The following is a 112911-nucleotide window of genomic DNA, read 5'->3' on the forward strand; positions in this document are numbered from 1 at the left end:
TGTCAACGGCGGAGTAAAACCCGACCAAAGGGCGGCGCAAAAGTAGGCCACTTTGGGGTTGGGCGTGAAGGGCGCATAGAGCGCTGGCGGCCAGTCGACCGCGCTCCCCAAATAGCTGGCGGTTGACTGGCCGCCTTGGCCCGTGAGGGCCAAGTCATGGATTGTCGGTCAGGAGGTTTTGGTGGCTTTTCGCGCCTGGCTTTGGGCCAGGCGATAACTTTCGCCGTTCATCTCGAGGATGTTGACGTGGTGGGTCAGCCGGTCGAGGAGCGCCCCGGTCAGGCGCTCGGTTCCGAAGGTCTCCGTCCATTCATCGAAGGGCAAGTTGCTCGTGATCAGCGTAGCCCCGCGCTCGTAGCGCTGCGAGATCAATTCAAAGAGCAGCTCGGCCCCGGTTTTGGAGAGAGGGACGAAGCCCAATTCGTCGATGATCAGCAGCTTGGCGTTGGCCATCTGTTTTTGGACCCGCAGCAGGCGACGCTCGTCGCGCGCCTCCATCAGTTCGTTGACCAAGGCCGCGGCGGTGGTGAAGCTGACCGTCATCCCTTTCTGGCAAGCAGCGAGCCCCAGGCCGAGGGCGACGTGGGTTTTGCCGGTGCCGCTTGGGCCGAGGGCGATCACGTTCTCGCGCCGTTCGATCCAGTCGCAGCGCGCCAGTTCCAGCACCTGCATCTTGTTGAGCTTGGGGATTGCCTTGAAGTCGAAGCTGTCGAGGCTTTTGGTGGCCGGGAACTTGGCCGCCTTGATGCGGCGCTCGACCATCCGTCGCTCGCGATCGATCAGCTCCAGTTCGACCAGGCGCGTCAGGAACTGGACATGGTCCAAGCCCTCGGCGGCGCATTGGCGCGCCACCTTCTGATACTCACGCAGGAATGTCGGAAGCTTCAGCCTCTTGAGGTGATGCTCCAGCAGGATTTCGGGGGCATGGGTCATTCCGCAGCCTCCGACATCAGGGACATGTAGCTGGCCGCTGAGGTCGTCTCGACCCGCGCCCGTGGCAGGTAGGGGTACACGTCGAGGTCGAGCCGTGGTGGCCGCTTCTCGACCTGACACAGAACCAGATGCTTCACAGCATCAAAGCCGACCGCGCCCATCTTCAGGGCCTGCTTTACGGCGGCGTGTAGCTCCTCCATGCCGAAGGTCTCCAGAAGACGCAGCACCTGGACATACTCGCGGCGCCCTATCTTCAGCATGCGCGCTTCCATCAGGCGGCGCAGCGTGTCGAACTCTTTTGGCAAGTCCCACTCCGCAAGGGGCGCAGCCTGATCCAAAGCATTGATCTTGCGTTCGATCAGCGGGAGGTAGTGGATCGGATCGAACACCATGTCCTCGCGCGCGTAGCACCGCGGATGGCGTGCGATCACGTCCCCACGGCAGCCAATCACCACCTGATCGACATAGGCCCGCACCCACACATCCTGATGGCCATAGGCCACGGGGACCGAGTAATCGTTGGTGTTGTAGCGGACCAAAGACTGGGAGCTCACCCGGCCGCTGGCCTGTGCGCAGGCCTCAAAGGGGGCGGCTGGCAAGGGGCGCATCTCGGCCAGATCCCGCTGCAGGCGCGCGCCGATCATCTCCGTGTGCCCACGCAAGGTGTCGCCCTGACGGGCACGGCACTGCTCTTCAAGGTAGGCGTTGAAGCTCTCCCAATCCGGGAAGTGGGGGATCGGCACCATGTGGTTGCGGCGCACGTAGCCCACCATCCCCTCGACATTGCCCTTGTCATTCCCTTTGCCCGGCCGCCCGTAGCGGTCTCGGAACAGGTAGTGCGACAGCAATCCGCTGAACTGCGTCGCGCGGACCCGTGTCCCATCCGGCTGGATCTTCGAGACCAGGCAACGGTCGTTGTCATAGAGAACCGACAGAGGCACCCCGCCAAAGAAGGCAAAGGCATGCACATGCCCGTCCATCCAGGCCTCCGCCGTCGCCGCCGGATAGGCCCGCACGAAGTAGGCATCGCTGTGCGGCAAATCCAGGACGAAGAAGTGGGCCTTTTGTTCGACACCCCCGATCACAACCAACGCTTCGCCAAAATCGGCTTGCGCATGGCCCGGCGGATGCGCCAGCGGCACGAACATCTCACGGGTGCGTCGTTCACGCTGCCGAACGTAGTCCTTGATAATCGTATAGCCGCCGGTGAACTCGTGTTCCGCCTTGAGCCGCTCGTGGATCCGCTTCGCTGTGTGGCGCTGCTTGCGAGGCAACTTCTTGTCCTCTTCAAGCCAGCCGTCGATGATCTCGCTGAACCCATCAAGCTTGGGACGCTTGATCTCCTTCGTGCGCCGGTATCCCGGCGGCGATGAGAACGCCAACATCTTGCGAACGCTGTCGCGCGATATGTTGAAATGGCGCGCCAGATCCCGCTGGCTCATCCCCTCGCTGCGCGCCAGCCTGACCTTCAGATAAAGTTCCACGGTGTAAATCTCCTCGCCCTCCCTGCTGCCGCAAGAAGGGAAAAAGTGGACGACTTTTACGCCGCCCGCACCGCCAATACGACGGCGCTACCGTGGTCTAATTTTGCACCGCCGTTCTCACCTGTCCCAGGACGGCCTTCTCAATGACGACTATCTGAACGTCACGGTGGACCAGCCTGAGGGCGAAGACAGCATCCTCACCGTAACAGTCTCCTATGACGCGTCACAGCTGCCCGTCTGGAACCTCTATGGCGGCTTGCCGCTGCCGGAGCGCACGATCAAGCGCCAATCCGTTATTCGCACGGGAGGGTTCTGACATGTTTGCAAGCTCTCTCTATCGCCGAGCCAGCCAGTTTTTCGGAAACCACTCTGGCAATACCGCGATGATCATCGCCATGTTTGCGCCCATCGCAGCCATCATGGCCGCCCTGACCGTCGACACCAGCGTGATGGCCAGCCAGAAACGCGAAATGCAAGGTCTTGCCGATATCTCCGCCATCGCGGCCGTGAGCGATATCGACAATGCCAGGGGCGTTGCGTTGAGGACACTGGCCGACAATGGCTTTGGCGGGGTCAACCGCGAACAGAGCCATGATGGCAAGCTCGACCGGAAGACACGCCGCAAACTGCGCCACCACGTAACGGTGCAGACCGGTCACTACCAGCCAGACCCCAAGCGCGGATACAGTGAACGTTTCGTGCCCAGTGAGACCGCGCCGAACGCCGTAAGGGTAACGCTGAAGGAAAAGTCTGGAAAATATTTTGCCTTCTTCGACCCTCGGCACCGTTCGATTTCCGCTACCGGGATCGCCGCCGTCACAGCCGAAGCGGGCGTTACCGTCGGCTCCCGCCTGTTAAGCCTGAATGATGGCCTGCTCAACAAGTTGCTCAGCGGCCTTACGGGCTCCACGATTGACCTGACCGTGATGGATTATCGCGGTCTGGCGGACGCCGATGTCGATCTCCTCAAGACTTTCGAAGCGCTCGCAAGCGACCTCGACCTGAGCGCAGTGACATATGACGATGTCCTTGAGGCCGATGTCAGCCTTGCGGACTATGCCCGAGCCATCGCGGCAGCCTCCGAGGATTCAGTCAATGCGACGGCGGCGCTTGGAAAGCTGGCCCGGTCTCCGGATCTCGCGCAGCTGACGGTTCCGCTCTCGGCCCTGTTTGATCTCGGTTCGGTTGGAACGGTCGACCTTGGCAGTCCGACCAAGGGCCTCGACCTCAACGCAAAGGCCATGCAGATGCTGATGGCCGGGGCAGTGCTGTCCAATGGAGCCAATCAGATCGACATTGATCTGGGCGCAGACGTTCCAGGACTTGCGGCGCTGCGGGCCAGTCTGCTGGTGGGTGAGCGCCCGAAATCCGCTAGCTGGTTTTCCTTTTCACAAGAGAAACGCGCCATCGTCTCGACCGTGCAGACACGCCTTTTCCTGAAGGCCAGTGTCGGTGGAGACGGGCTTCTGTCACACGAAATAATCCACCTGCCAGTTCACCTTGAGATCGCATCCGCAGAGGCAGAGATTACCAACATCGTCTGCCGCAGCGGAGAGAAGGAGCCCGACCGGGTGGATGTCGCCGTACGTCCGGGCATCCTGACGCTGCGCATTGCCGATCATGAAGATGATATTGAGAGCTTCAACGACGTGCCCCGGTTCGAACCGGCAAACATACTCTCGACCCGCCTGGTCAACGTGCGGGCTCAGGCGCAGTCGAAAATGGTTTCTTCGGACTGGCAAACCCTGCGCTTTTACAAGGACGATATCGGGAGCGGCACCCCGAAAACGGTTGGCAGCCGTGATGTCCTCCAGGAAGCCCTTGAATCGGCCGTGCGCGATCTTGAACTCGATGTCGACCTGCGCATTGTGAGCCTGGCCTCGCCGGAGCTTATCGGATCCATTGTCGGCGCCGTTCTGGCTGAAGCCGCAAAGCCCCTGGACGATGTTCTCTTCAACCTGACGTCAGTTCTTGGTATAGGACTGGGGGAGGCAGACATCTGGGTCCACGACGCAAGGTGCAACCGAGCGGTCCTCGTTCAGTAAACCCGATTGCCTCTCGACGAGCTCGGTCTGACATTTGATTTTGTCAGACCGACAAACATTACCTATTGTTCATCCTGGCCGAGATTCGAGATGGGATAGTCAATGCCAAGACCGAGCGGGGTCAGAAATCAGGATTTCGCCGAAAAACGGCAGGCCCTTCTGGATAAAGTTGAAGCGTACGTCCTGGAGAAGAGCAACGAGCTGCCCTCCTTCCGACAACTTGCCATTGCTGCGGCTGTTTCTGAGCCGACGCTCCGTCATTACTTCAAGGACCGCAGCGGCCTCATCATCGCTTTGATCGGGCATTTTCACAAAAAATCTGAATTCATGCGCGAAGCGACGCGACAGTCCGGGGACGGTATCAACGCCTCCCTGGAGGACTATCACAGGCTGCTGCACAGCTTCCGGAACGAAACCATCTTCATTGAGGCCCAGGCCTTCATGATCCGGGAAAGCATGGTCGATCCGGCCGTGCGCAAGGCCTATCTGGAACAGATCGTTGAACCGAGCCTCGATGCCCTGGCTCAACGTCTCCTGAAAACGGAAGGCGGCCCCGCAACCGAGCAGACTGCGCGCACCGCCGCCATGATGCTTCTCTCATCCTCAATGTTCATGATCGTTCACCAGGAGCTGCTGGATGGGAAAGAACACACCCCGATCGACGAGACGCAGTATTTCCAGCTGATCCGGAACTGGATGCGCAACGGCCTGAAGCATGACCCGGAAGGCAGCGGGCTAGAGTGACCCAATCGTATCGATAACGGTTTCCGGTGTATTCCAGCCCGTCACGAGACGATAGCTGCCACCCGGCCATGGATAGAAGGTTGCGCCAGCCTCTCGCAGCGAAGACGCGAGCCCATCATCCATCCTCGCGAAAATTTCGTTGCCGTGGACGGGATGGACCAACAGCGTTCCGGAATGGCGACAGAGAGCATCGCTGACCTGCCGGGCCCGCTGATTGGCCGTCGCAGCCAGGGATAGCCAGAGATCACCCTCGAACATGGCAATAGCCTGGGCGGCGAGGTAACGCATCTTGGGCGGCATATGGCCTGAGCGTTTTGCGCGTGCCTTCAACTCGGCAAATTTTGACCGGGTCTGACCGAAGAGGATGATGATCTCGCAACCGATTGCACCGGTCTTGGTCAGGCCAAGCGAAAGAACATCCACGCCAGCCTTCCAGCTCATCTCGGCCGCCGTCGCACCGGTATGGACAAGCGCATTGGCCAGCCGCGCACCATCCAGGTGAACACTCAGCCCCGCTTCATGCGCCAGCGAAGCGTAGTGGCGGATCTGCTCCACCGGATAAGCCGTCCCGTTTTCCGTCAGATTGGTCAGCGACAGGACCTGGGCCGGCGTCTCATGGACAAAGCCCGGATCAATTCGCGCCAGCGCCTCCCGCAAGACCGCCTCATCAATCTGCGCGCCATCCCCGCCGAGCAGCTGGAGCTTGCCTCCCCCAGAGAAGAATTCCGGCGCCCCGCGCTCGTCGCGCGCGATATGGGCTTCTTCGTGGCAAAGCACAGCGCCTGTCGGCGGGCAGAGACAGGAAAGCGCCAGCGCATTCGAGGCTGTGCCGGATGCGCAAAGCCAATAGTCGAAATCGTCGGTCTCCAGGACCCGCGCCAACGAAGCCCTCAGATCCCCGGTCACGGAATCATTGCCATAGCTCGGCTGATTGCCCTCATTGACCCTGGCAAGGGCCTCGATCACTGCGGGATGCGCCGGGGCGGCCGTATCGGAAGAAAAGTCCATCAGACCTGGGTATCCGGTGTCTGCCACATCAAATGCTGGCCGCCATCCGGGGCGATCATCTGCCCCGTCACGCTGTCCGCCGCGATGAGGTAGCGCATGGCCCGCACGATCTCTTCCGGCCTTGAGCCCTCACCCGTCAGCGTGGCGCGGCGTTCGGCCTCGAACTCGTCTTCGCTCTGATGCACGCTCTTGAGCGTCGGCCCGGGGCCAATGCCGTTGACGCGGATGCTCGGCGCGAGCGCCTGGGCAAGCGTCTGCGTAGCCGAAAAGAGCGCGGCCTTGGACAGCGTGTAAGTGAAGAATTGCGGATTGAGCTTCCAGATACGCTGGTCGATCAGATTGATGACAAGCCCTTTCTGGTCAGCCGGGAGCGCTTTCGCAAACGCTTGCGCAAGCGCGATGGGCGCGCGCAGATTGGTGTCGAAATGCAGGTCCCAGCTCTGGCGGTCATGATCGAGGGCAGTATCGTCCTCGAAAGTCGAAGCAGAGTTGACCAGCAAGCCAAGCGGACCACCGAGCCTGTGCGCCGCCATCGGAATGAGGGCCGAGAGGTCCTTTTCCTCCGTAAGATCGCCCTGCACGATGCCGCCGATGCCGCCCGCGGCCTCGATCGCGGCAGCGGTTTCCTCCGCGCCTTTGGCCGAAGAGCGATAATGCACCGCCACCGCCCAGCCGTCCTCGCCCAGCGCTTCAGCCAGCGCCCGCCCGATACGCTTGCCGGCACCAGTGATCAGGGCACGTTTGGGTAGGTCTGCCAAGTCAGCCAATCAGTCCTTCCACTTCACCTGTTACGTTCCAGCCGTTCACCAGCCCATAGAGGTAAATGCAATAGACGAGCGCCATGGCAAGCGCCGCGAGCCGTGTGATCTTGGTCTTGGGAACGACGAAGAGACCGAGTGTGACCGCCGCGAGCGCCATGGCCCAATGGTCAAACTGGATGAAGGTCGGCGCCGGCTGCGTCGGACCGAAGAGAGAGACAATCGCCCCCGCCCCCGCCAGGTTGAAGATGTTCGACCCGATCACATTGCCGATCACCACCTCACCCCGTTTGCGGAAGGTCGCGGCCAGGCCCGCGCCGAGTTCCGGCAGGGAGGTCCCGATCGCCAGCAGGGTCAGACCGATAACTTCTTCCGGTACGTCATACTGGCGCGCGATCCCGGTGCCGCCATCGACGATCAGATGCGCCCCGATGGGCAGACCGACAATCCCTACCAGCAGGCAGGCCCACATGGCGAAGGTGTTCATGTGGTCATCATCGTCGAGACCGACATCGATCCCCTTCTTCAGGGCATCTGAGGTCCACCAGATCATGAGCAGGGAGTAGACCGCCAATGCCACCAGAAGCCCGAGGCCGAAGAGCGGCGTCAGCGGGAAATAGGCCGTCCAGGCGATCCAGGCAGCCGTGATCACCAGCATGCACCAATAGGAGCGGCGCACGCCGAATTGGTGCACCACAAAGGGCATCAGCAAGGCCGGCGCGCTCAGCACCATCCAGACATTGGCGATGTTCGAGCCGACGATATTGCCCAGGGCAAGGCCGGGTGTGCCCTGTCGGGCGGCGTCGAAGGAGACGACCATTTCCGGGGCCGAGGTGCCAAAGCCGACAATCAGGATCCCGGCCACGAGGGGCGAGACGCCCATACGCCGGGCAAGCCCCACGGCACCGCTGACAAGAAAATCGCCAGCAAGGGCAAGAATGACGAGGCCGCCGATGAGGGCTGCAAGGAGTCCTGTATCAGGCAAGCGTCACCCGGATGTCTTTCTAGTCGAGGCGGCGATAGTCGATCAGATTGAGCAGACCGAAGATGGCAACCGTAACGGCGATAGCAATAAGAGCGTACATGATGAGCCCTTCCCCTGAATTACTCTGTTGTGGCGCGTGATAGACTGTGTTGTGGCCTTTGGCGAGCCCTCATTTCACTGGAGCTTCTCCCATGTCATCCATCCGGACCCGTCTTTTCCAGACCTGGTTCAGACTGAGTCGGCCGATGACGCTCGGCGTGCGTGGGGTGGTGGAAAATGCCGAAGGCCAGGTCCTGCTGGTCCGCCACACCTATACGAAAGGCCTCTTCTTTCCCGGCGGCGGCGTCGAGCGCGGCGAGACAGCCCTCTATGCGCTTGAGCGCGAACTGGCCGAGGAAGCCGGCGTCCAGCCGTCGGGCCCACCAAGACTCATCGGCATCTATTCCAATCACCGCGTCTTCCGGAACGATCATGTCGTGCTCTATCGGGTCGTGGCGGATGGCTGGACGGCCTGCGCAACCGACAGCGCCGGCGAGATTGCCGAGCGCATCTGGGCCGACCCGCTTTCCCCACCCCACGATGTCACCCCTGGCACCGGGCGGCGCCTGGCGGAACTCTACGCCGATGGCGGGAATGACGGCCACTGGTAGAGACTAGTCGGAAGCATTCTCGCCGCGCGCCGCTTTCACCGCTTCCCGCAGATTTTCGGCATCCAGCGCACCGGCGATCCGGAACGGTCCAATAAGCAGGCCGGGCGTTCCCGTGAAGCCAAGAAGGGCCGCCTGCTTGCGTGAGCGATCAAGCAGGGCGTCGATCTCGTCTTCATGCGCCTTCATGTCGACCTGAAGCTGCACCCAGTCGACGCCCGCCTCGTCAGCGGCATCACGGATCGCCCGCGAGGAAAGCTTTCCTGTCGCCCGCATCAAGGCATCGTTGAAGGCGGCATACTTGCCCTGATATTGTGACGCGATAGCCGCCTTCGCCGCCCTGTCTGAAGCCCCGCCAAAAATAGGCCAGTCGCGGTAGACGAGCTTTACCTTGTCATCCTCCTTCAACAGCTCCTGAAGCGTTGAATGCATGCGGCGGCAGTAGGGGCACTGATAGTCGGTGAACATGACGATGGTGACGTCATGATTTTCGGGCTCGATGGTAGGTGCCAGAGGGTCGTTCTGGATGGCATCGCGTATGCGCTCTGCATCGCTCTTCTGTCCATTTTCCGAGGCGGCCTCATTGGACCCGCCCGTCTGAGCAGCCACTGGCGCCGCCCCCGCGAGTGCCAGCGCGACCAGAACGGCGGCGAACATGGATAGGATTTTCATTCAGGTCTCCTGAGTGACTTGAGCGCGTTGAGAAGGCCCGCCCGGGAAAGCTCGCCGGTATGGATACGCGTAATCATACCGTCAGCGTCCACAAACAACGTCGATGGCAGGATGGGTGACCCTGTTGCCGATTGCAGGACAAGACCCGGATCGCGGAACACCGTGTCTTCCTCCCAGCCCTCCTCCTCGAAATACTGCCGGATCGCGTCGACGCCTTCGCCCTGATTGGCGAGCAGGATGGGGATATCAGACCCTGATGCGACCTCGACAAGCATGGGCATCTCGCGCCGGCATGGCGGACACCAGGTGGCCCAGAGGTTAATGACAAAAGGGCGCCCGCGCAGGCTGTCCAGGCTGACCGGCGTGCCTTCCATCGTGGCCAGCGTCAGATCCTGCGGGAACGGCTTCGGCGGGGAGGTCAGTACTGTGCTCGCGACAAGCGTCTGCACAGCGGCAAGCGCGAGCGCAGAGACAAACAAGACGGCGCCAGACCGGCGCAAGCCTTCCCGCACAAATATGACGAGACCAGCCGCGGCAATCCCGGCCCAAAGTGTGAAACCACCCTGCCAGACGGCAAGGATGCTCAGCGGCGCCACCGCAAAGGCTTGCCAGTTAAGGCCGACATAGGTCAGTCGCGCGGCCGCCAGCCCTACGATCAGCGCAATCAGGGCCGTCTGCGGCAGCCGGCGCTGACCGCGCCCGGCAAGAACGGAGGCGACGAGCAGGAATGCCCAGATCAGGACGACGGCAAGCAGCCGGTCGTATGGCAGAACCAACGGCCCGATTCTTAACGCGTCACCCACGTCGTCTCACATCTCCCGTTACGATTGACGCTTTCGTAAAAGGTGTAATTTTCCCGAGCAATGTGGCTGGGTCAGGGATGACGGGATCGTGATCAGATGGGTATTCAGCCGGGGTTTAGCGGCCAGGGCGCGCCGCGGCAGAAACATAGTTGATGGCCGTCATCACCGAGAGCAGCGCAGCAAACCAGAGGCCGGCAATGCCGGCGAGAAGCAGGCCGCGCGTTACCAACCACAGCGGTGAGAATTCAGGGGCGTGGTGGGCATATTCGCTGACAGCGGCGCCGAACAAAAGGCCGCCGATGGAGGTCAGTACAATAGTGGTCTTCCACTTGGCCGCATTGCTGACTTTCAGGGTACTCGGATTGCCGAGCGCCTCACGCATTGCGGTGAGCAGGAAGTCGCGCACGATGATGGCAAGCGCCGGAATGGCAATATAAAGCGCCCAACGCTCAATATAGCAGAGCGCCAGGAGACTCGACGCAGCAAGCAGCTTGTCGGCAATCGGGTCAATACGGGCACCGAAACGCGACTCGGCGTCGAGCTTGCGGGCCAAGGCGCCGTCGAGCCAGTCACTTGCTGCCGTCAGGGTGAAAACCACAAAAGGCACGAACAGCCACAGCCCGGCCTCGCGTCCGCCGCGCAGGTCTATATCGAGCTGCAGAATCGCATAGCCCACCCAGATGGCCAGAACGCACCGGGCAATCGTTACGGCATTGGGCAACCAGCTCAGCCCCACGACAGCCTATCCTCCATTGAAATGACCGTAGATACGCTCGGCGAGGGCGCGATTGATGCCCTCGACATGTTCCAGATCTGCAAGTTTCGCACGCGAGACCCCCTTCGCCGATCCGAACCGGTGCAGAAGAGCTTTCTTGCGCGCCGGGCCGATCCCGTCAATCTCATCCAGTGGTGAAGCCTTGATATCCGAGGATCTTTTCGACCTGTGGGCCCCGATGGCCCAGCGGTGCGCCTCATCGCGCAGACGCTGCAAATAGTACAGCACAGGTGTGTCCGGAGGCAATGTAAAGGGGGCATGATTCGGGCGAAAGAATTTCTCCCGCCCGGCATTGCGGTCCGGTCCCTTGGCGATGGAGACAAGCGTGACATCATCTGGCGTCAGGTTCAGCTCCCGCAGGGTTTCGACCACCGCACTCAGCTGGCCGAGCCCGCCATCAATGAGCACAAGATCCGGATAGGTCTCGAGCTCGGCAATCGCCACACCGGCCTCATCAGCCTCTTTCAGAAGACGCTTGAACCGTCGCCGCATAACTTCGCGCATCATGCCATAATCATCGCCGGGCTCGAGCGCAGCATCCTTGATATTGAACTTGCGGTACTGGCCCTTGATGAAGCCTTCCGGGCCGGCCACCACCATGCCGCCCACGGCATTCGTGCCCTGGATGTGACTGTTGTCATAGACCTCGACACGTTTTGGCGGCTCAGCGAGGTCGAAGGTCTTCGCCAGATCCTTCAGCAGGCGCTGCTGGCTCGCCGTTTCGGAGAGCTTGCGCGACAGCGCCTCGGCCGCATTGCGGCTAGCCTGGGCCACAAGCTCGCGCTTGTCGCCCCGCTGCGGCGTACGGATCTCGACCTTGCGATCGGATTTCAGCTCCAGCGCATCGGCGATGAGGCTGGCCTGGTCAGGCACCTCATTGGTGAGAACCAGCTTGGGCGGGGGCCGCTTGTCATAGAACTGGACAAGGAAAGCGGAGAGGATTTCAGCCGCTGTCTGTTCCTTTTCATGTCGCGGGAAGTGGATGCTCGCCCCCCAGTTCTGCCCCGCCCGGATGAAGAAGACCTGCACGGCGGACTGGCCGCCCTCCATGGCAATGGCAAAGATGTCGGCTTCCTCGATCCCGTCGGGATTGACGTCCTGCTGGGCCCGCACATGAGCAAGCGCCCGGATCCGGTCGCGCAATGTGGCCGCGCGTTCGAAATCCATCGCCTCGGCGGCCTCCTCCATTTCGCAGGCCAGCTGCGCCTGCAGGTCCACGCCCTTGCCTTTGAGAAAATCGGCCGCCTGGTCGGCGAGGCGGGCATATTCCTCGTCGCTGACAAGCCCGACGCAGGGCGCGGAGCAGCGCTTTATCTGGTGCAGCATGCAGGGCCGGTTGCGCACCGAGAAGACACTATCCTCGCAGGTCCGCAGCAGGAAAGCCTTCTGCAGCGTGTCGAGCGTGCGGGTGACGGCGTTGGCGCTGGCAAAGGGGCCGAAATAGTCACCCCTGTCCTGTTTGGAACCGCGATATTTCAGGATTTGCGGATAGTCATGATCGCGCCGGATAAGGATATACGGGAAGGACTTGTCGTCGCGCAGCAGAATATTGAAACGGGGTTTAAGCGACTTGATCAGGCTGGCTTCCAGGAGCAGCGCTTCGGTTTCGCTTTCGGTAACGACAAACTCCATGCGCGCCGTCAGGGCGATCATGGCCGCGATGCGCTGGGTATGCCCGCCAAGTCGGGCATAGTTCGACACGCGGGCCTTCAGGTTTCGAGCCTTCCCGACATAGAGCACCTCATCCTTCGCACCGAACATGCGATAGACGCCCGGCTTCGCCGGCAGGCGCTTCAGATTGTCCTTGATGACATCGACGCCGCGCTTTGCGGGTTGTGATGAGGCAGTGTCCGGCATGGGCGGTAATCTAGGCGCTCCCCGCGCGCTCGCCTAGCCGCACCCTCAGTCAGCTGAACAGGAAGGAGAACCGGCCTGCCCCGGCATCGATCATCCAGCCGATGCCGAACGCAAAGATCATGACCAGTACGATCGATCCGCCGAATTGGCGCCCGGTACTGCCAGGGTCCTTTCCGCGCATCGACATGCGGATGATCAATCCAAGCAGAAGCAGGATGAAAACACAGGCAATAACAAGTTGTTCGGCATCGCTGCGCCGCGAGAGCCAATGCAGGATCTCGCCCCAGTAATGCAGCGCCTCATCCTCGAGACGGTGGTAGAGCGTTCCCAGTGCGCTCATCGCCTCATCTTCCAATCCCTTCGCCCTTACGGGCAAGCCAAAACTGGCAGATGATGTATCAAAAAACGGCGAATGAGCGGTAAACACGGGCCCTGAAATTTTGAAACCCCTCCGCCCCCTGGCCTCAGCGGGGGCACTTCGGCATCTTGCGCGCCTGCACGCGCAGACCTATGCATTGCGCCAAACATAAAGGAGATTTGCCGATGGCTTCCGACATCACACTGAGCCGCGCCGTTGAACGTGTTCAGCCGTCTGCCACGCTTGCCGTGACAGCCAAGGCTGGCGAAATGAAACGGGCCGGTATTGATGTGATCGGCCTCGGTGCTGGCGAGCCTGACTTCGACACACCCGACCATGTGAAAGAAGCCGCCGTCAAGGCAATCTGGGACGGCAAGACGAAGTACACGCCGGCCGATGGCATTCCGGAGCTGAAAGAGGCGATCTGCGCGAAATTCAAGCGCGACAATGACCTCGACTACACGCCCGCGCAGATCAACGTCTCCCCGGGCGGCAAGACCGTGATCTTCAATGCTTTCATGGCGACGCTCAATCCGGGCGACGAGGTCATCGTGCCGGCGCCCTACTGGGTCAGCTATCCGGATATGGCGCGCCTGGCGGGCGGCGACCCGGTTTTCGTCCAGTGCGGGCCGAATTCGAACTACAAGCTTTCACCCGACGCGCTGGAGCAGGCGATCACTCCCAACACGAAGTGGCTGATCCTCAACTCTCCGTCCAATCCCAGCGGCGCCGCCTATACCAAGGACGAGCTGCGTGCGCTCGCCGACGTGCTGCTGAAGCATCCGCATGTCTGGATCCTCACCGACGACATGTATGAGCACCTGGTCTATGACGGCTTCGATTACTGGACGATCGCCCAGGTCGAGCCCGGCCTCTACGACCGCACGCTGACCATGAACGGCGTATCCAAGGCCTATGCCATGACCGGCTGGCGGATCGGCTTTGCTGGTGGGCCGGAAAAGCTGATCGCGACCATGCGCAAGATCATGACCCAGTCGACCTCGAACCCCTGCTCGATCAGCCAGTGGGCGAGTGTGGCCGCCCTGAACGGCGATCACAGCTTCCTTGCCGAACGCAACAAGGTGTTCAAATCGCGCCGCGATCTCGTCGTGAAGGCCCTGAACGACTGTGAAGGTCTGTCCTGCGCCACGCCGGAAGGCGCCTTCTATGTCTATCCGAGCTGCGCCGGGGTTATCGGTAAATCTTCGCCGAAGGGCACGCTGATCAATTCCGACAAGGATTTCGCCGCAGCCCTCCTGGAAGAGGAACAAGTCGCCGTAGTGTTCGGGGAGGCTTTCGGGCTTTCTCCGGCTTTCCGGATTTCCTATGCGACCGCGACAGAAGCGCTCGAGGAAGCCATGAAACGCATCCACCGATTCTGCGCTGCTCTGAAATAGGCTCGAAAAATGAAAATCATTTTCAATATAGATTTTACCTATCTATATTGAAGGCATAGTCGATTGGGAATTTATATGATCTTCCCCATCTATGCGGCATAAGATGATCTGAAGGAGTGACCTATGACTGTTGATGTTGGACTGGACAAAAAAGACCGCGCCGCCTCGATCGAGGCTCTCAGGAAAGTTCTGGGTGAAACCTATGCGCTCTACTTCAAGACGCATGGCTATCACTGGAACGTAACCGGGCCGCGCTTCAAGGCGCTGCACGAGCTGTTCATGCAGCAATACACCGAGCTGTGGCAGGCGCTCGACGAACTCGCCGAACGTATCCGTGCGCTTGGGGAATTCGCGCCGGCCTCCAGTGATGAGATTGCCTCCTACGCCACCATCAAGCCTGATAATGGCGTGCCGGACGCCGAGGACATGATCAACAATCTCGTCCGCGGCCATGAGACCATTGCACAGGTTGCACGCGATGGCGTGAACGCTGCCGAAGCTGGCGACGACGCTGTCACCGCCGATCTGATGACCCAGCGGGCAGCCGCTGCGGAAAAAGCTGCCTGGATGCTGCGGGCCAGCCTCTAGGCCCGCACTTCCCTCACAATTCAAAGCGAAAAAAAGCCCGGCTGCGAAATATCGCGCCGGGCTTATCAAGTTCGGTTCCTATTTGGAGGGAGGAAACGCACAATCGGAGGATGATGTGCTAAAGCCGGAACCTAGGCATACGCGTGACCTAAGAGCTGGCACCGGCTAAGCCAAGTTGCGATTCCGTAAGCAAGGCATGCAATTACGCATGAAAGCAGCGGTTAGCTTGCGCGAAGATGCAAGCTCTCTCGCCGAATGGCATCCACTTCGGCCGTCAGAAAGTCCCGGAACGCGGCAATACGCTTCGACCGCTTCAGATCGCTGGGATAGACGAAGTAAAGATCAAAGCTCGGCCCGGTATGCTCCGGCAGGATGCGCACAAGCCGGGGAACAGCGCTGGCCATATAGTCCGGCAGATCGGCAATACCGACACCGGCCTCGACGGCGCGCAGCATGGCCGGCACGTTGCTGACTGTCAGGATCGCCCGCCGCGGCAGTGTATCGTCACGACCGACCCGTTGGGCCCAGCTCATCGCGTCCAGCGGCGAAATGCCGGTGCCGTAACCGATGATGCGGTGATTATCGAGATCCTGCGGCGTGCGCGGTGTACCATGCGCTTTCAGATATTCCGGCGAAGCATAGAGATTCGTCGCCACCGTGCCCAGCTTGCGCTGGATGAGGTCGGACTTGTCCGCCGCCCAGAGCCGGATCGCACACTCGGCTTCGAGCTTGAGCAGATCGTATTGCTCGCCATCATCGAGGCGCAGGTCGATCTGCATACCGGGATTGGAGTTGATGAAATTGCCAAGCCGCGGCACCAGCCAGGTCGAGCCGAAGGCGATCGGCGCCGTCACGGTCAGGTCGCCCTGGGCGACATCCTGCTGGTCGCGCAAGGCGGCATTCGCCGTCTGGGCGGCCGCCGCCATGTCCATGGTTGAGCGATGGAGCGTATGACCGGCATCCGTCAGCACCAGTCCGCGCGCGTGCCGCTGGAACAGCGAAACAGCCAGTTGCTCCTCAAGCGCTGAAATCTGACGCGACACGGCAGACTGGGAAATCCCCAGCCTTTCACCGGCAGCGGTCAGGCTGCCCGCTTCGGCAGCCGCGTGAAAAGATTTCAATTTGTCCCAATCCATCACGGATTTGGTTTGCACATGGACTGCGCCAAGGGCAAGCGGATAATGTGCTGCGCCTGCGAACGCATAACATCCTCACAGGACCTACTGGCTGACCCAGAGGATACGTGCCAGCCAGAGGAGATCGGCCGGCTTGAAGGTCCGCACCGGATGATCCGGATTGAGCGAAATCAGCTCAACCTGGCGTTCGCTCTGACGGCCGAGCACCTTGGCCATGACTTCGCCTTCCACCGTCTTGGCGACCACCCGGTCCCCCTTCCGCAACTGCGCGCCGGGCGCGACAATGATACGATCCCCGGCACGATAGGCTGGCTCCATACTGTCACCGGAAATCTCCAGGGCGTAGACCGGTTCGTCCCCAAGACCGGGAAAGCGGACCTCGTCCCAACTGCCCCCGACAGGGAAACCGGCATCGTCGAAGAAGCCATCGGCCCCGGCCTGGGCCAGCCCGATCAGGGGCGCCGTGGCGCCGCGCCGTCCCTCGATAAGGGCTGCAAAATCATCCATCCCGGCGCCGACGGCCTCAAGGGCGCGCGAGATGCTTTCCGTCGAAGGCCAGCGCGGCCGGCCATCCTTGGCCTGGCGTTTGGAAGGGTTGAAAATCGTCGGATCGAGGCCGGCCAGCCGGGCCAGGCCCGAGGCACTGAGCCCATTGCGCTCCGCCAGCAAATCGATCCCGCGCCAGACCTCTGAATGCCGCATCCGTCTTCTCCATGGTCAGGCAATTCCTACCATAGGAATAAATACCTAGCAACCTGCCATCTTGCCGGATCGCAAAAACCCTGTTTCAAGCCGATTCATGATCATAGAGACCCATGTCTACAAGATATTGAGTGCAAACGACGATGCGCGCGCCCGCGAACTCGGCCACACCGACACCGATCTCGATGCACGCGACGGCTATGTCCATCTCTCCTCCAAGGAGCAGGTCGCAGAGACATTGGGCCTGCATTATGCCGGTCAGTCCGGCGTGCACCTCTACGAATTCGTCTCGGAAAGCCTGGGCGGCAACGTGAAGTGGGAGGAGTCGCGCGGTGGCCAGCTCTTCCCTCATCTCTACGGTACGCTACGCCTCAGTGACGCCCGGCGGCATTGGGCGCTCGATACCGGACCCGATGGCAATCCGGTCCTGCCGGAGGCGCTTCGCTGATGTCCCTCGCCGATTTCGGAAGCAAGCTCGTTGCCGCTCTACCCCCCGAGGCAGCCCACAAGGCCACCATCAAAAGCCTTAGACTTGGTGTCGGTCTCCCGCGGATCAGCCCGATCCAGTGGAACACACCGGTCAAGCTGCCACACGCCAATTTGCAGCTCTTCAATCCGGTCGGTCTCGCCGCCGGCTTCGACAAGAATGCCGAAGTTTTCGAACAGATGCTGCGCTTCGGGTTCGGCTTTGTCGAGTGCGGCACGGTTACGCCGCGACCGCAGGAGGGCAATCCAAAGCCGCGCCTGTTCCGCCTGCCCGAGGATGAAGCCGTCATCAACCGGATGGGCTTCAACAATGACGGGCTGCGCGCCTTCACCGCCCGCATTCGTAAAGCCTCCAGCCGTCTCTCCCCGATCGGAGCCAATGTCGGGGCCAACAAGGACAGCGAAGACCGGATCGGCGACTATGAGGCCGGGATCGAGGCCGTCTATCCCTATGCCCGCTACATCACAATCAATATCTCTTCGCCCAACACACCGGGCCTGCGTGGGCTACAGGACAAAGGCGCGCTGGAAGAACTTCTGGAGCGTTGCGGCACAGCCCGAAACAGAGCCCAGGACGCCTATGCGCAAGAGTTGAAAGATGAGGGCCGCCTTGAGGAAGAAGACTCGAAACCGGTCTTCCTGAAGCTTGCGCCGGATCTCGACGAACGGGCCATTCGCGATGTCATAGAAGTCGTTCGCGGACCCGGTCATTGGCTCGCCGGGCTGATCATCTCAAACACGACGCTTGAGCGGCCAGAGAGCCTGCAGAATGCGCACAAGTCCGAAGCCGGCGGGCTCTCCGGGGCTCCGCTTTTCGAGCTTTCGACAGAAGTCCTGCGCGCCATCGCCTCAGAACTATTGGGTGAGTTCGACCTGATCGGCGCCGGCGGCATCGCGAGCGGCGCGGATGCCTATGCAAAGATCCGGGCCGGGGCTCATGCCGTCCAGCTCTACTCCGCGCTGGTCTATCACGGGCCGGGCCTGGTGGCCGACATCAACCGCGAACTGGCCGCCCTGCTCTATGCCGATGGCTTCACGAGTGTGGAGCAGGCTGTGGGGGCGGCGTTCCGCTAACCGTCTGGCGGATGAGCGAGGGCAGGTAAACGCCTAACGCGACCGCCCGCCAGACATACATGGTCAGGAAGGCCGACCAGACCCCGGTATTTCCGAAAGCGGGACGCAGGAGAAAGTCGGTTCCGACATAAAGCAGGCATGCGGCCACTCCGGCATTCCTCAGTGCACGCCCCTGCGTGGCCCCGAGAAAGAAGCCATCCAGTTGCCAGCTGGGCAGTCCGATCAGCGGGATAAGCGCGCAGAAGGGCAGATAGCTCTGCGCAATGGCACGCGCCTCGGCATCAGAGACAAAGCTCTGGATGATCCAGCCGCCCGCCGTGAAATAGGCCAGCGAGATCAGCGCCCCGAACAGGAACGCCATCTCTGTCGTCAACCGCATGGCCCGCATCAGCCGGGCCCTGTTCCTGGCGCCAAAGGCCTCGCCGATTTCCTTTTCGGCAACGAAGGCGAAGCCGTCGAGCACGAAAGCCGAGACACTGACGAATTGCAGGAGCACCTCGTTGCCGGCCAGCGTCGCGGTCCCGAGGCTCGCCCCGGCATTCACGAACCAGGCAAAGCAGAACAGTAGCGCAAGCGTCCGTACCAGGATGTCGCGATTGGCGTTAATGAGCGCGGCGATCCGGGCGCGGTCGAAGATCTGCCGGGAGCGTGTGAGCCCCCCGCGCACGAGGAAAAGCCCAAAGGCCAACGCCACCCATTCGGCTATGGCCGTGCCCGCGCCTATGCCCATCGGCCCCCAGCCGAGCCCCGCCACGAACCAGATGTCGAGCCCGGCATTCGTCCCGTTCATCACAATCTGGAAAGCGAGCAGCTGGCCGGTCCGCCCGGTGCCTAGCAGCCAGCCGGTGATGCCATAGCCCATCAGCACGGCCGGCGCGCCCCAGACGCGGGCATTGAAATACTCCACCGCCAGCGTCTTCACCTCTTCGCTTGCCGCAAAGGGCTGGAAGACGATGAGCCTGAGCAGCGGCGACAGGATGAGAATGGCAAGTCCGAGTGCCCCACCGAGCAGCAAGGCCCGCTGCAGGACGGAGTGGACTTCGATCCGGTCTTCCGCCCCCGCGGCCTGCGCGGTCAGCCCGGTCGTCGACATGCGCAGGAAGCCGAACGCCCAGTACAGGAAGTTCATCACGACAGCGGCTACACCCACGGCACCTAGGTCGAACTTGGTACCGTAAAGGCCCATAACAGCTGTATCGACCACGCCCGTCGAGGCGGTCGCGGCCTGCGCCAGCATGACCGGCGCGGACAGCGCCAGGACCTTCGATCGGGTGAGCGTCGGGTTCGTCATCCGCCCCGCTTATTCGGCGCCGCCGCGCTTGACAATCGGTCGCGAGAGGGCACCTCCCCCGGAATGTCCCTGCCGATTGTCCACCATCCAGATTATGACGCCGAGAGCGTCCCGGACAGCCACCGTTTCCCGATGCGCAAATATTCGCTCATCGCCGAACTGCTGCGCGAGCGCGGGGAGCGCTTCATCGTTCCGGCCCATGCCCCGGAGCCCTGGCTGCATCTCGCCCATGACCCGGCTTATGTGACGGCCGTGCTCACCTCTTCGGTCGATGCGAAGACGACCCGCCGGATCGGGTTCGAGATGACCCCGGCCATCGCAGCCCGGACGCGCGCTTCGGTTGGCGGCACCTGCCTGGCGACACGTCTTGCACTGGACCACGGGGCCGCCGTCAGCCTCGCCGGCGGCAGCCATCATGCGCATTATGAAGGTGGGGCGGGCTTCTGCGTGTTTAACGATGTCGCCGTCGCCGCCCAGGTCGCGCTGGAAGAAGGCCTCGCCCGCCGGGTCGCCATAATCGACTGCGACGTTCATCATGGCGATGGCACGGCCAGCATCTTCGCCGATGATCCCCGCATTTTTACCGCTTCTCTGCATTGCGAAGACAACTGGCCACGAGAGAAACCGCCGTCCGACCTTGATGCCGGGCTGCCTAAAGGCACGGGCGACGAAGCCTACCTTACTGCTCTGGAAACGATGCTGGGCAATGTCTTCGCCAAGATCACTCCGGACCTTGTTTTCTACAATGCCGGGGTCGACCCGCATGCCGAAGACCGGCTGGGCCATCTTGAGCTTTCCGACGATGGACTCAAAACACGCGACCGGATGGTCGCCGAGGCCTTTTCCAGCCGCGGCATAGCGCTCACCGGCGTGCTCGGAGGCGGCTATTCGAAGGATGCCCGTGCCGTCGCCCGCCGGCACACCTTCATGGTCGATGCCTTGCAGGCGCTTGTGGCTGCCTGAACGACACCGCCGAGGACGGACCGCCGGTAATTGCAGACATGTCCCGGCTCGGCCATTGCCGGAAGTCCCCGACTCCCGGCACACAGGCCTCATGAGCGCCGCCCTGAAACCTGCCCCGGACGAAAGCCCGCTTGATATCCTTCAGCGCATCTACGGGTATGAGGCGTTTCGCGGCCTTCAGCCCGATGTGATCGACGATGCCATGGCAGGCCGCGATGTGCTGGCCGTTCTGCCAACCGGCGGCGGCAAGTCACTCTGCTATCAGATCCCGGCCATGCTGCGAGACGGTGTTGGCCTCGTCGTTTCCCCCCTGATCGCGCTCATGGCCGATCAGGTCGATGCGTTGAAAGCGCTGGGGGTACGCGCCGAGCGCCTCGATTCCTCCATGAGCTTTGAGGACAAGACCGAAGCGTTGAATGCGGCGGCGCGCGGGGAGATGGACCTGCTCTACCTGTCGCCGGAAGCTCTCTCGACCGGACTGGCGGGGCGGCTGGCCCAGCTTTCAATCTCGCTGATCGCCATCGACGAAGCGCACTGTGTCAGCCAGTGGGGCCATGATTTCCGCCCGGACTATCGCGCCCTCGGGCGGCTGAAGCAGCTTTTCCCCGATGTGCCGCGTATGGCCGTCACTGCCACGGCCGACGCACGCACACGCGACGACATTCTGGCCCAGCTCGACCTCACTGAGCCACAGACGCATGTGGCGAGCTTTGACCGGCCAAACCTGACACTCGGCGCCGAACCGAAAGGTGGCACAAAGTCCGACCGGGTTCTTTCGCTGGTGAAGGCGCACAAGGGCGAGAGCGGCATCGTCTATGCCGCAACCCGTGACGGCACTGAGAAGCTGGCCGACGCGCTTGAGAAAGCCGGCATTCCGGCGCTTGCCTATCATGCCGGCCTCGACGCAGACGTGCGCGCTGAGCGCCAGCGCCGCTTCCTGCTGGAAGACGGGCTGACCATATGCGCCACGGTGGCTTTCGGCATGGGTGTAGACAAGCCGGACGTGCGCTTCGTGATCCATGCCGACCCTCCGAAGACGCTGGAAGCCTATTGGCAGGAAGTCGGCCGGGCCGGACGGGACAGCAAACCCGCCGAGGGCTATGCGCTCTATGGCCCAGCGGACCTGCGCCGATCCATCAGCTGGACGGTCGAGAGCGATGCGGCTGAAGAGGTCAAACGCGTCCAGCTCAACAAGACACGCCAGCTCTATGCATTCTTTAATGGAACGGACTGCCGTCGCCAGGCTGTGCGCAAGTACTTTGGCGAGCGCGATGCCGAGCCTTGTGGAGAGTGCGACAATTGCCAGCGTGAGCCCGGCGACGGGTTCGATGCGACGCGCTTCGCGCAGATGGCCGTTTCAGCAGTGATCCGCTGCGGCCAGCGCATCGGGCGCGGACGCCTCATCATCCACCTGACCGGCTCGGCCCGCGACGGCTTCGATGAAGACCTCGCGCAGCTGTCGACCTATGGCATCGGAGCCGACCTGCCCAAAGCGGGCTGGAATGCCGTGTTCGATGAATTGCTCTTCTCCGGCCTTCTGGCCGAGGGCGGCGAGGTTATGCGACCGGTCATCGTCGTGCCGGATGCCGATGCGGCCAAGGCACTGTTCCGGGGTGAGCGCGAAGTCTGGCTGCGTGAGGATCCGACCGCACGCAAGACGCGCAAGCGCCGCCGCTCGGCTGCGGCCGACTTTTCCGGCGATCTGTCCGAGCGCGACCAGGCGCTCTTCGACGCCTTGCGCGCCTGGAGGCTGGAAACCGCCAAGGCCAAGGGGGTCCCACCCTATGTCATTTTCCACGACCGCACCCTGGCCGCCATCGCTCAGGAACGCCCGGCCGGCGAAGATGGCCTGCGCACAATCTCCGGCGTCGGCGAAAAGAAGGCCGGACGCTATGCCTCAGAGATTGCACGGCTTGTTGCTGCGGCAGCTTGAGCCGGAACCCTTGTCTTTATCGCCGGTTGGGCTTTCTTAGAGGGTAGACCTGCCAGCAGACAAAGGGGGCTTGATGCCCAGCCAGAGAACCAAGGCTTCCGTTATCGTGCGCAATGCGACGCTGGATGACGTGCCGAAAATCGCCGCGCTGGTGCTCAAGGTGTATGGCCGCCCCGCCGATGGCTATACGCCCGGCATGCTGCGCGGCCAGATATCGGCCTTTCCGGAAGGCCAGTTCCTGGTCGAATACGAAGGCGAAATCGTCGGCTATGCCGCGAGTTTCCTCGTTGCTGAAGAGCTGGCAATGCAGCCGCATGACTGGATCGAGATTACAGGCAATGGCTATGCGGCGCGTCATGACCCGGAGGGCGACTGGCTTTATGGCATGGAAGTCTGCGTCGATCCCGAAATCCGCCGCACGCGGATCGGCCAGCGGCTCTACAATGCACGCCAGCAGCTCTGTGAGGACTGGGAGCTGAAAGGCATTGTCTTTGGCGGGCGCATGCCTGGCTGGAAACGCCGCCGCAAACAGTATCCTGAGCCGGAAGACTATGTGGAGGCCGTCAAGGCACAGAAGATCACCGACCCGGTCATCCGCTATCATCTTCGCGCCGGGTTCGAGCCGATTGGCGTTCTTCGCAACTATCTCGAGGACGACAAGGATTCGGGCGGCCATGCGACACACATGGTCTGGCGCAACCCGTATGCCGAGGAGATCAAGCAACCGAACAAGGTCTCCTATTCCATGAAGGAGCGCGTGCGCGTCGGGACCGTCCAGGTGCAGATGCGCGCCGTCAAAAGCTTCGAAGAGTTCATGAGCAATGTCGAATATTTCGTCGATGTCTGCTCTGACAGGCGGGCCGATTTCGTCGTCTTCCCCGAGCTCTTCACGCTGCAACTCCTCGCCTTCGAGAAGCGCAAGCTTTCACCGGCTGAATCGATTGAGGCGCTGACCAAGTATACACCGCGCTTTATCAAGGAGATGCGTGACCTTGCCATCTCCTACAACATCAACATCATTGGCGGCTCCCACCCGACGCGCACTGATGACGGTGACATTCAGAACGTTGCCTATGTCTTCCTGCGCAACGGCTCGGTGCATGCGCAGGAGAAGGTACATCCGACGCCTGATGAGCGTCACTGGTGGAACATCAAGGGCGGCGACACGGTCGAGGTTATCCCGACCGATTGCGGACCGATCGGCGTACTGATCTGCTACGATTCAGAATTCCCTGAACTTGCTCGCCGCCTCACCGATGAGGGCGCGCGTATCTTGTTCACGCCCTTCTGCACGGACTCCCGGCAAGGGTATCTGCGGGTGCGCTATTGCTGTCATGCCCGCTGCATCGAAAACCAGCTCTATGTCGTCACGTCTGGCTGTACCGGCAATCTGCCCAATGTCGAGAATATGGACATCAACTACGCCCAGTCAGCGATTTTGACGCCGTGCGATTATCCGTTCGCCCGTGAGGGCATTGCTGCCGAGATCACCGAGAATGTCGAGGCCGTCGTGATGGCCGATCTCGATATGTCGGACCTCTCCTTCGCGCGTTCCGAAGGCACGGTGCGCAACCTTCGCGACCGGCGGTTTGACCTCTATCGCGTCGCCTGGAAACATGGCGGGTGAACCTGCCGGCGCTCAGCGAAAACCGGCCATTGCGGCTGGGAAGTCTGATGCTGCTCTATGCCGCCCAGGGCGCTCCGGAAGGCCTGCTCTATATCGCGATCCCGGCCTGGTTTGCCGCCCAGGGCATTAGCGCAGAAGCGATTGCCGGCTATGTCGCAATCATCCTGCTGCCCTGGAGCTTCAAGCTTTTCAACGGCGTACTCATGGACCGCTTCACCTGGGCGCCGATGGGACGAAAGCGGCCCTGGCTGATCCTCGCCCAACTGCTGCTGATCGCCAGCCTGATCTGGTTTTCCGGACTGAGCAGTCCGGGCGAAGCCCTCCCCTGGTTTGCCATTGCGGGCTTTGCGGTGAACTTTGCCGGGGCTTTCCAGGACGTCGCCATTGACGGCATGGCGATCGACATTCTGGGCGAGCATGAACGCGCGAGCGCGAATGGCCTGATGTGGGGCGGCAAGACGCTTGGCACGGCCGGCTTCGCCTTCCTCTCCGGCAAGCTGATCAGCGACGAGACAGGTCATGGCGTCGCCGCGATTGCGACGGCAATTTTCGTCGGGCTCGTCATGCTGCTGCCGCTTCTTCTGCGCGAGCGGGCCGGTGAGAAGCTGCTGCCATGGACCGCCGGGCAGGCCGCGCCGGTTACGAAAGAGCGCCAGCTGACACGCTGGTGGCCGCTTCTGCGCAATGTCGTCTCGGCCATGCTGAGACCGGCCAGCCTGGCGCTTGGCGCCGGGATCCTGATTGCGTTTGCCGCCTATGGCCTGAAGACCGCCTTTTCACCGACGCTTGCCGTTCAGGAGATTGGCTGGGAGCGCGAAATCTTCACCAATCGCGATGCGACCGCAGACTTGGTGGGAGGGCTGTTCGGCATCTTCGTTTCGGGCTGGCTGGCCGACCGGGTCGGCCCGATGACCGCCCTCGGCGGCGCACTGGCGGGCATGGCCGTGCTTAATGGCACTGGCGTCCTTTTCTGGGAGGAAGGGAGCTTCTACTTCGCTTACCTCCTGGTCTACAGCGTATTCTTCGTGCTGATGTCGGTCTGCACCTATGCCATCGCGATGGGCCAGTCGCGCGGGACGGTCGCTGCGACTCACTTCTCCATCTTCATGGCGCTGCTAAATCTCGGGACCAGCTTCGGCGCCTCACGGCTCGAACAAGTCCGGGGCATGGGCGGCTATGAAGCCGCCTTTGCCATCTGCGCGGGCTTGAGCGTGATCGCTGTGGGCGCTTATCTCCTATCGGTGCGTTTGGACCAGCACAAAACGTCTTCATCCATTCTCGGCGACGAGGAAATGCGCCTGTAGCGCTGCGACCGGCTTCTCCCGCTCGGCCTGCCAGGCTTCGGCGCGCACGCTAGCCATGCGCCGGCCCAGCTTGTGTACAATCGCCCGGGCATAGAGGTCTTCTCCCTTGGCCGAGCGCAGATAGTCGATCGTGATATTGATCGGCTTGGGCGGACGTGACAGCTCCGATTGCAGGAAGACCTGCGCCATTGCCGTGAGTTCCAGAAAGGCACCCGTGCAGCCGCCATGCAGGGCCTTGATGGCGGCATTGCCAATGAACTTATCCTGGAAAGGCAGAACGGTCGTCATCTCATCGCCCATGATCTCGCAGCGCAGGCCGAGATATTGCGCAAAGGGCGTGCGGTCGAGAAAGGCTTCAAGCTCTTCGGCACGGTTCATGAGGAGCTTTCCCCCATCATCTTGCGGGCGTATTCGACAGCTTCATTGCCGCTGGCCCATTTGGAAATGTCATTCAGCGCAAAGGCGCCCGCGGCGGTCGCGATCACCTTCTCGCGGGTCTCGTGATAAGCCCAGGCATGTGTGAAAGCGACGTTGCGCGTGAGGTGATAGCACTCGGCCTCGGCAAGGATGTCGCGTCCTTTTTCAGCGGGCCGCATATAATCGATGCGCAGATCTAGCGTGGCCATGGATTTCGGCTCCCGCAGCGCGGTGTTCGCCGCGACCCCACAGAGATTGTCGAGGAGCGCGGTCAGAACACCGCCGTGAATGACCCCGGAATCCGGATCGCCGACAAGATCCTCCCGCCACGCAACCTTGGCAAAAGCGCGCCCGCGCTCAATGCCGGTCAGCTCGAAGCCGAGCGCCTTGGCCCAAGGCACATTGTTCATGATCTTGGGAGCGTTCTTGCGCATCAACTCGTAGAGAAGCGCATCCTTGTCATCCTCGTTCGACATTTATCTGTCCCGCTTCCGTTGGGTGAAATTGACGTTGCCGCAAGCGTCGATACCATCCTTCGGAGAGAGCGCAATGCATAGCGCTACGGGAGGATACAAATGGCTTTCGGCGGATCGTCCAAGGGCAAGGCCTGCATTATCGGCGCCGGTTGCTCCGGCTTTACCATGGCTAAGCGCCTGAAGGATTACGGCATCGCCTATGACTGCTTCGAGATGTCGGACGACATTGGCGGCAACTGGTACTACCGCAATCCGAACGGGCTCTCATCCTGCTATCAGAGCCTGCACATCGATACGTCGAAATGGCGCCTTGCCTTCGAGGACTTCCCAGTGCCGGATGACTGGCCTGATTTTCCCCACCACGCTCAGCTCTTCCAGTACTTCCAGGATTATGTCGATCATTTCGGCCTGCGCGACACGATCACTTTCAACACCAAGGTGGAGAAAGCTGCCCGGCGCCAGGATGGCGACTGGGATGTAACCCTCTCAAGCGACGAGACACGGACCTATCAATGGCTGTTCATCGCCAATGGCCATCACTGGGATGCGCGCGTGCCGGACTATCCCGGCGAGTTCAACGGCTACCAGGTCCATTCCCACCACTATCGCGATCCGTTCGAGCCCTATGACTTCCGCGGCAAGCGTGTGCTCGTCGTCGGTGCGGGGAATTCGGCGATGGATATTTCGTCCGAGCTTTCCCAGCGCCCGATTGCCGACAAACTGTTCATTTCCATGCGCCGCGGGGTTTGGGTGCTGCCGAAATACATGAACGGCCAGCCGGCCGACAAATCCGTCCTGCCCGGCTGGATGCCGACCAAGATCGGACGCAAGCTTGCCCGTGCCGCCATCAAGAAGCGGGTCGGCATGATGGAGGATTATGGCCTGCCCAAGCCCGATCACGAACCGCTGGACGCCCACCCTTCCGTCTCGGGCGAGTTTCTGACTCGCGTCGGATGCGGCGACATCGCGCCCAAGGGGGCAATGGAAAGGCTCGATGGCGATGGCGTGGTCTTCAAGGACGGCACACGCGAGCAGATCGACGCGATTGTCTGGGCGACCGGCTATAATGTCACCTTCCCTTTCCTCGACGAGCCGGAGCTGACGCCCAAGAACAACAAGCTGAAGCTCTTCAAGCGGATGGTACGGCCAGGTTTCGAAAACCTGTTCTTCCTGGGCCTTGCCCAGCCATTGCCGACCCTGGTGAACTTCGCCGAGCAGCAGTCAAAGCTCTGCGCCGCACAGATTGCCGGCGAATACGACTTGCCGGCGCGCGACGAGATGGAAAAGATCATCGAGGAAGACGAGCAGTTCCACCTCGGGCATTTCTATGACGCCCCGAGACACACCATGCAGGTCGACTTTAACGCTTACGTAAAAGACCTTATGAAAGAGATTGAGCGGGGGCGAAAGCGGGCCAAGGCGCCAGCCTGAGGCCCATAGCCAGCATGGACCTCCCTCATGAGACAGATTGCGCTCATAATGTTTGTTGTTCTGATCTGGGCGACAGGCTGCGCGACATCCCCAAGACAGGCCACGGTCAAGCCGCCGCCGGCCATCTCGGCGACGGCTTCGGTCTCCGCTGAACAGGGGCCCTTCCAGCCGGACGCCAATCTCTATCTCTGCCCGAATGCGACGATTACGAACGCGCTTGCGCATGATAGCCGCAACCGCGTTCTGAATTTCAATCCGGTCGTCCTTGTCGACGGAAAGGTCGTCATCACGCCCGTGCCGGTGAACAATGCATGCATGACGTCCGGGTTCGGACACCGCTCGGGTCGCGATCATAACGGCCTCGACCTCAAATCCTCGCCGCCCGGCACGATTTATTCAGCCGCCCCGGGCATTATCCGGGAAGCCAAATATTCCAGCGGCTTTGGCAATTATGTCGTCATCGACCACGGTCAGGGCGTTTTCACCCGTTATGGCCACATGGCGCATCTGGCGCGTGGCGTCCAATCCGGCCAGAAAATCGGTTTCGGCCAGCCACTCGGCGTGATGGGCCAGACCGGCAATGCGACCGGCATCCATGTCCACTTCGAAATCCTGACCGGCAACTACAACACGCCCAAAAGATCGTTCGGCCTGACGCCCCGCAATCCGCTTTCCTTCCCGCCCTATACCGGCCAGGCTTCCGGCAGCTAGAGATCGGCACCCAGACCAGTCCGCCGGCGGATGGACCTGCAGCGCGACTCAGCTAGTAAAGTTGACGGAGCGTCATTAGTCTGATTGCTGAAGCGATCAAAGCGGAAGGCAGGGTATGAATTCAATCGCCAAACCCGTCGCAGCCAGCGGCAAACGGGCAAAGACAAAAGCGGCAAACCGGCAGGCGATCCTGGCGGCTGCGCGTCAGGTCTTTGCGCGGATCGGCTTCGATGCAACGACCGTCCGCGACATCATCCGCGAGACAGACCTCGCCTCAGGCACGTTCTACAACTACTTCAAGTCCAAGGAAGAAGTCTTCGAGGCCATCGCCGGGGAGAGCGCCAAGCGCTTCCGGCCCAAACTGCAGACTGTGCGAGAGGAAGCCAGCTCTTTCGAGGAGTATATCCGCGCCGCCTATGCCGCCTATTTCACCTTTCTCAAGGCCGAGAATGAAGAAGCGATCAGCAATGGCGCCCCGCATATGGCCCTTATCGGCGTACGGGTCGACACCCCCGAGATGCACGCCATCTTCGACGAGATCCGGACCGACCTTGAGGAGGTTGCCAAATCCGCCAATATCTCGCTCGGCGACTCCGAATACCTCACTGCCTCTGCGATAGGGATTGCACGTGAGCTCGGGGACCATATGCTGCAGCGTCGCCCGGTCGATCTTGAGGGGGCGACGCGGTTTGCCACCACGCTCCTGCTTGAGGGTGTGAAGGCAATCGCGGCCAGACCGAACTAAAACAGAGCGTACCGACAAGAGGGAGTGTCCGATGAGCCTGCAAGTGACAATCGCCAAGCTCTTGCTGAAGCTGCCCGGCAATCTTCTCTACAAACTCGGCGGGGGCAAACCTGTCGAGATCAATGGCCGGGTCATGGACCCGCAATTCCAGTTCATCGCGCATGGGGCCAAGAACCAGCCGCCCATGTCCTCGATGCCCGCTGCCGATGCACGCGCGGCCTCCGCCATGGGGCTGGAGATGTTTGCCGACGAGCCGGTCTCCGGCGTTGAATGGCGCAATCAGGACATCCCCTCCGACGGCAAGCACAGCATCCCGGTCCGCATCTACCAGCCCAACAATCAGGACCCGAAGGCACCGGTCATGGTGTACTATCACTTCGGTGGCGGCGTGATCGGCGATCTCGAAACCTGCCATGTCTTCTGCACCATTCTCGCGAAACGGGTGCGCTGCCCGATTGTCTCGGTCGATTATCGCCTGGCGCCGGAGCACAAATTCCCGGCCGGCCTCAATGACTGTATCGATGCCTATGAATGGGCACTGCGAAATGCAGCCTCACTTGGCGCGCCTGCCGGTGTCGCGACCATGGGCGGCGACTCCATGGGGGGCAATTTCACCGCCATTGTTACGCAGGAGATGATGCGCGAGCGCAAACCGAAGCCGCTCCTGCAACTGCTCATCTATCCGGCGACCGAGCTGGAAAACGAGTTTCCGTCCTATACGGCCTTCGGCGAAACCTACCCGCTGTCGGCAGACACGATGCGCTGGTTCATGGAGCAGTACCTACCCGAAGGCCAGGACCGGTCGGACGTCCGCCTCTCACCGGCCCGCGAAACACGGCTGGAAGACCTTCCGCCCGCCATCATTGTGACAGCCGGTTTCGACCCGCTTGTCGATGACGGCGCCGCCTATGCCGAACTGCTTCGCCGTTCGGGCGTCGATGTGACCTATAAGTGTTATGACGGTCTCGCCCATGGCTTCACCGCCTTTACCGGCGTGGTGAAAGAAGCGCGCAAGGCGTGTGAAGAGATCGCCGGCATGGTCGCCGACGCCTATGCCGATTTCGAGATCGAAGACGACGACTAGACTCTAATATTGGCCGAGGCGGGCGCGAAGGTTGCCGGCCGTCTCCGAGGCGTCGTAGACATTCGGATTGCCGCGCGGCTGCGGCCCGTAGCCGAGCATGATTTCCATCGACTGATCATAGGCCAGTACGTCTTCGCGCACCGTATCGGTGCCGCCATAGCGGGTCACCGGTTGGGCGCGCGTCGTACAGCCGAGCAGCCCGCAATCACGCTGCAGCTCGTAATCAGTCTCGAAACCGCGATTCTCAAACCGTGTGCGTGTATCCCTGTCTGTGGTCGTCGCATTGGCCACGACCTCAAACCAGTCTGCGTCCTGCTCAAGAGTCAGGTCCGCAGCGCGAAGAAGAGCGAGGTCACGAACCTCATTGGCCGTCTGAGTTTCGTCGCCAGTATAAGAGACGCGCCAGCGATTGTTTTCGATACGATAGGCATCGAATCCCTGCTCGCCCGGAGCAGAGGCCTGACGATAGGCAGGAGATGTTGCGCAGGCGGCTATTAGCAGGGCACCGGCGAACAGGCAGAAAATGGGGCGCATGGGAAGCTCTTCATAAAAAGGTGCAAGCGGATGATTGCGGCATAAACGCGCAGAAAATCATCCGGTTGCGTCATCCGGCACTTTCCTTTGGCCCATACGCTCGACAGGAGAGGCCTCTTCCTCCTAACGTGCAGGCCAGCGTCAGGGGAGAAATCGAATGCGTCTTGCGATCTTGGGCTGTGCCTTGTTCATGCTGACCGCTTGCCAGGCAAACGGCCAACCGGCCCCGGCAGCACCAGCTCCGCCTTCTCCGGAAACCGCAGCGTATGATCCAGACTCTCCCGACATGGAGACACGCAATGGCTTCATAAAGCTCGACGTCGATACGGCCGGAAACAAGATCTTCGCTCACCTGCCACCGGCCGGGGACGACGGTGTCTCGCTGCGCCTCATCCATGCCGTGCGGCTTACTGCCGGACTCGGCTCCAACCCTGTCGGCCTCGACCGCGGCTGGGGCGAGAGCGGGGAGATCATGGTCTTCCGCCGTATGGGCGACAAGGTGATCCTTGAGGTCGAAAACCAGACCTATCGCGCCGACGATGGCTCTCCGCTGGAAGCGCGCGCCGTGCGCGAGAGCTTCGCCTCTTCTTTCGTTGCAAGCGCCGAGATCGTCTCCGAGGACAGCGAGGGCCTGGTTATCGACCTGACCGACTACCTCACTGGCGACTCGCTCAACCTCGTCCAGCATCTCAAGGATTCCGAGCAGGGCACGTTCACGCTTGCCGAAGACCGCACCCTGGTGGACACAAACAATGTCTTCACCTTCCCGGACAACACGGAAATTGATGTCTTCCTGACGCTCAGCAGCGACGATCCGGGCGCGGAGGTTTCCACCACGGCGGCCAATGGCCGGGATGTCACCCTCATCCAGCACCACTCCTTTGTGCGCTTGCCCGAAGACGGCTACACGCCGCTGCCTTCGGACCCCCGCGTCGGTGTGATCGAGAAAACGCATTTCGACTACAGTGCCAATCTCGACGAGCCGATCGAGCGCCGGCTGGCGCGGCGTTATCGGCTGACGAAAGATGGGACCGGCCAGGTGGCCGACCCAATCGTCTTCTATGTCGATAGCGGGGCCCCGGAGCCGATCAAATCGGCCCTGATCGAGGGTGCCAGCTGGTGGGCGGACGCTTTCAACGCGGCCGGATACCCGAATGGCTACCGCGTCGAGGAACTTCCCGAAGGCGCACATCCGCTCGATATCCGCTACAATGTCATTCAATGGGTCCACCGCCAGACACGCGGCTGGTCGTATGGCGGCGGTATCTCCGACCCGCGCACCGGCGAGATGCTTAAAGGCCATGTCATCCTCGGCTCGCTTCGCGTGCGCCAAGACCGGATGATCTTCGAAGGTCTCGCCGGCACGTCCAAGACAGGCACAGGCGCCGCAGATGACCCTGTGGAACTGGCCCTCGCCCGCATCCGCCAACTGTCCGCGCACGAGACCGGTCACGCGCTTGGCTTTGCGCACAATTTCGCTGCCAGCACTTATGGCAAGGCCTCTGTCATGGACTATCCAGCGCCGGACATCCGGGTGACGGATGGTGCCCTGGACTTCAGCCATGCCTATGACACCGGCGTCGGAAGCTGGGACACATTCGCGGCAACCTGGCTCTATGGCGACCTCACAGAGGGTGAACGCGACGATCTTGTGCAGGACGCGCTGGCACGCGGGCTTGTCTATGTCGCCGACCCGGATGCCCGCTCACCGGGCACCGGCCATCCACTCGGCAATATCTGGGACAATGGCCCCGATCCGGTGGCCACCCTGAACGAGACCATGGCCGTGCGCCGCATCGCGCTGGACGATTTCGGTCGGGACCGGGTGAAACCCGGTGAACCGATTGCCGATCTCAACAAGGTGATCGTGCCGATCTATCTCTATCATCGCTACCAGACGGCGGCCGCAGCCAAGCTGGTTGGCGGCATGGCCTTCAACTATTCGCTGCGCGGCGATGGCCAACCGGCCGCCGAGATCGTCGCACCCGAAAGACAGCGCACCGCCCTGGACGCCGTGCTGAAAACGATCGAACCGGCGACCCTCGATCTCGATGACGATGTCCTGGCGCTCCTGACGCCCGGCATCGACAGCTATGTGCTGGCTGACAATAATCGCGAGCTTTTCGACCGGGCTGCCTATCCCGCCTTTGACACCGTTTCGGCGGCGGGCACGGCGGCCGATATGACCCTCGACATCCTCCTTGACCCGAGGCGTATCGCCCGGCTGATCGAATTTCACCGGCGCGATGATAACCAGCTCGGCGCGGAGGAGATGTTCACCACCATCCGCGAGACGGTCATGGCCAAAGCCTCCTCCGGCCGCACACAAGCCATCGCCGAGGCTGTGAGGACCCAATACGCCTTTGGCCTGATGGATCTGGCGCAAGCCGACACGACATCGGCGGTGAAGGCGGCGGCGACTATTGCGCTGAGCGACCTTGCCGAGGCGCTGACGGCTGACGGCAGTGCGCAAGCCGGGTGGCTCACCGACAAGATTGAGGCGTTTGAAACCCGTCCGGCAGAACCAGCCACCCCAACGGCGCCGGCCAAGGCCCTCCCGCCAGGCGGGCCGATCGGCATGGCGCCCTACGAGACCTGCTGGCACTGCGGAGAGCTGGATTAAGCCGTAAGGGGCTCTCCGCCTCGGCCTCAGTGCGCCCGGCGAACAGGCCGGCCGGGCATAACACCGGTGTCCAGAACGCCCTTCGAGATGAGAGGCGTGCCGCCAACAATCACGAAACTGAAGCCTTCAGAGGTCTGCGCCGGACGGGCAAAGGTGGCGCGGTCGCTGACGGTCTCGGGGTCGAAGACAACAATGTCTGCATCCGCGCCCTCCTGGAGCCGGCCTTTGCGCTTCATCTGAGGCACTGACTCTCCCAGGATCTGCGCCGGGATCAGGCTTGTCTTTGCGAGGGCATCGACAAGACTCAAGGCTTCTTTTTCGCGGACATAGACGCGCAGGAATTTCGAGAAGGTCCCGGCACTGCGCGGGTGAGACTCCGCATCCTCAGGCAGCGGCCAGACATTGCCCGTGATCCGCTCTCCGTCGAGCGCCCAGTCTCCTCCATCGGACGCAATGGCACCGCCCGGATAGAGAACCGACTGCGCCAGAATCTCGGCATCCGCCTCATTTGTATCCGGGTGGATGAAGTGCACGACGATATCGGTGCCGGGCGCCTCGGCCTGGAGCCGGTCGAACTCTTCGTCCGACAAGGGGTCACCATCGCGCGTGAAATCAGATTTCTCGATACCGCCCATGCGAGCCTGCCAGTCCTCACCCTGGAACATTGCTGCCCCGATCGACGTGGCGCCGGCCCCGTAAGGATAGGCTTCGACCGTTATCGGGACACCGCGCGCCTGGGCGCCTTCAATCATCTGCCGGATCGTCGGGATATCGCGCTGGGCTATACTGTTGAGGTGGCAGACATGCATGTGCGCACCGGTTGCCGCTGACACGGCCACCATTTCCTCAAACCCTTCAAAGGAACTGTCAGGCTCGACGTTGGAGAGAAAACGGGCATGGGTGAAGGTCGGCACGTCGTTCTCTGCGGCCAGCTGGTGGAGCTCGTAATATTCCCGCCGGCCGGACTCCGGCGCATAACCGAGCAGGACGCCAATACCGAGGGCACCTTCATCGAGCCCCTGCTGCACCATGTTCATAATGGCCGCACGCTGCGTCTGGCTTGCCAGGTCGTATTGCCATGAAGGCTCGCCCATAAAGTCCGCGAACCATTCCATGTCTGTCGACGGGGCCGTGTCGGTAAACTCTGCAATACGCGCATAGGCCCAGCTGACAGAGGCGCCGTAATTGATCGCCCGCCCCTCTTCGGCGGCTTTTTCGTAGAAGCCTGCGACGGGCAGGACACCCGCTTCCAGCTCGAGGGCCGTCGTGACCCCGTCAAAGGCCTGCATCCGGCCCGCCGGAATGGACATGCCATGCGCGTGGAGGTCGATAAAACCGGGCGCAACAACAAGACCCTCAGCGTCGATCACCTGCGCACCCTCGAGTGCATCTTCTGTCACAGCGACGATCCGGCCATCCTCGACACCAATATTGCGGACCGCGTCCAGCCCGGTCTCCGGATCGATGGCCCGGCCGTTCAGGATCACCAGATCATAGCTCCCTTCCTGCGCCACCGCCGGTGTGAACGACAGGACAAGGCCCAGGATGAGCCCTACCGCGTTAAGTCCTCTCATGATCTATCCTCCATGCGTGTTACCGCCCCGGACCGGGGCTGGAGCGCGCGGCCCCGCTTTCCGATCAGTTCTTCCTCGTAAAATCCAGATCACGGAAGTCGAAGGAGAAGTCGGTGGTTTCCGACACCGCTTCCATCGTCATACCGCTGACAGTGCCGTCCTCTTCCGAGAAGATGACATAGGCATCGGCGTTCAGATTCCGGTCCGGCCACCGCGCAACGAACTTGTCGTCAGCCACAGGCACAAGTGGAGCATCCAGCGCTTCCGAACGGCTCATATCGATGAAGAGCGCGCCCTGGCGGATCTCGATCGACACCGGTCCGTACCAGGGATCGACATATGTGCCGGTATAGGCCTCGAGCGGACGGGCGGGCTCGACCGGCTCTGTCTTCGTTTCCTCGTCCAGGCCGGCATCCTTCTTCGCCGTTTCCTGTTGCTGCTCGTAATAGCCGGCCAAAGCACCAATCCAGTCGGACTCCGATTCCGGCTCTGCCGCTCCGTCGAGAATCTGCAGGGCCAGCGCACTCGAGGCTGGCGTGAAACCATTGCTCACGACGAAGACGGCAATATCCTCTTCCGGCAGGATCCCGAAATAGGAGGTGGCGCCAAGCAGGCCGCCGCTGTGGCCGACGAACAGGTCCCCATGCAGATCCCGCAGAACCCAGCCGAGCCCATAAAGGGAGAAGTGTATGTTTCCCAGCTTGGCGAGCATCGGACTCACCTCCTGCGGCGTGACGGGGCTCCACAGCTCCTTGAGCTGGGCCTCGGAAACCAGCCGTGTGCCATCTTCGGTCGTGGCATCGTTGAGCCAGAACTGGGCCCATGTTGCGAGGTCGGTGATGGAACAGCTGAGACCGCCGGCCGGCGCGGAGGCATCGCCCATGATATAGCGCGGGTCGATCGGCTCATTCTTGCCGCTTCCGGGCTGCGGCATATGCTGGGTGATCGTGTTGTCGGCGCCTGCGGCTTCTGACGGCAAGGCCTTGCAGGAGGCCATACCGAGCGGCTCGAAGATGCGGCTTTCGATGACGTCGGCCCAGGGCTTGTCCTCAATGCGGGACAGGACTTCCCCGGCAACGATATACATCAGATTGTCATAGGCATATTCCGACCGGAAACTCGTCGAAGGCGGAATGTTCTTGATCGCAGCCAGGACAGCGGGCACGTCCGGGTTGGCGTCGGGGAAGACGAGGAGGTCACCAGCGCCAAGCGGCAGGCCGGAGCGATGCGTGACCAGGTCACGGACCGAGAACTCAGCCGTGATATAAGGGTCCGACATTTCGAACTCGGGAATGAAATCGCGGACCGGGTCATCCCAGGCAAGCTTTCCCTCATCGACCAGCATCGCGAGCGCCGTCGTGGTGAAGGCTTTGCCGATTGAAGCGAAGGGCAAAAGCGTATCTTCGTCGATCTTTCCGGACGGCTCGCGGACGTCGCGAATGCCATAGGTCTCCTGAAAGAGGACCGAGTCCCCCGAGACGACGGTAATCGCCAACCCCGGAAGCCCGAAGGCCTCTATCGTTTCCCTGGCCTGGGCGTCGATCTTGTCGGTCGACACCTCCGCCATGCTGGCATTCGCCGCGCAAAGCGCGCTGATGGCCGCAGCTGTGAATGTCCGGAATGCCCTCATCTTCATTCTCCTGCATGCTTCTTAGGGAGAGACTTCCGCACCCTAGCCGTGTTTACAAGACATAAAACAGCTTTTTTGAAAAATAAGGCATCCTTAACATCACCATTGACGGCCTTATGATCAAAACTCTGGCACAAGAGCGAAAAGTACGGCACTTAAGCGCCATGAAGAAAAATTCCGGCAGCCGAAGCGAGAAAATCAACGGGGCAGACCCCGCCGACGCATATGAACTCATCATGGACGCGATTGTCACCCAGGAGCTCGCGCCCAGCCAAAAGGTTTCGGAAAACATCCTGACCGAGATGTTCGACATCACCCGGACTACGGCTCGCAACATCATGGAGCAGCTGACGGCACAGCAATTTCTCGTCTCCATCTCACCGCGGATTACACGCGTGGCGCCGCTGACCTTGCTGGACGTCAAACAGAACTTCGAAATGCGCAAGATGCTGCAGCCGAACATCTTCGCCATGGCCGCCCCGCATATCGATTACGACAGGTTCCGGAAACTGAACGACGCTGTCTCTCACAAGGGACAGATCACGGACGAGGCGACGGCGCTCTCACTGCTCAAGGCCAACAAGAAGTTCAATGTCTTCATCGCCCAGCAGATCAAATACCCGCTCCTGATCCACTGGATCAGCCAGCTGGAAGACACGACGATGCGCATCTACTGGCTCTACATCAAGATGAAGGGGACGCTTCCATTCACCTGGGAGCATCAGCGCGACCTGATCGAGGCCATGCGCAACGACCGTTCCCGGGATATCCGGGAACAGACCCACAAGATTCTCTCCAAATCCGAAGAACGGGTCCTGGATGCCATCTTCCTCCATGACCAACTCTACAAACAGGATCTGAGACTTCCGTCGGATACCGAATAGGCCAGCAGGCCTGCTCCATCGCTCCTTCTCCTTCCGGCAAATTCCCCACCACAATTCCTGCTGCCATGCAGAATATTGCAGCTGTCCCGGCCTCACGGCTCACTAAAAAATGAGCAGAGACAATACTGGACGCGCTGTTCCCGCAACAGACGGCTCCTTTTTCGTATACAGACGATATTCCCCCTTTTCACATCAATATAACGGCTGTAAGGACAAATAAGGCTGTTAAAATAATTCTTCTTGGCGGCTAAACAGGGAAGGGGTGTATTGATGTCTCAGGGTCTAAGGTCAAAATTCATGGTGACTGCCGCATGCATGGCAGTTGTCTCTCCACTGCCAATGCTCGCGCAGGACGGCCAGCCGTCAGGCCGCGTCGAGGAGGTCGATGAACCGGTTTACCTCGATGAAGTGACGGTCACGTCGCGCTTTCGCGAAGAATCCGTCCAAGATATCGGTGTCAGCGTAACCGGGGTTTCCGCGGAGACCATTCGCGAGCAGGGTATTCAGGATATCGAGGATATCGCCCGGCTGGTGCCAGGCGTGCAGAACGTAAAGTCACGGCAGAATTCAAACGAGATCGCCATTCGCGGCGTGATCAACAGTAGCGATGGCGAGCGCTCCACCAGCGCACTCTACAGCGTCTTCGTCGATGATGTCTCGGTCGCTTCGGCCGGGACGCAACGTGATTACAGCTCTGTCGACCTGAACCGTATCGAGGTCATTCGCGGCCCGCAGCCAACGCTTTTCGGCGAAGGCGCTGTCGGCGGTGTGCTCCGCTACTTCACCAACGATCCGGATCTGGACGGACCAACGGTGACCGGTCAGGCGAATGCCCGGCTTGAGACCATCGAGGATGGCGGCCTCGCCTATGGCGCGGACAATTCGACATCCTTCATCCTCTCACCCGGCAAGCTCGGCGTCCGCGTGTCTGGCTTCTACCGCAAGGATGAAGGCTTCATCGACAATCCGAGCGCAGGGGAGGACGTAAACGACTTCGACACCTATGGCGGACGGGCCGTTCTTCTCGCAAAGCCGACCGATGATCTCGAGATCCGGCTCTCGGCCTATCTCGCACGGGATGAATCCGGCGAGTCGACCCAGATTGATCCGGGGTCCGATCCGGAAGATCTCACCTTCGCGGCCTCGCCCGAGACCGGTGAGTTTTCCGACGATTTCGACCTTTATTCCGGCAAGGTTGTCTACGATTTCGGCAATCTGGAGCTCACCTCGATCACCGGCTATTATGAGCGCGAGACCAACGCCTCGATGTTCAGCTCCGGCAACAGCTTTGGTCTGGTGCCTTTCTTCGCCACCGATAGCGGCGGCCCAATCGACACGACCACCTACCAGGTCTCCACCAGCAGCTTCGAGCAGCTGTCGCAGGAATTCCGGCTGGTTTCGGACTTTGATGGCCCACTGAATTTCACCTCCGGGCTATACTATCGCGACCGCGAGAACACGGTCGGGGCCTTCCTCGACTGTGAGGGGTGTACGGCTGTGACAACGCCGCCAACTGCGAACCTTGCCACGGAAGAGACCGTGACAGAGTCGGAGCACTATTCCGGCTTTGTCGAGCTGACCTATGAAGCGCTCGACAATCTGCGCTTTATCGGCGGCGCCCGCTATGTGAACGACACCGTCGAAGTGAGCCTGATCGAGAACGAGGCCATCAACCTCGCGCCGCGCTTCGATGGAAGCGGCGCGATCATTCCCTGGACGCCCTCCGATCCGATCGACTTCGCCTCGACGCTCGACATCCTGAACGGCGCCGGCTTCGGCACGAACTTCGAGTTCGAACAGGAGAAGGTCCTGCCGCGCATCGGCGTCGAGTATGACGTCAATGAGGACATCCTTCTTTACGTGAATGCCGCTGAAGGCGCCCGCAATGGCGGGGTCAGCCAGGCCATCGCCGCCCTCTCCAATTCCGGCGGTGACCCGGATGTCTTTTACGATAATCTTACATTCGACGAAGACAGCGTCCTGACCATTGAAGGGGGCGTCAAATCCACGCTGATGAATGGCCGGCTCACGGCCAATTTCGGCCTCTTCCACAGCAAGTATGAGGACACCCAGATTCTCGTCTCGCTGCCGGCGACGAACGTCACCAACGGCCCGGACCAGCGGATCATCGGGGCAGAGCTGGAAACGGCCTACCGCTTCAGCGATGAGCTTCAGGCCTTCCTGAACGCCTCTATCATCGACTCGGAATTCTCCGACGACTTCTCGTCCGTGCTGCAGCCGCCGCCGGGAGAGACGGCGCCTTATTACGATATCCAGGAAGGCAATGAAGTCCCACAGGCGCCTTCGCTTTCGTTCTCGACGGGTTATTCCTATAGCCGCCCGCTCGGCACGAACGGAATGCGCCTGACCTCGAACGGCTCGTTCCAGTATATCGGGGAGCGCTATTCCAGCGTTCAGAACTATCCGGCATCAGAACTGGACTCGCTTGAAATCCTGAACCTCCGCGTCGGGCTGGAGAAGGATGCCTGGGCGCTCAACCTGTTCGCCACCAACCTCCTCAACGATCTTGAGGAAGTGGATATCTATGCGAACTCGCTCGCCCATTACATCAATGATGGCGGAACGCTCGACGCCGATCCGATCGGGGTGAACGTCAACCGGCCGCGGACGGTCGGGCTCAGCCTGACGCTCCGGTATTGATCGTATGGCGGACGTGTTCCGACGCTTTCTCCTGCCGGGGCTGGTCTTTCAGTCCGTCATTATCGGTGGCGGCTACGGCACCGGCAGGGAAATCGCCGAGTTCTTCCTGGCGCATGGCGCACTGGGAGGGCTGCTCGGCATGGCGGTTACCGCCTTGAGCTGGGGCCTTGTCCTGGCAATTGCGTTCGAGTTCGCCCGCATCACCAAAAGCTACAATTACAGGGCGTTCTTCATGGCCCTGCTTGGACCTTTCTGGCGTGTCTTCGAGCTGGTCTACCTGCTGATCATCCTCCTCGTCCTGTCCGTGCTCGGCTCGGCGGCAGGAGAGATGATCGCCTCGGCCTTCGGTGTTCCGGACGTCGTGGGCGCGGTCCTGCTCCTGGCAGCGATCGGCCTGCTCGCCTACCTTGGCAGCAAGACAATCGAACGCGTCCTCGCTGGCTGGTCCGTCCTTCTTTACGCCGTCTATGCCATCTTCTTCCTCTGGGTTGCGACCGGCTCGGGCGACGCCATCATGGCCGCCCTGTCCAGCGGGCAGGCGACCGGGAACTGGGCGCTCGACGGGGTTCGTTACGCCGCCTACAACCTCATTGCGCTCGGGGCTGTCCTGTTCGTCCTGCCCTATCTGAAGACCCGCAAGGACGCGCTCGTCTCCGGTTTCCTTGCCGGAACGGTCGGCATCGTTCCGGGTGTGCTCGTCATTCTGGCCATGCTTGCCCAGTATCCCGCGATCCAGAACGACGCTGTGCCCGTCCTCTCGCTGCTGAATGGCCTGACCGCCTTCTGGTTCATCGTTCTTTTCCAGATTGTCCTGTTCGGGACCTTTATCGAAACCGGAGTCGGGCTGATCCACGCGGTAAACGAGCGGGTCGCCGATGCTTGCAAGGACATGGGCCGGGCCTTTCCCGGCTGGGGTCGGCTGGCCCTTGGCGCGGGCCTGACCGGGCTCGCCGTATTCCTGGCCAGCGCCATCGGCATTATCGATCTCATCGCCAAGGGCTATGGCGCCCTGTCCTACGCCTTTATCGCCATCGTCGTCGCGCCGCTCCTGACGATTGGCATCTACAAAATCTCGAAATCTTCCCCTGACCGCATGGAGACTGCGAATGACGCAGGCTAACTCTGTCTTTAAGCCGTCGTCTGCTGCCCCGGACACAACCGGGCAAGGGACCACACAGCTGAAGGCTCCCTACCTGATCTATTTCGGTGACGTCCCGAAACACGGCTACGCCAAGACCGGCCTCGGCCTGATCCATTGGCGCCGCGAACGCTGCGCCGGCCAGATGCGGCGCGACGGCTGTGTCGTGGATGGGGGCCTGCCGGACATGGATATCGCCGAGGCCGTGAAAGCCGGCGCCCGGTCGATCGTGATCGGAGTGGCCTCACCGGGCGGGCCTATCCCTGCTCCATGGCTGCATGATCTTGCCGACGCGGCACGGGCCGGCCTGGACATCGTCTCCGGCATGCATGCCCGGCTCGCCGATTTCCCCGAACTCGTCGATGCCGCGCGAGAATCCGGGGCCCACCTGGTCGACATCCGCGCGCCCTCGAAAGATTTCCCGGTGGGCACCGGGATCAAGCGGTCCGGCAAACGCCTGCTGACCGTCGGCACCGATTGCGCCGTGGGCAAGAAGTACACAGCCCTCGCCCTTGAACGGGAGATGCGCAAACGCGGCTGGGATGCGGATTTCCGCGCGACCGGCCAGACCGGCATCATGATCTCCGGAAGCGGCATTGCGATGGACAGCGTGGTGGCCGACTTCCTTTCGGGTGCGGCCGAGCAACTGTCGCCGAACGCCGGCCCTGACCATTGGGACGTCATCGAGGGACAGGGCTCACTGTCTCACCCAAGCTTTGCAGGCGTCAGCCTGGGCCTGCTGCACGGCTCGCAGCCGGATGCGCTGGTGCTCTGCCATGATCCGAGCCGCGACTATCTCCTCGGCTTCGAGGAGCGTGGCATTTGCCCGATCCAGCCGCTTATGGAAGCGATGGAGCAATGCCTCATCTTTGCACGGCGCGTGAACCCTGCCGCACGCTTCGTCGGCATATCCATCAACTCCAGCAGTTTTGCTGACCCCGACCATAAGCGGCTGGTGCGGCAGTTTGCCGACGAAACCGGGCTGCCGGTCGCCGATCCCGTGCGCGACGGCGTCTCGGCAATCCTCGATCACCTTGAAAAGGAGTCGTTCTGATGTCCCTGCGCTTGAGCGTGCACAAGGCGATGTGGCCGATGACGGCCCCGTTCACAATTACCGGGCATGTCTTCACGTGCGCGGATTCCATCCTCGTCGAACTGATCGACGATGGGGTCGCCGGACGGGGCGAAGGGCTGGGTGCCTATTATCTTGGCGAGAATGGCGACCTGCTGCTCGACCAGATCGAGGCCATTCGCAGTGATATCGAAAAAGGCATCTCCTTCGAGGACGTCCAGGCGCTTCTGCCGCCGGGCGGGGCCCGCAACGCGCTCGACTGCGCCCTCTGGGATCTCACCGCCAAACAGACCGGAAAGTCGATCTGGGAGCTGACGGGCATTGACCCGAAGCCTCGCCAGACCGCTTTCACCATCGGCATTCAGGACACCCCGGAGCAGATGGCCGAGAACGCCGCCCGGGCGAAGGATTATCCGGTCCTGAAGGTCAAGCTGAACGATGTCGAGCCGGTCGAGCGGATGCGCGCGATCCGGAAAGCCCGGCCCGATGCCTATCTCGTCATCGACGCCAATCAGGGGTTTACCTTCGACCTGCTCCAGGAGGTGATCGAGCCCTTCGCGGAGTTCGGGGTCTCGATGATCGAGCAACCGCTGAAGCGCGGCGGCGACGAAGCGCTGGCCGGCTTCAAATCTCCGATCCCGGTCTGCGCTGACGAGAGCTGCCTGCATCGCGGTGAATTGCCCGATGCGCTCGAACGCTATGACATGATCAACATCAAGCTCGACAAGACCGGCGGGCTGACCGAAGCGCTGGCGCTGGCTAAAGAGGCCCTGGCCGCCGGCAAGGGCCTGATGGTCGGCAACATGCTGGGCACATCGCTTTCCATGGCACCAGCTTTCGTCATCGCCCAGCTCTGCGACTTCGTGGACCTTGATGGCCCCCTGAACCTCAAATCGGATTGCGCGGTGCCCATGGCATACAAGGGCGCCGAGGTCATGCTGCCGGAGAAAGGGCTGTGGGGTAGCCCGGGATGATTGCGGCCGACAACATTTTCGGCCTTCTCGCCGTCCTCCTGTCGCTCTGCGCGCTGGCAGCGCTGGTGGACACCACCCCTGTCGGCAAGAGGATCACCGGGCTCGGCGTCCTGCTGTTCGGGGCGATTGCGGCATCGCACTTCGGCCTCATCCCACACGCGGCCCCGGTCTATGGAGCGATCTGGACCTATCTCGTTCCACTCGCCATCGCGCTCTTCCTGCTCAAGGCGGATCTGTTTCGCGTCTTCTCGGAGGGCGGACGAGTCCTGATTGCCTTTCTCGCGGGCATGGTTGGAGCCTCGGCAGGCGCGCTTCTGGGCGCCCTCCTGCTGGATCTCGGCCCCCATGAGCCAGGGATCGCGGCTGTCTTCAGCGCGACCTACACAGGCGGCTCGCTCAATTTCGTCGCGGTCGCCGAGGCTATCCAGTTTGAAGACGAGTCCCAGCTTGCAGCCGCACTGGCCATCGACAATGTCCTAGGCGTTGGCTTCATCCTGATGATGAACCTGGCCGCCGGCTGGTCGCTCTTGCAGAAGCGCTTTGCCTGGCGCGCCGACAGCATCTGGGGCGATAACGACAGCACAGACACTGCCAATGCAGAGCCATACACGCTGGATCATCTTCTCACCGCGCTGGCACTCGCGGCGATTGTGGTCGCGCTGAGCAATTGGCTGGCAGGCCTCCTGGGCGGTGACCAGTATGCGCTTCTCATCATCACCGTCGTCATGACCGCCATCGCGACCTTCGGACGGAGATTCGTCTCGAAGCTGCGCGGTGAAGACCTGATCGCCATGATCTTCATGTACCTCTTCTTCACGATCATCGGCGCGGGTGCAGACATCAATGCCATGCTGAGCGCGGCCCCGGCCCTTTTCGCCGTGGTGCTGCTGATCTTCGCGGTCCACCTGCTCGCTTTGTTCGCGGCCGGTGTGCTCTTCAGGCTGAACTATGCCGAACTGGCCGTGGCCTCGCTCGCCTGTATCGCCGGACCGCCCATCGCGGCGGCGATCGCCATCCTGTTCAAGTGGCGCAACCTTGTCGCGCCCGGGATTCTTACGGGCGTGCTTGGCTATGTGCTCGGCAATTTCATCGGGGTCGGAATCTTCGCGATGCTTGGAGGATCGCTTCAATGACAACTGATATCAAAATTCGCAGTAAGGAGGGACTGATGTCTTTATTGCCAAGAGCGTTCGGGACGCTTGCCGCATTACTCCTCTTGCCGTCGACGCTGGCGGCCCAGGAGAGTGAAAACCCGCTTGTGCCGGAGGTCCAGACCGAGGTCGAGGACGTTCAGGCCGACACGGTGTCACCGCCCCCGGAAGAGGTCACGGCCCCTGACGGGACCCATCGCCTCACCCGCACGGACGTGGACACCTGGCTCGACGGCTACATGCCATACGCGCTCAGGCAGGCCGACATTGCCGGCGCGGTGGTTACCGTGGTCAAGGATGGCGAGATCCTGACCAGCCGCGGCTTCGGCTATTCCGATCTCGAAAACAAGGCGCCGGTCGATGGCTATGAGACCATGTTCCGGCCCGGTTCGATCTCGAAGCTGTTCACCTGGGTTTCGGTCATGCAGCTGGTCGAACAGGGCGAGATCGATCTCGATGCAGACATCAACACCTATCTCGATTTCGAGATTCCCGAAGCGTATGGCGAGCCGATCACCATGCGTAACCTGATGACCCACACACCGGGCTTCCAGGAAAAGCTGAGAAACCTGATCCTCACCGACGAGGACCTCTATCTCTCGCTTGAGGAGTTCCTGAAATCGACACCCCCGCCGGCACGGATTTTCGCGCCCGGCAAGACGCCGGCCTATTCGAACTATGGCACAGCGGTCGCTGGCTATGTCGTGCAACGCATTTCAGGCCAGCCTTATGAGGCGTATGTCGAAGAGCACATTTTCGAGCCGCTGGGCATGGAGCGCGCCACCTTCCGTCAGCCGCTTCCGGAAGAGTTCGAGCCGTATGTCTCGAATGGCTATAACAGCGCATCTGACGGCAAGGCGCAGCCTTATGAGTTGATCCCCATGGGGCCGGCCGGCTCTCTGGCGGCAGACGGCGAATCCATGGGCCGGTTCATGATCGGCCTGCTGGAGCGTAACCCGGCCCTGATGGCGCCGGAAACCTGGGACCAGATGTACAATACACTCTACCAGCTCACGCCGCCGCTGAATGCCATGGCGCTCGGCTTCTGGGAGCTCGACAAGGGCAATCTGCGGATCCGTGGCCATGGCGGCGATACAAGCTTCTTCCACTCCGACCTGAACGTCTTCCTCGACAAGAATGTCGGTATTTACGTTTCCGTGAACAGTACCGGCACCCACGGGGCGGCCGGCACGCTTCGTTTCGCGGTCACGACGGACTTCGCCCAGCGCTACTTCCCGGAGGCAACCGTACCGGTCGGCGAGCGGCTGGACACGGCCAAGGAGCACGGCGCAATCGTCGCCGGCACCTATGAAAGCTCACGCACCGTCGCCACGAACTTCGCGGCAATCATGCGCCTGCTTGGCCAGGAAACGATCAGCATGAACGAGGATGGCGATCTCGTCATGCCGCTCTTCGGGCAACAAGCCGTCTGGCGCGAGGTGGAACCGTTCGTCTGGCGCCATGAGGGCGGCTATGAACGAATGAGTGCGGTGATGACCGAGGACGGCAATCTCGACTATGTCACCTTCGAGCCTGTCTCGCCGATCATCCACCTGACGCCGGCCCCCTGGTATCGCAATAATGGACTCGTCATGCCGCTCCTGACGATCTCGCTGCTCGTGCTGCTGGCAACGCTCATCATGTGGCCGGTTCGCGCGATCGTCCGGTGGCGCTTCAAGCGGACCTTCCCGCTAAGCGGACGCGAAGCGTTGGTCTATCGCCTCACGCGGATCGGGATCATTCTGGTCTTCGTCTTCCTGATTGCCTGGTTTCTGGCGTTCCAGACCCTGTTCTCCAATCTTTCGGGCCTGAGCGGCGGATTCATTGCGCAACTGCGTCTGACCCAGTTCACCCAGATCTTCCTCTATGCGGCCTTCGCCGTCTCGGTCTGGAATGTCTGGACCGTCTGGACGAGCGGGCAGAGCTGGTTCGGCAAGGCCTGGAGCATCGTTGTCTCGCTTGCCATCCTGATAGTCCTGTTTGTCGCTGCGACCAACGGGCTGCTCAGCCTGGAGACGCACTTCTGACGGCCAGGCCCTTAGTTGATCTGGCTACTCTGTTGGATAGTCCATGTAGCGATCTGGCCGGCGTGAAAAATTTTCACGCCGGCCAGATACATTACGAATAAATATTTCTCTTCCCTGAGCGCTCTCTGCAGACCTGCTATCCGGCCTGAACCATCGTGACCGGGAACGCCGTCTCATTCTTGATCTGGCTGAGCGCGACCATGCTCTTTACTTCAGCGACCCCTTCGATCTTCGACAAGGTATCGAAGAAGAAGCGCTCATAGTCATAGATGTCCTTTACCGCCACTTTCAGGAAAAAGTCCGGATCTCCGAGAAGCACGAAACACTCAAGCACATTGGGAAGAGCACGCAGCTTCTTGCTGAAGATGTCCAGGTTGGCGCGGCCATGGGCCGACAGTTTCACATGGGCGAGCACAATCGTGGACAGGCCGATTTTCTCCGGATCAACAAGCGCAATGCGTTTGCGGATGAAGCCCTGCTCTTCAAGACGCTGGATACGCCGCCAGCAGGAGGCCTGGGACAGCTCGACCAGCTCGCCCAGTTCAGCAGCAGAGCGACTGCAATCCTGCTGGAGTTCCTGAAGAAGCCGGCAATCTATGCGGTCCAGATTGTGATGCATTATAATTTTCCTATGTGCGCGTTACTCGAATTATTCTTTCACAATACCCTTGATTTCAACCGCGCTCTGAAAAGCGTTTGATCCGCCCAGCCGGTAAACTGCTCCAGAAGGAGAGGTGACAATGATTTGCGAGACGCGCCCCCGAACCGACCACGCGACCAGCGCAGAGGCTGACAATCCCCTGCTGGTCATTGTCAGCGAGCCAGGACCAGTCAGCCTCCTCAGGGCCCTCAACCTGCTTTCGGTTTCCGGCTTCTCGCCACGCTCGCTAGCACTGGAACATACCGAATCCGACGATCAGGCCGTGGCCCGGATCTGGCTGGCCGAGGATGTCGACAGGAAGCGTTTGTCATCCGTCGCCGACAAGATCGCCCAACTCCCCTCTGTCTGGCGGGTCGAAGCCAGCGAAGGCCTTGCTGGCGTAGAATAAGCCCGCGGGATGAAGAGGCCTTCCCCGTTCACCCACAACCGCTCAGCCAGCCGGGAAATCCCAAACCTGGAACGCCACGTCCGGCTTATCGTCGTAGAGATAAGCGTTCAGCGACAATAAGACCCAAGGGAGAGCGGTGATGTTAAAAGGCCACCCAATTCGGCAGATTGCTTATGTTGTAGACGATATCGAGGCTGCCGCCCGGCGCCATCACGACCTCTTTGGGAGCGGCCCGTTTTTCGTCGCCGAGGACATTACCGTCCCGGTCACGCACAGAGGCAAGGAGATCGAATTCAGCCACAAGGCCGCTTTCGGGCAATGTGGGCAGACGCAAATCGAACTGATGAAGCCGCTAACCTCCGGGCCTTCCATCATCCACGACCTCTACCCCGACGGCAGCGGGAAGGGTGGCATCCACCACATGGCCATCATCGTGGATGATATCGATGCGACGATATCCAAAGCCGATGCCGAAGGCTTCCCGGCTGTGCTGCGGGCTTACATGGCCGAGATGGACATGAAGACCGCCTTCCTCGATTCCGTCACAACCTACGGCCATTTCATCGAACTCTATGAAACGTGCCCCAGCATCCTCGATTTTTACGACATGATCGAAAAGGCAGCGGAAGGTTTCGACGGGACGAGCCTGTTTCGGGAATTGTCCTTCTAGCGATAGTGCCAAAGGTGCCTAGCGTTTCCGGCTTATGACGATGGGACCGGCCGCAGGGCGCGAAACCGTGAGCGGGTGGATCGCCTCAAGCACATCGAAAACCTGATCCATATTGTCGACCCGGAAAGCGACCGTGGAGCGCATATCGCCCACATCAGACGAAGCGATCTCGATCTGACGGTCCGAATACCGGTTCAGGTCGGCAATGATTTCAGCGAGGCTTGCATCCTCATAGGCCAGCCGTCCCTCACGCCAGGCCCCCGGCTCAACCTGCTCGATCTGCTTCACTTCAGGCAGGGCCACGCGACGGGCCGCACTCACGCGTTCCCCTTTGGTCAGCACCTGCTTTTCGATGTCCTCGACATCCTGCTGCTCGATCGCGGCCGGAATATCGGCCGGCTTCATAACCTCGACGACCCCTTCGAGCACAGAGACGTGCACGATGTCGGCGCTGCGCTTCACGTCGAACTTGGTCCCGGTCACACGCACAAGCGTATCCTGACTCGTCACGAAGAATGGCCTGTCGGCGTCCTTGGCGACCTCGAGAAAGACCTCGCCGTCAAGCAAGTCGATCTTCCGCGTGCTCGGGGTAAATTCGGTTTCGATCCGGGACTTTGCGCCCAGCGTCACGACCGACCCGTCTTCGAGCCTGACCTCGCGGATCTCTCCCCGGCTGGTCGCAATCAGCGAACTCGATTTCGCCGCGAGGGCTTGCCCCGACGGGCCCTGGCCGCTCTCCAGCATGGATGGCGCAAAGAGGAGGGCAACCGTAAGCGCCATGGCGATACCCGCGCCTGCGATTGCCCCGGCAGGCCGCTGGATGAAACGCGTCAGGGCGGATCCGCGAAAACGCCGGCGCCCAAGCAGGCTATCGAGATCAACTCCCGCCTCAGGCGCAACGAGGTCGAGATCGCGATAAACCTGCTCAAATTCGCGATAGGCTGCCTTGTGGGCACGGTCATGGTGCAGCCAGGCCTCGAAATCGGCGCGTACCGACGCATCGACATCGCCGGAATGCAGCCGTGTGAACCAGGCCGCCGCCTCCCTTTCGAGCTCCTCTTCCGTCTTTGATACTCCCATCGTCATGGTTTCTGCCCGTCAGCTCCCACCATCCGGCTCCGGGGTTTCCCTGACCCGCCGCGCACGTTTGAGCGCAATTACAAGACTTGCAATTCCGTTGTTCATATTGCGGCTGATATCACCTGCCGACCACCCGGTTTCCTTTCTAATCTCGCGGTAGCTTTTGCCCTCCAGGCGGCTCATCGTCAAAATTACCTGCTGTTTGTGGGGCAGCTCGCGCATTGCAGCCACGAGAATATCAAATCGTTCTCTAGATTCTACGACGCGCTCCGGGGTTAAACCTTCCAATTTGAATTCAGCATCAAGCGCGATCTGCTCGGCAAGATAGGCATCGGCGACCTTGGAGGTCCGCTTGTAATCGAGAACGAAATTGCGGGCTGCGATGTACAGAAAGCTCCGCGGCGACTTGACCGCCGACTTGTCTTTCAGGTTCGCATATTTGACGAACGCAGACTGCACGACATCCTCGGCTTCCGGCGGGCCCGCCCCGAAGGACTTGCGGATATTCGCAACAAGATCCTGAAAATACAGACGGTAGAGACTATCGACGTCCTGGCTTGCCGCACCTGATGGAGGCTGCTGCAGCGCCGCGCGGCACTGAAGCCCCTTGCCTTTTCCTGCCCTTTTCAAAGCGGTGTCCCTCTCCCGTGAACATAATTTTTTTATGGCATCAAGCTGGCATCTAAACATGGGCAATGTCCAGATGCCTCAGCAAAAGAACGCGCCGGCAGAGATGAGCAAAATGGAAAGGAATTGGGGTCCGGATCGCCGGAAACGTAAATGGTTTCAATGGTGGGCGGTACTGGGATCGAACCAGTGACCCCTACGATGTCAACGTAGTGCTCTACCGCTGAGCTAACCGCCCATCCGTTTTGAAGCGGCCCTAATCGGGCCTTGTGGCGTTCAAGTCAAGCCTGCAAGCGCTGTGAATGTCAGGCCGCGATCACACGGTCGACCTCTTCCACGAGTTCACGCAGGTGGAACGGCTTTGAGAGGATCTTCGCGCCAGCCGGTGTTGGCGTGCCAGAAGCGAGCGCCACCGCCGCAAATCCGGTGATGAAGACAATTTTCATGGCTGGATCGAGTTCGGCCCCCCGCCGCGCCAGCTCGATGCCATCAATGCCCGGCATCACAATATCGGTGAGCAGCAAGTCGAAGACTTCGCGCTCCAGCGCCGCGAGCGCTGTTTCCCCATCCTCGAAATCCTGAACATCATGGCCAGCCCGCTTGAGCGAGGCGGTCAGGAATGTCCGCATCATCTCGTCATCTTCAGCGAGAAGGATCTTGCTCATGGCGTGGGGCCCCCGGGATCACCTGTCCTGTTTAATAGATTCCACAGAGCATGGCCGGGGTAAATTCCACGTGAACATCACGCACATGCTTGACCTTCTGCAGAAATATCCAACCATCTGTCCCCATGAGCCTTGCTGATCGTGAACAGGAAACATCAGACCGCCCGGACGGCCCCGTCCCGGCGTTCGCGTTCGCTCGCCCGGCGGGCGTTAAAACCCCGGTGCTGTTCACCTCTCCCCACAGCGGCACGCATTATCCCGACACCCTGCTGCAGAACCTTCGTGTGCCACTCATCGACCTGCGGCGCACCGAGGACGCCCATGTCGACGCCCTGTTCGCCCATGCGCCCAATCTCGGCGCCGCCTTGCTGCGGGCGACACACGCCAGGGCTTTTGTGGATCTCAACCGGGATCCGCGTGAACTTGACCCGGACATGTTCACCGGAAAACTGCCGGGAAAAGCGGCCGCGCCCTCTGTCCGCGTCCAGGCAGGTCTTGGCTGCATCCCGAAGATCGGTGCAAGAGGGGATACCATCTATGCAAAAAAGCTTAGCCCGGAAGACGGAGAGTCCCGTCTTTCTGGTGTGCACGCCCCCTATCATCAGGCGCTCAGCGGCGAGATTGCTGCACTGCATCAGAAATTTGGATGCGTTTTTCTGATCGACTGCCACTCCATGCCATCGAAACAACCCGGACGGCCAGACCTGCCGGATATCGTTCTGGGAGACCGTTTTGGCTCAAGCTGCACAAGCCAGCTGACCAATCTGGTCGAGCGCACTTTTCGCCAGGCCGGGCTGACCGTCACCCGCAATGCTCCTTACGCAGGGGGATATACGACCCGGCGCTACGGTCGTCCGAAACGCCACGTCCACGCCCTTCAGATCGAGATAAACCGCCGTCTTTACATGGATGAAGTGACGGTCGAGCCGCTGCCCGACATGGCCGGGCTCAGCGAGACTATCGATCTTGTCATTGCAGAAATCTGCCGTCTGGCTGTCCGGCTCAGTCCCTGAATAAAAAAATGGCCGTGCCAAGCCGGCACGGCCAATAAGGTAAAGGGAGGAAACGCCAGAAGGCGTTAGCACCGCAGTGCTGATACCTATATTATTGTGCGCCGCACAAATTGCAAGTGCGAATTCAGCCATCCCTGCATTTCTGCATGTGACACCCTGGCACAACCATTCGGCACATCCCTTGCTCACCCCTCTCCACAGACGTTCAAACCGGGACACTCCCGGGAACAGACCAACTGGGGAGCCGCACATGACGGACACAACGGATCTGCACGTAGGCAAGAGGCTTCGCCGCCGCCGCAGACTGCTGGGACTGACGCAGCAGGAACTTGCAAGCCAGGTTGGCGTGCGGTTTCAGCAGATACAGAAATATGAGTGCGGCGCCAACCGCATGACCTCATCGAGACTGTATGACCTTTCACGCGCACTGAATGTATCGGTTCAGTATTTCTTCGATGGCATGGAAGGCGACGACCTTCTCGCGGCCAATGACGCCGAACGCCTCGATGGCGACATTCTCAGCCAGAAAGAAACGCTTGAACTGGTTCGCGCCTATTATCGCCTGGGTGAACGCCCCCGCCGGCGCCTGCTCGAACTGGCCAAGGCACTGGAAAGCGACCAGAACGGGACCGGCGCTGCTTGACGCGCCGGGCCGGCTGGCCCAAAGCGCATCTCCATGACGCGCGCTTTCAATGAAGACGACACACTGGCGCTGACACGGCGCCTCGCAGATGCGGCCTGGACAGCGATCCGGCCGCATTTTCGCTGTGGCGTGGAGACCGAGAACAAAAAGGTGGGCACAGCCGGCTATGACCCTGTGACCCTGGCCGACAAGGCCGCCGAAGACGCCATCCGCACAATCCTGAAACAGGAACGCCCCGAGGACGGCATCGACGGGGAGGAATATGGCGCGCATGAGGGCCCCTCCGGCTGGCAATGGCTGATCGACCCGATCGACGGCACGCGCGCCTTCCTTGCCGGACTGCCGGTCTGGACGACGCTGATCGCGCTGGTTGATCCAGATGGGCACCCTGTGATCGGCATGATCGACCAGCCTGTCCTCGGCGAGCGCTATGTGGGCGCCCCGTCCGGAGCCTTCCTCGAGACCGCCGGGGGCCGGGAAGCGCTCAAGGTCTCTGACTGTCAGGACCTGCGCGAGGCGATCATTGCCACAACCGACCCTTTTATCATGACGCCCGCTGAACAGGGCGCCTGGACGCATCTTCGGCATACTGCGCGCATCACCCGCTATGGGCTCGACGCTTATGGCTATGCCCGGCTTGCCGGCGGAACGATCGATCTCGTCTGCGAAACCGGACTGCAGGCCCACGATGTGGCCGCGCTCATCCCGGTGGTGCGCGGGGCTGGCGGTGTCGCGCGCGACTGGCGGGGCAACGAGGCCAAGCTCGGCTCGCAGATCGCCTGCGCCGCCTCGGAAGCCGTTTTCGAGCAGGCCCTGATCTCGCTCAGACGGTCTGCGATCTGATGACGCCTGCACGCCGGCTGGTCACATCCGGCGGATTCGCGCTAGATAGGGACATATGACGGAAAACAGCGCATCCCTCGTCCACCGCAAGCTGCCCAGCAAGGCCTGGCCCAGCAAATGGAAGATTTCCAACATTGTCGATGGGCGCTCATTGCGCGTGAAGCTCACGACCACCTTTCTCGACAATCTCGGAGACGAGGCGGAAGCCCGCAAGGAAGTCCTGAACCACCTGCACGGCGCGCTTTTCCGCGGCCGCATGATCGCACAGGAACGGCTGCAGCAAGGCGCCGACGGGCTGGATACCGCGCGCCTTCTGGCCGCAGTGCAGGATGAGGTCCTGCACGCGCTTTATGACTATGTGACCGTCCACGTTCACCGGGCGCGCAACCCCACGGAAGGTGAGCGCCTCGCCGTCTTCGCGACAGGCGGTTATGGTCGCCAGGTGCTGGCGCCCTCGAGCGATGTCGATCTGCTCTTCATCCGCCCCTACAAGGCATCGGCCCATGCCGAGAGCGTGATCGAGTACATGCTCTATGCGCTATGGGACATTGGCCTGAAAGTCGGGCACGCCTTCCGCACGCCGGAAGAATGCATCCGCCTGTCCAAGCAGGATGTCACCATCAAGACATCCCTGCTCGATGCCCGGTTCCTGTTCGGGGATGAAAGCCTCGGCCGCGAAACCATGGAGAAGTTCCGCAGCGATGCCGTCGAGGGCCACAATGCCGAATTCATTGCCGACAAGCTCGCCGAGCGTGATGCCCGCCATGCCAAGCAGGGCAATAGCCGCTATGTTGTCGAACCGAACGTGAAGGACGGCAAGGGCGGGCTCCGCGATCTTCAGACCCTCTACTGGATTAGCAAGCACATGTATGGCGGTGAAACGCTGGAAGAGGTCATGCAGAACGGCCCGTTCACGCCGCATGAATACACCGTCTTCAACCGGGCCGCGCGCTTCCTCTGGACCGTGCGCTGCCATCTTCACTATGTGACGGGCCGCGCCGAAGAGCGCCTCAGCTTCGACCTGCAGCCCGAAATCGCCTCGCGCATGGGTTATCGAGACCGCTCCGAGCAGCTTGGCGTCGAACGATTCATGAAGCACTATTTCCTGGTCGCCAAGGATGTCGGCAATCTCACCCGCATCCTGGCCGCCAAGCTCGAAGCCGAGCACGTCAAGAAACCGGAAGGCTGGCGCCGCTTCATACCGGCGGGCGCCCCGAAGCCCCTGGAGCAGGAGGGCTTTGTCCTCGATGGCGGACGTATCAGCGTCACAGGCGAGGAGGTCTTCGACGAACATCCGGACAATCTGATCCGCCTTTTCGCCATCGCCGACGAGAGCGAACACGATATCCACCCCGACGCCATGACCATGGCCGCGCGCAAGTCGAAGCTGATCAATCCCAAGACGCGCCTGATGCCGGAAATGCGCGAGGCCTTCCTGAAGCTGCTGGTCGAAGGCCGCGACCCCGGTCTGGCTCTGCGCCGGATGAACGATGCCGATGTGCTGGGCCGCTTCCTGCCGGAGTTTGGCGGCATCGTCGCGCAGACGCAGTTCAACATGTATCACCACTATACGGTGGATGAGCATACGATCCGCGCCGTGGAATATATGGCACAGATGGACCGAGACGGCGGCGAAGGGGTCGAACTGGCCCACCGGCTGTTCCAAAAGATCGACAACAAGCAGGTCCTCTACCTCGCCATGCTCCTGCACGACACCGGCAAGGGACAGGGGGACCAGCAGGTCGAAGGCATGAAGACCGCCGCCCAGGCCGGCAAGCGTCTGGGGCTCTCCGACGCCGAAACAGACCTCATCGCATGGCTGGTCGGCCACCATCTGGAGATGAGCGAAACGGCCCAGAAGCGCGATATTGCCGACCCGTCCACCATTGTGCGCTTTGCGGCCATGGTCGGCTCAATCGAGCGGCTGCGCCTGCTCTATATCCTCACCATTGCCGACATCCGCGCTGTCGGCCCCGGAATCTGGAATGCCTGGAAGGGCCAGCTCCTTGAAGACCTTTACCACAACACTGAAGCCGCCCTCCGTGGCGGGCGCACAGACGAAAAGAGCGTTGCCAGAGAGCTTGCCGGCCGGGCCGCGCTCAACCGCGAAGCGCTGGAAAAACGCGTCGGCGCGATCCCGCAAGTGATGCAGGAAATGGATCCTGCTTATTGGACAGGCTTCGATGTCGATGTGCTGGCGGAACACGCCGAGAAGCTGCGCACCAGCGAAACACCGGTCATTTCAGCCACTGTGCGCGAAGATGGCGGCGGGGTTTCCCTGCTGGTCGCCGGCCATGACCGGCTTGGCCTGTTCGCCAAGCTGGCCGGCACCATCGCAAATCAGGGCGCGAACGTCGTCTCCGCCCAGGTCTATACTGGCCCGTCCGGTTTCCTTGTGGACGTCTTCATTCTGCAGGACGGCAAGGGCGGTGTTTTCGCCGCCGGGGACCCGGGACGCCTGAAGCGGCTGGAAGACGAGGTCCGGCGCGTCTTCACCAGCGATGCGCCGATCAAGCAGATCCCGAACACCTCCTCGCGCCGGGAAGCGGCATTTCTCGTCATGCCACAGGTCAAGATCGATGATACGGTCTCGACCGACTATACCGTTATCGATGTGGCTGGACGGGACCAGCCAGGGCTGCTGCACGATGTTGCCAATGTCCTGGCCCAGGAAAACATCTCGATCCACTCCGCGCATGTCGGTTCTTATGGCGAACGGGTTTTCGACGCCTTCTATGTCCAGCTCCCAGACAATTATACCGAAGACCGCAAAGCTTCACTCAAGCAGCAACTTCTCGCCATACTTCAGCGCGAAGAACCCGAAGCTCCGCGCACCCCGGCGCGGAGCCTGAAACAGGCCAACGCCGCCGACAGCTTCTGACAAGCCAGCCCGACAAGGACCTGCCCGCCAAAGATGAGTGTTCTCAAGAATACGCTCACCCAGTCGACATGGACGCTTGGCAGCCGGGCGCTCGGCTTCCTGCGCGATGTGGTCATCCTGGCCAAGCTCGGCGCGGGGCCGGTGGCCGACGCTTTCTTCACGGCGCTGATGTTTCCAAACCTGTTCCGGCGCGTCTTTGCCGAGGGCGCCTTTGCCCAGGCCTTCGTCCCAGCCTATTCGCGCACACTGGAGGCCGAAGGGCCCGAAGCTGCCCGGCAGCTGGCTGAGGAGACGCTGCGCGGCCTCCTTGCCGTGACCGCCTTCCTCGTCATTGTAGCCCAGCTGGCCATGCCGTGGATCATGATCCTGCTGCATGGCGGCTATCGCAATGACCCGGTCCACTTCCCGCTGGCGATCCTGCTGACGCAGATCACCATGCCATACATGTCCTTCATGGCGCTGGCGGCACTGCTATCCGGTATCCTTAACTCGGGCGGAAAGTTCGCCATGTCGGCGGGTGCGCCAACCCTTCTGAATTTTTCGCTTCTGATCGCGGCCTTTATCGGCTCGGACAATTATGAGATCTCGAAGTCGCTCGCTGTCGCCGTCTCGGTCGCCGGCCTGCTTCAGGTGATCCTGCTCTGGTACGGCGTCTCACGCCAGAAGATCCGCCTGCGCCTCGGTTTGCCAAAGCTGACGCCCGGCGTGAAACGGGTTGCGGCGCTGGCGGTCCCCGGCACGATCGCGGCGTCGGGCATGCAGATCAACATCATGGTCAGCCAGGCGCTCGCCAGTTTCGAGACCGGCGCGAAGACCTGGCTCTATTCCGCCGACAGGCTTTACCAGCTCCCGCTCGGCCTGGTTGGCGTGGCGGTCGGTCTCGCCATCCTGCCACGCCTGTCGCGTGCGGCGCGCTCCGATGACCGGGGCCAGAGCCAGTCAGTCATGGACAATGGGGTCGGTCTGGCCATGGCGCTGACCCTGCCGGCTGCGGCTGCGCTGATGGCAGCGCCCTTCCTGTTCGTCGACGGCTTCTTCACACGCGGGGACTTCACCTCGCTCGACGCCCAGCAGACTGCGCGCGCGCTCTTCCATTTCGGCTGGGGCGTACCGGCCTTTGTGCTCATCAAGGTGCTGGCGCCCGGCTTCTTCGCCCGCGAGGACACGCGCACGCCCATGGGCTATTCGCTGACGTCGGTAGGGGTGAACACCGTCCTCGGCGCCAGCCTCTTCTTCCTGCTCAAGACCAACGGCATGGCGGGCTTTCCGGGCCTGGCCATCGCGACCAGTACGGCCGCCTGGGTCAATGCCGGCCTTCTCTTTATCGGCCTATTACGGCGCGACTGGTACAGGCCGGGCGGCGAACTCGTGCGCCGTCTCGTCTCTGTTTTCATCGCCTCTTCCGCCATGGCCGGCCTGCTCTGGTTTCTCGCAAATCATAGCGACACCATCGCCAACTATACGCTGGACTCGAAATTCCTCGCCGCCCTCGCCATCGCGGCGGTGGGTGCGGCAGCCTATGGCCTCTTCGCCCTGATTTTCGGAGCGATCCGCATCAGCGACATAAAGGGGGCTAGGCGCGCCTAGGCGCTTGCGCTATTGGCCGCGCCATGACTGACGAACAGACCTCGACCTATGCTGGCCCGACACGCGTCTTCTCCGGCATCCAGCCCACCGGCAATCTCCACCTGGGGAATTATCTCGGTGCCCTGAAGAAGTTTACCACGCTTCAGAATGATGGCTGGGACGGGATCTATTGTGTCGTCGACCTGCACGCCATCACCATGCCGTATGAGCATGAGGTTCTGGCAAGCCAGACCCGCCAGATTGCCGCGGCCATGCTGGCCTGTGGTCTCGATCCTGACCAGTCGGTCATCTTCGTGCAGTCCTCTGTCCGTGCCCACACGGAACTTGCCTGGGTTCTCAACTGCATGGCCCGCATGGGCTGGCTCGAGAAGATGACCCAGTTCAAGGACAAGGCCGGCAAGGATGCCGAACGCGCCTCGGTCGGCCTCTTCGACTATCCGGTCCTGATGGCTGCCGACATTCTCGCCTACAAGGCCACCCATGTGCCGGTCGGCGACGACCAGACGCAGCACCTTGAACTTACGAGAAACGTCGCCGGGCGCTTCAATCAGTATTACGGCCAGGATGTCTTTCCCATGCCTGAAGGTCTGATCAAGGGGCCGGGCGCGCGGATCATGAGCCTCAAGGACGGCACGAAGAAGATGTCCAAGTCCGATCCGGCGGAGAATTCGCGGATCAACCTGATCGATGACGCCGACACCATCGCGCGCAAGATCAAGAAGTCGAAGACCGACACGCTGGGCGACATGCCGAGCGACGTCGAGGGCCTGGAAGGCCGCCCGGAAGTCGCCAATCTGGTCGGCATCTATGGCGCGCTTGCCGACATGAGCGACGAACAGGTGTTGGCCGAATATGGCGGCACCGGCTTCGGCACGTTCAAACCGGCACTGGCGGAGCTGGCCGTGGAGCATCTCGCTCCGATCACGGCCCGCATGCGTGAGCTGATGGACAATCCGGATGAGATCGATGCCGCCCTGCGCAAGGGGACGGAGAAAGCAAACGCGATCGCCGAGCCGATCATGGACGAGGTGCGGCGGATCGTCGGCTTCTGGCGTCCCTAGGCGCGTGAAATAAACCTATCTGTCTTTTCAACAGGAAGCCCGTCATGAAACGCCTAGTGCTGAGCTGTCTTCTCGCCCCTGCCTTTCTGGCTGCCTGCCAGCCCGGCTCGACCGGCAGCGACACAGGCGAACCGGTGCTTTCCTATGAGGACGCCTTCATCCAGGCGCCGCTGGCCGGTCGTGATGTCACCATGGGCGGCATCCGGATCACGGTCGAGGGGGGCGGTGTCACGCTCACTGGCGTCACCAGCGATGTGGCCGAAACTGTCGAGACGCACACCATGGAAATGGTCGACGACCGGATGACCATGCGGCCGGTCGACGGGTTCGAGATCAAGGCCGGCGACACGCTGGTCATGGACCGTGGCGGCAATCACCTGATGTTGTTCGGGTTGCAGGAAGACCTTGCGGCCGGCGATACGGCCAACATCACGCTTACCTTCGAATCCGAAGGCGGCGAGACGCTGACGCTCGAGGCCGAAGCCGAGGTCCGCGCCGTCGGCGAATAACGCCTAGCGTTTCTTGCCGGCAACCTGCTTCTGGAACTCGGTCACCCGTGGGACAATCTCGCGGCGGAAGCGCGAGCCGTTGAAGACGCCGTAATGGCCGACCCCCGGCTGGATATAGTCCGCCTTCAGCTTGTCCGGAATGCGGGTGCAGAGATCATGCGCGGCCTGCGTCTGGCCGATGCCGGAAATATCGTCCAGTTCGCCCTCGACCGTCATCAGGCCGACCGACTCGATCGCGGCAGGCTTGACGATGCGCTCGTCGCGGTAGCGATATTCGCCACGCGCCAGAAGAGCCTTCTGGAAGACGCGCTCGATGGTCTGGATATAGAATTCCTCGGTGAGATCGAGCACCGAGAGATATTCGTCATAGAAGGAGCGGTGCTTCTCGGCGCTGTCCTCATCGCCTTCGACAAGGTGCTCGAAGAAGCGGTGTTGGGCATCGACATGGCGATCCCAGTTCATGTGCATGAAGGAAGTAAGCTGGATAAAGCCCGGATAGACCCGCCGGAACGCCCCCGGCCATGGCGGCGGGACGGTATGGATCATCTTGGAGCGGAACCAGTCGAGGCTGCGCTCTTCAGAGAGCTTGTTCGGCACGGTGGGTGAGCGGCGCGCATCTATGGGCGAGCCCATATAGGTCATCGTCGCCGGCAGGTTTTCCGAGCCATCCTCGGCCATCATGGAGATCGCCGCCAGAACAGGCGGGCCGGGCTGGCAGACAGCGACGACATGGGCGCCCGCCCCAAGGAATTCCAGCATATCCCGGATATGGTCGATATAGTCATCGAGATCGAAGCGGCCGAACCAGATCGGCGCGGTGCGCGCATCGGTCCAGTCGGTGATGTAGACATTGTGCGTTGGCAGGAACGCTTCCACCGTGCCGCGTAGCAGGGTCGCATAGTGGCCGGAGAGCGGGGCGACGATCATCAGATCGGGGCGGCCCGGCTCGACACCCTCGGTTTCGAAATGCACCAGCTGACACCAGGGCGAGGCCCAGGCGGTCATCGGCGTGACGGTGTGGGTCTTGCCGTCAATCTCGGTTTCGGTGATTTGCCAGTCCGGCTTGCCATAATACCGCGTCGCGCGCTCGAATACCTTGGAGGCAGCCGACATGGACCGCGCAAACTGGGTTTCCCGCAAAGGGTTCGCCTGGGATGACCAAAGCGTGTTGGCCGCTTTGACCTGGAGCCGGAACGGCGCCATCGCGGCCTTGTTCATTTCCACCAGAGAATACAGCACCGACGCACACCCTCATTGTTGCACCGCAGCATATTGGCCTTTTTTGGCCGGAATGCAATGCACTCAGTCTTTCAGGAGCTGTGCCAGACAGGTCGCCATCTCGTCAGGACGGCTGTTTCCTTCCGCGAAGAAGGTCTCAAGCGCCCAGTCCTCGTCCATAAGATAGAGCAGCGATGTGTGATCCATCGTATAGTCCGACAGGCTGTCGGGCGTCTCGATCTTCTCATAGCCGACATAGAACTCATCGGCGGCCGCCTGGATCTCTTCCGGCGTGCCGGTCAGGCCGACCAGATTGTCCGGGAAGGCATTGTTTGAGACATATTTGGCGAGTGCTTCCGGCGTGTCGCGTTCCGGATCGACCGAGATCAGGACCGTCTGCGGCGGCTCGACATCCTCGGGCAAAGCGTCATAGGCATTGGCGATCGCAACCAGGGTCGAGGGGCAGACATCCGGACAATAGGTGAACCCGAAATAGATCAGAGTCGGCTTGCCCTTGAAGTCCTCCTGGGTGACGCGCTCGCCATCCTGATTGATCAGGCTTATCGGACCGCCAATGTTTTCATAGGCGCGCGTGCTACAGCCCGCCTGGGAGCCACCGGCCTGTGGTTCGGCCGGGGCTTCGCCATTACAGGCGGCCGCCAGAAGACATGCAGTTCCTAGGACAATTGTCTGGATCGGTTTCATGGTCGAAGGTATGCGGGGGACACGCGTTTGCCGCAAGAGCGGGAAGCGGCGAAACAGTGTCGCAGGAGCGCTGATGGACGAGACACATGCCAGTCGTGAAGGCCTGGAGCAGGCGCTCTACAGCCTGCTGCCGACCGGCCTTGCCGGGGTCGAGGCCGCGCGCGGGCGGGCCCGGCTGCGCACGCTCGTCACTTTGCGCTGGCTGGCTGTGGCCGGCCAGACGGCGGCCCTGCTCTTCGTACGCTTCATCATGGGCTACGACCTGCCCCTGGGCCTCTGCCTGACGACCATTGCCGCTTCGGCCTGGCTGAATGTCTTCCTCTCCTTCGCCATGCGTGAGCAACTCCTGCTGCGGGGCTGGGAAGCCACCCTTCAACTTGCCTTCGACACACTGCAGCTCGCCGTGCTCATCGCGCTGACGGGCGGGCTCGCCAACCCCTTCCTGCTCTTCCTGCTGGCACCGGTGACGGTGGCCGCCAACAGCCTGCGCGCGCGGTATTCAGCCCTTATTGCCTTGCTGGCGATCACCTGCGCGGCCCTGATGCCGGCCTACTCGCTGGACCTGCCCTGGCGGCCAGAAGAATCGGTCAATCTGCCGCCCCTGTTCCAGTGGGGCCACTTTGCCGCTCTGGCGATCGGCATCGCCTTCTTCGCCATTTCCTCGGTCCGCCTGAGCGAGGATGAAGCGCGCCTGGTGCGCGCGCTGGATGCGGCCTCCATCGTTATGGCCCGCGAGCAGAAGCTCTCCGCCCTCGGCGCCATGTCGGCCATGACCGCCCACGAACTCGGCACGCCGCTGGCTACGATCCACCTTGCCGCCAAGGAGCTCGCCAATGAATTCGATGAGGCCGATCCGCGCCATGACGATGTCAAACTGATCGCCGGACAGGCCGAGCGCTGCCGCGACATTCTCGGCAAGCTGAGCCGAGCCCGGGAGGCGGAAGACATCGTCCACGCGAACATGCCGCTGAGCGCACTGGTCGAGGAAGCTGCCGCGCCCTTCAAGGGGCTTGGCGTGGCGCTCAACGTCACTTATTCGCCCGGAGAAAAAGGCGAACCCCGCGTCCCGCTCATCCAGCGCAGCCCCGAAATCCTGCACGCGCTAGGTGCCTTTATCGAAAACGCGGTGAGCTTTGCCGACAGCCAGGTTCGCGCGGTGGCAAGCTGGACCGACAGGCAGTTCATGGTGACCATTTCCGATGACGGGCCGGGCTTTGCCGCGGAAGTCATGCCAAAGCTGGGCGAGCCCTATGTCTCCCAGCGCAGCGAGGCGCATCTGGGCGGCGGGGACATGGGCCTTGGCTTCTTTATCGCCAAGACGCTCATCGAAAGAACCGGCGGACGGATCGCGACACGCAACCGGACACCGCCAAGACATGGCGCAATTGTGCAGGCCGTCTGGCCGAGAACAGCACTGGAATCCTTGGAATCTGACCGTAGGCAGATAAATAGTCCGGAAGTGGAGACTTGAATCATGGACTATAACGTCACCGTAAAACTTCATGAGGCGCTGAAAGGCATCGAGGACAGGACCTGTCTCGTGCTCGATGACGATGCGCCTTTTCTGCAGCGCCTCGGCCGCGCGCTGACCCAGCGGGGCTTTCTCGTCTCTGCCGTGTCCTCCGTCGCCGAAGCCAAGGACATCGCCCGGATGAACCCGCCGGCCTTTGCCGTGCTGGATCTCCGCCTCGAAGACGGCTCCGGGCTCGACGTCGTGGAAATCCTCCATCACTACCGCCCCGATGCCCGCGCCGTCATCCTGACCGGCTACGGTGCCATCGCTACAGCTGTGGCGGCGGTAAAGGCTGGAGCGGCCGACTATCTGGCCAAGCCGGCCGAAGTCGAGGACATTATCCGCGCCCTGGTCAACAGCTCCGAAGGAATGCCGGAACCGCCGGAAAATCCGATGTCAGCCGACCGGGTCCGCTGGGAACATATTCAGCGGGTCTATGAGCTCTGCAATCACAATGTTTCGGAGACCGCCCGGCGCCTCAACATGCACCGCCGCACGCTGCAGCGTATCCTGGCAAAGCGCGCACCGCGCTAAATCGGATCAGGCCGGCCCCTTCGGCCCGAGCGACGAGGTCTTCTTCGTCGGATCGGGTGTCTTGTCCTTGAACTTGCAGATGTCGGCAATCACGCAGTCCCAGCATTTCGGCTTGCGCGCGGTGCAGACATAGCGCCCGTGCAGGATGAGCCAGTGATGCGCGCCCTTCTTGAACTCCGGCGGCGTTACCCGCTCCAGCTGTGCCTCGACCTCATCGGGGGTCTTGCCGGGCGCAAGGCCGGTACGGTTCGAGACGCGGAAGATGTGGGTGTCCACGGCAATGGTCTCATGGCCGAAGGCTTCGTTCAGCACGACATTGGCCGTCTTGCGTCCGACACCGGGAAGCTTGGTCAGCTCGTCACGGTTTTCCGGAACCTTGCCGTCATAATCGTCGATCAGCATCTGCGACAGGGCGATCACATTCTTTGCCTTGTTACGCCAGAGCCCGATTGTCTTGATGTGCTCGGCCACGCCTTCCTCGCCGAGCGCCAGCATCTTGTCCGGTGTATCGGCAATCTCGAAGAGCTTTCTGGTCGCCTTGTTCACCCCGACATCGGTGGCCTGCGCCGACAGCGCCACGGCGACGACCAGCGTATAGGGGTTGTGATATTTGAGTTCCGTCGTCGGCGCCGGACGATCCTCGGCGAGGGCCGCATAAAGCCGGGCGGTCTTTTCCGGGCCGAGCGTGGGCGCGGCGCGCTTCTTTTTCTTCGATTTCGCGGGTGTCTTGGCCATAGGCCAAGCGGTGTAAATGCCGCACCGGCCTAATCAAGTCTTCACTTGCCGTGACAGGCCTGCCCGCTCATTTTAAGGGCCATGACGGATACGCCCTCAATCGTCTACTTCGATGCCACGCTGACCCCGAACACCGCGCTCAGTCCGCGCGCTTTTCTGGTTGTCATGAGCCTCGTCGGCGCGATGAGCTTCCTGGGCGGTATCATGTTCCTGTCCATGGGCGCCTTTCCGGTCATTGGCTGGTTCGGGCTGGATGCACTGGCGATCTGGTATGCCTTCCGGAAGAATTTCCAGAATCTCCGCGAGGAAACACAGGTTCGCATCACAGCCGAGACAATCCGCCTGCGTCATGAACGTCCGGGCCATGAGCCGAAAGAAGTCCGCCTGCCCACAGGCTTTACCCGTCTCAGCCTGGTCCATCCGCCCCGCAAGCCGAGCGAGCTGCGCCTGGCACATGGGCAAACCGCCTATGTCATCGGCCGGTTTCTGGCCCCGCATGAACGCCGGTCCCTTCACGAGGCCATCGATTCAGCCATCGCGAAAGCCCGCGCGGAGCGCTATTGATTAAAAATGACGCCTGCGTCATGGTTTTTCAATAAAGTCTGTGATAGGCTGCCTTCAGAACAAGAAAACACCGGAAAGCCCGGGAACCTGGAGGCATGATCATGACTGACACGGCAACTGAAGTTCGCCACAATCTCGAACGCCCGAAGACGACGGCCCGCGAAAAGCTGATGGACTTCCATCTCGACCGCGGCGCCCCGATCCCGTCGCCCGAAGAGGTCGATATGTCGACGTTCGACATCCTCGACCCGGAGCTCTGGCGCCGCGACGCCTTCTGGTCCTTCTTCGAGTGGATGCGTGACAATGATCCGGTTCATTATACCCCGGACAGCTTCTCCGGTCCCTACTGGTCGGTTACACGCTATGAAGACATCCAGAAGGTCGATATCGACCACAAGCGCTTCTCCTCATCCTGGGAATATGGCGGCATCACACTCGGCGAGCCGTTCGAGGACTTCGAGCTGCCCATGTTCATCGCCATGGACGAGCCGCGCCATTCCGAACAGCGCAAGACCGTGCAGCCGGCCGTCGCGCCGAACATGCTCAAGGAATATGAGCCGCTTATCCGCTCGCGCACACAGGGGCTGCTCGATTCCATCCCCGTGAACGAACCATTCGACTGGGTCGACACCGTCTCCATCGAGCTCACCACCATGATGCTCGCCACCCTGTTCGACTTCCCCTTCGAGGACCGCCGCAAGTTGACCCGCTGGTCGGATGTCGCGACCAACCCGCACAATCCGGACATCTGCCCGGGTGGCCTCGACCAGTGGAAACAGGAACTGATGGAGTGTCTGACGACCTTCACCGGCCTCTATCAGGAACGGCAGGCCCAGCCGCTGAAGAACGACCTGATGAGCCTGCTTGCCCATGGCGAGAAGACCAAGAACATGACGCCGATGGAACTGCTCGGGAACGTCATCCTGCTTATCGTCGGCGGCAATGACACGACGCGGAATTCCATGTCAGCCTCGGTCTATGGCCTCAACAAGTGGCCGGAAGAATATGCCAAGCTGAAGGCCGATCCGTCGCTCATTCCGAACATGGTCTCGGAAGTCATTCGCTGGCAGACGCCGCTGGCCTATATGCGCCGTACCGCGCTCGAGGATGTCGAGATGCACGGCAAGACGATCAAGAAAGGCGACCAGGTCGCCATGTGGTACGTCTCCGGCAATCGGGATGAGCGTTTCTGGGAAGAAGATCCGTACCGCCTGATCATCGACCGGAAGCAGGCCCGCAACCACCTCTCCTTCGGCTTCGGCATTCACCGTTGTGTCGGCAACCGTCTCGGTGAGCTCCAGCTGCGCATCCTCTGGGAAGAACTGATGGAGCGGTTCGACCATATCGAGCTGCTGGACGAGCCCGAGCGCACGCCGCACTCCTTCGTGAAGGGCTACACCTGGATGCCGGTGATCTGCCACCCGAAGAAATAAACCTATCCCTCGCACTGAAACGGGAAAGCCCCGCCAGTCCATTCTGGCGGGGCTTTTCTTTTTGGGGAAGGCACGAGCCAGCCTAGTCGTCGGTTTCTATAATGCCGCTCAGATTGGAGCGCCCGCCATCCATGACGATGGTCTCCCCCGTGATGATGGCACTTGAGGGCTGCGACAGGAAAAGCGCGGTCTCGGCGATCTCGTCGCCAAGGCTCGCCCGGCCGAGCGGCGTGCGCTTCTTCAGCCATTTGACCTCGGTGCTTTCCGCGCGCGGGCGCAAGGCACAGATGGCATTGGTCCGGATCCGTTTCGGGGCCAGTTCGACGGCCCCGGCCCGGACCACGCCAAGGATCGAATTCTGTACGACCGAATCGGCAAAATCGCCCTCATTGACCTGTCGTGCCGACAGGGAGAGGACAAAGGTCACGCTGCCGAGCTGGGCGCGCCGGCCCATCGTATCGCCCGCTTCCTCGACCCGCCGGGCAATGTGCTTGTCGAAGAGCTGTAGCGTGAGGATGGCGCCGCGCAGGGCGCGCATCTGGAGTTTTTCGAAGGCTTCGACATCCAGTCCGTCGAGCGGCATGTCCGGCGCGAGCGGCGGCACCGAAACGATGTGATCGACCTTGCCATAGGCTTCCACCGCGGCAGCGATGCAGTTTTTCAGGCCGATTTTGGTGTGCAGTTCTTCGTGCTGGACAATGGCCCGGTCTCGCAGTGTGTCGGCGACACGCTCGACCCGCTTCATCTGCGGATCGCAGGCAAGGACCGAATGGCCGGCATCACAAAACCGGCGGGCCACAGCTTCGCCTGTAAGCTGGCCGAGGCCAAGGATGAGGGTGACGGGTTTTTCCATAATGGCTCCTGATCCGGTGCTGAACGAACCGGATCAGGGAGAGCCGGGACTGGTCAGCCTAGTTCGGCCGGAGAGTGACCAGTTCCTCTTTAATCTTCAGTTTCTTTCTCTTCAGGTCGTGCAGTCTGACTTCATCTGCAGCAGGACGCTTCTGTTCCTCGTAGATCTCCTGATCGAGCCGGCGATGGCGATTGGAGAGTTCCTCGATACGACCTTGGATTGACATGGGATCAACCTCCTTGCTTGCTGCGTGAGAAACTGTGACTTTCAAGGCACAGTAAATCACAAGGCCGGGGTCCGGTCACGGGGATTTCGTCTAAAAAACGATTCATTTCAGAGGGTTCATCGACGCTCTGGTTTGCGGGCAGATTTTACCCGGAACATGGCTTCATCGGCCTGTGCAATAAACAATTCAGCACTGGGCTGGCCCTGCCAGGCAACAACCCCGCAAGAGGCCCCCAGCCTGACCGGGCCGGCACCTGGGTCAGCCCCGGAAATACTGAGCCGGTCGATGCGACGGACAAGCTCGCCCGCCTTCGCCTGGGCGCCCTCAAGTCCCGCATGGGTGAGCACGATACCGAATTCGTCACCGCCCAGACGGCCGACAATATCGGTCTGGCGCACCAGCGAGAGAATGATCTCGCAAACCTGCTTCAACGCCGCATCCCCGGCGGCATGACCGAAGCGGTCATTGACCGTCTTGAACCGGTCCAGGTCGATATAAAGAAGGACGAGCGGAGAGCCGTGCCGTTCGGCGAGCGCCATTTCCCGCTTCAGTTCGCGCTCGAAAGCCCGCCGGTTGAAGACCGGACAGAGCGAATCATGGTCGGCAAGGTTTTCGGCCGTTTCCAGCGCACGGCGTAGCCGGGCCTCCTCCTCACGCAGCCAGATGACTTCTTCCGCGAGCGCCCGGAACGCCGCGGACGTCTTCAGATCGTGCTCGGCAGGCTCGATGTCGAGCGCGCGCAAAAGCTGCTCCTCCGCCGAAGCAGAACGGCCTTTGCTTGGCGCTTGTCTTTCATTGCCGGGCGTTTTCTCCATGAGCCCCGCTATAGGGGAGTTCGCCGCCTGCATCTACAGTCGAACAGGCGCTTGACGGGGAAAGGCCGCTGCCTATTTTGGGCCGCTTCCTGAAAGGGGGCCAAATGAGCGAACGGGAACCCGTAGTCGGTGTGATCATGGGCAGTCAGTCCGACTGGCCGGTCATGAAGCTTGCCTGCGAAATGCTCGAAAGGCTGGGCGTTTCTCACGAAGCGCGCATTGTCTCTGCGCACCGCACACCCGACCGCCTCGCCGATTATGCAAAGTCTGCCAAGGACCGCGGGCTCAAGGTGATTATTGCCGGGGCCGGAGGCGCGGCCCACCTGCCGGGCATGACCGCCTCTATGACGCCTCTGCCGGTGCTGGGCGTGCCGGTAAAGTCCCGCGCGCTGAATGGCCAGGACAGCCTGCTTTCGATCGTCCAGATGCCGAAAGGGGTGCCCGTGGGCACGCTCGCCATCGGCGAGGCCGGCGCGGCGAATGCCGGCATCATGGCCGCCTCCATCATCGCGCTTGAAGATGACAGCGTCGCCCAGAAGCTCGATGCTTTCCGCAAGGCCCAGACCGACAGTGTTGGCGAGGTTCCGGAAGGATGACCCCCCTGCCGGCCGGCTCCGTGATCGGCATACTGGGCGGCGGCCAGCTCGGCCGTATGCTCGCCTCTGCGGCTGCGCGGCTGGGCTTTGACGTCCATGTTCTCGCCCCCGGCGAAGCCCCGCCAGCTGCTCGCGTGGCGGCGAAACACTGGAATGCCGCCTATGAGGACGAAGCCGCGCTGAAAGCCTTCGCTGAGGCCTGCGACGTCATCACCTACGAGTTCGAAAACATTCCCGTCGCCTCGGTCGACTATCTTCTGGCTTGCGGCGCCATTGTGCACCCCGGCACGAAATCCCTCGAAACCTCGCAGGACCGCCTCACCGAAAAGCGTTTCCTCAACGAGATCGGCATCGAGACCGGATCCTACGCGCCGGTGTCCTCGCCTGAAGAGCTGAAGACCGCGCTCGAGACACTTGGCGGCGAAGGCCTGCTGAAGACACGCCGCGAAGGCTATGACGGCAAGGGGCAGGCAAGCGTGAAAAGCGGCGACGACCTCGAAGCGGCCTTCGATTCGATCGGCCATGTGCCCGCTATTCTGGAAGCTTTCGTCCCCTTTGAGCGTGAAATCTCCGTCGTCATCGCGCGCGCACCGGGCGGGGCGACCGCAGCCTTTGATCCCAGCATGAACGATCATTCCGGTGGCATTCTGCGCACCTCGATTGCGCCGTGCGGGCTGTCGGAAGGTGTCATTGCACGTGCCACCAGACTGGCCGAGACCCTTGCCCAGGAAACCGGCCATGTCGGTGTCCTGGCCCTTGAACTCTTCGTGCTCGAAGACGGGACGCTGCTTGCCAACGAATTCGCGCCGCGCGTTCACAATTCCGGTCACTGGACGCCGGAAGGCTGCCTGACAGGACAGTTCGAACAGCACATTCGCGCCGTGGCCGGCTGGCCCCTCGGACCGGTCACCCGTGTCTTCGAGGTCGAAATGCAGAACCTGCTCGGCGAGGAAGCCCTGGCACCGCCGGAGAGCTATGACCCGGACGCTGTCGTCACCCTCTATGGCAAGCGCGACGCCAAGCCAGGCCGCAAGATGGGCCATGTCGTCCGGCGGACAGCGAAGGCGTAGCCGGCTGGCCGGGCCAGCCTCAGGCGCCGCTAGTACGTATATTTGACGTCGAACCTCAGAATACGGTCGAGCTTTTCGGTCATCAGAGGCGGGTTCGATTCATAGCGCAGGTCATAGGAGACCCCGGCACTGATCCTTTTCGAAACGACCGTGTTCAATTTCATCGTCGGATGCAGTGACGAAGTCGGCCCGGAGATGTTCACCTTCGTGTCGACTTCGAACGTCCAGTTTTCATCGATGTCCCAGTCAAGCTCCGCCGCCCCATAGAGGCCGATCGCGCCGATGGTCTTGTCCTCATTGGCAAGGTCAAGATAGCGGTAACCGGGCCCCAGTTCGCTGCGCAGCGTGATCCTGTCAGTATCCATGAGGTAGGCACCGGCCCCCACGCCAGTAAAGGCCTGTGTCTCGAAGCCTGAGAAGTCATCCCGGTCAAGGGAGCCGCGAACATAGCCGAAATAGGTATCCGTCCAGAGCGTATCGAGCTGGTAAGACAGCCCCCAATTGTTCTGGCTTTCTATACCATTGGCCTCGGCCGTGTTGGCATAGGACTCGATGCGGTGGATCTGAGCCTTCCGCATCAGGTTCAGCTTTCCGTGCAGGCCGAGATACAGCGTATCGCTATTGCCCGAGGTTTCCGCCGCATTGAGCGTCAGCTCGGCATGGAAGTCTTCCCAATAACCGGGGCGGTCGTATTCGACCGGGACCGGCGCCGGGACAACCAGCGGATCGATACGCAAAGGCTCGACCGGGGTCTGCAGAGTGGTGACAAGGGCATCGATTTCGGCTGCATGCTCCGGGTAGGCCGATTTCGCCGCCCGCACGACCGCGGCAAGCTCTGTTTCATCATCAAGACGCAGCGCAGCCGACAGCATCCGCTCCACAGCATGGGGGAGCCGTTCGCGCTGCACCTCTGTGGTTTCAGGCTGACTGACGACGGCAGCAGCCTGCGCCAGGAACACTTCCAACATCTTTCTGTCTCTGAAGAGAGCCCGGTTAACAAAATATTGACGCGCGCTGCCTGAAGCCCGGCAATGTCAGTGAAGGCCTGTCAGCGGGTCACAAAAGCCCGCTCAGCCCCGCCCTCTCAACCGGTCGAGCAACTCCAGTCCCGGCTTTGCGATCTTCGATCCCCACTGGCCGAGTTTCATCGCCCCTTTCAGACGGCTCTCGATGAAAGCGTCGAGCTCTTCCTCGTCATAGTCATTGTCGAGCCAGTAAAGCACGATGGTCGGCAGGGTGGCCGACAGCAAGCCGCGCTTGGTCTCGCGGTTATAGTCCGTGGCCGTGTCGCCCGCCGCCGTCCAGATGGCATCGGCGGTTTTCCAGGTGCGCTTGGCTGCATCCGGCGCATGCCAAGGCAGGAAGCCGCGCGTCGAGGCCTTCCTGACGGCGCCCCGATGCGGCTCCAGCGCATCGAGCCAGGCCCTGATGCCTGCAGCGACCCGCTCATGCGTGCGCAGGCCTGTGAGATCCCGGGTGGCCAGGCTTTCCAGCATTGTCTCTTCGGCCCGGTCGAAGAAGCGCTCGATCAGATCGGAGATGCCATTGGGCGCGGCCAGTGACATTTCTTCGGAACTTATGCCCGCCTCGCGCGCTGATAGTGTATAGGCTTCATCCGTCCAGCCCTTGTCCTCGACAAGTGGCAAGAGCGTTTCAAGCCATTTATCCTGCAGTCTCACTGATGGCCTTGCTGTCATTGCTGGCTCCGGGAGTAGGCAAGCCTTGTCTTTAATGCTATAGGCGCGCCTTCATTCGTCTACACGCCAGAATTATACCGGGCCAAGCCCGGTGAACCAATGGAGATTTGACCATCGTACAGATCGTTGTCCGCGACAACAATGTCGAACAAGCCCTTCGCGCGCTGAAGAAGAAAATGCAGCGTGAGGGCCTTTTCCGGGAAATGAAATCCCGCACGCACTTTGAAAAGCCGTCTGAGAAGAAGGCTCGCCAAAAAGCTGAAGCTGTGCGCCGCGCTCGCAAACTCGCTCGTAAGCGCGCCCAGCGCGAGGGCCTGGCATAAAACCAGTCCCGCCAATTCTGGCGTGAAATCAGCCCCTCTGGCCAAGGCCGGAGGGGCTTTTTCATGTCCGGGAGGGACGCGCCTTCGGCTGGGCCCTACTTCTTTCCGGGAACGAGCCTGGCAAACCACTTGCCGACATCGCCAACCCCGGCCCCATGAACCGCGCCGGCCCGGTAGACGCGGGCGGCCAGCCAGAGCACGAGAAGCGTTGCCGCGATCATCAGGAGCAGCAGCCCACTCACTTCCCAGAGCGGCGGCTGGGCCGGGATCCGCAGGATCAGCAGGAATGGCGTGAAGATCGGGATCCAGCTCATCACCGACAGGATGGGCGATTCCGCATCCGAAATCGCGACCACGATCATGAACATCGGCACCATCAGCAACACGATGAGCGGCGTCATCAGCGTCTGTGCCTCCTGGATCGTGTCACACAGGGAGCCAAGCGCGAGGAAAACCGCGCCATACATGAGATAGCCGAGCACGAAGCTGAGCACCGCCGGAACCAGCAGACCCGGTCTGGCGACCGCCGAAATGACGGTGAACATCATCTCCCGCGCATCGGCCGGCATCGAGCTGGAGAACGCATTCGTGACCACGGTCGCACCAATCGCCCAGACGCCCATCAGGGTCAGCGCGACAGCCAGCACGGCGAGCAGTTTCCCGGCCAGCATGTGCGGCAGTTTCACCGAGGTCAGCAACGAGTCGAAGATCTTGTTGGACCGCTCCTCGATCGTGCCCATCAGGAGGTAGTTCACCACTGAGAAGATCAGGAACCAGAGCAAGAACGCCATCAAGACGGCGGCGAAGAAGGGCGCCCGGTCGGCCAGCGTGACCTGCGATCCCGCCTCGGCCTGAGACGGCGGGCGAGCCTTGCGCTCGGTGACATCGCGGGCCCGCGCATCGGCCTCATCCAGGATTTGCGGGCTGACCCCGGCCTCCTCGAAGACGCGCTTCTCCGTCAGTGTGCGTTCGGCCGCACGAACCTTGGAGAGCAGGTTCTGGGCGGTGACATTCTCGCTCCAGTATTCGATTTCGTTGCCGCCTTCCGGCACGAAGATCGCCGCGAAGAGGGGTTGCGACCCGGCCGGCGTCTCCACCAGGCGCTCGCCGAGCAGCCAGGGCTGGATGTCTTCCTGCGTGGTGGCGGGCGGATCGACATAGACAAAATCGGACTGTGGCAGGTCGACCGTACTTCCGCCGGCCTCCTCCAGCGCGTCCTCGATACTGGCACCCCGGTCGATGGCCGCATCGAAGGTCTGGACCTTGTCGCTTGGTTCGCCGTTCATCACCCCGACCGGATCCAGCGTGATACGCGCGGTCTGGATACGGTCCTGGTCGAGTTCTGCGCGCAAGGCGGATGCGAAATTACCGCTCTGATCGATGACGGTATAATACCGGGTCGGCTGCGAAGCAGCCGCCCAGCTCGGCGCCATCATGCCGAGCCCCATCAGGAGCGGCGTCAGCAGCAGGCTGAGCCAGAAGCCCCAAGCCTGGACATAGCCGAGATAATCCCGGCGCGCGACGAGATAGATGGATCGCATCAGGCCGCCTCCACTTTGCCGCTATCTGCCGCCAGGGTCTGGCGCAGATCGTCTGCTTCGGCGTCGGAAACCAGCGACACAAAGACATCGCGCAGCCGCGCCTCCAAGGGGCGGAAGCTGGTGATCGGCGCGCCCGCATCAATCGCGGCGCGCAAGGCATCCTGCGCATCCCGGCCCGGGGGCAAGGAGACCCGCCATAGGTCGCCCTGCATTTCGTTTTCGGGAAAGCCCTTGGCGGTCATCGCGGCATCAAGGTCAAAGCCTTCGCTTACACCGATCAGGACGGCCCGACCGAGCGCGCCAAAGGCTTCGTCCAGCGTTCCGTCGAACACTTTTCGCCCGCGCGCCATCATCACGATGGAATCGCAGAGCCGTTCGGCATGCTCCATGACATGCGTCGAAAAGAGGATGGTCGCGCCGCGCTTGTGCTCCTCGATGATCAGGTCCTCGAGGCCCTGCTGGTTGACCGGATCGAGGCCCGAAAACGGCTCGTCCAGGATCAGGAAGTCCGGCTTGTGCGCAAGCGCCGCCAGGATCTGCACCTTCTGGGACATGCCCTTGGACAGTTTCGAGATCCGCGAGCGGCCAAATTCCGCCAGCCCCATCATCTCCAGCAGCTCATCGGCCCGCTTGCGGCTTTCACCGGCGCTCATGCCTTTCAGCCGCGCGAAATAGGATATGATCGCACGCGGGCTCATCTTTTTGTAAAGGCCGCGCTCCTCCGGCAGAAAGCCGACCCGGCGCAGGGAATGGATATTAGGCGGCGCGCCGAACAGACGGGCAGTGCCCTCATCCGGGCTCAGCACGCCAAGCGCCATACGCAGGCTTGTCGACTTGCCGGCGCCGTTCGGACCGAGAAAGCCGACAATGCTGCCCTGCGGGACAGTCAGGCTGAGATCGCGGACGGCAGTGAAGAAGCCGAACCGTTTGGTCACATCCTCCATCGCCAGTGGCACTGATGAGGTCATCACCCCTCCTTGGCCGAGTGTTCTCGACTCTCGATAAACTATACACCGCCTAAAGTTCCAGCCCTTGCCAAGAGATTAAATCGGACGCAGGCTCTCTGTCATGAAAGCGTATACTGGCCGCGGTCCAGCAGGGATCAGGACGACCGGAACGGCGTCATCCATGCCCGATGATGCCGGTGGCGCCATTCAACCGAAACGCCAGGCAAGCGACCAGCTGAAGCGGATTGACGATGCCCTGCGCCGGCTGGAAACGGGCCAGTTTGGCCATTGCCTCTATTGTGGCGACCCGATCAGCGTTGCCCGGCTCGACCACGACCCCACATCCGAAAGCTGTGGCGCCTGCGACGAGGACTAGGCGTTTCAAGCTCAACCCGTTGCCGATACCCGCATGAGGATGAGCCCGCTGACGATCAGGCCGGCCGCGAGAAGACGCGTCGGGTTCACGCTTTCCCCAAGAAAGGCGACACCGAGGGCAAACGCCCCGACAGCCCCGATCCCCGTCCACACCGTATAAGCCGTCCCGAGCGGCAGCACCTTCATGGCATAAGCCAGCAGGCTGAAGCTGCCCAGCATCGCCACAATCGTGATCAGGCTGGGAACCAGCCGCGTAAAACCGGCCGACTGCTTCATATAGAAGGCCCAGACCGTTTCGAGCAGGCCGGCCACGATCAGAATAGTCCAGGCCATTGCCCCTCCAGACCGGCCCGCTCTGCGAGCGCTAGTTCAGCCCCTCGCGGCCAATCGCATAGAAGCGCTCACGGCGCTGGCGTTTGAGTTCGGTCTCGGACAGTCCGTCCAGATCACCGAGGGCCTTCTCGATCGCCTTGCCGGCCTGGCTCATCGCCCGTTGCGGGTCGCGATGCGCCCCACCGACCGGCTCTTTCACAATCGCGTCGATCACCTTGAGCTTCAGCAGGTCATCGGAGGTAATCTTCATGGCTTCGGCCGCATCGCGTGCCTTGGCGGCATCCCGGTACAGAATGGAGGCACAGCCCTCCGGCGAGATCACCGAATATATGGAATGCTCCATCATCAGCACCTTGTTGGCCGCCGCAATCGCAATCGCGCCGCCGGAGCCGCCCTCACCGATAATCAGCGAAACCATCGGCACCTTCAGCGTCAGGCAGCGCTCGGTGGAGCGCGCAATCGCTTCGGCCTGTCCGCGCTCCTCGCCGGCCTTGCCCGGAAAAGCCCCGGCGGTGTCGACAAAGGAGAGGACCGGCAGCTTGAACTTGTCGGCCAGATCCATCAGGCGCACCGCCTTGCGGTAGCCTTCCGGGTGCGCCATGCCGAAATTGTGGCGCAGGCGGCTTTCCGTCGTGCGGCCCTTCTCATGGCCCATGACGACGACACTGCGGCCCCGGAACGTCGCCAGCCCGCCGATCACGGCCTCGTCATTACCGAAGACCCGGTCGCCGGCCAGTTCCTGGAAATCATCGAACAGGTTTTCGATATAATCGGTGAAGTGCGGGCGCTCGGGATGGCGCGCGACCTGCGTCTTGCGCCAGGGCGACAGCGAAGAATAGGTGTCCTTGAGCTGTCTGGCGGCCTTGTCCTTGAGCTTCTTCAGCTCATCGGAAATCGACGGGCCATCACCTGTCTGCGCAAGCGATTCCAGCTCGGCAATCTTGGTCTCGAGCTCTGCAATCGGCTTTTCAAAATCGAGATATGTCGTCGGCATGGGCGAAACCTAGCTGTAGTCGGCAGAGAATCCTAGGCTTTTCAACTGTGCCTTGTGCGCTCGAAATACAGGACATCCTCGCCGCTCATGCGTACACTTCCGCTCTGTTTGTAACCGAGTTTCTCAGAAATCCGGATCGAGGCGTGATTTTCCGGGTCAATGATGCAGACGCTTTTGGACTCATCCGTCTCGGTATCAAGCCAGTCATGGATCGCCCTGACGGCCTCGCTGGCGCAGCCCTGGCCATGCCGGTCGGGCGATATGATCCAGCCACATTCCGGTGCGCCCCAGAAGGTGGGCTCGGTGTCGCGATGGAAATCGGCAAAACCGACCTCGCCGACAAAGGCGCCGGTCTTACGCTCCTCAACCAGCCAGTAGCCATAACCGAGCACCTCCCACAGACCGCGATTGCGCAGGATGTTGCGGGTCCAGACCTCATGGGGTGTGCGCCCGCTTCCTCCGCCGATGAAGCGAACCACATCCGGGTGGCGCCAGTGCGCCGCCAGCGCTTCGAAGTCGGAGGCCTCATGCGCGCGCAGTTTCAGCCGCTCCGTCAGGATAACAGGCACAGGACGAGCCATGCTCATGCTTTTTGATCCTTCATCTTCTCAAGCATCGCCTTCATCGCGGCATGCACCGCCTGAATGCCCTTGAGCGGGCGGACCATGACCTTGAAATCGGTGATCAGGCCGTCCTCGTCCCACTCGATCATGTCGACGCCATTGACGGTGACGCCGTCCATCTCGCACTCGAACTCCAGCACCGCCTTGTCGCCACAGTCGAAGACGCGGACATACCGGAACGTATCGTTCGCCAGCGTCTGCCCTGCCGCGCCGAGATACATCATGGTAATCGCCTTGCCCTCTTGCCGCGTGTGAACGACCGGACTGCGGAAGACGACATCGTCATGCAGGAGCCCGGCGAGATCGCCTGGCGCATGGCTGCCATGGAAATAATCCATCCAGCGCTGCAAATTCGGTGAATAGCCGGTTGTCGTGACCATCATGGCCTCCCTCTTCTGTGGCTTTGCTTAGCCCGGAAATCACGGAAATCGAAGCCCTGACGCTAGCGTAAACGGCCCGTCTGTGTTTTTCTTTTCCCCAGGCTGGGGTGGCTCACTCTTCTAGGAGGGTCAGCCCATGAGTGTTGCCCGCGTCACAGAAATCACCGCCAGCGGATCTTCGGTCGAGAATGCAATGGAGGAAGGCGTCAAGCGCGCCTCGGAAACGTTGCAGAACGTCGAGCATGTCTGGGTCTCAGACATCAAGGCCCGTGTCTCAAACGGCAAGATCGATACCTATTTCGTCACCATGAAAGTGACTTTTGTCCTGACCGATTAGCGGCGCCCCTGCCCGTCCAGGCAATAGGTCACCGGATAGACGACATTCATCCGGCGCACCGCGCGGCCTTCGACGCGTTTTGGTGCAAACCGCAGGCCTTTGACGGCCTGATAGGTCGGGGCATTGAACTCCGGCGACGAGCAAGCCGTGAGGATCTCTTCCGGTGTCCCGTCCGTCGTGACATCAAACAGGCCATAGCATTGCGCTTCCACGCCCCGGCTTGCCGGACCGGCCGGATAAGCCGGGCTCGGGGGCTCGACGGGCTGCGCGTTGCGGTCAACGACCTCTGTCGTGACCGGGCCGCCCAGCAATTCGTCATTCGCCATCGACTTCTGCGCCACTTCGCCAAGCCGCTGCTGCCAACCTTCCGGATAGAAGGCCGTGGCTTCCTCGGCGCCGCGGTGGCCGCACTGGGCGATCTTGCCTTCAAGCGAGACCGGTCCCGATGTCGCCGCCCCCGTGGGTTCTGGCCCCGGGCCATAGACGCGGACCGGCTCGGTCGCACACGCTGACAGCAGAATGACGCCGCCAGCCAGCAAGGCGAAAGGGGAAAGCTTCATGGGGAACCTCAAACCAGCTTGACGGGGACGAGCTTATCAGCGGGCATCGCCCCCCGCCAAGCCAGGAATGAGGTGAAGACGGTTATTGGCTCTTGCCACCCTCTTCCTTGTCCGGGCGGCAATAGTTGATCGGCAGCAGGATGTCCGACGTCGCCGGGCTGTCCTGTCCGTCAGCGGCCGTGAATTCCAGCGGCTCCAGCATATCCTGGGTCGCTTCGGCAAAGCCCGGCAGCGTGCAGTTCGTCATGATGTTGTCGGTCTTTCCGTCTGCCGTCACATCGAACATGGCGTGGCACACACCTTCGACGCCAAGCACCTCATAGAGCGGCGGATAGTCCGGCGCGAGCGCGGCCGTCGGGACCGGCATGGGGACATCGCCGCCGGGCGGATTGGCATTGGCCAGACGCGCATCCCATCCTTGTGGCGCGTTCATTTCGACAGCCTGCGTGCCACCACAGGCTTCAACCTCGGTATGCTGGCTGAGTGCTGCAAGCGCCTCGTCGGTGATTGGCTGCTCGAGCTTTTCGTTCAGCGCATCGACGGTCTTCTCGTCGAAGCCGTGATAGTCGTCCATCTGCGCGCTGGCAGCACCGGCGAAAATGGCACTGCAGGCGGCGATGGTCAGGATGGGGGTGAGTTTCATGGCATGACTCCTTGGTTGCCCTTGGATTCAATTGCCAGCTTAACCATCCGAATAGGCTTTTGCCAAATCGGGATCTTTTTCGGCCACAAGATCGGCCAGATCGGAGATGACCTTGGCCTGTTTCCAGGTCGCATCATCCTGCATCTTGCCGTCGAGCATCGCGACGCCCGACCCATCCGGCATCGCTTCCAGAATGCGGCGGGCAAATTTCACCTCATCCGGATTGGGCGAGAAGACGCGCTTGGCGATCTCGATCTGCTTGGGATGCAGCGTCCAGGTGCCCGAACAGCCAAGCAGGAAGGCATTGCGGAATTGCTGTTCGCAGGCTTCAAGGTCCGCAATGTCCCCGAACGGGCCGTAGAAGGCATTGATGCCAGCCATGCGGCAGGCATCGACCATGCGGGCGATCGTATAGTGCCACGGGTCCTGCTGGGCGCTTTCACGGGGGCTGCCATCCTCGTTCGGATCGTCCACCACGCGATAATAGGGGTGCCCGCCGCCGACGCGCGTCGTCTTCATCTTGCGATCGGCCGCGAGGTCTGCCGGCCCGAGCGAGATGCCCTGCATGCGCGGGCTGGCGAGCGCGATTTCTTCCACCAGCGCCATGCCCTGCGCTGTCTCCAGGATGGCATGGAAGAGGATCGGGCGTTTCAGCCCCGCCTTCGCTTCGAGCTGGGCGACATACTGGTCGGCGAAATGGATGTCCCACGGGCCTTCCACCTTGGGAAGCATGATCACATCGAGCTGATGGCCGGCCTTCAGCACAAGATCTGACACATCGTCCTGAAACCAGGGAGAATTCAGACAGTTCACCCGGCTCCAGAAGCCGGTCCCCTTGCCCTGCCAGTCATACATGGAGGCCATCTCGACGGCCCCGGCACGGGCAGCATCCTTGGCGTCGGCCGGAATGGCATCCTCGAGATTGGCAAGCACCACGTCCACGGTCGGTGCGATCTCCGGGACCTTGGCACGCACCTTGTCGAGATGCGGCGGCACGAAATGGATCATCCGCTCCAGCCGGACCGGCAGCTCCAGCATCGGGTCCGGGGCGCCAATGGCAAGCGGCTTGAAGAAATTCCGTGGTGTTTTCCGGGTCATGGGCGGCACGCTCCTCCTGATCTTGCCGCGCAAACTAAACGTGGCAGAGGCGGCGTCAATCAGCCCTTATGCGGCTTGTCCCGGCGCAGGACGGGCCTCGCTCTCCATGACCGACAGATTCATGCTGAAAGAGCGCCGCTCGCCTTCGGAACGGAACGGATAGACACAGTGAAACATGTAGGAGGGGAAGATCCAGAAATCGCCGACGCGCGGCTTCACCATGAAATTCGACACCGAATAATGTGAATCCGTGCCATGGGCGAACTGCAAGTGGCCGTGGGAAGGGTGATGGTCGCGATAATCCTCTTCCCATTCCGCTTCGATTCCGTCCGGCAGCTTCAGATAGCCGACGCAGGAGAGCGCCGCGCCGGTATGGATGTGCAGGGGATTATAGTCGCCGGCAAACTGACGCACGAACCAGCCGCCCGCAATATTGAGTTCATACTGCTTTGTCCGGTGCTCATAGTCCCCGAACGTGCCGCGGCGGCTGGCACGGATGTGATACTCGATGAGGGTCTGCCCAAGCGCGGCCGCGGCCATGTCGATCAGCGCGCGATCGAAGCGCAGCTCCTCGCGGACCTTGCCGACCAGCTGTCCGGAATGATCCTCCAGGTTGCGGGTAATGGCAGCATTCATGTCATCGACGAAGCGCGCCGGCATGCGCACATAACCCATCATCGGCCCGAAGGGCGTGAAGAAATCCTTGTCCCCCTGGGGCGTAAAGATCACGGCCATGCAGCGTCTTCCTCCTTAGGTTACGCAGGGAAAACCTGAGCTTGCTACAGCTGTCACATCGCCGTTCTAAGGCGAGGAGGCATTTATTGTCAAACGATAAATCAAGAAGGCGCGAGCCTAGCGCGTGAAACTATAATAGGTACGCTGGAACGCACCCTCCCGGCCGTCGATCCTGACCATTTTCCGGATGGAAAAAGCGTGCTCGGAGATCCAGTAGGTATATTCGCACTGCGCTTCGAGATCATTGTCCTTGCAAGCCTGCTGCGTGATCAGGACGAAACCGTCATCCTTCTGTTCACGGCTGACGATCGTCTCGTCATTCAGCATCTTGCCGTCATCGGAGACGATCACTTCCGCGCGGCCATCGGCCGTCGGCTGTTCGGGATAGCTGAAATAAAGCTCGAATGTCTGCCCGTTTTGCGCAACGGCCAGCTCCACGGGAAGGGTCACTTCCGCCCCTTCGTCAGCATCCTTGAGATAGGTCAGCTCGCCTTCCCAGTCGTCTCCGCTGAGAACGGCGAGCTCATCTGCGGACACTTCGGGCGCGACCTGTCGGCCTTCCGTGGCTGTCGGGTCCGGCGCGCCGCAGGCGGCAACCAGCACCGCCGCGAGAACCAGGCCCGGTATCTGTCTGTCAAAGCGCATCATGACCACACCCTTAGTGCGTAATGCCTGCGCGTCTCAAGACCTGCTCAGGCTTCGCCGCGGGCAGCCGCGCGCTCATAGGTGAGAGCGCGGATGAAGAAGAGGCTGCAGATATAGACGACCGCGGCAGAGACCAGCGCCTCCACACTCCAGAAGAAAACGCCTTCGACACTGACATGCAGCGCGAGGAGAAAAAGGGTCGAGATGCCAAGCGCAAACGCGCCGGAGATTTCAGCGATGAGGATTGTGGCCGTCAGGGCCTTGATGAAAGCAAACATGGTCTCACTCATTCAAAGGGCCGACAGGCCCAGCATGCGCCTTATATCGCCATTGATCGCCTTGAGGGGAAGGCTGTCTGCGATTTTTTTACCGCGCCAGCGGATGCGCCGTCTCCAGAAGCTCGGCCAGTTCGTCCGTCAGGACGTGGGTATAGATCTCGGTCGTCGAGATATCGGCATGTCCAAGCAGGGTCTGGACCGAGCGCAGATCCGCCCCACCCTGCAGAAGATGCGTGGCATAAGCATGGCGCAGGGCATGCGGATGGACGCGCGCCGGATCGAGGCCGGCCGCAAGGCTCAGCTCCTTCAGCATCTGGCCCAGCCGGCGGCGTGTCAGATGCCCCTCCTTGCCGCGCGAGGGGAAGACATAGCCAGCCGCCGCCTTCGCTCGCACCGTCTTTTTCGGCAAGCTATCCTCGCGCACGGCGAGCCAGTCGAGAATGGCATCCAGGGCAGGTGTCCCCAGCGGGCAAAGCCGGTCTTTGCCGCCCTTCCCACGTATAATGATATCGCTTGTCTCCCAGCGGCCATTCTTGCGGCGCGGCAGGTTACCGGTCTTCAGGCTGACCAGTTCGCTGACGCGAAGCCCGGCCCCGTAAAGCAGCTCCACCAGGCATCGAAGACGCGCATCGTCCCCGCACGCCTCAATCAAACGCGCCAGCTCTTCGCGCGACAGCACATCCGGGATGTCGCGCCCGGCTTTCGGTCCCTCGAGCTTCGAGGTCGGGTCGTCCTTGCGGTCACCCTCTTCGAACAGGAAGCGGAAGAAGCGGCGCAGCGATGAGAGCTTGCGCGCCTGGGTCCGTGGCGCGAGGCCCTGGGCGGCCAGCCCGCTAGCATACCGCGCGACCTGTCTGGCGTCGGCTTTCAACAGTTTGCCCTTCATGAAGCCGGACGCATCGGCAAGGTCGCGGCCATACGCATCGAGCGTATTGGGAGAGGCGCCGCGCTCGGCGCTCATCATCTCCAGAAAGGCATCTATGCGGGCCGCATCGCTCATGGCAGGAGAGTGCGCCTGCGATGCTTAACATCACGCTTATGAGAAACGGGCGCGAATGGTCTCGCGCCCGCTCCTGTTTCAATAGGCCTGCAGCGGCGGGTTATTCGCCCGGCCGCTCCTCGGTCTTGTCGAGCACAGGATGACCGTGATCCGGGTCATCATTCAGCTTGTGCATGGCCACCACGACGCTTGAGAGCGCGGCAATGGCGATCAGGTTCGGGAAGGCCATGGAGGCGTTGGCAATGTCGCCAAGCAGCCACAGCCAGTCCGCAGCCGCGATGGTGCCAAGGAAGATGATCACAACCCAGATATAGCGGAACGGGTGGGTCGCCCACTCGCCGATCATATAGGTTGCGGCCTGCTCGCCATAATAGGACCAGCCGATAATGGTGGTGAAGGCAAAGAAGAACAGCGCCACCGGCACGATGAACTCACCGCCCGGGAAGGCTGCGCCATAGGCGCGTGTTGTGATCGCCGCGGAATTGGCGTCAGTTTCCCACGCATGATCGACAGCGATCATCGCCTCATCGATTTGCGCCTGCAGGTCGCTCCAGCCTTGGCCCGCCTCGGCTTCCAGGGCTGCGACCTCTTCAGTCGACATGTCCTGAAGCGCAGCCGGATAGGCCGCCTCGATGGCGATGTCCTCGATCTCGACGCCCGAGGCGCGGCATTCCTGCAGCCAGGCCGAAGCCACCGCCCCGTTCTGGACGATGATCTGCTCACGGCCTTCAGTGTAGGCACTCGGGAACAGCGCGTCCTTTTCTGTGCCTTCCGGCAGAGCATAGTCGGCAGCGATACAGCTATTGGCTGCCATCAGCGCCGGGCTCTTCTTGAAGTCGCCGACCACGGTCAGGATGACGAGCGCCGTCATGGTGCAGATGACGATCGTGTCGATGAAGACGCCGATCATGGCGATTTCGCCCTGCTGGACGGGGTTCTTGGTGCGGGCCGCCGCGTGAGCGATCGGCGCCGAGCCCTGACCGGCCTCGTTTGAGAACAGACCCCGCGCGATGCCGTACCGCACCGCCTGCATGACGCCGTATCCGGCCGCGCCGCCGGCCGCTTCATGCCAGCCAAAGGCGTTTCCGATGATCTCGCCGAAGGCGCCCGGCACCTTGTCGGCATTGATGAGCAGCACGATGAAAGCCGCCAGCACATACAGGGCGGCCATGACCGGAACGACCTTGCCGGCAAAGCTGCCGATGGACTTGATGCCGCCGATAATGACGGCAAAGACAAGAGCCGCCAGGACAAGGCCGATGGCCCAGGCCGGGATGCTCAGGCCAAGCGTGGACTGGCTCGTTTCGGTGACCGATTCCATGATCGAGTTCGCCTGGATCATGCCGCCCGTCGCGGCTGCCGAGAACAGTGTCCCGATACAGAAGATGATCGCCAGCCAGCCCCAATTCTTCCCGAGGCCGTTCTTGATGTAATACATCGGGCCGCCATTGATGCGGCCATACTCGTCGGTTTCGCGGTATTTGACCGCGAGAGAGCTTTCCGAGAAGGCGAGCGCCATGCCGAAGATGGCAACGATCCACATCCAGAAGATCGCCCCGGGCCCGCCAAGCGTAATGGCGGTCGCCACGCCCGCGAGGTTACCTGTGCCAACCTGCCCGGAGAGCGCTGTCGACAGGGCCTGCCAGGGCGTGATGGCCCCGTCCTCGCCCTGCGCCTTACGGCCCTGCCATACCTCGACGAGGGCCGGCACGAAGCGGCGCAGGGGCCGCGCGGCCAGACGCACCATCATGAAGAGGCCGGTCCCGAGCAGGACGACAGCCAGCGGACCGATCTGGCCCGGAATGACGACGGCGTCGCCCCATGTGCCGCCCCAAATGAATCCGGCGACATTCTCGATCAAAGCGATAATATCCAAAGCTGGCCTCCCCGGCTCCCTTTAGGTTCCCTGAAGCGCCCGACACTAGACGTGTTTTTCTCCCTGTGAAGCAGGACGGGGCAGATTTTTACACCTGCCCCGCCTCAACGCATAAGAATTTTTCTTTGAATAATCAGGCGCCGAAGCCCTCTCCCACGCCAAAGTCGCGGCGCGCAGACACGATGGTGACCACCACGCCTGCCAGCACATCGAGCAGTGTCATGATGGTGATGATGAAGAAAACCGAGGTTGCGAAGTTCGGCAGAAGCAGGAATTCGACTAGGCAGACGATGAAAAGGATCATCGAAATCGCATGATTGATAATGGTGGCGGTGCCCGTGCTGGTCGACTTCAGGATCTCCATGAACAGGAGCGCAATCGAGAACAGGATCAGCATTTCCCCATTGGTGACCGCCCAGTTCACACCGGAGATCATCGGCAGGGTCAGCATCGGCTTGTCCATCAGCGCAATAAGCGGCGAGACGTTGTTGACCACACCTTCCACGGCCTCCCCGCCAAAAGGCAGGGCGATCAGGTTGTAGATTGCGACCGGAATGATCAGGAGCGGAAAGATACCGAGTAGCACGCGCATATTGGATCCCCTGCGTTGCGTTGGCCGGCCGGAGGCGGCCTGGCGTTTTCGTCGATCTTCTGCCCTGGCGATGGCCGCGGCACCGAAAATCCCTTTCAGACTCATGCCTAGCGTCCCCTTGCAGGCCTGTTAAGCATGAAAATCCTAGCACAGGATGGGCACGAAGGCAGGCGTGTCTTTTGGGACTCAGTCTCTCAGACCTCGTCGGCGCCCTCTGGGTTACGCCGGCGGCGGATCAGCCATGTCACGCCACGCAAATCCGACAGCGCTGCCCATAACCGGCCGAAATTGGTGTATTTCGACCGTCCGGCCCCGCGCTCGCGGTGGTTCACATCCATGAACTCGACGGAATAGCCCTCCGCCTTGATGAGCGCCGGCATATAGCGGTGCATATGGTCGAAATAGGGAAGCGAGAGGAAGACCTCGCGCTTGACCGCCTTGATACCGCAACCGGAGTCGTCGCAATCGTCGCGTAGCATCCGGCGGCGAATCGCATTGGCGAACTGGCTGCCGAAGCGCTTCCAGGCGGTATCCTTGCGCTTGGTCCGCCGGCCCATGACCATGGCCAGCTTTTCCGGCGCATCCTGGCGGGTCAGCGCCCGGTAAAGATCCGGCAGATCGGCCGGGTCGTTCTGTCCGTCCCCGTCCAGCGTGCCGACCACCCGCCCATGCGCCGCCCGCACCCCGGTGCGAATGGCCCGGCTCTGACCGGCATTCTTGCGGTGGCTCAGCACGCGCAGCGCCGGATACGTCTCCTTCAGGGCGGCCAGCACGGCACGCGTGTCATCGGTAGAGGCATCGTCGACGAAGATCATCTCATAGGCCCGCCCATCGAGCGCTGCGGCAATCTCGCGGACCAGGGACTCCACATTGCCGGATTCGTTGTGGACCGGCACGACGACAGAGAATTCAAGCAGTTCAGCCACGGGCAGAGCCTTTCGCGGGGTCAGTTCTGGCGCCTTTCTTTAAGCGCTTCGCCGCGTTTGCGAAACCATGGATCACCGCGCGAGCTGTTCCACCCCGTGCCAAGCTGGATGGATTCGGCTAGACGGGCAGCCATGGCCCGGCCCAGCGATCTCCCCATCGAGCCCCTGCTCGGCGACATCTGCGCGACACTTCGCACAGAAAAGCGCCTCGTTCTGGCCGCGCCGCCGGGGGCCGGCAAGACGACCCGCGTGCCGCTTGCGCTCGCCGGCCTGATCGAGGGGTATGAGGCCCTGTCCGGCAAGATCGTCATGCTGGAGCCTCGCCGGCTGGCGGCCCGCATGGCGGCCGAGCGCATGGCCGACACGCTCGGCGAGAAGACCGGCGGACGCATTGGCCTGTCGACGCGCATCGAGCGCAAGGTCTCGAAGGATACAGTCGTCGAGGTGATCACCGACGGCCTGTTCACCCGCCGCCTGCTGGCCGACCCGTCGCTTGAAGGCGTCGCAGCGGTGATCTTCGACGAGATCCATGAGCGCAGCCTGAATGCCGATCTCGGCCTGGCGCTCGCGCTGGAAACCCAGTCGGTCTTCCGGGAGGATCTCCACCTGCTCGCCATGTCGGCCACGCTCGACACCGAGAAAGTTGCCGGACGCCTCGACGCCCCGGTCATCGAAAGTGAAGGCCGGCAATACCCGGTCGAGACGAAATATCTGGGCAAGACGCGTGAGCGCATAGAGGACCAGATGGCCTCAGCCATCGAGAAGGCGGTCCGCACCGAAAGCGGCTCCATTCTCGCCTTCCTGCCAGGCGCTGGCGAGATCCGGCGCACGGCTGAACGCCTTTCCGGCCTGCCGGGGGATGTCTCCGTTCACCCGCTCTTCGGCGCGCTTGGGCCCAGAGAGCAGGACGAAGCGGTTCGCCCGGCACCCGAGGGCCAGCGCAAGGTTGTGCTTGCCACCGATATCGCCGAAAGCGCGCTCACCATTGACGGGGTGCATGTCGTTGTCGATTCCGGGCTCACCCGTGTGCCGGAATTCGATCCGGCAAGTGGTGCCCAGGCGCTGCGCACCGTCCGCGCGGCGAAGGCGAATGTCGATCAGCGCCGCGGCCGGGCCGGCCGTCTCGGCCCGGGCGTCTGCTACAGGCTCTGGGACGAAGAAGAGACGCGCGGCCTGGTCGCGGCTCCAACGCCGGAAATCCTCAATGCCGATCTCTCCGGCCTGATGCTGGCGCTGGCTGAATGGGGCGAGGACGACCCTTTCCGGCTCACCTGGCTCGATCCGCCGCCCAAAGGCCGAATCGACGCGGCTCGCGACACACTTTCGGCCTTCGGGGCCATCGATTCCGCCGGCAAGCTGACAGACCGCGGCAAGCGCATGGCCAAGCTGCCACTGGCGCCCAAATATGCCAGCCTGATCGCCAGCGCCGAGACAGACGGCGAGCGCGCGCTGGCCGCGGAAATTGCAGCCCTGGCAAGCGAGCCCGGCGTCGGCGGGTCTTCCGCCAACCTTGTCGACCGGCTCGCCGGCTTCCAGCGTGATAACAGTCCGCGGGCGAAAGCCCTGAAGCGTCAGGCAGGCCGCTGGGCAAAGTCGGCCACGCCGGCAGGCGATCCGGCGATGCTTCTGGCCCGCGCCTGGCCCGGTCAGATTGCCCGGCGCCGGGACGGCTCGGCCACGAGCTATCTTCTTGCCAATGGCCGGGCCGGGGAAGTCCCGGCAGAGGATGTGCTGGCAAAGTCCGCCTGGCTCGTCGTCGCCGATATGGTCGGCGCGGCTGGTCGGGCGCGTATCACGCTGGCCGCCCCGATCAGTGAAGCCGACGTGCTCAACCTGCACCCGCCCGAAACCGCCGAATGGGCAAGCTTTGACCCGGCCTCGAAAGGCTTCAAGGGCCGGCGGGTGAAAGCCATCGGCAAGATCGTGCTCTCCGAAACGCCCCTGCCGCAGCCCTCAGGCGAGGCGGCCCGCACGGCATTTCTGGACTATGTCCAAGACAATGGTTTCGAGGCCGTCGGGCTGGGCGCCCCCGTCGCAGTATTTCTTGCGCGGCTACGCTTGCTGAACATGGCTTACGGCGAGGACTGGCCGGCCCTGGACGAAGCCGGTCTCGCCCGGACCGCCGCCGACTGGCTTGCACCGCTTCTCGGCCAGAAAGGGTTCCAGATGCCTTCGGACGGCGCCGTGCTGAACGCGCTGAAACAATCCCTCGGTTGGCCGAAGGCGCAGGAAATCGACGATCTCGCCCCCTCCACGATGGCCCTGCCCTCGGGACGGCAAGCCCCGGTGGACTATCTCGATGACAATGCCCCGCTCGTCGAAGCCAAGGCGCAGGAGCTTTACGGCCTCACGCGCCAGCCTGCCATTGCCGGTGGGCGCGTGCCGGTGACGCTGCAACTGCTCTCGCCGGCCGGCCGGCCGATTGCGGTGACCAAGGATATTTCAGGCTTCTGGACCGGCGGGTACCGCGACATGGCAAAGGATATGCGGGCGCGTTATCCCAAGCATGACTGGCCGGACGATCCGGCCTCGGCCAGTCCCCATGCCGGAATGACCAAGAAGCGGCTTAGTTCGGGCGGCTAGACTCGCCCCAGTCCATGCCCATCGTCCTCTTCATCCAGTCTGAGAAGGTGGCGGGTTTTTCGAGGTTTTTCGGATCCAGCGTGCCAAAGGCGACGGCCGGTCCCTCGGCGGTCTCGAGCCGGACACCCGCGATTTGCTGATGCGGGTTGCCCCAATTGCCATGACTGGTCGCAGGATCGAGCAGCAGCATGATCTTGGTGCCACCGCTCCCGTCGGCCTCACGGCCGAAAACGAGGCCGTAGACTTTTTCGCGCGAAAATCCGCCGGAATGCGCCTGGCGCTTACCATCCAGCAGGACCTCGTCCCAGAGGAGGTTCCGGCGCCATTGCAGGACATGCATCTGTTCATCATCGGTCACGATCTTGATGTCGACCTGATGGAGCGAAACGCGGACGAGTTCGGCACGCATGGCACTTATCCTTTTATTATTATTGAAAAACGATAAAGCGCGATCGACGACACGTCAAGTGTCACCGGCGAGACCCGACGGTCATAAATCAAGGAAAGGAAAAAGCAGCGGGGCCCACGGCATGGAGGAGGAAAGAGGGGGACATCTGCCGCGCCTGATTGGACGGAAACCCCGCTGCGGGACACACCATCGCACCAGGAGCTGACGAGAAACCGAACCGGAAGTCAAAAAAGGTCAAAAAAACAGGCCGCGCTCCTTGTCGGAGCGCGGCCTGCTGAAAATCGGATTGAATCGGTCTCTAGCGCCCGGCCAGCCGCAGGAAGCGGTCGCGCATGTCCTTGTCGGTCTTGAACACGCCGGTGAACTGCGTCGTGATCGTCGAGACGTTCGGATGGTGAACGCCGCGCGTCGTCATGCACTGGTGGACCGCATCGATGAGCACGGCCACACCTGCCGGGGCCAGGCTCTCGGTAATCGCGTCGCAGATCTGCGCCGTCATCGTCTCCTGCGTCTGCAGGCGCTTGGCATAGATCTCGACTACGCGTGCAAGCTTGGAAATGCCCACAACGGCCTGCGTCGGCATATAGGCGACATAGGCCTTGCCGAGGAAGGGCGCCATGTGGTGCTCACAATGGCTCTCCACGTCGATCTCGCGCAGCATGACGATGTCGTCATAGCCCTGCACATCGTCGAAGGTCCGCGAAAGGTATTTGACCGGATCTTCCTCATAGCCCTGGAACCATTCCTTATAGGCATTCACGACACGCTTCGGCGTATCGATCAGGCCTTCCCGGCGCGGGTCATCCCCGGCCCAGGCCAGCAGTGTACGCACGGCCTCCTCGGCTTCTTCCCGGCTTGGTTTTTTCAGGGGTTCGCTCTGCGCGGCTGACTTGTCTTTAGTGATGGCATCCATCGCCATGTCGGAATCCTGTTTCTGAGGGACGGGGGTCGAGCCAGATGTTCTGTGGGTGCGCCCTCCACACCCCAATACCGGACTTAAACGCCCGCCCGAGTTGTACCCTCAGGGCGTATACAGACACATAGGGCAAACGGATCATTTTTTCCAGAATTCCCTTATGGTGCCGCTGCGGAACGTTCCCGTCCGCAAGGCTTGGCGCCCGCGTCGCAGCATGGCATAAGCCGCAGCGACGAAAGGATGACTGGCATGGAAAACACCCGGCACACCTTGTGTTGTTGCCTGCGCTGAGGCACCGGAGCCATGCAATGGCCCCGCCCGCTCGCACTGTTTTTACTTTCCAGACCTAGAAGACTTTCATGACCATCAAACTCTACAACACGCTCGGGCGTGAAAAGCAGGTTTTCGAGCCGCAGGATCCAGACCGTGTGACACTCTATGTCTGCGGGCCGACGGTCTATAACTACGCCCATATCGGCAATGCGCGCCCGGCCGTCGTGTTCGATGTGCTCTTCCGGCTCCTGCGCCACGTCTACGGCGCAGAGCATGTCGTCTATGCGCGCAACATTACCGACGTCGAAGACAAGATTATCGCACGCTCGATTCAGGATGGCACGCCGATCCCGGAGATCACGCGCAAATATGCCGACATCTACAACAGTGACCTGGCGGGACTGAACGTCCTCGCCCCGACCATCGAGCCGTGGGCGACGCAGAACATTGACGGAATGGTCGCCCTCACCAAACAGCTGGTCGACAAGGGCTATGCCTATACCGCGCCCTCTGGCGTCTTCTTCGACGTCGCGAAAATGGCCGATTACGGCAAGCTGTCGGGGCGCAATATCGAGGACAATGAGGCCGGGGCGCGTGTCGCCGTTTCCGAAGAGAAGCGCAATCCGGCCGATTTCGCCCTCTGGAAGTTCGCCAAGGAAGGCGAGCCGGAAGACGCGATATGGGACAGCCCCTGGGGCCGCGGACGACCGGGCTGGCATATCGAATGCTCCGCCATGGCGGCGGCCCATCTCGGCGAAACCATCGACATCCATGCCGGCGGCATCGACCTGCAATTCCCGCATCATGAAAACGAGATCGCCCAGTCCGAGTGCGCCCACGGCACCCCCATGGCGCGCTACTGGATGCACAATGGCTTCCTCGACATGGACGGCGAGAAAATGTCGAAGTCGCTCGGCAATGTGAAACTGATCCACGACCTGCTGGCCGACTGGCCGGGTGAAGTGCTGCGTATGGCGCTCTTGTCGGGCCATTACCGCGCCCCGCTCGACTGGACGCGTGACCTGCTGGAGCAGGCGAAGACGACACTTGGCCGGGTCTATGGCGCATTGAGGCGCGTCTGGGCAGCCGAAGGCGGCACGGCCAATGACACGGCTGTCCTCGACGCACTGCGCGACGACCTGAACACGCCTATCGCGCTGGCCGAACTCGCCCGGCTGGCCTCGGAAGCCAACCAGGCCGCCGATGCGAAGGATGAGACGCGCATGGCGACGGCCCGGGCCAATCTGCTGGCGGCTGGAGAGCTGCTTGGCCTGCTACAGCTCACACCGGCAGAATGGGAACAGGGCGGCAGCGAAGACGACAAAGCCCGTATCGATGCGCTCGTTCAGGCCCGCGTCGATGCCCGCCAGGCAAAGAACTGGGCGGAAGCCGACCGCATCCGGAACGAGCTGGCCGAAGAAGGCATTGAGATCATGGACGGACCGCAGGGCTCGACGTGGCGGCGTGTTTAGGAGACAGTAAAGCATGAAGCCGGGCTGGATCACGACGCTTGCCGCGCTTTTCAGCGCCCTGACACTCGCGCAAGCCTGTAGCGCCGAAAGAGATGTTACCCCGTCAGCGGCAAGCGAAGCGGGCTTCACCGTCTATCTCGTGCGGCATGCCGAAAAGACCGGTGCGGAGGACGATCCGGAATTGACAGCCGACGGCATGGCGCGGGCTGAAACACTTGCAGAAGTCCTCGCCGATGAGCCTATCGAGGTCATCTGGTCGAGCGATTATACACGCACGCGCCAGACAGCTGCGCCCCTGGCTGAGCGCCTGCGGATGGATGTCCAGCTCTATGATGCATCCGACCTGCCGGGCTTTGCCGAGACGCTCGAGGCGGCTGGCGAGACTGCAGTCGTTGTCGGCCATTCGAACACCACCCCGGCGCTCTCGGCCCTTTTGGGGGGCGATGGCGGCACACCGATTGATGAAGCCCGGGAATATGACCGGCTCTATGTCCTGAGCGGGGTTGGCACCGGCTCTGTCGAAACCGATATCCGCCGGTATGGAGCGCGCTATGACGGCGGAGACAACTAAGCCTTCGGTGCACAATCTCGAAAGCCTGCTCAATAGCCTGTGCGACAGCACGCACGGGGAAACGGTAACGATCCGCGACCTGCTGGATGCTGTCGGCCGGCGTGCCTATGGCCCGATCCTGCTGCTTCTGGGCTTCATCTCCGTCAGCCCCCTGACCCTCATTCCGGGCTCGACATGGCTGATTGCGCTGGTGACCCTGCTGATCGCCATGCAGATCGTGGTCGGCAAGAAATTCCCCTGGGTACCGCGCCGTTTTCTCGATTTCGAATTCAAGCGGAAATACCTGATCGAAGGCATCGATATCGGCCGCAAATACGCCCACATGATCGACCGCTACCTCAAACCGCGCCTGACCATCCTCACTGCCCCGCTATTCGCCCAGCTGATCGCCCTGGTCTGTGTCGCTGCGGCGCTGATCACGATTCCGCTCGGCCTGTTCCCCTTCGGCCCGGTCCTGCCGGGGCTGACCATTTTCTTCTTCGGTCTCGGCCTGACAGCCCGGGATGGTGTCTTCCTGATGCTGGCGGGCGCTGCATTCGCCGGTGCCGTCGCCATCCTGATCCGCGTCCTGCCCCGGGTCATTGCCATGGTCGATCAGTTTTTCTCCTGACCCGACGCGTCAGCAAGAACACTTGATCTTAACCGCTTTCGGAGCGATCTAGGCTGCATGAGCGCAGAGCTTTATCATAACCGCGTGCTGGAACTGGCCGCCAATATCCCGCATGTCGGGACCCTTCCCGATACCGATGCATCGGTGGAGAAGGTCTCGCGCGTGTGCGGCTCGGTCGTACGCGTCGATATCAGGCTGAGCGAGGATGGCGAGACAGTGGACGCCATTGCCGTCGATCCGCGCGCCTGTGCGCTGGGTCAGGCCGCCACCGCCGTTCTCGCCGAAAGCATCGTTGGCGCGAAAACCGAGGAGGTATTCGCCGCGCGCGACGCATTGCGTGCCATGCTGAAAGAGGGCGGCAAGCCGCCCGCCGGCCGGTTCGCGGAACTGCGCCACCTGGCAGGCGTGGCGGATTATCCCCCGCGCCATACCTCGACAATGCTCGCCTTCGAGGCGGCCTGCGAGGCCATAGAGACGGCGCGAACTAAGCGGGCTGCGGCGGCCTGAGCGCACCGCCGTAGCCGCATGACGGCCTTGTCACAGCCCTGGCGGGTTGAGGGCCGTCCCGCGCGCGTCTAGAACCGCTTTCGAGAAACAGACAAACCGGGCTTGAAACTGCCGTGTCCGCATTCCGCAGAAAGGCCGCCCATGCGGCCCTGAAGACGTACAAACTGACACTGTCTCCGACGTTCCAGCTGTTCGGAGCGCAGTGCCGGCATGTGCCGAGCTGTAGCGAATACTGCGCTGAATGCGTCTCCCGCCACGGCCTCTGGGCTGGCGGCTGGATGACGCTGGCAAGGCTTTCGCGCTGCCGCCCCGGCGGCTCGCGTGGCTTCGACCCGGTTCCCGAAAGCAAACCTGAATCACCCTTCTGGGCACCATGGCGGTCCGGAGACTGGGCCTGTACGGAACGGCCCTTCCCCGACGCCGAGCCCGAAAAGACCTGAAAAGCTTGAGACCCATGATCAACGTAACACTGCCCGATGGATCGGTGCGCCAATACGAAGACGGCGCAAGCCCGGCCGATGTCGCGAAATCCATTTCCAACAGCCTCGCCAAGGCGGCCCTCGCCGCCAAGGTCAACGGCGAAATGTATGACCTCAACCGACCACTCGAAGGCGATGCCGAGGTCGCTATCGTCACGGCCAGGGACAAGGACGGACTGGAACTTATCCGCCACGATGCCGCCCACGTCCTCGCCCAGGCCGTGCAGGAACTCTATCCCGATACGCAGGTCACGATCGGCCCGGTGATCGAGGACGGCTTCTATTACGACTTCGCCCGCGAGGCGCCCTTCTCCACGGAGGATTTCGAGCGCATCGAGAAGAAGATGGAGGAGATCGTCGACAAGGACTATCCGATCATTCGGGAAGTCTGGTCGAAGGACGAGGCCATCGAGACATTCAAGAAGATCGGCGAGGACTACAAGGCGCAGATCATCGACGACATCATCCCGCCGGGCGACCCGATCACGGTCTATAAGCAAGGCGACTGGTTCGACCTCTGCCGCGGCCCGCACCTGCCGTCGACGGGCAAGCTGCCCAAGGCGTTCAAGCTGATGAAGCTTGCCGGCGCCTATTGGCGTGGCGATTCCAATAACGAGATGCTGCAGCGGATGTACGGCACGGCCTGGGGCAATGAGAAAGACCTCAAGGCGCACCTGCACCGGATCGAGGAGGCCGAACGGCGCGACCACCGCAAGCTTGGCCGCGAACTGGAGCTCTTCCACCTGCAGGATGAAGCCCAGGGCCAGGTCTTCTGGCACCATAAGGGCTGGACGCTTTACCGCGTGCTTCAGGATTATATGCGCCGTCGCCAGCTCGAGAATGGCTATCGCGAGATCCGCACGCCGCAGCTGATGGACCGCGCCTTCTGGGAACGTTCGGGCCACTGGGACAAGTATCGCGAGAACATGTTCATTTCCTCCATCGAGGAAGAGGACAAGGTGCTCGCCGTGAAGCCGATGAACTGCCCGTGCCACGTGCAGGTCTTCAATCACGGCCAGAAATCCTATCGCGACCTGCCGCTCCGGCTGGCCGAGTTTGGCTCCTGTCACCGCTACGAACCGCACGGCGCCCTGCACGGCCTGATGCGCGTGCGCGCCTTCACGCAGGATGACGCGCACATCTTCTGCCGCGAGGACCAGATTACCGAAGAGGTGAAAGCCTTCTGCGACATGCTGCGCTCGGTCTATTCCGATCTCGGCTTTGACGATGTTGTTGTGAAATTCTCCGACCGTCCGGATGTCCGCGTCGGGTCCGACGACGTCTGGGACCGGGCCGAGAAGGCCCTGCGCACGGCCGCCGATGCGACGGGCCTCGAGGTCATCCACAATCCCGGCGATGGCGCTTTCTATGGCCCGAAGCTCGACTTCATCCTGCGCGATGCGATCGGACGCGAATGGCAGACGGGCACGATCCAGGCGGACTTCAACCTGCCGGAACGCCTCGATGCGAGCTATATCGCCGAAGACGGCAACAAGCACCGTCCGGTCATGCTCCACCGCGCGATCCTGGGCAGCTTCGAGCGGTTCCTCGGTATCCTGATCGAGAACTATTCGGGCGCCTTCCCGATGTGGCTCGCCCCGACGCAGGTCGTTGTGGCAACGATCACGTCGGATGCCGATGACTATGCCGAAAAGGCCGCCGAGACGCTCCGCGCCGCGGGTTTGCGCGTCGAGGTTGACACGCGAAACGAAAAAATCAACTACAAGGTCCGCGAGCATTCGCTGCAGAAAGTTCCCGTCATCGCCGTGGTCGGCGCGCGCGAGGCCGAGGAGGGCACGCTGGCCCTTCGCCGCTTCGGCTCGAAAGGCCAGGAGGTTCTGGGACTTGATGAGACAGCCGAAAAGCTGTCCGATGAATCGACTCCGCCCGACCTGAAACGGGCTAACGCCTGAACACGACGGACTTGTAGATGACTGAAACCCGCGGCTTTAGCTATGCACCCATAGTCGCTGCGGCTTTCATCCTGTGGACACCTGTCGGCATGTTTGGTGGGCAGGGCTATTCAGCCCTGCTCGCCCTTGCCGCCATACCGGCCGGTTTCCTGGTGGACTGGCGCCATCCGTCCCGACCAGCCATCTGTCTTCTTCTTCTGGCCTTGTGGTCCGGCATATCAGGGATCTGGTCTGCCGAATCCGATCCGCTCGTCTCCGGCAGCCTGACCAAGGGCACGTTCGGCGTGAACGCCGCCGGGTTGCGCATCGTCCTGACCGCGCTTGGCGCAGCGCTTGTGCTGGGCGCCTGCATGCGAATCAAGGAAGCGCCGGGCCGGGCCGCCATAGTGATCCTGGCGGCGCTTGCGGTGCATGGCCTCGAAACGGCGACCGTTGCAGCCTTCCCGGACATGATGCTGTCGGCCTACGCCCCCTTCAGCGACCCGGTGAAGGAAGCCCCGCAGAACATCCTGCGCAGCGCAAACGCCTTCTGTCTGGCCCTGCCGCTCCTACTGACACTGTGCTGGTTTCTAAAAGGGTGGCAGCGCTACGCCACCATCGCCGCCGCCCTTATACTGGCGACCTGTGCCTTCCGCTTGATCGGGTCCGATGTGGCCCTTCTGGCGGTCATCTTTCTCGCTTTGAGCTGGGCGGTCGTCTCCTGGCTGCCGCAAAGCGGTTTCCGGGTCCTGCTGGGCGTGGTCGCCTTTGCGATCGTCTTTGCACCGATCATTCTCAGCACCCTCGGCCCCGCGGCGGTAAACTCCGGCCTGCCGCTCTCGGCCTCCTCGAAATCACGGGTCTTTGCCTGGTCACTGGCCGCCGAGAAGACCCGTGAGCGCCCGATAACAGGACACGGCATCGAAGCCTCCAAGGAGTGGCGCGAGACCTTCAGCGAGCGTCCAAACCTGCTGGCGCTCATGAAAAAGAGCACCGACATCACCAATATCCCCTGGGAGAATTACCGCATCCTGCCGGGCCATCCGCATAATATGGGCCTGCAGCTCTGGGCGGAAACAGGCTTTATCGGCGTCGCCCTGGCCATCGCCACCCTGTTCTTCCTGGCGCTGGCCATTCCGCCGCCGGCGGCTTTGCCACCCGCCATCCGCTTTGCCGCCGCCGGTCTGATCGGGACGACCTTTGCCCTCTTCAGCCTGTCCTACAGCGTCTGGAACGAAGCGTTCTGGGCCAGTGTCGCCCTGGCGGCAGCTGGCATCATCACCGTCTCGAAAGCCCGGCTGACGCCATGAGCGGCCAAGCGGTCACGGCCATTGTCGTCAGCTATCGCACGGGCCCCTACCTTCGCGACTGCCTGCACGCGCTGACCAGCGATCCCGAGATTACTGGGGTCGTCATTGTCGACAATGGCAATCCGCCCGAGGCGCAAGACTGGCTTGCCAGCTTCGCCGAGACGCAGGCGAGTGTGACCCTGCTCACGCCGGGCCAGAATTTGGGGTTTGGCGCCGGTGTCAATCTCGGCGCCCGGTCGGCGCCAGACGGATATCTCCTGCTGATCAATCCCGACGCCATCCTGAAGCGCGGCTCCGCCGGAACGCTCATCCAGGCAAGCCATGAGCGCGCCAGGCCCACAATTGCCGGCGGCAAGGTCTTTGACACTTATGGGCGTGAGGGCCGCGGCTGCCGTCGGCGCAAGCTGACCTTGTGGCGCGCCATCACCAGCTATGCCGGCTGGAACACCTGGACGCTCGAGCACGAGCCGGAACCGAACGCCCCTGTCCGCATGGATGCGGTGTCCGGCGCCCTGATGCTTGTCGACACGGCCAGCTTTGCCCGGCTCGGCGGCTTCGATGAGGGGTATTTCCTGCACGTTGAGGATATCGACCTCTGCCGGCGGGCCTGGGAGGCTGGCGGTGAGGTCGTTTACTGCCCCTCGGCAGGCGCCCTGCACTATGGCGCGACCTCGGACGCGCCGTCGAAACTTGTCGCCAGACACAAGGCCGACAGCCTTGCCCGCTATTTCCGAAAATTCGCCGCCAATCCGCTGGAGAAAGCCCTGGCCGCCCTCCTGGCGCCGGTTCTGAAATGGCTACTTGTCGCCCGCGCGAGACACTGAAGCTCAGGGCTGAAAGTTGGATTCAATCGGCGCTTGGCCTTCTGCCGGATCGGGCCGGCGCACAATGGACGTGACAAGCGGTGTAAACTCCCGCCAGTCATATTCCGTGAGCTTGAAGGCCCAACCCTCGGCCTGGTCATTGATGGTCTGCGCCCGGCGCGCGCCTTCCCCGGCCTCGACGGCCCGCAACGTCACCCAGTGGCCATCCGGTTCGTTCCAGGCCCGCAGGTCGATCTCCAGCCCGTCATGCGTCTCCGTGATGTGGCGGGCGACCGGGCGGGTCGTCAGCTCGGAGGCGGGCTTCACATCAATGGGCGCAAGCCGCGCAATCGCCAGCGCCGGTGTCGAGGCAGCAAGCCGGCTGCGCAGGCGGTCATTCTGATAGGGTGGCGCCGGCGCAAAGCTGCGCGGCCCATCCCCGGGATCGCGGGTCAGATAGAGAGAGTCGCCTTGCGAATCGCTGATCCGCACCGCCGAAATCGCGGAAGGATCAATCTCGACAATATCCAGATCGAGCCAGGCTTCACGCGTATAAAGTGGCGGCAGATCCCCCTCGGCGCGGAAGGAGATCGTTTCGTTGGGATCGCGTGCATAAAGCTGTTCATTGCGCCGCCCGACAATCATCTCAGCCGTCTTCGTGCCATTCGTGGTGAACACTTCCACGAGAATACCATTGCCGCCTTCGCGGGGATCGCCCAGCCCAATCCGGCTCAGACGGTCCGGGTCGGAGGTGCGCCGCTCGCCCCAGCTCAGCGTCTCGAGCCCCTCAGCCAGCGTGTTCAGCCGGTCCTTGCGCACCGGATAGCCGCCTGTCTCGGCCATCACCCACTCGCTGCCATCCCGCTCAAGCGTGTAGCGAAGGTCCGCCATAGTAAAGCGGATGCTGCCGGTATCGCCTCGCACGGCGGAAAAGTTCTTCAGCACCGGGTCGCCTGTGCGCGGGCTGACATCACTGGTCGTCGGCGCGAACAGGCTCATCAGCAGCAGGATGATCCAGAGCGCGACGGCTGCGATCGACAGCCGCTGCACCGCCTGGCGCCGCTTCTTGTCAATCGTGGCGCTCATACCGTCACCTTCCTGCGCCGGCGCCACCAGACCAGCCCGCCCAACAGGCCGATCAGCACCGGGCCGCCAAAGATGTTGATGAATTTCAGCCAGCCTTCCAGCGAGTCGATCTCCTGGCGAAACTCCCGCTCGATGGTGCGCAGGCGCGACCGGGTCTCGACAATATCCTGGCGCAGGCGGGCAAGCTCGGTCTGCTCTTCCTCGGTGAGCGTGGCCTCGACATTGCCTTCGAAAAAGCCATCCCCGGCGCTGCGGGTCTGCAGCTCCTCAAGCCGCGCCTGGGATTGGGCAAGGTTCTCCTCAAGCCGTTCCTGCTCGTCGAAATAGCGCGCCTGGGCGGCGTCACGCATCTTGTCGACCCGCGTCATCGGACGACGCGAGGAGGAGCGCGCCCTCAGGCTGAGCAGGTTGGCATCGCCCGACATCACATCGAGCGCATTCATCAGGAAGGCGCCATTATCGGCAAAGGCGGTGGAATCCTGGAGGTTCACATAAAGCCCGTCATCGACCATGTCGGCATCCGAGACGATCAGGATTTCGGCGTCGCGCTCGCTGGTCGTGATGTGGGGTTTGGCCTTTTCGGCTTCGGCCCGGGCCAGCTCGGCCACGACCGGATCTTCCGGGAAGGCCGGCTCAGGCTCGCCGTCCGGAAAGGCTGATACCATCGCACCATGCACCCGCACGGCCAGCGGCAGGGCCTGGTCCAGCGGCTCGTAAAGCTCCAGCGTATCCTGGGGATTGAGGTCCGTCACGGCTCGATCCGGCGGGATCCAGGACGGGGCCGGCCCGGTCTCGATCAGCGTCTGTGTATCGAAGGGCGACTCCTCGTCCAGGATCAGACCGCCCGGCGCACCGAAATTCACGCTACGCGAGAGGTCCGCTGTGATGAGGCTTTCCGACGACATCTGTTGCGGCGTCGCCGAAAGATAGAGCGGATGGCGGACCACCGTCGTGCGCCCTTCCCCGGCATCGGACTGGATCGGCAGGGCGGTTTCCGTATCGGCCAGCGCTTCCTCAGAGAGATGCACGCCCCAGACGTCCCCGAACCGGCCAAGGTCGGAGCGGATCTGCCGGTCGCCCAGGCCGGAGAAATCGCTGCCCTGCGAGGTCTTTGCCGCCGGATCGACCAGCATGATGACGCGTCCGGTACGCAGGATGAACTGGTCGACCAGCCAGGCCTGCCAGTCATTGAGCGCCGGCGGATGCACCATCACCAGCACATCCATGTCCTCCGGCAGGGCGAAGAAGTCGTTCTCGATTGGCTGGACCTGATAGCTCCGCGCCATTTCCTGCAGCAGGGTATAGCCGCTGTCCTGGCCGTCCCCGCTCATGCCCTGCAGCATGGACAATACCCCGATGGTGGCCGGCTCAGGCCGGTCAAGGCGGGCGATGAGACGAGTGAGATCATATTCCAGCGTCTCTTCCTGCTCCGGCGCCAGAAAGGAAATGACACGCTCATCATCGACCGTGTTGCGCCCGATCAGGCCAAAATACAGCGGATCCCCCCCGTCGGAATTGACCGCCCGGATACCCGAGGCGAGCGCCTCGTCCTCGGCCTCGGAGAAAGGTTCCGGGTCGATCTCTCGGATGCGCAGTTTCGAACCGGCAACCGCCTTGTAGGCATCCAGCATCTCGCGCACACGAGTCGCATAGGCGCGAATGGCCGGAAATTCCTGGCCGACCTGACGGGTGTAAACGAAAGTGAGATCGACCGGCTCTTCGAGACTGGAAAGCACGCTGCGTGTCCCGTCCGAGAGGGTGTAGAGCCCGTTCTCGGTAAAATCGATCCGGGCCCCGCGCATCAGCGGCTGCACGATCAACGTTGCGGCAATGAAGATCGCCACGATGAGCGCGGTGGCCGCCGGCAGGAAGGCTCTCGAGTTCATCGGGCCGCACTCCTGCGGTGGGAGACCCAGAGTACGTTCAGGGCCACCCACAGGGCGATCACGCCGAGAAAGTACAGGAAGGCGCGGAATTCCAGAACGCCGCGTTCTGCCGTCTCGAAATGCGTCAGGAAGGAGAACTTGGCGACGATGTCCCCGATCCCCGGCCCCAGCGCACCGGACACGGCCCCCAGAACCATGGGCCAGCCCGCCGCTGTCAGGACGAAGGCCACGACGACGCCGATGACATAGGCGAGCACCTGGCTGTTCACGAGGGCCGAGACCGCAGCGCCGATTGCGAGATAGGCGCCCGCCATGACGAAGCTCATGAAGTAGGTGAGCAGGATGGCGGCATTATCGGGATCGCCCAGATAATTCACCGTCAGCCACATCGGGAAGGTGAAGACCAGCGTCACCGCCGCCACCGTCCAGGCGGCGAGCAGCTTGCCGATAGCGAGCCCGGTAATGCTGACCGGCATGGACAGGAGAAGCTCGGCGGTACCGCCGGCGCTCTCATCGGCCCACAGCCGCATCGAAAGCGCGGGCAGGAAGATCATGTAGAGCCAGGGATGCCAGTAGAAGAAGGGCGACAGGTCAGCCGCGCCCGTATCGAAGAAACGGGATGCCTCCCAAGTGAAAAAGCCCAGCAGCATCAGGAAGATGGCAATGAAGACATAGGCGAGCGGAGTGGCAAAATAGGCCCGCACTTCGCGGCCATAGCTCGCCCGGATGCCGGTCAGCGTATCGAGCGCCCAGTGCTTCATGCGACGTCGGCCTCCGGCGAGCCAGCCACGGTGATGAAGGTCTCTTCAAGGCCGCCGGGATATTGCCTGGAGAGGCTTTCCGGCGTGCCGTCGGCGACGACGCGCCCGCGGTCGATAATGATCGCGCGGTTGCACATGGCCGGCACCTCTTCGAGCGTGTGCGTCGAGATCAGGATGGCCTTGTCGGGTGCCATGCGGGCAATCAGCGCGCGCACGGCGCGTTTCTGGATCGGGTCGAGGCCATCGGTGGGCTCGTCCAGGACCAGAACGTCGGGATCGTGAAGCAGCGCGCCCGCAAGGCCCACACGGCGGCGGTAGCCTTTGGAGAGGTTGCCGATTCGGCGGTGCGCGACATTGGCGATGCGCGAATCGGCGATGACCCTTTCAATCGCCGGCTTGCGAGCCGAGCGCGGCATGCACTGGGCCGCAGTCATGAACCTCAGAAACTCGACCGGCGTCATGTCGACGTAAAGGGGGGCGCCCTCGGGCAGGTAACCAAGCTGGCGCTGGGCATGGCGGCGCGCGGAAACGATGGAGTGCCCGGCAATCGTGACGTCGCCCTGGTCCGGCTCGATCACGCCGGCGACCATACGCATCGTGGTCGACTTGCCGGCGCCATTGGGGCCCAGAAAGCCCAGCACCTCGCCCTTGTCGAGCTTGAAGCTGACCGACTGTACCGCCTTGTGATCACCGAAGGATTTCGCGAGCTGCTTCAGTTCAAGCATGTCAGGACCCGTTGCCTTGCGCAGACGGTCATCTGACTAACCGCCAGCGACTGAACTGACCAGAGCCTGCTTGAACAAATGGCAGGGTTAACGCCAAAGGTGACCGAAATTTCATATGGCTGCTGACGCAGCGCTTCGGATCATCTGGCTGTCTTGAAGGGAAAGGCTGTCGGGTGAAGGTTGCACAGGCGCCCCGGGGGGCTGGGGGGGCTGATGGGTCCGGGATACCTGCTGGACACCATCACCCGACAATTGCAAAGTGGCCGTAATCGGCGGCGCTCGCAAGGCGAGAATGCGGCGAAATCCTGTTCTTCGCATTAAAAATGCGACAGGAAGACATGTAAGATAAGGAGCACGGTCTCGGCATATGGGAAGCGTGACAAAACTGCAACCTGGGCAACCTCCCAATGTTGCCTTTCACAAATCGGAAATGAGCAGAATCCTGGATGTCTATGGCCGCATGGTCATGGCGGGTCAGGCCAAGGATTATGCCATCGGCATGTATCGCGATCATGCCGTCTTCGCCATTTTCAGACGCCATGCCGAAGCGCCGACCTGGCGCATCGAAAAGGTGCCGGCCCTGCGCAACCAGCAGGGCGCCTATGCGGTCTATGGCAGCCAGAACCAGATCCTGAAGCGCGGCCATGACCTCGCCCAGGTCCTGCGCGTCTTCGACCGGCGCCGGTTCGAAATTATCAAGTAAAGCCGGGTCGCGGGCCTACTGCCCGGCGAATTTCTGGATCAGGCCCAGGATGCCGGTGAATTTCAGCCCGCCCTCACTAACGGCAAGCGCAATACAGACTCCGTCATCATCGGCCACCGGATGGTGTGTGTCGCCGGGGCTCTGGCACGAGATGTCCCCCGGCCCATAGCTGCCGGTATGGTCGCTGAAGCCGCCTGTCAGCACGAGGGTCAACTCATCGCCCTTGTGGGAGTGGGCCGGCACAGACGCGCCCGGACGGATGCGATAGAGATGCGCGTGAACAGCCGTGTTCTCGCTGAGGTCTATCCGGCTCACACCGCCCGTCAGACGCCGCCAGCCTGATTGTCCGAACGCTTTCAGGGCCCGTGTGCGCACCGGCTCCGGCAGGCCACGAAGCTCTTCATCGTCGGCCAGATCCGTTTCGCCGATCTGCACAGCCACATCCTCGCTGTCCTCCAGCGCATCGATGGCGTGCAGCACCGATTCAAAGGCCCTCGGCGACATGGCCTCGCCCGTTTCACGCTCCAGCAAAGCACCCGCGATGGCTTCGGCATGAGCAATATCATTGCGGATGTCGGTGCGCAGCGCCGCCTGGGTTTCGACCAGCAGGGCGAAGGCCGGGCTCAGGCGGCCGGCCGCATAGGCGCTGTAAAGCTCCGATACATATGACGGGTCTATCTGCGGCAACAGTTTCGCATCCGGTCGTGTCTGGCTTTGGTCTTCATGCGATATTGCCGTCTTTTTTCCTGCGTCAAGGTTCTGGCCACTGAGAGAGGCCGCGCCGATGGCGCTAGGCCCCGTCCAGCCGGCCGCGCAAACGCTCGAAGGCGAGCCGGATGCGGGACTTCACGGTGCCCAGTGGCAGATCGTACGCCTTGGCGATCTCACTGTGGGAAAGGCCCTGGTAGAAGGCGGCCTTCAAAAGCTCAAGCTGTTCGGCAGGAAGCGTTTCGAGCTGCGCACGCACGTACGCTTCCATCTGTACCCGATCGAGCTCTTCCTCAGGCGCGGCTTCGGCGGCCGGTTTCAGCATCGGCTCGTCAGGCGATAGCTCCGGCTTCGAGGCCTGCCGGAACATGTCGATCTGGCGGTTGCGCGCGATTCGGAAAATCCAGGTCGAGACGGAGGCTTTCGCCTCGTCGAACTGCGCAGCCTTCTTCCAGACCGTCAGCATGACGTCCTGGACGATTTCCTCGGCACTGGAATCCTCGGCTCCCATGCGCTTGAGATAACTCTTCAGGCGCGGCGCGTAGAACTGGAAAAGCTGCCCGAAGGAGGCCCGGCACCGCTCCTGCGCGATCTTCCGCATACAGGCCGTCTGGACCGCGCGATCATTTCCTGCACTGTTCAGTTGGGCCAATGTCACGAACGCGTCCACATACTGCGACTGCCCCAATAATTGGCACACCGCTGGACAAATGCAACCGCGAGGTGAGAGAGAAGGTCCCTGTAATTCTGGCCTTTTCGCCGTATTTCAGCCTTAACCTTCCTGCAGTATTGAGGCCTTAGACCCAGTTTGACGATCTCCAATTTCCAACCCTGTGACGCTATGATCAGAACGATCCTTGCTACCCTTCTTGTCGCCACGAGCGCCGCCATGACGGCGGATGCCGCGCCAACCGCCATCGGTCGCTATCAGGACTGGACCGTCTTCCAGGAAACCGTGAATGGCGAAACGCTCTGCTATGCCGTGACCGAAGCGACCGACAAGGCGCCGAAATCGGCCGATCACGGAAATGTGTGGTTCTATGTGACCAACTGGAAATCCGGAAAGGCGCGCAGCCAGCCAAGCCTGAAAGTCGGCTACGAGCTTCGTGCCGACCTGCCGGCTCGCGCCACGGTCGGGCGCTCGGGCTGGACGCTTTATGGCGTCGGACATGAAGCCTTTGCGCAAGATCAGGACGATTCCCGCATCGTTTCGGCGCTGCGCCGGGGCCATGAGTTGCGGGTCGAGGCCGTTTCGGCACGCGATACGAAAGTATCCTATCATTTCTCGCTGTCGGGCTCGGCCGATGCCATCGACAAGGCGGCCGCCATCTGCCGCTAGGCCTTCGGCCTGTCCGCCCCGCCCGAACCATGGTGCAGCCGCGATGTTCCGGATTCTTAGATTTTTGACCAGGACATGCTATGTGCGCGCCAATGAAGCATGATCTGGATCTTTCCCGCCGCCCCGAAGCGCGCGCCTCTGCACCGGCAAATCTCGCCGGTCTTTCCCTGCCTGCGCTGAAAGCGGAGATGGAAGCGCTCGGCCTGGAGCCGAAGAAGGCCGGTATGCGCGCCAAGCAGCTGCGCCGCTGGATCCATCATTTCGGCGTGCAGGACTTTGCCGGCATGACCGACATCGCCAAGGAGCTGCGGGCCCAGCTGGCCGAAAAATACGTTCTGACCCGGCCCGAGATCACCGAACACAAGGTCTCCGTCGACGGCACGCAGAAATGGCTGACCAAATTCCAGCCGGGCGTCGAGGGCGAGAGTGTCTTCATCCCAGACGTTGGCCGCGCCGGGGCGCTCTGCGTTTCCAGCCAGGTCGGCTGCACCCTGAACTGCACCTTCTGCCATACCGGCACCCAGAAACTCGTGCGCAATCTGACGGCGCAGGAAATCGTCAATCAGGTGCTGATCGCCCGCGACACGCTTGAGGAATGGCCGAGCTCGAACGAGAACCGCAAGCTCACCAATATCGTCTTCATGGGCATGGGTGAGCCGCTCTACAATCTCGACAATGTCGCCGAGGCCATCGACACGATTTCCGATGGGGACGGGATCGCGCTGGGCCGCCGCCGCATCACGGTGTCGACCGCCGGGGTCGCCCCGAAGATCCCGGAACTGGGCGAGCGCACCGGCGCCATGCTCGCCATCTCGCTGCACGCCACGCATGACGACCTGCGCAACGAGATCGTGCCGATCAACAAGAAGTATGATCTGAAGACGCTGTTCGAGGCGATCCGCGCCTATCCCGATCTCGGCAATTCCAAGCGGGTGACGTTCGAATACGTGATGCTGAAAGGCGTCAACGACTCCCCGGCCGAGGCGCGCGACCTCGTCAAGCTGCTGCGCGGCGTGCCGGCGAAGATCAATCTCATCCCGTTCAACCCGTGGCCAGGCTCTCCCTATGAGTGCTCCGACTGGGAGACGATCGAGACCTTCGCGGAGATCGTGAACCGGGCCGGCTACGCCTCCCCGATCCGTACCCCGCGCGGCCGCGATATCTTCGCCGCCTGCGGGCAGCTGCGCTCGGAAAGCGTGAAGAAGTCAGCCGCCGAAAAGCGCCGCGAAGCGCTAGCCCAGCAGGCCGAAGCCTGATCTCAGGCCGTCTTCGCCGCCGGCACGCCAGCATCGCGCGCATACAGCCCCTGAACGAGATTGCGCACAAAGGCGATGTGGCTGCGGAGATGGTAAACCTCTTCGGTGTATGAAAGCGGCACGTCGAGTTCGCCGACTTCGCGCTGAAGCTCGGCCAGCTCTTCCAGCACCCTGTCGCGCTGATCGTTCGTGGTCGCTTCGCGGCCGCGTGTTTCGAGTTCGCGCAGATCCTTGTACCAGACATAGATCTTCCGCCTCACGCGCCAGCGATAGATGGGCGGGGCCACTCGCACGAGCGGGATAAGCAGGGTCGCCAGCGGAATCAGGAAAACCCAGGCGCGTTCCAGGAAATTGGCGAGCTGGAAAGAGAAATAGTTGCGCAGGAAAGACGGCCCATTCTTCCAGTAGCGCTCGGCTTCCGAGGATAGCGGCATGTCGATCAGCGACTTGTCCGGAAAAGCGCCGGCCGGGGCAAAGGCAGAATTACCGGAATGGATCTCCTCGGACGCCTCCAGCAGCAGAGACTGGATCGCTGGATGGAGGTCTGCACCCACCGCCAGCTGTGCGACCGATGCAATCAGCGGGATGTCTTCCGCGGGAACATCGCCCTGGAGGTCGACCAGGCCGCGATAGAGCGTCACCTCGTCCAGCGCCGCCGTGCGCCGCGCCAGGGCCGGAGCGCGGCCGAAGGGAAGAAGGTGCACGCCGTCCGCCTCGAGCAGCTCGGCAATATAGGGCGCATTGATCGAGGCCGAGAAGGCTGCGGCATCGATGTCGCCGGCCATGAGGGCGGCGGAAGCCGCCTCTCCGCTAGGTGTCAGCTTTGCCGTCTCCGGCCAGTCTCCGCCCCATTTTCCCTGCAGGTCCAGCGCCAGCGCGCGCGTGCCGGAGCCTTCCGGGCCAATCGCCAGCCGCGCGTCGCGCAGGTCGCCATAATTATCGGCCGCCACACTGTCGCGGACAAAGACCCAGAAGGGTTCGTGAAACATGCCGGCCAGCGAGCGCAGGGCGTCGCGGTTTTCCGGCCCGGCCAGTCCGCCCTGGACCAGCGCGATATCGGCCTCGCCAGACATGAGCAGGGCGAGATTCTCGATCGATCCCGCCGTCTCCAGCACTTCGACTTCGACACCGCTTTCGGCGAGATCTTCCCTGTATTGCTGCGCCAGCGCGTAATAGGCACCGCCCGAGCCGCCGGACGCGAAGGTGACTTTTGAAGGCGGGGCCGGATCGATTAGGGCGAGCGCGATCCAGATGGCCGCGATCACCAGAAGGGCGATCGGCCCATAGACCTTCAAAACATCCTTCATTGTCTTTTCCATTTTCGCGCCCACCTCAGGGGTGGACCCTAGACCGGGGCGGCCAGTTGCGTCGAGAGGTTCGGCGCCACAGGCTGCCGGTTTATGCGGCAGTCTGAAGCAATTGCAGAGACATGACGGCAATTTGAGTCGTTTTCTGGATGTGGAATGCCTATGTTAGGGTCAGAAGAAATTCACAGGATCGACGGATTAAATCATGAACATGCGTAATCTCGCCGTCTGGGGACTTGTTGCCGCGCTTGTCGTCGCCATGATGATTGCCATGCAGGGCTCATCGACAGCAGTCGGCTCGGAAAAGATTGCTATTTCCGAACTTCGCCAGATGGCGACCCAGGGCCAGCTCGAAGACGTGACGGTCACGAATGACCGCATCACGGCCACCACAACCGGCGGCAACACGGTCTACGCCGAAAAGCTGCAGACCAATTTCGAGATTTCCAACTGGCTCGCCGAACAGGGTGTGCGCGTCACCGAGGATGCCGATACCGGCTTCAGCCTCGGCGGCCTGTTGCTCAATCTTCTTCCGCTGATCCTTATCCTCGGCCTCTTCCTCTTCCTGATGCGCCAGATGCAAGGCGGCGGCGGTGGCCGCGGCGCAATGAGCTTCGGCAAGTCGCGGGCCCGCATGCTGACCGAAAAGTCCGGCCGTGTGACCTTTGACGACGTTGCCGGCGTGGATGAAGCCAAGGAAGAACTTCAGGAAGTCGTCGAATTCCTGCGCGACCCGGCCCGTTTCCAGCGCCTCGGCGGCAAGATCCCGAAGGGCGCGCTGCTCGTTGGTCCGCCCGGCACGGGTAAGACACTGCTCGCCCGCGCTGTGGCCGGTGAGGCCGGTGTGCCCTTCTTCACCATTTCCGGGTCTGACTTCGTCGAGATGTTCGTCGGCGTCGGCGCCAGCCGTGTGCGCGACATGTTCGAACAGGCCAAGCGTAATGCCCCGTGCATCATCTTCATTGACGAGATCGACGCGGTCGGCCGCTCACGCGGTGCCGGCCTCGGCGGCGGCAATGACGAGCGCGAGCAGACGCTGAACCAGCTCCTGGTCGAGATGGATGGCTTCGAAGCCAATGACGGCATCATCATCATCGCAGCGACCAACCGGCCGGACGTGCTCGACCCGGCGCTGCTGCGCCCGGGCCGTTTCGACCGTCAGGTCACGGTGAACAATCCCGACATTCTGGGTCGTGAGCGTATACTCAAGGTCCACATGCGCAATGTGCCGCTCGCCAAGGACGTGAACCCCAAGGTGATCGCTCGTGGCACGCCCGGTTTCTCGGGCGCCGACTTGGCCAACCTCGTCAATGAGGCGGCCCTTCTCGCGGCGCGGCGCGGCAAACGGGTCGTGGCCATGTCCGAGTTCGAGGACGCCAAGGACAAGGTCCTGATGGGGCCGGAAAAGCGCTCCATGGTGATGTCCGACAAGGAACGCGAGCTGACCGCCTGGCACGAAGCCGGCCACGCCATCGTCGCGATGAATGTTCCGGCCGCAGACCCGGTGCACAAGGCGACCATCATTCCGCGCGGCCGTGCGCTCGGTATGGTCATGCAGCTGCCGGAAGATGACAAGATGTCGATGTCGAAGATCGAGATGACCTCGCGGCTCGCCATCATGATGGGTGGACGTGTCGCCGAAGAAGAGAAATTCGGCATGGAAAACGTCACCGCGGGCGCCGCTTCTGACATCCAGCAGGCCACCAAGCTTGCCCGTGCCATGGTGACCCGATGGGGCCTGTCGGATACGATTGGCCCGGTCGACTATGCCGACGATCAGGGCGACGTGTTCCTTGGCCAGCAGCTGATGAACAAGTCGCACGTGTCCGAAGACACCTCGAAAAAAATCGAGGAAGAAGTCCGCAAGCTCGTTCAGAGAGGCATGGATGACGCGCGTCATATCATGACCGAGCGCCGCAAGGATTGGGAAACGCTTGCCGAAGGCCTGCTCGAATACGAGACGCTGAGCGGCGAGGACATCCGCAACCTGCTCAACGGCAAGCCGCCGGAGCGCCCGGATGAGCCGGATGAGCCGCAAGGCCCCGCCTCGGCCGTGCCGGTCACCGGCAAGCGCCGCAAAGGCTTCGGCGGTGGCGAACCGGGCGGCGAGCCGAGCCCGGCCTGATCTCAGGACTGACATGACAAGAGAGGGCGCTGCTGCATGGCGGCGCCCTTTCTCTATAAGGGATCCCAGACATGATGGAAAAACGACCGGAGCCGAATGGCCGCGTCTTGGTTATCGCCGGCTCGGATTCAGGCGGCGGAGCCGGCATCCAGGCCGATATCAAGGCGGTGATGGCCATGGGCGGCTATGCGATGACCGCAATCACCGCGATCACGGTACAGGACACGACCGGCGTCTATGATGTCCACCCGGTGCCGCTGGACACGGTGAGCGGCCAGATGAAAGTCTGCCTGAAGGATATCGGTGCCGATACGATCAAGACGGGCATGCTGGGTAGCGCCGAGCTGGTCGAGGGCATCGCCGAAACGCTCAATGAGCAGACGGCCGGTACCCCGCGCATCATCGATCCGGTGATGATCGCCAGCTCCGGCAGCCGGCTGATCACCGAGCGCGCAGTCGATGCGCTGGCCTCCCTGCTGTTGCCGGGCGCCCATCTCATCACGCCGAACGCGCCGGAAGCCGAAGTCCTGTCGGGAAAGTCGGTCGACGGGGTCAATGGTCAGCGCCGCGCCGCCGAAGCGCTGCTCAATCGCGGCGCCAAGGGCGTCCTTGTGAAGGGGGGACATATCCCCGGCCGCGTGATCACCGATGTCCTCCAGACCGAGCATGGCGAATGGCTTCTGGAAAGCGAGCGCATCGTCACCACCTCGACGCATGGCACCGGCTGCACGCTGGCGAGCGCAATTGCCGCCCTCATCGCACAGGAAAGGCCCATTGATGAGGCTGTCGAAGCCGCCCGCGACTATCTTCATGGCGCGATCCGCCATGCCCGGGGCTTCGGCTCGGGTCACGGGCCGGTCGACCATGGCTGGCAGATAACCCCCACCGAAAGCTAGAAGCGGCGCACCAGATAAACGCCGAGGATCAGGAAACCGGCGCCCAGCAGCCGCAGTGGCGTCGCCGGGCGTACCGCCTGTCCGAACGCGCCGAACTGGTCATACAGGACAGCCGCGCCCAGCTGGCCGGCAATGAAGGCGGCAATCCACGCAGCCACCCCGATCTTCGGCACCGCGAGCGCCGTCGACGCAACGACAAGCGCGCCGATCACGCCGCCAACCCAGACCCACCACGGCATGCTGGCCACCTGTCCGGCCGGCGGCACACGCACGCCCATGAAGAGATTGGCAACCAGCAGCGCGGCCCAGCCAACCGTAAACGAGATGAAAGCCGCCTGAAGCGGCCCGCCAATGCCACCCGCAAGCCGGCCATTGATCGCTCCCTGAGCGGCCATCAACGCCCCGCTCAACAGCCCCAGTCCGACAAGCAGATAGCCAAACGGCATGCGCGATCCTCTCTTCTGTAACTAAACAGTGGCTTAGAAAGTCTCGTTTGTGGTGGCCCAGTTCTGCGGCTATTTGCAAGCCTCCAACCGGAGACTGACACGATGGCGCGCCTGCCCTTTTACCAGATCGATGCTTTTGCCAGCCGCCCCTTCGAGGGCAACCAGGCCTGTGTGATGCCGCTGGAGGCGTTTCTGCCGGACGCGACGCTGCAGGCGATCGCGGCAGAGAACAATGTGTCCGAGACCGCCTACATCGTCCCGAAGGAAGATGGCGGCTGGGCGCTGCGCTGGTTCACGCCGGGCCGGGAAGTGCCGCTTTGCGGGCATGCCACGCTCGCATCGGCACATCTGCTGTTCGACCAGCTCGGTTTCGCAGGCGACGAGATCGCCTTCGACACAGTGAAGTCAGGGCGGCTGACCGTGACGCGCGGGCCGGAGGGGCGCTACGAGATGGATTTTCCAGCCCCCGAGGTCGAACAGGTCGAAGTGAGTGACGATGTCGCCGAGATGCTCGGCGCGCGGCCGGTGGAAGCCTGGGCCGGACCCTATTATGCCGCGATCTTCGAGAATCCGGAGCAGATCGTCTCGCTGGAACCGAACCTTGAACGCATGAAACCGATGACCGTCGGCCAGCGGGATCATAATGGCTGTTTCGGTGTCCTCGCGCCGGGGGGCGACGGGGCCGATATCACGAGCCGCTTCTTTGCGCCGGGCAGCGGCATCCCGGAAGATCCGGCCACCGGCAGCTGGCACTGCATTGTCGCGGCCATCATGGGTGCACGTCTGAACAAGCCGCTGGACTGCTTTCAGGCCTATCCAGGCCGGGGCGCGCGGATCGGCGCCGAGCTGGCCGGTGACCGCGTGAAGCTGCGCGGTGACGCCGTAACCGTGATCGAGGGCACCTTCACGCTCTAGAAAGGCCGGGCGCTCCTGTCGCGTCCCCTCAGGCAGGGGCGCGCTTGCGGGCCTGGCGCTGCGAGAACCAGACGCCGGCCAGGATCAGCACGAAAGCGACAAGCGCGTTCCAGCTTTGCGTCTCACGGAAGGCGAAATAGCCGATCACGGCCGACATGATCGGGATGACATAGCCGGTCAGCGCGATGAAGGTCGCACTGGTGCGGGCGACGAGATACATCAGGATGATCCCGGCGGCCGCGGTCGAGATAGCGCCCAGTCCGAGGACCGCCGCGAGGTTCACCGCCGTCGGCTGGACCTCACTCCAATCCGTCCAGACCAGCATGGGCAGCGAGGCGATCGAGGCAACGGTCAGGAAACCGACCGGCATGACGATCGCCGGCAGGCGCGGGGCCTGGCGGGCAATGATGCTGTTGATGGCATAACAGAAGGCCCCCATGAGCACGAGCAGCTGGGCCCCAAGCTCGAGATCGAGCCCCGTCAGCGCGTCCGGGCCGAGCAAGACCGCCACGCCCGCAAAGCCCACAATCAGGCCGGCCGCCTTGTAGGCAGTGATCTGCTCATCATGAAACCGGATATGGGCCAGCACGGCGGTAAAGAGCGGGGCTGCCGAGATCAGCAGGGCCGCCAGCGAGGAATCGATCGTCTTCTGGCCGAGCGTGATCAGATAGAAGGGCGCCGCCGTCCCGATCGTCCCGAGCCCGACGATGGACAACCATGCGGCGCGATCGCTGAAGGGTGGCAAGCGCTCGCCGCGCGCCAGCATCACGCCCCACAGGATCAGGGCCGCCACGGTGAGGCGTCCGGGAATGATGACACTGGCCGGCAGGCCGCCCACGGCGAGCTTGGTCATGGCAAAGGCACACGCCCAGCAGAGAGACAGAAGCAGGAAGAGCCCCCACTCGGCCGGCGAACGGTGTGTCGTCATGTCGAAAGGGCATCCTCTTCGCGGACTGGGAGAGAAGGGCTTTGCATCCCCCCGGAGGCCCGGCAAGCCCTGCTTTCAGCAAGTGTCACAAAACTCCCCTTTGATGCAGCGCAAAAATCTGGCATACGGGCCGTGGGCCAGCCCTCCCCAACGAGGGCCAGCCTATCTGTAAGGATAGGAGTAAAACAGATGACGATTCCCGCTAAGCCGGACGTGCGTCCAGCGTGTCCGCATTTCTCTTCCGGGCCGACCGCAAAGCGCCCCGGATTTTCACTCTCACAACTCGAAACCGCTGCCTTTGGCCGCTCGCACCGTGCCAAGGATGCCAAGGCGAAGCTGAAAGAGGCGATCGACCGGACGAAAGAGATCCTCGATCTGCCGGAAGGCTATCGCGTGGCCATCGTCCCGGCCTCCGACACCGGCGCCGTCGAGATGTGCATGTGGTCCATGCTGGGCTGCAAGCCGGTCGACATTTTCGCCTGGGAAAGCTTCGGCATGGGCTGGGTGACC

At 62.0% G+C, this 112911-nt stretch carries 115 protein-coding genes and 1 tRNA gene (1 of these 116 only partly in view); 58 read left to right on the forward strand and 58 right to left on the reverse strand.

The features are described from left to right. Window positions 1–168 precede the first annotated feature (168 nt). Together istB and istA are read right to left on the reverse strand one after the other, a co-directional pair. Window positions 169–933, reverse strand: a complete 765-nt coding sequence (istB, locus tag B8784_RS17505; protein WP_084396756.1) for an IS21-like element helper ATPase IstB — start codon at window positions 931–933, stop codon at window positions 169–171. Further along, entirely contained in the window at window positions 930–2417 is a 1488-nt protein-coding gene (istA, locus tag B8784_RS17510) for an IS21 family transposase (protein WP_169712612.1), read from the reverse strand. The genes istB and istA overlap by 4 nt, the downstream gene beginning before the upstream one ends. Window positions 2418–2520: 103 nt before the next feature. Between istA and B8784_RS21695 the strand changes: the two genes are divergently transcribed. The 3 genes from B8784_RS21695 to B8784_RS17520 all read left to right on the forward strand — a co-directional run bounded on the left by B8784_RS21695 (window position 2521) and on the right by B8784_RS17520 (window position 5206). Further along, window positions 2521–2733 carry a hypothetical protein gene (locus B8784_RS21695; RefSeq protein ID WP_158085737.1) on the forward strand — a complete coding sequence of 71 codons (213 nt, stop codon included), beginning with the start codon at window positions 2521–2523 and terminating at the stop codon, window positions 2731–2733. A gap of 1 nt (window position 2734) precedes the next feature. Further along, window positions 2735–4462, forward strand: a complete 1728-nt coding sequence (locus tag B8784_RS17515; protein ID WP_158085738.1) for a TadG family pilus assembly protein — start codon at window positions 2735–2737, stop codon at window positions 4460–4462. A 102-nt stretch (window positions 4463–4564) separates the two neighbouring features. Continuing rightward, window positions 4565–5206 carry a TetR/AcrR family transcriptional regulator gene (locus B8784_RS17520; RefSeq protein ID WP_084399179.1) on the forward strand — a complete coding sequence of 214 codons (642 nt, stop codon included), beginning with the start codon at window positions 4565–4567 and terminating at the stop codon, window positions 5204–5206. On the opposite strand, the gene B8784_RS17525 is transcribed toward B8784_RS17520, so the two are convergent. The 3 genes from B8784_RS17525 to B8784_RS17535 are packed head-to-tail and all read right to left on the reverse strand — an operon-like array spanning window position 5198 to window position 7957. Beyond that, window positions 5198–6214, reverse strand: a complete 1017-nt coding sequence (locus tag B8784_RS17525; protein WP_084399180.1) for a threonine aldolase family protein — start codon at window positions 6212–6214, stop codon at window positions 5198–5200. The genes B8784_RS17520 and B8784_RS17525 overlap by 9 nt on opposite strands. After that, complete coding sequence (locus B8784_RS17530; protein ID WP_084399181.1) at window positions 6214–6981, reverse strand: SDR family oxidoreductase; 768 nt, start codon at window positions 6979–6981, stop codon at window positions 6214–6216. Before B8784_RS17530 ends, B8784_RS17525 begins: the two co-directional genes overlap by 1 nt. Beyond that, a complete protein-coding gene (locus B8784_RS17535; protein ID WP_084399182.1) occupies window positions 6974–7957 on the reverse strand; it encodes a calcium/sodium antiporter in 984 nt (327 codons plus the stop codon). Before B8784_RS17535 ends, B8784_RS17530 begins: the two co-directional genes overlap by 8 nt. A 191-nt stretch (window positions 7958–8148) precedes the next feature. On the opposite strand from B8784_RS17535, the gene B8784_RS17540 reads away from it, so the two are divergent. Next, on the forward strand, window positions 8149–8607 hold the full coding sequence (locus tag B8784_RS17540) for an NUDIX domain-containing protein (protein ID WP_084399183.1): 459 nt from the start codon (window positions 8149–8151) through the stop codon (window positions 8605–8607). A gap of 3 nt (window positions 8608–8610) precedes the next feature. Here the strand turns inward: B8784_RS17540 and B8784_RS17545 are convergent, their stop codons facing one another. From B8784_RS17545 to B8784_RS17565, 5 genes are all read right to left on the reverse strand, one after another. Beyond that, the gene (locus B8784_RS17545; protein WP_084399184.1) at window positions 8611–9276 is read right to left on the reverse strand and encodes a DsbA family protein; all 666 of its coding nucleotides are present in this window, start codon (window positions 9274–9276) and stop codon (window positions 8611–8613) included. Next, window positions 9273–10052 carry a TlpA family protein disulfide reductase gene (locus B8784_RS17550; protein ID WP_084399185.1) on the reverse strand — a complete coding sequence of 260 codons (780 nt, stop codon included), beginning with the start codon at window positions 10050–10052 and terminating at the stop codon, window positions 9273–9275. The genes B8784_RS17545 and B8784_RS17550 overlap by 4 nt, the downstream gene beginning before the upstream one ends. Before the next feature lie 142 nt (window positions 10053–10194). Beyond that, entirely contained in the window at window positions 10195–10815 is a 621-nt protein-coding gene (locus B8784_RS17555; RefSeq protein WP_084399186.1) for a CDP-alcohol phosphatidyltransferase family protein, read from the reverse strand. 6 nt (window positions 10816–10821) lie between these two features. Next, a complete protein-coding gene (gene uvrC, locus B8784_RS17560) occupies window positions 10822–12711 on the reverse strand; it encodes an excinuclease ABC subunit UvrC (RefSeq protein WP_084399187.1) in 1890 nt (629 codons plus the stop codon). 49 nt (window positions 12712–12760) lie between these two features. Next, on the reverse strand, window positions 12761–13051 hold the full coding sequence (locus B8784_RS17565) for a hypothetical protein (RefSeq protein ID WP_084399188.1): 291 nt from the start codon (window positions 13049–13051) through the stop codon (window positions 12761–12763). 203 nt (window positions 13052–13254) lie between these two features. Between B8784_RS17565 and B8784_RS17570 the strand changes: the two genes are divergently transcribed. Continuing rightward, a complete protein-coding gene (locus B8784_RS17570; protein WP_084399189.1) occupies window positions 13255–14466 on the forward strand; it encodes a pyridoxal phosphate-dependent aminotransferase in 1212 nt (403 codons plus the stop codon). A 123-nt stretch (window positions 14467–14589) separates the two neighbouring features. Then, on the forward strand, window positions 14590–15054 hold the full coding sequence (locus tag B8784_RS17575; protein WP_084399190.1) for a Dps family protein: 465 nt from the start codon (window positions 14590–14592) through the stop codon (window positions 15052–15054). A 221-nt stretch (window positions 15055–15275) separates the two neighbouring features. Here B8784_RS17575 and B8784_RS17580 read toward each other — a convergent pair whose 3' ends face one another. Both B8784_RS17580 and B8784_RS17585 read right to left on the reverse strand, forming a co-directional pair. Beyond that, window positions 15276–16190 (reverse strand): LysR family transcriptional regulator, encoded by a 915-nt coding sequence (locus B8784_RS17580; protein WP_084399191.1) that lies wholly within the window; start codon window positions 16188–16190, stop codon window positions 15276–15278. A gap of 84 nt (window positions 16191–16274) precedes the next feature. Next, a complete protein-coding gene (locus B8784_RS17585; RefSeq protein WP_084399192.1) occupies window positions 16275–16892 on the reverse strand; it encodes a S24 family peptidase in 618 nt (205 codons plus the stop codon). Window positions 16893–16989: 97 nt separating this feature from the next. On the opposite strand from B8784_RS17585, the gene B8784_RS17590 reads away from it, so the two are divergent. Next, window positions 16990–17340, forward strand: a complete 351-nt coding sequence (locus B8784_RS17590) for a DUF952 domain-containing protein (RefSeq protein WP_084399193.1) — start codon at window positions 16990–16992, stop codon at window positions 17338–17340. Continuing rightward, a complete protein-coding gene (locus B8784_RS17595; protein ID WP_084399194.1) occupies window positions 17340–18452 on the forward strand; it encodes a quinone-dependent dihydroorotate dehydrogenase in 1113 nt (370 codons plus the stop codon). Before B8784_RS17590 ends, B8784_RS17595 begins: the two co-directional genes overlap by 1 nt. Here B8784_RS17595 and B8784_RS17600 read toward each other — a convergent pair. Next, window positions 18412–19743 carry an MATE family efflux transporter gene (locus tag B8784_RS17600; protein ID WP_084399195.1) on the reverse strand — a complete coding sequence of 444 codons (1332 nt, stop codon included), beginning with the start codon at window positions 19741–19743 and terminating at the stop codon, window positions 18412–18414. The genes B8784_RS17595 and B8784_RS17600 overlap by 41 nt on opposite strands. Before the next feature lie 63 nt (window positions 19744–19806). Between B8784_RS17600 and B8784_RS17605 the strand changes: the two genes are divergently transcribed. The 4 genes from B8784_RS17605 (at window position 19807) to B8784_RS17620 (ending at window position 25570) form a co-directional block, all read left to right on the forward strand. Then, on the forward strand, window positions 19807–20706 hold the full coding sequence (locus tag B8784_RS17605; RefSeq protein WP_084399196.1) for a histone deacetylase family protein: 900 nt from the start codon (window positions 19807–19809) through the stop codon (window positions 20704–20706). Between the two features lie 91 nt (window positions 20707–20797). Continuing rightward, entirely contained in the window at window positions 20798–22639 is a 1842-nt protein-coding gene (gene recQ / locus B8784_RS17610; RefSeq protein WP_084399197.1) for a DNA helicase RecQ, read from the forward strand. A 73-nt stretch (window positions 22640–22712) separates the two neighbouring features. Then, a complete protein-coding gene (locus B8784_RS17615; protein WP_084399198.1) occupies window positions 22713–24266 on the forward strand; it encodes a bifunctional GNAT family N-acetyltransferase/carbon-nitrogen hydrolase family protein in 1554 nt (517 codons plus the stop codon). Then, entirely contained in the window at window positions 24263–25570 is a 1308-nt protein-coding gene (locus tag B8784_RS17620) for an MFS transporter (RefSeq protein ID WP_084399199.1), read from the forward strand. The genes B8784_RS17615 and B8784_RS17620 overlap by 4 nt, the downstream gene beginning before the upstream one ends. Here the strand turns inward: B8784_RS17620 and B8784_RS17625 are convergent. Both B8784_RS17625 and B8784_RS17630 read right to left on the reverse strand, forming a co-directional pair. Then, on the reverse strand, window positions 25535–25948 hold the full coding sequence (locus B8784_RS17625; RefSeq protein ID WP_084399200.1) for a PaaI family thioesterase: 414 nt from the start codon (window positions 25946–25948) through the stop codon (window positions 25535–25537). The genes B8784_RS17620 and B8784_RS17625 overlap by 36 nt on opposite strands. Continuing rightward, window positions 25945–26463, reverse strand: coding sequence for a PaaI family thioesterase (locus B8784_RS17630; RefSeq protein WP_233356219.1), 519 nt, complete (start codon window positions 26461–26463; stop codon window positions 25945–25947). The genes B8784_RS17625 and B8784_RS17630 overlap by 4 nt, the downstream gene beginning before the upstream one ends. A gap of 99 nt (window positions 26464–26562) precedes the next feature. Here B8784_RS17630 and B8784_RS17635 point away from each other — a divergent pair, with 99 nt between their 5' ends. The 4 genes from B8784_RS17635 to B8784_RS17650 all read left to right on the forward strand — a co-directional run bounded on the left by B8784_RS17635 (window position 26563) and on the right by B8784_RS17650 (window position 30434). After that, window positions 26563–27894: a flavin-containing monooxygenase gene (locus B8784_RS17635; protein ID WP_084399201.1), complete on the forward strand. Its 1332-nt coding sequence runs from the start codon at window positions 26563–26565 to the stop codon at window positions 27892–27894. 27 nt (window positions 27895–27921) lie between these two features. Continuing rightward, on the forward strand, window positions 27922–28605 hold the full coding sequence (locus B8784_RS17640; protein WP_084399202.1) for a M23 family metallopeptidase: 684 nt from the start codon (window positions 27922–27924) through the stop codon (window positions 28603–28605). Window positions 28606–28720: 115 nt separating this feature from the next. Continuing rightward, window positions 28721–29350: a TetR/AcrR family transcriptional regulator gene (locus tag B8784_RS17645; RefSeq protein WP_084399203.1), complete on the forward strand. Its 630-nt coding sequence runs from the start codon at window positions 28721–28723 to the stop codon at window positions 29348–29350. Window positions 29351–29381: 31 nt separating this feature from the next. Beyond that, window positions 29382–30434: an alpha/beta hydrolase gene (locus B8784_RS17650; RefSeq protein WP_084399204.1), complete on the forward strand. Its 1053-nt coding sequence runs from the start codon at window positions 29382–29384 to the stop codon at window positions 30432–30434. A 3-nt stretch (window positions 30435–30437) separates the two neighbouring features. Here B8784_RS17650 and B8784_RS17655 read toward each other — a convergent pair whose 3' ends face one another. After that, on the reverse strand, window positions 30438–30968 hold the full coding sequence (locus tag B8784_RS17655) for a CC0125/CC1285 family lipoprotein (RefSeq protein WP_084399205.1): 531 nt from the start codon (window positions 30966–30968) through the stop codon (window positions 30438–30440). A 286-nt stretch (window positions 30969–31254) separates the two neighbouring features. Here B8784_RS17655 and B8784_RS17660 point away from each other — a divergent pair, with 286 nt between their 5' ends. Continuing rightward, entirely contained in the window at window positions 31255–33591 is a 2337-nt protein-coding gene (locus B8784_RS17660) for a zinc-dependent metalloprotease (protein WP_158085739.1), read from the forward strand. Window positions 33592–33617: 26 nt separating this feature from the next. Here the strand turns inward: B8784_RS17660 and B8784_RS17665 are convergent, their stop codons facing one another. Together B8784_RS17665 and B8784_RS17670 are read right to left on the reverse strand one after the other, a co-directional pair. Further along, window positions 33618–35165 carry an amidohydrolase family protein gene (locus tag B8784_RS17665; RefSeq protein WP_084399207.1) on the reverse strand — a complete coding sequence of 516 codons (1548 nt, stop codon included), beginning with the start codon at window positions 35163–35165 and terminating at the stop codon, window positions 33618–33620. A 64-nt stretch (window positions 35166–35229) separates the two neighbouring features. Further along, window positions 35230–36795 carry a serine hydrolase gene (locus B8784_RS17670; RefSeq protein ID WP_158085740.1) on the reverse strand — a complete coding sequence of 522 codons (1566 nt, stop codon included), beginning with the start codon at window positions 36793–36795 and terminating at the stop codon, window positions 35230–35232. 236 nt (window positions 36796–37031) lie between these two features. Here B8784_RS17670 and B8784_RS17675 point away from each other — a divergent pair, with 236 nt between their 5' ends. The 7 genes from B8784_RS17675 (at window position 37032) to B8784_RS17705 (ending at window position 46702) form a co-directional block, all read left to right on the forward strand. Further along, on the forward strand, window positions 37032–37679 hold the full coding sequence (locus tag B8784_RS17675; protein WP_233356220.1) for a GntR family transcriptional regulator: 648 nt from the start codon (window positions 37032–37034) through the stop codon (window positions 37677–37679). A gap of 297 nt (window positions 37680–37976) precedes the next feature. Then, window positions 37977–40340, forward strand: coding sequence for a TonB-dependent receptor (locus tag B8784_RS17680; RefSeq protein ID WP_233356221.1), 2364 nt, complete (start codon window positions 37977–37979; stop codon window positions 40338–40340). Between the two features lie 4 nt (window positions 40341–40344). Continuing rightward, the gene (locus B8784_RS17685) at window positions 40345–41460 is read left to right on the forward strand and encodes a YkvI family membrane protein (RefSeq protein ID WP_084399211.1); all 1116 of its coding nucleotides are present in this window, start codon (window positions 40345–40347) and stop codon (window positions 41458–41460) included. After that, entirely contained in the window at window positions 41447–42532 is a 1086-nt protein-coding gene (locus B8784_RS17690) for a DUF1611 domain-containing protein (RefSeq protein WP_084399212.1), read from the forward strand. Before B8784_RS17685 ends, B8784_RS17690 begins: the two co-directional genes overlap by 14 nt. Next, complete coding sequence (gene dgcA, locus B8784_RS17695; RefSeq protein ID WP_084399213.1) at window positions 42532–43524, forward strand: N-acetyl-D-Glu racemase DgcA; 993 nt, start codon at window positions 42532–42534, stop codon at window positions 43522–43524. The genes B8784_RS17690 and dgcA overlap by 1 nt, the downstream gene beginning before the upstream one ends. Beyond that, on the forward strand, window positions 43521–44657 hold the full coding sequence (locus B8784_RS17700) for a DUF819 family protein (protein WP_084399214.1): 1137 nt from the start codon (window positions 43521–43523) through the stop codon (window positions 44655–44657). The genes dgcA and B8784_RS17700 overlap by 4 nt, the downstream gene beginning before the upstream one ends. Before the next feature lie 35 nt (window positions 44658–44692). Next, a complete protein-coding gene (locus tag B8784_RS17705) occupies window positions 44693–46702 on the forward strand; it encodes a serine hydrolase domain-containing protein (protein ID WP_158085741.1) in 2010 nt (669 codons plus the stop codon). Between the two features lie 136 nt (window positions 46703–46838). On the opposite strand, the gene B8784_RS17710 is transcribed toward B8784_RS17705, so the two are convergent. Then, window positions 46839–47321, reverse strand: coding sequence for an Lrp/AsnC family transcriptional regulator (locus B8784_RS17710; protein ID WP_084399216.1), 483 nt, complete (start codon window positions 47319–47321; stop codon window positions 46839–46841). A gap of 121 nt (window positions 47322–47442) precedes the next feature. Between B8784_RS17710 and B8784_RS17715 the strand changes: the two genes are divergently transcribed. Both B8784_RS17715 and B8784_RS17720 read left to right on the forward strand, forming a co-directional pair. Next, on the forward strand, window positions 47443–47751 hold the full coding sequence (locus B8784_RS17715) for a hypothetical protein (protein WP_084399217.1): 309 nt from the start codon (window positions 47443–47445) through the stop codon (window positions 47749–47751). A 139-nt stretch (window positions 47752–47890) separates the two neighbouring features. Then, window positions 47891–48421, forward strand: coding sequence for a VOC family protein (locus B8784_RS17720; RefSeq protein ID WP_084399218.1), 531 nt, complete (start codon window positions 47891–47893; stop codon window positions 48419–48421). Between the two features lie 18 nt (window positions 48422–48439). Here the strand turns inward: B8784_RS17720 and B8784_RS17725 are convergent, their stop codons facing one another. The 4 genes from B8784_RS17725 to cpdR all read right to left on the reverse strand — a co-directional run bounded on the left by B8784_RS17725 (window position 48440) and on the right by cpdR (window position 50793). Continuing rightward, complete coding sequence (locus B8784_RS17725) at window positions 48440–49501, reverse strand: FecR family protein (RefSeq protein WP_158085742.1); 1062 nt, start codon at window positions 49499–49501, stop codon at window positions 48440–48442. Between the two features lie 18 nt (window positions 49502–49519). Then, on the reverse strand, window positions 49520–50191 hold the full coding sequence (locus tag B8784_RS17730; RefSeq protein WP_084399220.1) for an RNA polymerase sigma factor: 672 nt from the start codon (window positions 50189–50191) through the stop codon (window positions 49520–49522). A 100-nt stretch (window positions 50192–50291) separates the two neighbouring features. Beyond that, window positions 50292–50366 (reverse strand) — tRNA-Val (locus B8784_RS17735). 67 nt (window positions 50367–50433) lie between these two features. Further along, the gene (gene cpdR, locus B8784_RS17740) at window positions 50434–50793 is read right to left on the reverse strand and encodes a cell cycle two-component system response regulator CpdR (RefSeq protein WP_084399221.1); all 360 of its coding nucleotides are present in this window, start codon (window positions 50791–50793) and stop codon (window positions 50434–50436) included. Window positions 50794–50918: 125 nt separating this feature from the next. On the opposite strand from cpdR, the gene B8784_RS17745 reads away from it, so the two are divergent. From B8784_RS17745 to B8784_RS17775, 7 genes are all read left to right on the forward strand, one after another. Beyond that, the gene (locus B8784_RS17745; protein WP_084399222.1) at window positions 50919–51806 is read left to right on the forward strand and encodes an N-formylglutamate amidohydrolase; all 888 of its coding nucleotides are present in this window, start codon (window positions 50919–50921) and stop codon (window positions 51804–51806) included. Window positions 51807–52056: 250 nt separating this feature from the next. After that, window positions 52057–52449, forward strand: coding sequence for a helix-turn-helix domain-containing protein (locus B8784_RS17750; protein WP_084399223.1), 393 nt, complete (start codon window positions 52057–52059; stop codon window positions 52447–52449). A gap of 33 nt (window positions 52450–52482) precedes the next feature. Continuing rightward, window positions 52483–53292 carry an inositol monophosphatase family protein gene (locus B8784_RS17755; protein ID WP_084399224.1) on the forward strand — a complete coding sequence of 270 codons (810 nt, stop codon included), beginning with the start codon at window positions 52483–52485 and terminating at the stop codon, window positions 53290–53292. Between the two features lie 55 nt (window positions 53293–53347). Further along, window positions 53348–56173 (forward strand): [protein-PII] uridylyltransferase, encoded by a 2826-nt coding sequence (locus B8784_RS17760; RefSeq protein ID WP_143435615.1) that lies wholly within the window; start codon window positions 53348–53350, stop codon window positions 56171–56173. A gap of 33 nt (window positions 56174–56206) precedes the next feature. Beyond that, complete coding sequence (gene murJ, locus B8784_RS17765) at window positions 56207–57760, forward strand: murein biosynthesis integral membrane protein MurJ (RefSeq protein WP_084399225.1); 1554 nt, start codon at window positions 56207–56209, stop codon at window positions 57758–57760. A gap of 23 nt (window positions 57761–57783) precedes the next feature. Beyond that, on the forward strand, window positions 57784–58821 hold the full coding sequence (trpS, locus tag B8784_RS17770) for a tryptophan--tRNA ligase (RefSeq protein WP_084399226.1): 1038 nt from the start codon (window positions 57784–57786) through the stop codon (window positions 58819–58821). 44 nt (window positions 58822–58865) lie between these two features. Then, window positions 58866–59330: a copper chaperone PCu(A)C gene (locus B8784_RS17775; RefSeq protein WP_084399227.1), complete on the forward strand. Its 465-nt coding sequence runs from the start codon at window positions 58866–58868 to the stop codon at window positions 59328–59330. 3 nt (window positions 59331–59333) lie between these two features. Here B8784_RS17775 and B8784_RS17780 read toward each other — a convergent pair whose 3' ends face one another. Then, window positions 59334–60569, reverse strand: a complete 1236-nt coding sequence (locus B8784_RS17780; RefSeq protein WP_084399228.1) for a polyhydroxyalkanoate depolymerase — start codon at window positions 60567–60569, stop codon at window positions 59334–59336. A gap of 63 nt (window positions 60570–60632) precedes the next feature. Further along, window positions 60633–61253 carry an SCO family protein gene (locus B8784_RS17785; RefSeq protein ID WP_084399229.1) on the reverse strand — a complete coding sequence of 207 codons (621 nt, stop codon included), beginning with the start codon at window positions 61251–61253 and terminating at the stop codon, window positions 60633–60635. Between the two features lie 73 nt (window positions 61254–61326). Here B8784_RS17785 and B8784_RS17790 point away from each other — a divergent pair, with 73 nt between their 5' ends. Beyond that, on the forward strand, window positions 61327–62724 hold the full coding sequence (locus tag B8784_RS17790) for an ActS/PrrB/RegB family redox-sensitive histidine kinase (protein ID WP_084399230.1): 1398 nt from the start codon (window positions 61327–61329) through the stop codon (window positions 62722–62724). A gap of 3 nt (window positions 62725–62727) precedes the next feature. After that, the gene (locus tag B8784_RS17795; protein WP_084399231.1) at window positions 62728–63300 is read left to right on the forward strand and encodes an ActR/PrrA/RegA family redox response regulator transcription factor; all 573 of its coding nucleotides are present in this window, start codon (window positions 62728–62730) and stop codon (window positions 63298–63300) included. Window positions 63301–63306: 6 nt separating this feature from the next. Here B8784_RS17795 and nth read toward each other — a convergent pair whose 3' ends face one another. Next, a complete protein-coding gene (nth, locus tag B8784_RS17800; RefSeq protein ID WP_084399232.1) occupies window positions 63307–64035 on the reverse strand; it encodes an endonuclease III in 729 nt (242 codons plus the stop codon). A gap of 81 nt (window positions 64036–64116) precedes the next feature. On the opposite strand from nth, the gene B8784_RS17805 reads away from it, so the two are divergent. Beyond that, entirely contained in the window at window positions 64117–64599 is a 483-nt protein-coding gene (locus B8784_RS17805) for a DUF2244 domain-containing protein (protein ID WP_084399233.1), read from the forward strand. Window positions 64600–64700: 101 nt separating this feature from the next. After that, window positions 64701–66032 (forward strand): cytochrome P450, encoded by a 1332-nt coding sequence (locus tag B8784_RS17810; protein WP_084399515.1) that lies wholly within the window; start codon window positions 64701–64703, stop codon window positions 66030–66032. 82 nt (window positions 66033–66114) lie between these two features. Here B8784_RS17810 and B8784_RS17815 read toward each other — a convergent pair whose 3' ends face one another. The 3 genes from B8784_RS17815 to B8784_RS17825 form a co-directional block, all read right to left on the reverse strand. Continuing rightward, window positions 66115–66885, reverse strand: a complete 771-nt coding sequence (locus tag B8784_RS17815; RefSeq protein ID WP_084399234.1) for an SDR family oxidoreductase — start codon at window positions 66883–66885, stop codon at window positions 66115–66117. A 58-nt stretch (window positions 66886–66943) separates the two neighbouring features. Beyond that, on the reverse strand, window positions 66944–67111 hold the full coding sequence (locus B8784_RS17820) for a YdcH family protein (RefSeq protein ID WP_084399235.1): 168 nt from the start codon (window positions 67109–67111) through the stop codon (window positions 66944–66946). A 116-nt stretch (window positions 67112–67227) separates the two neighbouring features. Continuing rightward, window positions 67228–67854 (reverse strand): GGDEF domain-containing protein, encoded by a 627-nt coding sequence (locus B8784_RS17825; protein ID WP_233356222.1) that lies wholly within the window; start codon window positions 67852–67854, stop codon window positions 67228–67230. A 176-nt stretch (window positions 67855–68030) separates the two neighbouring features. Between B8784_RS17825 and purE the strand changes: the two genes are divergently transcribed. Next, window positions 68031–68522, forward strand: coding sequence for a 5-(carboxyamino)imidazole ribonucleotide mutase (gene purE, locus B8784_RS17830; RefSeq protein ID WP_169712632.1), 492 nt, complete (start codon window positions 68031–68033; stop codon window positions 68520–68522). Next, a complete protein-coding gene (locus tag B8784_RS17835; protein ID WP_084399237.1) occupies window positions 68519–69592 on the forward strand; it encodes a 5-(carboxyamino)imidazole ribonucleotide synthase in 1074 nt (357 codons plus the stop codon). The genes purE and B8784_RS17835 overlap by 4 nt, the downstream gene beginning before the upstream one ends. Window positions 69593–69621: 29 nt before the next feature. On the opposite strand, the gene B8784_RS17840 is transcribed toward B8784_RS17835, so the two are convergent. Continuing rightward, on the reverse strand, window positions 69622–70560 hold the full coding sequence (locus tag B8784_RS17840) for a DUF481 domain-containing protein (RefSeq protein WP_084399238.1): 939 nt from the start codon (window positions 70558–70560) through the stop codon (window positions 69622–69624). A gap of 102 nt (window positions 70561–70662) precedes the next feature. Further along, the gene (locus B8784_RS17845) at window positions 70663–71271 is read right to left on the reverse strand and encodes a COQ9 family protein (RefSeq protein ID WP_233356223.1); all 609 of its coding nucleotides are present in this window, start codon (window positions 71269–71271) and stop codon (window positions 70663–70665) included. 125 nt (window positions 71272–71396) lie between these two features. Here B8784_RS17845 and rpsU point away from each other — a divergent pair, with 125 nt between their 5' ends. Then, window positions 71397–71612, forward strand: a complete 216-nt coding sequence (gene rpsU / locus B8784_RS17850) for a 30S ribosomal protein S21 (RefSeq protein WP_084399240.1) — start codon at window positions 71397–71399, stop codon at window positions 71610–71612. A gap of 95 nt (window positions 71613–71707) precedes the next feature. Here rpsU and B8784_RS17855 read toward each other — a convergent pair whose 3' ends face one another. Together B8784_RS17855 and B8784_RS17860 are read right to left on the reverse strand one after the other, a co-directional pair. Continuing rightward, window positions 71708–73153, reverse strand: coding sequence for an ABC transporter permease (locus B8784_RS17855; protein ID WP_084399241.1), 1446 nt, complete (start codon window positions 73151–73153; stop codon window positions 71708–71710). Further along, window positions 73153–74121, reverse strand: coding sequence for an ABC transporter ATP-binding protein (locus B8784_RS17860; RefSeq protein ID WP_084399242.1), 969 nt, complete (start codon window positions 74119–74121; stop codon window positions 73153–73155). The genes B8784_RS17855 and B8784_RS17860 overlap by 1 nt, the downstream gene beginning before the upstream one ends. A gap of 160 nt (window positions 74122–74281) precedes the next feature. On the opposite strand from B8784_RS17860, the gene B8784_RS17865 reads away from it, so the two are divergent. Then, window positions 74282–74476: a TraR/DksA family transcriptional regulator gene (locus tag B8784_RS17865; RefSeq protein WP_084399243.1), complete on the forward strand. Its 195-nt coding sequence runs from the start codon at window positions 74282–74284 to the stop codon at window positions 74474–74476. An 11-nt stretch (window positions 74477–74487) separates the two neighbouring features. Here the strand turns inward: B8784_RS17865 and sugE are convergent, their stop codons facing one another. The 4 genes from sugE to B8784_RS17885 are packed head-to-tail and all read right to left on the reverse strand — an operon-like array spanning window position 74488 to window position 76808. Then, window positions 74488–74808, reverse strand: coding sequence for a quaternary ammonium compound efflux SMR transporter SugE (gene sugE, locus B8784_RS17870; RefSeq protein ID WP_084399244.1), 321 nt, complete (start codon window positions 74806–74808; stop codon window positions 74488–74490). Between the two features lie 31 nt (window positions 74809–74839). Continuing rightward, window positions 74840–75802: an acetyl-CoA carboxylase carboxyltransferase subunit alpha gene (locus B8784_RS17875; RefSeq protein WP_084399245.1), complete on the reverse strand. Its 963-nt coding sequence runs from the start codon at window positions 75800–75802 to the stop codon at window positions 74840–74842. A gap of 41 nt (window positions 75803–75843) precedes the next feature. After that, a complete protein-coding gene (locus B8784_RS17880; protein ID WP_233356224.1) occupies window positions 75844–76389 on the reverse strand; it encodes a GNAT family N-acetyltransferase in 546 nt (181 codons plus the stop codon). Beyond that, complete coding sequence (locus tag B8784_RS17885) at window positions 76386–76808, reverse strand: nuclear transport factor 2 family protein (RefSeq protein ID WP_233356225.1); 423 nt, start codon at window positions 76806–76808, stop codon at window positions 76386–76388. The genes B8784_RS17880 and B8784_RS17885 overlap by 4 nt, the downstream gene beginning before the upstream one ends. Window positions 76809–76941: 133 nt before the next feature. Between B8784_RS17885 and B8784_RS17890 the strand changes: the two genes are divergently transcribed. After that, complete coding sequence (locus tag B8784_RS17890) at window positions 76942–77142, forward strand: dodecin family protein (protein ID WP_084399247.1); 201 nt, start codon at window positions 76942–76944, stop codon at window positions 77140–77142. On the opposite strand, the gene B8784_RS17895 is transcribed toward B8784_RS17890, so the two are convergent. The 10 genes from B8784_RS17895 to B8784_RS17940 all read right to left on the reverse strand — a co-directional run bounded on the left by B8784_RS17895 (window position 77139) and on the right by B8784_RS17940 (window position 85495). Beyond that, window positions 77139–77702, reverse strand: a complete 564-nt coding sequence (locus tag B8784_RS17895; protein ID WP_084399248.1) for an energy transducer TonB — start codon at window positions 77700–77702, stop codon at window positions 77139–77141. The two genes, B8784_RS17890 and B8784_RS17895, sit on opposite strands and share 4 nt — an antisense overlap. 82 nt (window positions 77703–77784) lie before the next feature. Continuing rightward, entirely contained in the window at window positions 77785–78345 is a 561-nt protein-coding gene (locus B8784_RS17900) for a hypothetical protein (protein WP_084399249.1), read from the reverse strand. Between the two features lie 39 nt (window positions 78346–78384). Further along, a complete protein-coding gene (locus B8784_RS17905; RefSeq protein ID WP_084399250.1) occupies window positions 78385–79443 on the reverse strand; it encodes an HpcH/HpaI aldolase/citrate lyase family protein in 1059 nt (352 codons plus the stop codon). A 66-nt stretch (window positions 79444–79509) separates the two neighbouring features. Beyond that, complete coding sequence (locus B8784_RS17910; protein ID WP_084399251.1) at window positions 79510–80178, reverse strand: putative 2OG-Fe(II) oxygenase; 669 nt, start codon at window positions 80176–80178, stop codon at window positions 79510–79512. A gap of 117 nt (window positions 80179–80295) precedes the next feature. Next, window positions 80296–80826, reverse strand: coding sequence for a hypothetical protein (locus B8784_RS17915; RefSeq protein WP_084399252.1), 531 nt, complete (start codon window positions 80824–80826; stop codon window positions 80296–80298). 44 nt (window positions 80827–80870) lie between these two features. Next, complete coding sequence (locus B8784_RS17920) at window positions 80871–81113, reverse strand: hypothetical protein (RefSeq protein WP_084399253.1); 243 nt, start codon at window positions 81111–81113, stop codon at window positions 80871–80873. A gap of 76 nt (window positions 81114–81189) precedes the next feature. Then, entirely contained in the window at window positions 81190–82101 is a 912-nt protein-coding gene (locus tag B8784_RS17925; protein ID WP_084399254.1) for a tyrosine recombinase, read from the reverse strand. Between the two features lie 100 nt (window positions 82102–82201). Next, the gene (locus B8784_RS17930) at window positions 82202–83977 is read right to left on the reverse strand and encodes an alanine/glycine:cation symporter family protein (protein ID WP_084399255.1); all 1776 of its coding nucleotides are present in this window, start codon (window positions 83975–83977) and stop codon (window positions 82202–82204) included. Window positions 83978–84110: 133 nt separating this feature from the next. Continuing rightward, on the reverse strand, window positions 84111–84569 hold the full coding sequence (locus B8784_RS17935) for a hypothetical protein (protein ID WP_084399256.1): 459 nt from the start codon (window positions 84567–84569) through the stop codon (window positions 84111–84113). Between the two features lie 194 nt (window positions 84570–84763). After that, entirely contained in the window at window positions 84764–85495 is a 732-nt protein-coding gene (locus B8784_RS17940; RefSeq protein ID WP_084399257.1) for a glycosyltransferase family 2 protein, read from the reverse strand. Window positions 85496–85627: 132 nt separating this feature from the next. On the opposite strand from B8784_RS17940, the gene hrpB reads away from it, so the two are divergent. Next, window positions 85628–88078 (forward strand): ATP-dependent helicase HrpB, encoded by a 2451-nt coding sequence (gene hrpB / locus B8784_RS17945; protein WP_084399258.1) that lies wholly within the window; start codon window positions 85628–85630, stop codon window positions 88076–88078. On the opposite strand, the gene B8784_RS17950 is transcribed toward hrpB, so the two are convergent. Both B8784_RS17950 and folE read right to left on the reverse strand, forming a co-directional pair. Beyond that, complete coding sequence (locus B8784_RS17950; RefSeq protein ID WP_084399259.1) at window positions 88062–88487, reverse strand: hypothetical protein; 426 nt, start codon at window positions 88485–88487, stop codon at window positions 88062–88064. The two genes, hrpB and B8784_RS17950, sit on opposite strands and share 17 nt — an antisense overlap. A gap of 298 nt (window positions 88488–88785) precedes the next feature. Then, window positions 88786–89400 (reverse strand): GTP cyclohydrolase I FolE, encoded by a 615-nt coding sequence (folE, locus tag B8784_RS17955; RefSeq protein WP_084399519.1) that lies wholly within the window; start codon window positions 89398–89400, stop codon window positions 88786–88788. 362 nt (window positions 89401–89762) lie between these two features. Here folE and cysS point away from each other — a divergent pair, with 362 nt between their 5' ends. The 8 genes from cysS to B8784_RS17995 all read left to right on the forward strand — a co-directional run bounded on the left by cysS (window position 89763) and on the right by B8784_RS17995 (window position 97341). Further along, window positions 89763–91148, forward strand: coding sequence for a cysteine--tRNA ligase (cysS, locus tag B8784_RS17960; RefSeq protein WP_084399260.1), 1386 nt, complete (start codon window positions 89763–89765; stop codon window positions 91146–91148). A gap of 13 nt (window positions 91149–91161) precedes the next feature. After that, entirely contained in the window at window positions 91162–91719 is a 558-nt protein-coding gene (locus tag B8784_RS17965; protein WP_084399261.1) for a SixA phosphatase family protein, read from the forward strand. After that, on the forward strand, window positions 91700–92329 hold the full coding sequence (locus B8784_RS17970) for an exopolysaccharide biosynthesis protein (protein WP_084399520.1): 630 nt from the start codon (window positions 91700–91702) through the stop codon (window positions 92327–92329). Before B8784_RS17965 ends, B8784_RS17970 begins: the two co-directional genes overlap by 20 nt. A 57-nt stretch (window positions 92330–92386) precedes the next feature. Beyond that, window positions 92387–92836 (forward strand): iron-sulfur cluster assembly scaffold protein, encoded by a 450-nt coding sequence (locus tag B8784_RS17975; RefSeq protein WP_084399262.1) that lies wholly within the window; start codon window positions 92387–92389, stop codon window positions 92834–92836. A gap of 113 nt (window positions 92837–92949) precedes the next feature. Next, window positions 92950–93276 (forward strand): membrane protein insertion efficiency factor YidD, encoded by a 327-nt coding sequence (yidD, locus tag B8784_RS17980; RefSeq protein WP_084399263.1) that lies wholly within the window; start codon window positions 92950–92952, stop codon window positions 93274–93276. A 14-nt stretch (window positions 93277–93290) separates the two neighbouring features. Beyond that, window positions 93291–95228 (forward strand): threonine--tRNA ligase, encoded by a 1938-nt coding sequence (gene thrS, locus B8784_RS17985; RefSeq protein ID WP_084399264.1) that lies wholly within the window; start codon window positions 93291–93293, stop codon window positions 95226–95228. Between the two features lie 17 nt (window positions 95229–95245). Beyond that, complete coding sequence (locus B8784_RS17990) at window positions 95246–96517, forward strand: O-antigen ligase family protein (RefSeq protein WP_084399265.1); 1272 nt, start codon at window positions 95246–95248, stop codon at window positions 96515–96517. Continuing rightward, entirely contained in the window at window positions 96514–97341 is an 828-nt protein-coding gene (locus tag B8784_RS17995; protein WP_084399266.1) for a glycosyltransferase family 2 protein, read from the forward strand. The genes B8784_RS17990 and B8784_RS17995 overlap by 4 nt, the downstream gene beginning before the upstream one ends. Window positions 97342–97344: 3 nt before the next feature. Here B8784_RS17995 and B8784_RS18000 read toward each other — a convergent pair whose 3' ends face one another. Genes B8784_RS18000 through B8784_RS18015 form a run of 4 tightly spaced genes read right to left on the reverse strand, consistent with a single transcriptional unit; the run spans window position 97345 to window position 101778 of the window. Then, window positions 97345–98406, reverse strand: coding sequence for a DUF4340 domain-containing protein (locus B8784_RS18000; RefSeq protein ID WP_084399267.1), 1062 nt, complete (start codon window positions 98404–98406; stop codon window positions 97345–97347). Continuing rightward, on the reverse strand, window positions 98403–100292 hold the full coding sequence (locus B8784_RS18005; protein ID WP_084399268.1) for a Gldg family protein: 1890 nt from the start codon (window positions 100290–100292) through the stop codon (window positions 98403–98405). Before B8784_RS18005 ends, B8784_RS18000 begins: the two co-directional genes overlap by 4 nt. Then, window positions 100289–101053 carry an ABC transporter permease subunit gene (locus tag B8784_RS18010; protein ID WP_084399269.1) on the reverse strand — a complete coding sequence of 255 codons (765 nt, stop codon included), beginning with the start codon at window positions 101051–101053 and terminating at the stop codon, window positions 100289–100291. Before B8784_RS18010 ends, B8784_RS18005 begins: the two co-directional genes overlap by 4 nt. Further along, on the reverse strand, window positions 101050–101778 hold the full coding sequence (locus B8784_RS18015) for an ABC transporter ATP-binding protein (RefSeq protein WP_084399270.1): 729 nt from the start codon (window positions 101776–101778) through the stop codon (window positions 101050–101052). The genes B8784_RS18010 and B8784_RS18015 overlap by 4 nt, the downstream gene beginning before the upstream one ends. A gap of 367 nt (window positions 101779–102145) precedes the next feature. Between B8784_RS18015 and B8784_RS18020 the strand changes: the two genes are divergently transcribed. Further along, a complete protein-coding gene (locus B8784_RS18020; protein ID WP_084399271.1) occupies window positions 102146–102481 on the forward strand; it encodes a DUF2794 domain-containing protein in 336 nt (111 codons plus the stop codon). Window positions 102482–102496: 15 nt separating this feature from the next. Here the strand turns inward: B8784_RS18020 and B8784_RS18025 are convergent, their stop codons facing one another. Beyond that, window positions 102497–103168 (reverse strand): ChrR family anti-sigma-E factor, encoded by a 672-nt coding sequence (locus B8784_RS18025; protein ID WP_158085743.1) that lies wholly within the window; start codon window positions 103166–103168, stop codon window positions 102497–102499. A 103-nt stretch (window positions 103169–103271) separates the two neighbouring features. Further along, window positions 103272–103790 carry a sigma-70 family RNA polymerase sigma factor gene (locus tag B8784_RS18030; protein WP_084399273.1) on the reverse strand — a complete coding sequence of 173 codons (519 nt, stop codon included), beginning with the start codon at window positions 103788–103790 and terminating at the stop codon, window positions 103272–103274. A gap of 240 nt (window positions 103791–104030) precedes the next feature. On the opposite strand from B8784_RS18030, the gene B8784_RS18035 reads away from it, so the two are divergent. Further along, complete coding sequence (locus B8784_RS18035) at window positions 104031–104528, forward strand: invasion associated locus B family protein (protein ID WP_084399274.1); 498 nt, start codon at window positions 104031–104033, stop codon at window positions 104526–104528. 92 nt (window positions 104529–104620) lie between these two features. Next, window positions 104621–105784, forward strand: coding sequence for a 23S rRNA (adenine(2503)-C(2))-methyltransferase RlmN (gene rlmN / locus B8784_RS18040; RefSeq protein WP_084399521.1), 1164 nt, complete (start codon window positions 104621–104623; stop codon window positions 105782–105784). A 2-nt stretch (window positions 105785–105786) separates the two neighbouring features. Here the strand turns inward: rlmN and B8784_RS18045 are convergent, their stop codons facing one another. Continuing rightward, window positions 105787–107091, reverse strand: a complete 1305-nt coding sequence (locus B8784_RS18045; protein WP_233356228.1) for a TAXI family TRAP transporter solute-binding subunit — start codon at window positions 107089–107091, stop codon at window positions 105787–105789. Between the two features lie 205 nt (window positions 107092–107296). Here B8784_RS18045 and ftsH point away from each other — a divergent pair, with 205 nt between their 5' ends. Together ftsH and thiD are read left to right on the forward strand one after the other, a co-directional pair. Continuing rightward, a complete protein-coding gene (gene ftsH / locus B8784_RS18050) occupies window positions 107297–109216 on the forward strand; it encodes an ATP-dependent zinc metalloprotease FtsH (protein ID WP_084399276.1) in 1920 nt (639 codons plus the stop codon). A 74-nt stretch (window positions 109217–109290) separates the two neighbouring features. Then, on the forward strand, window positions 109291–110112 hold the full coding sequence (gene thiD / locus B8784_RS18055) for a bifunctional hydroxymethylpyrimidine kinase/phosphomethylpyrimidine kinase (protein WP_084399523.1): 822 nt from the start codon (window positions 109291–109293) through the stop codon (window positions 110110–110112). Here the strand turns inward: thiD and B8784_RS18060 are convergent. Continuing rightward, window positions 110109–110558: a DMT family transporter gene (locus B8784_RS18060; protein ID WP_084399277.1), complete on the reverse strand. Its 450-nt coding sequence runs from the start codon at window positions 110556–110558 to the stop codon at window positions 110109–110111. The genes thiD and B8784_RS18060 overlap by 4 nt on opposite strands. A 102-nt stretch (window positions 110559–110660) precedes the next feature. On the opposite strand from B8784_RS18060, the gene B8784_RS18065 reads away from it, so the two are divergent. Next, window positions 110661–111473, forward strand: a complete 813-nt coding sequence (locus tag B8784_RS18065; RefSeq protein WP_084399278.1) for a PhzF family phenazine biosynthesis protein — start codon at window positions 110661–110663, stop codon at window positions 111471–111473. Window positions 111474–111501: 28 nt separating this feature from the next. Here B8784_RS18065 and B8784_RS18070 read toward each other — a convergent pair whose 3' ends face one another. Further along, complete coding sequence (locus tag B8784_RS18070; RefSeq protein WP_084399279.1) at window positions 111502–112401, reverse strand: DMT family transporter; 900 nt, start codon at window positions 112399–112401, stop codon at window positions 111502–111504. 189 nt (window positions 112402–112590) lie between these two features. Between B8784_RS18070 and B8784_RS18075 the strand changes: the two genes are divergently transcribed. After that, window positions 112591–112911 carry the 5' portion of a phosphoserine transaminase gene (locus B8784_RS18075; protein WP_084399280.1) on the forward strand. The gene runs 852 nt beyond the window's last position, so the window shows 321 of its 1173 coding nt (coding positions 1–321); its start codon is at window positions 112591–112593; the stop codon falls past the right edge of the window.

The organism is Henriciella aquimarina (assembly GCF_002088975.1).
In the GTDB taxonomy this organism is placed as follows: Bacteria; Pseudomonadota; Alphaproteobacteria; order Caulobacterales; family Hyphomonadaceae; genus Henriciella; species Henriciella aquimarina.

Coding starts and splice junctions, on each gene's coding strand:
- B8784_RS18015 (WP_084399270.1), bottom strand. CDS start 101,778: ATGCTTGAACTGAAGCAGCTCGCGAAATCCTTCGGTGATCACAAGGCG.
- B8784_RS17580 (WP_084399191.1), bottom strand. CDS start 16,190: ATGGATTGGGACAAATTGAAATCTTTTCACGCGGCTGCCGAAGCGGGC.
- B8784_RS17795 (WP_084399231.1), top strand. CDS start 62,728: ATGGACTATAACGTCACCGTAAAACTTCATGAGGCGCTGAAAGGCATC.
- B8784_RS18020 (WP_084399271.1), top strand. CDS start 102,146: ATGGGAAGCGTGACAAAACTGCAACCTGGGCAACCTCCCAATGTTGCC.
- B8784_RS18010 (WP_084399269.1), bottom strand. CDS start 101,053: ATGAAGCACTGGGCGCTCGATACGCTGACCGGCATCCGGGCGAGCTAT.
- B8784_RS17965 (WP_084399261.1), top strand. CDS start 91,162: ATGAAGCCGGGCTGGATCACGACGCTTGCCGCGCTTTTCAGCGCCCTG.
- cysS (WP_084399260.1), top strand. CDS start 89,763: ATGACCATCAAACTCTACAACACGCTCGGGCGTGAAAAGCAGGTTTTC.
- B8784_RS17975 (WP_084399262.1), top strand. CDS start 92,387: ATGAGCGCAGAGCTTTATCATAACCGCGTGCTGGAACTGGCCGCCAAT.
- B8784_RS17605 (WP_084399196.1), top strand. CDS start 19,807: ATGTCCCTGCCGATTGTCCACCATCCAGATTATGACGCCGAGAGCGTC.
- B8784_RS17790 (WP_084399230.1), top strand. CDS start 61,327: ATGGACGAGACACATGCCAGTCGTGAAGGCCTGGAGCAGGCGCTCTAC.
- B8784_RS17585 (WP_084399192.1), bottom strand. CDS start 16,892: ATGCGGCATTCAGAGGTCTGGCGCGGGATCGATTTGCTGGCGGAGCGC.
- B8784_RS18005 (WP_084399268.1), bottom strand. CDS start 100,292: ATGAACTCGAGAGCCTTCCTGCCGGCGGCCACCGCGCTCATCGTGGCG.
- B8784_RS17730 (WP_084399220.1), bottom strand. CDS start 50,191: ATGTTTAGATGCCAGCTTGATGCCATAAAAAAATTATGTTCACGGGAG.
- B8784_RS17645 (WP_084399203.1), top strand. CDS start 28,721: ATGAATTCAATCGCCAAACCCGTCGCAGCCAGCGGCAAACGGGCAAAG.
- B8784_RS17775 (WP_084399227.1), top strand. CDS start 58,866: ATGAAACGCCTAGTGCTGAGCTGTCTTCTCGCCCCTGCCTTTCTGGCT.
- B8784_RS17805 (WP_084399233.1), top strand. CDS start 64,117: ATGACGGATACGCCCTCAATCGTCTACTTCGATGCCACGCTGACCCCG.
- B8784_RS17925 (WP_084399254.1), bottom strand. CDS start 82,101: ATGAGCGATGCGGCCCGCATAGATGCCTTTCTGGAGATGATGAGCGCC.
- B8784_RS17625 (WP_084399200.1), bottom strand. CDS start 25,948: ATGAACCGTGCCGAAGAGCTTGAAGCCTTTCTCGACCGCACGCCCTTT.
- B8784_RS17725 (WP_158085742.1), bottom strand. CDS start 49,501: ATGGGAGTATCAAAGACGGAAGAGGAGCTCGAAAGGGAGGCGGCGGCC.
- B8784_RS17525 (WP_084399180.1), bottom strand. CDS start 6,214: ATGGACTTTTCTTCCGATACGGCCGCCCCGGCGCATCCCGCAGTGATC.
- cpdR (WP_084399221.1), bottom strand. CDS start 50,793: ATGAGCAAGATCCTTCTCGCTGAAGATGACGAGATGATGCGGACATTC.
- thiD (WP_084399523.1), top strand. CDS start 109,291: ATGGAAAAACGACCGGAGCCGAATGGCCGCGTCTTGGTTATCGCCGGC.
- B8784_RS17950 (WP_084399259.1), bottom strand. CDS start 88,487: ATGCGTGCCGAACTCGTCCGCGTTTCGCTCCATCAGGTCGACATCAAG.
- B8784_RS18000 (WP_084399267.1), bottom strand. CDS start 98,406: ATGAGCGCCACGATTGACAAGAAGCGGCGCCAGGCGGTGCAGCGGCTG.
- B8784_RS17855 (WP_084399241.1), bottom strand. CDS start 73,153: ATGCGATCCATCTATCTCGTCGCGCGCCGGGATTATCTCGGCTATGTC.
- trpS (WP_084399226.1), top strand. CDS start 57,784: ATGACTGACGAACAGACCTCGACCTATGCTGGCCCGACACGCGTCTTC.
- B8784_RS17640 (WP_084399202.1), top strand. CDS start 27,922: ATGAGACAGATTGCGCTCATAATGTTTGTTGTTCTGATCTGGGCGACA.
- B8784_RS17900 (WP_084399249.1), bottom strand. CDS start 78,345: ATGAAACTCACCCCCATCCTGACCATCGCCGCCTGCAGTGCCATTTTC.
- B8784_RS17600 (WP_084399195.1), bottom strand. CDS start 19,743: ATGACGAACCCGACGCTCACCCGATCGAAGGTCCTGGCGCTGTCCGCG.
- B8784_RS17700 (WP_084399214.1), top strand. CDS start 43,521: ATGATTGCGGCCGACAACATTTTCGGCCTTCTCGCCGTCCTCCTGTCG.
- B8784_RS17785 (WP_084399229.1), bottom strand. CDS start 61,253: ATGAAACCGATCCAGACAATTGTCCTAGGAACTGCATGTCTTCTGGCG.
- rlmN (WP_084399521.1), top strand. CDS start 104,621: ATGAAGCATGATCTGGATCTTTCCCGCCGCCCCGAAGCGCGCGCCTCT.
- B8784_RS17895 (WP_084399248.1), bottom strand. CDS start 77,702: ATGAAGCTTTCCCCTTTCGCCTTGCTGGCTGGCGGCGTCATTCTGCTG.
- B8784_RS17520 (WP_084399179.1), top strand. CDS start 4,565: ATGCCAAGACCGAGCGGGGTCAGAAATCAGGATTTCGCCGAAAAACGG.
- istB (WP_084396756.1), bottom strand. CDS start 933: ATGACCCATGCCCCCGAAATCCTGCTGGAGCATCACCTCAAGAGGCTG.
- B8784_RS17905 (WP_084399250.1), bottom strand. CDS start 79,443: ATGACCCGGAAAACACCACGGAATTTCTTCAAGCCGCTTGCCATTGGC.
- B8784_RS17860 (WP_084399242.1), bottom strand. CDS start 74,121: ATGACCTCATCAGTGCCACTGGCGATGGAGGATGTGACCAAACGGTTC.
- B8784_RS17710 (WP_084399216.1), bottom strand. CDS start 47,321: ATGCATCACAATCTGGACCGCATAGATTGCCGGCTTCTTCAGGAACTC.
- B8784_RS17835 (WP_084399237.1), top strand. CDS start 68,519: ATGACCCCCCTGCCGGCCGGCTCCGTGATCGGCATACTGGGCGGCGGC.
- B8784_RS17660 (WP_158085739.1), top strand. CDS start 31,255: ATGGAGACACGCAATGGCTTCATAAAGCTCGACGTCGATACGGCCGGA.
- B8784_RS17675 (WP_233356220.1), top strand. CDS start 37,032: ATGGACGCGATTGTCACCCAGGAGCTCGCGCCCAGCCAAAAGGTTTCG.
- B8784_RS17570 (WP_084399189.1), top strand. CDS start 13,255: ATGGCTTCCGACATCACACTGAGCCGCGCCGTTGAACGTGTTCAGCCG.
- ftsH (WP_084399276.1), top strand. CDS start 107,297: ATGAACATGCGTAATCTCGCCGTCTGGGGACTTGTTGCCGCGCTTGTC.
- B8784_RS17655 (WP_084399205.1), bottom strand. CDS start 30,968: ATGCGCCCCATTTTCTGCCTGTTCGCCGGTGCCCTGCTAATAGCCGCC.
- B8784_RS17680 (WP_233356221.1), top strand. CDS start 37,977: ATGGTGACTGCCGCATGCATGGCAGTTGTCTCTCCACTGCCAATGCTC.
- B8784_RS17615 (WP_084399198.1), top strand. CDS start 22,713: ATGCCCAGCCAGAGAACCAAGGCTTCCGTTATCGTGCGCAATGCGACG.
- B8784_RS17880 (WP_233356224.1), bottom strand. CDS start 76,389: ATGAGCATGGCTCGTCCTGTGCCTGTTATCCTGACGGAGCGGCTGAAA.
- thrS (WP_084399264.1), top strand. CDS start 93,291: ATGATCAACGTAACACTGCCCGATGGATCGGTGCGCCAATACGAAGAC.
- B8784_RS17750 (WP_084399223.1), top strand. CDS start 52,057: ATGACGGACACAACGGATCTGCACGTAGGCAAGAGGCTTCGCCGCCGC.
- B8784_RS18045 (WP_233356228.1), bottom strand. CDS start 107,091: ATGAAGGATGTTTTGAAGGTCTATGGGCCGATCGCCCTTCTGGTGATC.
- recQ (WP_084399197.1), top strand. CDS start 20,798: ATGAGCGCCGCCCTGAAACCTGCCCCGGACGAAAGCCCGCTTGATATC.
- B8784_RS17915 (WP_084399252.1), bottom strand. CDS start 80,826: ATGATGCGCTTTGACAGACAGATACCGGGCCTGGTTCTCGCGGCGGTG.
- B8784_RS17565 (WP_084399188.1), bottom strand. CDS start 13,051: ATGAGCGCACTGGGAACGCTCTACCACCGTCTCGAGGATGAGGCGCTG.
- B8784_RS17685 (WP_084399211.1), top strand. CDS start 40,345: ATGGCGGACGTGTTCCGACGCTTTCTCCTGCCGGGGCTGGTCTTTCAG.
- B8784_RS17755 (WP_084399224.1), top strand. CDS start 52,483: ATGACGCGCGCTTTCAATGAAGACGACACACTGGCGCTGACACGGCGC.
- B8784_RS17720 (WP_084399218.1), top strand. CDS start 47,891: ATGTTAAAAGGCCACCCAATTCGGCAGATTGCTTATGTTGTAGACGAT.
- sugE (WP_084399244.1), bottom strand. CDS start 74,808: ATGGCCTGGACTATTCTGATCGTGGCCGGCCTGCTCGAAACGGTCTGG.
- folE (WP_084399519.1), bottom strand. CDS start 89,400: ATGGATGCCATCACTAAAGACAAGTCAGCCGCGCAGAGCGAACCCCTG.
- B8784_RS17665 (WP_084399207.1), bottom strand. CDS start 35,165: ATGAGAGGACTTAACGCGGTAGGGCTCATCCTGGGCCTTGTCCTGTCG.
- uvrC (WP_084399187.1), bottom strand. CDS start 12,711: ATGCCGGACACTGCCTCATCACAACCCGCAAAGCGCGGCGTCGATGTC.
- B8784_RS17875 (WP_084399245.1), bottom strand. CDS start 75,802: ATGCCGACGACATATCTCGATTTTGAAAAGCCGATTGCAGAGCTCGAG.
- B8784_RS17810 (WP_084399515.1), top strand. CDS start 64,701: ATGACTGACACGGCAACTGAAGTTCGCCACAATCTCGAACGCCCGAAG.
- B8784_RS17635 (WP_084399201.1), top strand. CDS start 26,563: ATGGCTTTCGGCGGATCGTCCAAGGGCAAGGCCTGCATTATCGGCGCC.
- B8784_RS18035 (WP_084399274.1), top strand. CDS start 104,031: ATGATCAGAACGATCCTTGCTACCCTTCTTGTCGCCACGAGCGCCGCC.
- B8784_RS18070 (WP_084399279.1), bottom strand. CDS start 112,401: ATGACGACACACCGTTCGCCGGCCGAGTGGGGGCTCTTCCTGCTTCTG.
- B8784_RS17630 (WP_233356219.1), bottom strand. CDS start 26,463: ATGTCGAACGAGGATGACAAGGATGCGCTTCTCTACGAGTTGATGCGC.
- B8784_RS17890 (WP_084399247.1), top strand. CDS start 76,942: ATGAGTGTTGCCCGCGTCACAGAAATCACCGCCAGCGGATCTTCGGTC.
- B8784_RS17545 (WP_084399184.1), bottom strand. CDS start 9,276: ATGAAAATCCTATCCATGTTCGCCGCCGTTCTGGTCGCGCTGGCACTC.
- B8784_RS17865 (WP_084399243.1), top strand. CDS start 74,282: ATGCCCGATGATGCCGGTGGCGCCATTCAACCGAAACGCCAGGCAAGC.
- murJ (WP_084399225.1), top strand. CDS start 56,207: ATGAGTGTTCTCAAGAATACGCTCACCCAGTCGACATGGACGCTTGGC.
- B8784_RS18060 (WP_084399277.1), bottom strand. CDS start 110,558: ATGCCGTTTGGCTATCTGCTTGTCGGACTGGGGCTGTTGAGCGGGGCG.
- B8784_RS17515 (WP_158085738.1), top strand. CDS start 2,735: ATGTTTGCAAGCTCTCTCTATCGCCGAGCCAGCCAGTTTTTCGGAAAC.
- B8784_RS17590 (WP_084399193.1), top strand. CDS start 16,990: ATGATCATAGAGACCCATGTCTACAAGATATTGAGTGCAAACGACGAT.
- B8784_RS17820 (WP_084399235.1), bottom strand. CDS start 67,111: ATGTCAATCCAAGGTCGTATCGAGGAACTCTCCAATCGCCATCGCCGG.
- hrpB (WP_084399258.1), top strand. CDS start 85,628: ATGGCCCGGCCCAGCGATCTCCCCATCGAGCCCCTGCTCGGCGACATC.
- B8784_RS17920 (WP_084399253.1), bottom strand. CDS start 81,113: ATGAGTGAGACCATGTTTGCTTTCATCAAGGCCCTGACGGCCACAATC.
- B8784_RS17650 (WP_084399204.1), top strand. CDS start 29,382: ATGAGCCTGCAAGTGACAATCGCCAAGCTCTTGCTGAAGCTGCCCGGC.
- B8784_RS17910 (WP_084399251.1), bottom strand. CDS start 80,178: ATGGCCGTGATCTTTACGCCCCAGGGGGACAAGGATTTCTTCACGCCC.
- B8784_RS17840 (WP_084399238.1), bottom strand. CDS start 70,560: ATGTTGGAAGTGTTCCTGGCGCAGGCTGCTGCCGTCGTCAGTCAGCCT.
- B8784_RS17690 (WP_084399212.1), top strand. CDS start 41,447: ATGACGCAGGCTAACTCTGTCTTTAAGCCGTCGTCTGCTGCCCCGGAC.
- B8784_RS17970 (WP_084399520.1), top strand. CDS start 91,700: ATGACGGCGGAGACAACTAAGCCTTCGGTGCACAATCTCGAAAGCCTG.
- dgcA (WP_084399213.1), top strand. CDS start 42,532: ATGTCCCTGCGCTTGAGCGTGCACAAGGCGATGTGGCCGATGACGGCC.
- B8784_RS17540 (WP_084399183.1), top strand. CDS start 8,149: ATGTCATCCATCCGGACCCGTCTTTTCCAGACCTGGTTCAGACTGAGT.
- B8784_RS17705 (WP_158085741.1), top strand. CDS start 44,693: ATGTCTTTATTGCCAAGAGCGTTCGGGACGCTTGCCGCATTACTCCTC.
- B8784_RS17815 (WP_084399234.1), bottom strand. CDS start 66,885: ATGGAAAAACCCGTCACCCTCATCCTTGGCCTCGGCCAGCTTACAGGC.
- purE (WP_169712632.1), top strand. CDS start 68,031: ATGAGCGAACGGGAACCCGTAGTCGGTGTGATCATGGGCAGTCAGTCC.
- B8784_RS17745 (WP_084399222.1), top strand. CDS start 50,919: ATGAGCCTTGCTGATCGTGAACAGGAAACATCAGACCGCCCGGACGGC.
- B8784_RS17575 (WP_084399190.1), top strand. CDS start 14,590: ATGACTGTTGATGTTGGACTGGACAAAAAAGACCGCGCCGCCTCGATC.
- B8784_RS17935 (WP_084399256.1), bottom strand. CDS start 84,569: ATGCGCGTGCTACTCGGTATCTTTCCGCTCCTGATCATTCCGGTCGCA.
- B8784_RS17760 (WP_143435615.1), top strand. CDS start 53,348: ATGACGGAAAACAGCGCATCCCTCGTCCACCGCAAGCTGCCCAGCAAG.
- nth (WP_084399232.1), bottom strand. CDS start 64,035: ATGGCCAAGACACCCGCGAAATCGAAGAAAAAGAAGCGCGCCGCGCCC.
- B8784_RS17885 (WP_233356225.1), bottom strand. CDS start 76,808: ATGATGGTCACGACAACCGGCTATTCACCGAATTTGCAGCGCTGGATG.
- B8784_RS17595 (WP_084399194.1), top strand. CDS start 17,340: ATGTCCCTCGCCGATTTCGGAAGCAAGCTCGTTGCCGCTCTACCCCCC.
- B8784_RS18065 (WP_084399278.1), top strand. CDS start 110,661: ATGGCGCGCCTGCCCTTTTACCAGATCGATGCTTTTGCCAGCCGCCCC.
- B8784_RS17715 (WP_084399217.1), top strand. CDS start 47,443: ATGATTTGCGAGACGCGCCCCCGAACCGACCACGCGACCAGCGCAGAG.
- B8784_RS17990 (WP_084399265.1), top strand. CDS start 95,246: ATGACTGAAACCCGCGGCTTTAGCTATGCACCCATAGTCGCTGCGGCT.
- B8784_RS17995 (WP_084399266.1), top strand. CDS start 96,514: ATGAGCGGCCAAGCGGTCACGGCCATTGTCGTCAGCTATCGCACGGGC.
- B8784_RS18030 (WP_084399273.1), bottom strand. CDS start 103,790: ATGCGGAAGATCGCGCAGGAGCGGTGCCGGGCCTCCTTCGGGCAGCTT.
- B8784_RS17670 (WP_158085740.1), bottom strand. CDS start 36,795: ATGAGGGCATTCCGGACATTCACAGCTGCGGCCATCAGCGCGCTTTGC.